89 protein-coding genes and 1 tRNA gene (2 of these 90 cut by a window edge) are annotated in these 115,343 nt (G+C 74.3%); 58 read left to right on the top strand and 32 right to left on the bottom strand.

Annotated features, from left to right (window positions below):
* Positions 1-168: the 3' end of a dephospho-CoA kinase gene (gene coaE / locus UIS43_RS26585; protein WP_013152014.1), read on the top strand. Its footprint begins 435 nt before the window's first position; the window shows 168 of its 603 coding nt (coding positions 436-603); the start codon falls outside the window, past its left edge; it ends in the stop codon at positions 166-168.
* A gap of 158 nt (positions 169-326) precedes the next feature.
* Here the strand turns inward: coaE and UIS43_RS26590 are convergent, their stop codons facing one another.
* A complete protein-coding gene (locus tag UIS43_RS26590; RefSeq protein WP_370012005.1) occupies positions 327-1,319 on the bottom strand; it encodes a hypothetical protein in 993 nt (330 codons plus the stop codon).
* Positions 1,320-1,582: 263 nt separating this feature from the next.
* On the opposite strand from UIS43_RS26590, the gene uvrB reads away from it, so the two are divergent.
* The 16 genes from uvrB to der all read left to right on the top strand — a co-directional run bounded on the left by uvrB (position 1,583) and on the right by der (position 19,859).
* Positions 1,583-3,682 carry an excinuclease ABC subunit UvrB gene (gene uvrB, locus UIS43_RS26595; RefSeq protein ID WP_013152016.1) on the top strand — a complete coding sequence of 700 codons (2,100 nt, stop codon included), beginning with the start codon at positions 1,583-1,585 and terminating at the stop codon, positions 3,680-3,682.
* Positions 3,683-3,864: 182 nt separating this feature from the next.
* Positions 3,865-4,317 (top strand): DUF3060 domain-containing protein, encoded by a 453-nt coding sequence (locus UIS43_RS26600; protein WP_013152017.1) that lies wholly within the window; start codon positions 3,865-3,867, stop codon positions 4,315-4,317.
* Positions 4,318-4,674: 357 nt separating this feature from the next.
* Positions 4,675-5,670, top strand: a complete 996-nt coding sequence (locus UIS43_RS26605; protein WP_013152018.1) for a GNAT family N-acetyltransferase — start codon at positions 4,675-4,677, stop codon at positions 5,668-5,670.
* A 185-nt stretch (positions 5,671-5,855) separates the two neighbouring features.
* Positions 5,856-6,779: a hydroxymethylglutaryl-CoA lyase gene (locus tag UIS43_RS26610; protein ID WP_013152019.1), complete on the top strand. Its 924-nt coding sequence runs from the start codon at positions 5,856-5,858 to the stop codon at positions 6,777-6,779.
* Between the two features lie 312 nt (positions 6,780-7,091).
* Complete coding sequence (locus UIS43_RS26615) at positions 7,092-8,732, top strand: CTP synthase (RefSeq protein ID WP_013152020.1); 1,641 nt, start codon at positions 7,092-7,094, stop codon at positions 8,730-8,732.
* Between the two features lie 44 nt (positions 8,733-8,776).
* Positions 8,777-9,439, top strand: a complete 663-nt coding sequence (locus UIS43_RS26620) for an NUDIX domain-containing protein (protein ID WP_013152021.1) — start codon at positions 8,777-8,779, stop codon at positions 9,437-9,439.
* A 3-nt stretch (positions 9,440-9,442) separates the two neighbouring features.
* Positions 9,443-10,429, top strand: a complete 987-nt coding sequence (locus UIS43_RS26625; protein ID WP_013152022.1) for a site-specific tyrosine recombinase XerD — start codon at positions 9,443-9,445, stop codon at positions 10,427-10,429.
* 249 nt (positions 10,430-10,678) lie between these two features.
* Positions 10,679-11,632: a ParA family protein gene (locus tag UIS43_RS26630; protein WP_013152023.1), complete on the top strand. Its 954-nt coding sequence runs from the start codon at positions 10,679-10,681 to the stop codon at positions 11,630-11,632.
* Entirely contained in the window at positions 11,629-12,030 is a 402-nt protein-coding gene (locus tag UIS43_RS26635) for a hypothetical protein (protein WP_041552387.1), read from the top strand. Before UIS43_RS26630 ends, UIS43_RS26635 begins: the two co-directional genes overlap by 4 nt.
* Positions 12,031-12,152: 122 nt before the next feature.
* A complete protein-coding gene (locus UIS43_RS26640) occupies positions 12,153-13,028 on the top strand; it encodes a ScpA family protein (RefSeq protein WP_013152025.1) in 876 nt (291 codons plus the stop codon).
* Positions 13,025-13,699 (top strand): SMC-Scp complex subunit ScpB, encoded by a 675-nt coding sequence (gene scpB, locus UIS43_RS26645; protein WP_013152026.1) that lies wholly within the window; start codon positions 13,025-13,027, stop codon positions 13,697-13,699. The genes UIS43_RS26640 and scpB overlap by 4 nt, the downstream gene beginning before the upstream one ends.
* Entirely contained in the window at positions 13,686-15,638 is a 1,953-nt protein-coding gene (locus UIS43_RS26650; protein WP_370012007.1) for a pseudouridine synthase, read from the top strand. The genes scpB and UIS43_RS26650 overlap by 14 nt, the downstream gene beginning before the upstream one ends.
* A gap of 99 nt (positions 15,639-15,737) precedes the next feature.
* Positions 15,738-16,100: a chorismate mutase gene (gene aroH, locus UIS43_RS26655; RefSeq protein WP_013152028.1), complete on the top strand. Its 363-nt coding sequence runs from the start codon at positions 15,738-15,740 to the stop codon at positions 16,098-16,100.
* A gap of 71 nt (positions 16,101-16,171) precedes the next feature.
* The gene (locus tag UIS43_RS26660) at positions 16,172-17,335 is read left to right on the top strand and encodes a prephenate dehydrogenase (RefSeq protein WP_370012009.1); all 1,164 of its coding nucleotides are present in this window, start codon (positions 16,172-16,174) and stop codon (positions 17,333-17,335) included.
* Between the two features lie 101 nt (positions 17,336-17,436).
* Entirely contained in the window at positions 17,437-18,132 is a 696-nt protein-coding gene (cmk, locus tag UIS43_RS26665) for a (d)CMP kinase (protein WP_013152030.1), read from the top strand.
* A gap of 290 nt (positions 18,133-18,422) precedes the next feature.
* On the top strand, positions 18,423-19,859 hold the full coding sequence (der, locus tag UIS43_RS26670; protein WP_071621641.1) for a ribosome biogenesis GTPase Der: 1,437 nt from the start codon (positions 18,423-18,425) through the stop codon (positions 19,857-19,859).
* A gap of 203 nt (positions 19,860-20,062) precedes the next feature.
* On the opposite strand, the gene UIS43_RS26675 is transcribed toward der, so the two are convergent.
* Positions 20,063-20,812, bottom strand: coding sequence for an alpha/beta fold hydrolase (locus UIS43_RS26675; RefSeq protein ID WP_117198393.1), 750 nt, complete (start codon positions 20,810-20,812; stop codon positions 20,063-20,065).
* Between the two features lie 92 nt (positions 20,813-20,904).
* On the opposite strand from UIS43_RS26675, the gene UIS43_RS26680 reads away from it, so the two are divergent.
* The gene (locus UIS43_RS26680; protein WP_041552390.1) at positions 20,905-21,453 is read left to right on the top strand and encodes a TetR/AcrR family transcriptional regulator; all 549 of its coding nucleotides are present in this window, start codon (positions 20,905-20,907) and stop codon (positions 21,451-21,453) included.
* 158 nt (positions 21,454-21,611) lie between these two features.
* Here the strand turns inward: UIS43_RS26680 and UIS43_RS26685 are convergent, their stop codons facing one another.
* A complete protein-coding gene (locus UIS43_RS26685) occupies positions 21,612-23,057 on the bottom strand; it encodes an MFS transporter (RefSeq protein WP_013152034.1) in 1,446 nt (481 codons plus the stop codon).
* A gap of 164 nt (positions 23,058-23,221) precedes the next feature.
* Complete coding sequence (locus UIS43_RS26690; RefSeq protein WP_013152035.1) at positions 23,222-24,385, bottom strand: DUF418 domain-containing protein; 1,164 nt, start codon at positions 24,383-24,385, stop codon at positions 23,222-23,224.
* Between the two features lie 136 nt (positions 24,386-24,521).
* Between UIS43_RS26690 and UIS43_RS26695 the strand changes: the two genes are divergently transcribed.
* On the top strand, positions 24,522-24,809 hold the full coding sequence (locus UIS43_RS26695; RefSeq protein ID WP_013152036.1) for an AbrB/MazE/SpoVT family DNA-binding domain-containing protein: 288 nt from the start codon (positions 24,522-24,524) through the stop codon (positions 24,807-24,809).
* A 280-nt stretch (positions 24,810-25,089) separates the two neighbouring features.
* On the top strand, positions 25,090-25,587 hold the full coding sequence (locus UIS43_RS26700; protein WP_013152037.1) for a DUF523 domain-containing protein: 498 nt from the start codon (positions 25,090-25,092) through the stop codon (positions 25,585-25,587).
* Positions 25,588-25,795: 208 nt separating this feature from the next.
* Here the strand turns inward: UIS43_RS26700 and UIS43_RS26705 are convergent, their stop codons facing one another.
* Both UIS43_RS26705 and UIS43_RS26710 read right to left on the bottom strand, forming a co-directional pair.
* The gene (locus UIS43_RS26705; protein ID WP_013152038.1) at positions 25,796-26,335 is read right to left on the bottom strand and encodes a dihydrofolate reductase family protein; all 540 of its coding nucleotides are present in this window, start codon (positions 26,333-26,335) and stop codon (positions 25,796-25,798) included.
* Positions 26,332-27,264, bottom strand: a complete 933-nt coding sequence (locus tag UIS43_RS26710; RefSeq protein ID WP_013152039.1) for a helix-turn-helix domain-containing protein — start codon at positions 27,262-27,264, stop codon at positions 26,332-26,334. Before UIS43_RS26710 ends, UIS43_RS26705 begins: the two co-directional genes overlap by 4 nt.
* A gap of 165 nt (positions 27,265-27,429) precedes the next feature.
* Here UIS43_RS26710 and UIS43_RS26715 point away from each other — a divergent pair.
* Positions 27,430-27,503, top strand: a tRNA-Pro gene (locus tag UIS43_RS26715).
* 68 nt (positions 27,504-27,571) lie between these two features.
* Here UIS43_RS26715 and UIS43_RS26720 read toward each other — a convergent pair.
* Positions 27,572-28,576 carry an arabinan endo-1,5-alpha-L-arabinosidase gene (locus UIS43_RS26720; RefSeq protein WP_013152040.1) on the bottom strand — a complete coding sequence of 335 codons (1,005 nt, stop codon included), beginning with the start codon at positions 28,574-28,576 and terminating at the stop codon, positions 27,572-27,574.
* Between the two features lie 933 nt (positions 28,577-29,509).
* Here UIS43_RS26720 and UIS43_RS26725 point away from each other — a divergent pair.
* Positions 29,510-31,192 (top strand): sodium:solute symporter family protein, encoded by a 1,683-nt coding sequence (locus tag UIS43_RS26725; RefSeq protein ID WP_013152041.1) that lies wholly within the window; start codon positions 29,510-29,512, stop codon positions 31,190-31,192.
* 49 nt (positions 31,193-31,241) lie between these two features.
* The gene (locus tag UIS43_RS26730) at positions 31,242-31,514 is read left to right on the top strand and encodes a hypothetical protein (protein ID WP_013152042.1); all 273 of its coding nucleotides are present in this window, start codon (positions 31,242-31,244) and stop codon (positions 31,512-31,514) included.
* A 45-nt stretch (positions 31,515-31,559) separates the two neighbouring features.
* Here UIS43_RS26730 and UIS43_RS26735 read toward each other — a convergent pair whose 3' ends face one another.
* The 7 genes from UIS43_RS26735 to UIS43_RS26765 form a co-directional block, all read right to left on the bottom strand.
* Entirely contained in the window at positions 31,560-32,453 is an 894-nt protein-coding gene (locus tag UIS43_RS26735) for an alpha/beta fold hydrolase (RefSeq protein ID WP_071621642.1), read from the bottom strand.
* A gap of 225 nt (positions 32,454-32,678) precedes the next feature.
* The gene (locus UIS43_RS26740; RefSeq protein ID WP_370012010.1) at positions 32,679-33,425 is read right to left on the bottom strand and encodes an SDR family oxidoreductase; all 747 of its coding nucleotides are present in this window, start codon (positions 33,423-33,425) and stop codon (positions 32,679-32,681) included.
* Positions 33,426-33,781: 356 nt separating this feature from the next.
* Complete coding sequence (locus UIS43_RS26745; RefSeq protein WP_358169846.1) at positions 33,782-34,753, bottom strand: RNA polymerase sigma-70 factor; 972 nt, start codon at positions 34,751-34,753, stop codon at positions 33,782-33,784.
* Positions 34,754-35,044: 291 nt separating this feature from the next.
* Entirely contained in the window at positions 35,045-36,172 is a 1,128-nt protein-coding gene (locus UIS43_RS26750) for an MFS transporter (RefSeq protein WP_071621644.1), read from the bottom strand.
* A gap of 155 nt (positions 36,173-36,327) precedes the next feature.
* Complete coding sequence (locus UIS43_RS26755) at positions 36,328-37,860, bottom strand: tripartite tricarboxylate transporter permease (RefSeq protein WP_197724943.1); 1,533 nt, start codon at positions 37,858-37,860, stop codon at positions 36,328-36,330.
* Positions 37,861-37,865: 5 nt separating this feature from the next.
* Positions 37,866-38,525, bottom strand: a complete 660-nt coding sequence (locus UIS43_RS26760; RefSeq protein ID WP_370012011.1) for a tripartite tricarboxylate transporter TctB family protein — start codon at positions 38,523-38,525, stop codon at positions 37,866-37,868.
* The gene (locus UIS43_RS26765) at positions 38,522-39,523 is read right to left on the bottom strand and encodes a tripartite tricarboxylate transporter substrate binding protein (protein WP_117198280.1); all 1,002 of its coding nucleotides are present in this window, start codon (positions 39,521-39,523) and stop codon (positions 38,522-38,524) included. The genes UIS43_RS26760 and UIS43_RS26765 overlap by 4 nt, the downstream gene beginning before the upstream one ends.
* A gap of 468 nt (positions 39,524-39,991) precedes the next feature.
* On the opposite strand from UIS43_RS26765, the gene UIS43_RS26770 reads away from it, so the two are divergent.
* Complete coding sequence (locus tag UIS43_RS26770) at positions 39,992-42,787, top strand: aconitate hydratase (RefSeq protein WP_370012012.1); 2,796 nt, start codon at positions 39,992-39,994, stop codon at positions 42,785-42,787.
* 112 nt (positions 42,788-42,899) lie between these two features.
* On the opposite strand, the gene UIS43_RS26775 is transcribed toward UIS43_RS26770, so the two are convergent.
* The 4 genes from UIS43_RS26775 to UIS43_RS26790 form a co-directional block, all read right to left on the bottom strand.
* On the bottom strand, positions 42,900-43,841 hold the full coding sequence (locus tag UIS43_RS26775; protein WP_013152051.1) for a GntR family transcriptional regulator: 942 nt from the start codon (positions 43,839-43,841) through the stop codon (positions 42,900-42,902).
* 143 nt (positions 43,842-43,984) lie between these two features.
* The gene (locus UIS43_RS26780; protein WP_370013280.1) at positions 43,985-44,698 is read right to left on the bottom strand and encodes an alpha/beta hydrolase; all 714 of its coding nucleotides are present in this window, start codon (positions 44,696-44,698) and stop codon (positions 43,985-43,987) included.
* The gene (locus UIS43_RS26785) at positions 44,699-44,920 is read right to left on the bottom strand and encodes a hypothetical protein (protein WP_370012014.1); all 222 of its coding nucleotides are present in this window, start codon (positions 44,918-44,920) and stop codon (positions 44,699-44,701) included.
* A 367-nt stretch (positions 44,921-45,287) separates the two neighbouring features.
* Positions 45,288-46,361 carry an alkene reductase gene (locus UIS43_RS26790; RefSeq protein ID WP_071621647.1) on the bottom strand — a complete coding sequence of 358 codons (1,074 nt, stop codon included), beginning with the start codon at positions 46,359-46,361 and terminating at the stop codon, positions 45,288-45,290.
* A gap of 113 nt (positions 46,362-46,474) precedes the next feature.
* Here UIS43_RS26790 and UIS43_RS26795 point away from each other — a divergent pair, with 113 nt between their 5' ends.
* Entirely contained in the window at positions 46,475-46,852 is a 378-nt protein-coding gene (locus tag UIS43_RS26795; RefSeq protein ID WP_013152054.1) for a MerR family transcriptional regulator, read from the top strand.
* Positions 46,853-46,947: 95 nt separating this feature from the next.
* Here UIS43_RS26795 and UIS43_RS26800 read toward each other — a convergent pair whose 3' ends face one another.
* Both UIS43_RS26800 and UIS43_RS26805 read right to left on the bottom strand, forming a co-directional pair.
* The gene (locus tag UIS43_RS26800; RefSeq protein ID WP_013152055.1) at positions 46,948-47,457 is read right to left on the bottom strand and encodes a hypothetical protein; all 510 of its coding nucleotides are present in this window, start codon (positions 47,455-47,457) and stop codon (positions 46,948-46,950) included.
* 210 nt (positions 47,458-47,667) lie between these two features.
* Entirely contained in the window at positions 47,668-48,324 is a 657-nt protein-coding gene (locus tag UIS43_RS26805) for a TetR/AcrR family transcriptional regulator (protein ID WP_013152056.1), read from the bottom strand.
* A gap of 54 nt (positions 48,325-48,378) precedes the next feature.
* Between UIS43_RS26805 and UIS43_RS26810 the strand changes: the two genes are divergently transcribed.
* Together UIS43_RS26810 and UIS43_RS26815 are read left to right on the top strand one after the other, a co-directional pair.
* Positions 48,379-49,353, top strand: a complete 975-nt coding sequence (locus UIS43_RS26810; protein WP_370012017.1) for an alpha/beta fold hydrolase — start codon at positions 48,379-48,381, stop codon at positions 49,351-49,353.
* A gap of 156 nt (positions 49,354-49,509) precedes the next feature.
* Positions 49,510-49,806 carry a hypothetical protein gene (locus UIS43_RS26815; protein WP_370012018.1) on the top strand — a complete coding sequence of 99 codons (297 nt, stop codon included), beginning with the start codon at positions 49,510-49,512 and terminating at the stop codon, positions 49,804-49,806.
* Positions 49,807-50,149: 343 nt separating this feature from the next.
* Here UIS43_RS26815 and UIS43_RS26820 read toward each other — a convergent pair whose 3' ends face one another.
* The 4 genes from UIS43_RS26820 to UIS43_RS26835 all read right to left on the bottom strand — a co-directional run bounded on the left by UIS43_RS26820 (position 50,150) and on the right by UIS43_RS26835 (position 55,692).
* Positions 50,150-51,772, bottom strand: a complete 1,623-nt coding sequence (locus UIS43_RS26820; RefSeq protein WP_370012020.1) for a CBM35 domain-containing protein — start codon at positions 51,770-51,772, stop codon at positions 50,150-50,152.
* A 1,088-nt stretch (positions 51,773-52,860) separates the two neighbouring features.
* Positions 52,861-53,625 (bottom strand): cupin domain-containing protein, encoded by a 765-nt coding sequence (locus UIS43_RS26825; RefSeq protein WP_117198014.1) that lies wholly within the window; start codon positions 53,623-53,625, stop codon positions 52,861-52,863.
* Entirely contained in the window at positions 53,622-54,542 is a 921-nt protein-coding gene (locus tag UIS43_RS26830) for a PmoA family protein (RefSeq protein ID WP_013152060.1), read from the bottom strand. Before UIS43_RS26830 ends, UIS43_RS26825 begins: the two co-directional genes overlap by 4 nt.
* The gene (locus UIS43_RS26835) at positions 54,535-55,692 is read right to left on the bottom strand and encodes a Gfo/Idh/MocA family protein (RefSeq protein WP_013152061.1); all 1,158 of its coding nucleotides are present in this window, start codon (positions 55,690-55,692) and stop codon (positions 54,535-54,537) included. Before UIS43_RS26835 ends, UIS43_RS26830 begins: the two co-directional genes overlap by 8 nt.
* 139 nt (positions 55,693-55,831) lie before the next feature.
* On the opposite strand from UIS43_RS26835, the gene UIS43_RS26840 reads away from it, so the two are divergent.
* The 3 genes from UIS43_RS26840 (at position 55,832) to UIS43_RS26850 (ending at position 60,429) form a co-directional block, all read left to right on the top strand.
* Positions 55,832-56,848: a LacI family DNA-binding transcriptional regulator gene (locus UIS43_RS26840; protein ID WP_370012021.1), complete on the top strand. Its 1,017-nt coding sequence runs from the start codon at positions 55,832-55,834 to the stop codon at positions 56,846-56,848.
* Positions 56,849-57,258: 410 nt separating this feature from the next.
* Positions 57,259-58,905 carry an amidohydrolase gene (locus tag UIS43_RS26845; protein ID WP_013152063.1) on the top strand — a complete coding sequence of 549 codons (1,647 nt, stop codon included), beginning with the start codon at positions 57,259-57,261 and terminating at the stop codon, positions 58,903-58,905.
* Between the two features lie 189 nt (positions 58,906-59,094).
* A complete protein-coding gene (locus tag UIS43_RS26850) occupies positions 59,095-60,429 on the top strand; it encodes an MFS transporter (protein ID WP_013152064.1) in 1,335 nt (444 codons plus the stop codon).
* Between the two features lie 239 nt (positions 60,430-60,668).
* On the opposite strand, the gene UIS43_RS26855 is transcribed toward UIS43_RS26850, so the two are convergent.
* A complete protein-coding gene (locus tag UIS43_RS26855) occupies positions 60,669-61,970 on the bottom strand; it encodes a M20 family metallo-hydrolase (protein WP_370012022.1) in 1,302 nt (433 codons plus the stop codon).
* 250 nt (positions 61,971-62,220) lie between these two features.
* Here UIS43_RS26855 and UIS43_RS26860 point away from each other — a divergent pair, with 250 nt between their 5' ends.
* On the top strand, positions 62,221-63,369 hold the full coding sequence (locus UIS43_RS26860) for a helix-turn-helix domain-containing protein (protein WP_013152066.1): 1,149 nt from the start codon (positions 62,221-62,223) through the stop codon (positions 63,367-63,369).
* 118 nt (positions 63,370-63,487) lie between these two features.
* On the opposite strand, the gene UIS43_RS26865 is transcribed toward UIS43_RS26860, so the two are convergent.
* Together UIS43_RS26865 and UIS43_RS26870 are read right to left on the bottom strand one after the other, a co-directional pair.
* Positions 63,488-63,715 (bottom strand): hypothetical protein, encoded by a 228-nt coding sequence (locus tag UIS43_RS26865; protein ID WP_013152067.1) that lies wholly within the window; start codon positions 63,713-63,715, stop codon positions 63,488-63,490.
* Between the two features lie 304 nt (positions 63,716-64,019).
* Entirely contained in the window at positions 64,020-64,529 is a 510-nt protein-coding gene (locus UIS43_RS26870) for a TspO/MBR family protein (RefSeq protein WP_013152068.1), read from the bottom strand.
* A gap of 187 nt (positions 64,530-64,716) precedes the next feature.
* Between UIS43_RS26870 and UIS43_RS26875 the strand changes: the two genes are divergently transcribed.
* Positions 64,717-65,496 (top strand): alpha/beta hydrolase, encoded by a 780-nt coding sequence (locus UIS43_RS26875; RefSeq protein WP_370012023.1) that lies wholly within the window; start codon positions 64,717-64,719, stop codon positions 65,494-65,496.
* 69 nt (positions 65,497-65,565) lie between these two features.
* On the opposite strand, the gene UIS43_RS26880 is transcribed toward UIS43_RS26875, so the two are convergent.
* The 3 genes from UIS43_RS26880 to UIS43_RS26890 form a co-directional block, all read right to left on the bottom strand.
* Positions 65,566-66,036, bottom strand: coding sequence for a hypothetical protein (locus tag UIS43_RS26880; RefSeq protein WP_013152070.1), 471 nt, complete (start codon positions 66,034-66,036; stop codon positions 65,566-65,568).
* A gap of 235 nt (positions 66,037-66,271) precedes the next feature.
* On the bottom strand, positions 66,272-67,132 hold the full coding sequence (locus UIS43_RS26885) for an alpha/beta hydrolase (RefSeq protein ID WP_013152071.1): 861 nt from the start codon (positions 67,130-67,132) through the stop codon (positions 66,272-66,274).
* A gap of 178 nt (positions 67,133-67,310) precedes the next feature.
* Entirely contained in the window at positions 67,311-69,587 is a 2,277-nt protein-coding gene (locus UIS43_RS26890) for a glycoside hydrolase family 3 C-terminal domain-containing protein (RefSeq protein ID WP_370012024.1), read from the bottom strand.
* Between the two features lie 99 nt (positions 69,588-69,686).
* On the opposite strand from UIS43_RS26890, the gene UIS43_RS26895 reads away from it, so the two are divergent.
* The 5 genes from UIS43_RS26895 to UIS43_RS26915 all read left to right on the top strand — a co-directional run bounded on the left by UIS43_RS26895 (position 69,687) and on the right by UIS43_RS26915 (position 74,492).
* The gene (locus tag UIS43_RS26895) at positions 69,687-70,442 is read left to right on the top strand and encodes a TetR/AcrR family transcriptional regulator (protein WP_370012025.1); all 756 of its coding nucleotides are present in this window, start codon (positions 69,687-69,689) and stop codon (positions 70,440-70,442) included.
* A 531-nt stretch (positions 70,443-70,973) separates the two neighbouring features.
* A complete protein-coding gene (locus tag UIS43_RS26900) occupies positions 70,974-71,369 on the top strand; it encodes a Fur family transcriptional regulator (RefSeq protein ID WP_013152074.1) in 396 nt (131 codons plus the stop codon).
* Positions 71,370-71,576: 207 nt separating this feature from the next.
* Positions 71,577-72,338 (top strand): 2,3-dihydro-2,3-dihydroxybenzoate dehydrogenase, encoded by a 762-nt coding sequence (locus UIS43_RS26905; protein WP_370013281.1) that lies wholly within the window; start codon positions 71,577-71,579, stop codon positions 72,336-72,338.
* A complete protein-coding gene (locus UIS43_RS26910; RefSeq protein WP_358454764.1) occupies positions 72,328-73,782 on the top strand; it encodes an isochorismate synthase in 1,455 nt (484 codons plus the stop codon). Before UIS43_RS26905 ends, UIS43_RS26910 begins: the two co-directional genes overlap by 11 nt.
* A 71-nt stretch (positions 73,783-73,853) precedes the next feature.
* Positions 73,854-74,492 (top strand): isochorismatase family protein, encoded by a 639-nt coding sequence (locus UIS43_RS26915; RefSeq protein ID WP_019610266.1) that lies wholly within the window; start codon positions 73,854-73,856, stop codon positions 74,490-74,492.
* A gap of 245 nt (positions 74,493-74,737) precedes the next feature.
* Here the strand turns inward: UIS43_RS26915 and UIS43_RS26920 are convergent, their stop codons facing one another.
* Positions 74,738-76,384 carry a (2,3-dihydroxybenzoyl)adenylate synthase gene (locus UIS43_RS26920; RefSeq protein WP_370012027.1) on the bottom strand — a complete coding sequence of 549 codons (1,647 nt, stop codon included), beginning with the start codon at positions 76,382-76,384 and terminating at the stop codon, positions 74,738-74,740.
* A gap of 136 nt (positions 76,385-76,520) precedes the next feature.
* Between UIS43_RS26920 and UIS43_RS26925 the strand changes: the two genes are divergently transcribed.
* The 14 genes from UIS43_RS26925 to UIS43_RS26990 all read left to right on the top strand — a co-directional run bounded on the left by UIS43_RS26925 (position 76,521) and on the right by UIS43_RS26990 (position 103,419).
* Entirely contained in the window at positions 76,521-83,420 is a 6,900-nt protein-coding gene (locus UIS43_RS26925) for an amino acid adenylation domain-containing protein (RefSeq protein WP_370012029.1), read from the top strand.
* 208 nt (positions 83,421-83,628) lie between these two features.
* A complete protein-coding gene (locus tag UIS43_RS26930) occupies positions 83,629-89,166 on the top strand; it encodes an amino acid adenylation domain-containing protein (RefSeq protein WP_370012030.1) in 5,538 nt (1,845 codons plus the stop codon).
* Positions 89,163-90,296, top strand: a complete 1,134-nt coding sequence (locus UIS43_RS26935; protein ID WP_013152081.1) for a saccharopine dehydrogenase NADP-binding domain-containing protein — start codon at positions 89,163-89,165, stop codon at positions 90,294-90,296. Before UIS43_RS26930 ends, UIS43_RS26935 begins: the two co-directional genes overlap by 4 nt.
* Positions 90,293-91,429, top strand: coding sequence for a Gfo/Idh/MocA family oxidoreductase (locus UIS43_RS26940; protein ID WP_013152082.1), 1,137 nt, complete (start codon positions 90,293-90,295; stop codon positions 91,427-91,429). The genes UIS43_RS26935 and UIS43_RS26940 overlap by 4 nt, the downstream gene beginning before the upstream one ends.
* A 199-nt stretch (positions 91,430-91,628) precedes the next feature.
* Complete coding sequence (locus UIS43_RS26945) at positions 91,629-92,414, top strand: thioesterase II family protein (RefSeq protein ID WP_370012032.1); 786 nt, start codon at positions 91,629-91,631, stop codon at positions 92,412-92,414.
* Between the two features lie 89 nt (positions 92,415-92,503).
* Complete coding sequence (locus tag UIS43_RS26950; RefSeq protein ID WP_019610273.1) at positions 92,504-93,175, top strand: trans-aconitate 2-methyltransferase; 672 nt, start codon at positions 92,504-92,506, stop codon at positions 93,173-93,175.
* Entirely contained in the window at positions 93,172-95,031 is a 1,860-nt protein-coding gene (locus UIS43_RS26955) for an ABC transporter ATP-binding protein (RefSeq protein WP_013152085.1), read from the top strand. The genes UIS43_RS26950 and UIS43_RS26955 overlap by 4 nt, the downstream gene beginning before the upstream one ends.
* The gene (locus UIS43_RS26960; protein WP_013152086.1) at positions 95,028-96,767 is read left to right on the top strand and encodes an ABC transporter ATP-binding protein; all 1,740 of its coding nucleotides are present in this window, start codon (positions 95,028-95,030) and stop codon (positions 96,765-96,767) included. The genes UIS43_RS26955 and UIS43_RS26960 overlap by 4 nt, the downstream gene beginning before the upstream one ends.
* A 268-nt stretch (positions 96,768-97,035) precedes the next feature.
* Positions 97,036-98,265: a cytochrome P450 gene (locus UIS43_RS26965; protein WP_071621668.1), complete on the top strand. Its 1,230-nt coding sequence runs from the start codon at positions 97,036-97,038 to the stop codon at positions 98,263-98,265.
* Complete coding sequence (locus tag UIS43_RS26970) at positions 98,259-98,534, top strand: ferredoxin (RefSeq protein ID WP_126625048.1); 276 nt, start codon at positions 98,259-98,261, stop codon at positions 98,532-98,534. Before UIS43_RS26965 ends, UIS43_RS26970 begins: the two co-directional genes overlap by 7 nt.
* A gap of 65 nt (positions 98,535-98,599) precedes the next feature.
* Entirely contained in the window at positions 98,600-100,111 is a 1,512-nt protein-coding gene (locus UIS43_RS26975) for an ABC transporter substrate-binding protein (RefSeq protein ID WP_013152089.1), read from the top strand.
* Positions 100,111-101,100: an ABC transporter permease gene (locus tag UIS43_RS26980; RefSeq protein ID WP_071621670.1), complete on the top strand. Its 990-nt coding sequence runs from the start codon at positions 100,111-100,113 to the stop codon at positions 101,098-101,100. The genes UIS43_RS26975 and UIS43_RS26980 overlap by 1 nt, the downstream gene beginning before the upstream one ends.
* Positions 101,097-101,951: an ABC transporter permease gene (locus UIS43_RS26985; protein WP_013152091.1), complete on the top strand. Its 855-nt coding sequence runs from the start codon at positions 101,097-101,099 to the stop codon at positions 101,949-101,951. Before UIS43_RS26980 ends, UIS43_RS26985 begins: the two co-directional genes overlap by 4 nt.
* A complete protein-coding gene (locus UIS43_RS26990) occupies positions 101,926-103,419 on the top strand; it encodes an ABC transporter ATP-binding protein (RefSeq protein ID WP_117199345.1) in 1,494 nt (497 codons plus the stop codon). Before UIS43_RS26985 ends, UIS43_RS26990 begins: the two co-directional genes overlap by 26 nt.
* Positions 103,420-103,642: 223 nt before the next feature.
* Here the strand turns inward: UIS43_RS26990 and UIS43_RS26995 are convergent, their stop codons facing one another.
* Positions 103,643-104,899: a hypothetical protein gene (locus UIS43_RS26995; protein ID WP_370012036.1), complete on the bottom strand. Its 1,257-nt coding sequence runs from the start codon at positions 104,897-104,899 to the stop codon at positions 103,643-103,645.
* 697 nt (positions 104,900-105,596) lie between these two features.
* Between UIS43_RS26995 and UIS43_RS27000 the strand changes: the two genes are divergently transcribed.
* The 7 genes from UIS43_RS27000 to UIS43_RS27030 form a co-directional block, all read left to right on the top strand.
* Entirely contained in the window at positions 105,597-107,087 is a 1,491-nt protein-coding gene (locus UIS43_RS27000) for an ABC transporter substrate-binding protein (protein ID WP_370012038.1), read from the top strand.
* The gene (locus UIS43_RS27005) at positions 107,087-108,952 is read left to right on the top strand and encodes an ABC transporter permease subunit (RefSeq protein WP_370012040.1); all 1,866 of its coding nucleotides are present in this window, start codon (positions 107,087-107,089) and stop codon (positions 108,950-108,952) included. Before UIS43_RS27000 ends, UIS43_RS27005 begins: the two co-directional genes overlap by 1 nt.
* Before the next feature lie 145 nt (positions 108,953-109,097).
* On the top strand, positions 109,098-110,135 hold the full coding sequence (locus UIS43_RS27010) for an ABC transporter ATP-binding protein (RefSeq protein ID WP_370012042.1): 1,038 nt from the start codon (positions 109,098-109,100) through the stop codon (positions 110,133-110,135).
* Positions 110,132-110,950, top strand: a complete 819-nt coding sequence (locus UIS43_RS27015) for an ATP-binding cassette domain-containing protein (protein ID WP_013152097.1) — start codon at positions 110,132-110,134, stop codon at positions 110,948-110,950. The genes UIS43_RS27010 and UIS43_RS27015 overlap by 4 nt, the downstream gene beginning before the upstream one ends.
* Positions 110,951-111,180: 230 nt before the next feature.
* Positions 111,181-112,380, top strand: coding sequence for an MFS transporter (locus UIS43_RS27020; RefSeq protein ID WP_232051643.1), 1,200 nt, complete (start codon positions 111,181-111,183; stop codon positions 112,378-112,380).
* A gap of 802 nt (positions 112,381-113,182) precedes the next feature.
* Entirely contained in the window at positions 113,183-114,496 is a 1,314-nt protein-coding gene (locus UIS43_RS27025) for an ABC transporter substrate-binding protein (protein WP_013152099.1), read from the top strand.
* A gap of 232 nt (positions 114,497-114,728) precedes the next feature.
* Positions 114,729-115,343, top strand: the 5' portion of a protein-coding gene (locus UIS43_RS27030; protein ID WP_013152100.1) for a mandelate racemase/muconate lactonizing enzyme family protein. It continues 531 nt past the right edge of the window; only the first 615 of its 1,146 coding nucleotides appear in the window; the start codon lies at positions 114,729-114,731; its stop codon lies beyond the right edge, outside the window.

A 115,343-nucleotide genomic window follows, 5' to 3' on the forward strand; every position in this document is an offset into this window, starting at 1 on the left:
AACCGCGGCATGCCGCGCGAGCAGGTGGAGGCCCGCATCCGCGCGCAGGCCGACCGGGACACCCGCCTGGCCGCCGCCGACCTGGTGGTGGACAACTCCGGCACCCGCGAGGAGCTGACGGAGCGGGTGGCCGGACTCTGGCGCGAACTCCTCGAACGCGCCCGGTAACGCGCCCTCGCCGACCCCGCCGGAGGACCGGCGGCGTCCACCCCCGACCACCTCCACGGCCTGCCCGGCGGGTCCCCGCGCCGCCCGGCCCGCGCGTCGGCGGATCGGCCCGGGGCCGCCTGCGACGCGGTCCCGTCGGCCTGGCGCCGCATCGCCCGTCACTCCCGTCCGCGGTCGCGGTGCAGGACCTCGGACAGGGACGACCCGGCGGCCACGGCCTCGCGCACCAGCTCCTCGCGGACCGAGTGCGCGGCCTCCACACTGAGGAGGCTGTCGTCGATCTCCTGGGGGCGCACCCGCTCCTGCGCGGAGAACAGGGCCAGGTCGGCGTAGTCCCCGGCGCGGTCGGCGATCTCCTGGCACTGCTCCCACTCGCGGTGCGCGGTCACCGCCGCGTGCACCCGGTCGCCGTAACCGGTCAGCACCCCGACCCGTCCGTCGAGCGCCTCGGTGGCGCGGGCCACCGCCTCCTCCTGCGGTTGCAGGGCCCGGGTGACCTGTTCGGACACGGCCTCGCGCCTGCGCACCAGCAGTTCCCTGCGCAGGGAGCGCAGCCTCAGCAGCTCCTGGGCCAGCTTCCACTCCTCCTCGCGCAGCAGCGGCAGGGTCTGGGCGGCGTCGAAGGAGTCGCCGAGCACCCGCACGCCCTCCTCCACCCGGTCGGTGGCCTGCTGGAGCGCGGCGAACAGGTGGGCCTCGGGCTCCTCGGTGCGGGAGGCGTAGCCGTGGGTGCGGCCGAAGTCCTGGGGCAGCACGTACCGGTCGGCGTACTCCGAGGCCAGGCGGGCTACCATGCCGGGCCGCAGGATGGCCCCGGCGCCGCCCGCGGCGGCGGCCAGGTAGAGGGCGGCGGTCGCGGGGTCGCCGGGGACGGCGGCGCCGACCGGCCCGAGCGCCTGGTCGAGCAGCATCCGGGCGCCCAGGACGCCCACGGTGGAGGCGGGCAGGGCCCAGAAGGCGTGCATGACCAGGTCGGCCCAGTCGTCGGTGAAGGAGCCCCTGAGCAAGGCCAGGCCGAGGACGGCCGCGGTCGTCCCCAGACAGAGCAGCGCCACCAGGACGGCTACCGCGGCCGGGGAGAGCAGGGCGACGGCGGCCAGGGTGGTGCACCCCGCGGCCGTGACCGCGGCGCCCTGGCGCCAGGTGGGCACGCGCCGAGGACGGGCCGCGGCCGGGAGCAGTCTCTCGGGATGGGCCTTCATACGCGCGACCGCGCGTGGGGGGAGGCCCGGGTCGAAGGTCGGTCTGGAGGGGTGTGACACGGCTGCCACCTCGCTTCGGACGCAGAGCGCTGGTCTCGATGGTAACTCCGCGCCCTCGGCCGGGAAGGGATGTCCTAGGGGCTCTGTAGCGTTAGGGGTGAGGGACACGCGGGCAGCGGGGGCGGCCCGCCTTCGACGGGAGAAGAGGCGACGTGCGACCGGTCAGCGACATCAAACGCAGCGAGGCGCCCTTCGAGGTGATCTCGGAGATGACCCCGGCGGGGGACCAGCCGGGCGCGATCGCCGAGATCAGCAGGAGGGTGCGGGACGGGGAGCCGCACACGGTGCTGCTCGGCGCGACCGGCACCGGCAAGACGGCGACCGTGGCGTGGACGGTGGAGCAGCTCCAGCGGCCCACCCTGGTGATGCAGCCCAACAAGACCCTGGCGGCGCAGTTCGCCAACGAGCTGCGCCAGATGCTGCCCAACAACGCCGTCGAGTACTTCGTGTCGTACTACGACTACTACCAGCCCGAGGCCTACGTCCCGCAGAGCGACACCTTCATCGAGAAGGACTCCTCCATCAACGACGAGGTCGAGCGGCTGCGCCACTCGGCCACCAACTCGCTGCTCACGCGCCGGGACACGATCGTGGTCGCCTCGGTCTCGTGCATCTACGGTCTGGGCACCCCGCAGGAGTACGTGGACCGGATGGCGCAGCTGGCGGTGGGCATGGAGGTCGACCGCGACGACCTGCTGCGCCGCCTGGTGGAGATGCAGTACTCCCGCAACGACACCGCGTTCACGCGAGGCACGTTCCGGGTGCGGGGCGACACCATCGAGATCATCCCGGTCTACGAGGAGCTGGCGATCCGCATCGAGATGTTCGGTGACGAGGTCGAGCGCCTGCTGACCCTGCACCCGCTCACCGGCGAGGTGCTGGGCGAGAGCCGGGAGATGTTCATCTTCCCCGCCTCGCACTACGTGGCCGGCGAGGAGCGCACCGAGCGGGCGATCGCCACCATCGAGGCGGAACTGGGCGAGCGGCTGGCCGAGCTGGAGGCCCAGGGCAAGCTGCTGGAGGCGCAGCGCCTGCGCATGCGCACCACCCACGACCTGGAGATGATGCGCCAGCTGGGCACCTGCTCGGGCATCGAGAACTACTCCCGGCACTTCGACGGCCGTGAGCCGGGCAGCCCGCCCAACACGCTCCTGGACTACTTCCCCGAGGACTTCCTGCTGGTGCTGGACGAGTCCCACGTGACCGTCCCGCAGATCGGCGCGATGTACGAGGGCGACGCCGCGCGCAAGCGCACCCTGGTCGAGCACGGGTTCCGGCTCCCCTCGGCGCTGGACAACCGGCCGCTGAAGTGGGAGGAGTTCACCGAGCGCATCGGGCAGAGCGTCTACCTGTCGGCGACGCCGGGCCGTTACGAGCTGCGCCAGGGCGGCGGGGAGGTGGTCGAGCAGGTCATCCGTCCCACCGGGCTGGTGGACCCCGAGGTGCTGGTCAAGCCGACCGACGGGCAGATCGACGACCTGGTCCACGAGATCCGGGTGCGCGCCGAGCGCGACGAGCGGGTACTGGTCACCACGCTCACCAAGAAGATGTCCGAGGACCTCACCGACTACTTCACCGAACTCGGCATCCGGGTGCGCTACCTGCACAGCGAGGTGGACACGCTGCGCCGCGTGGAGCTGCTGCGCGAGCTTCGGGTGGGCGAGTTCGACGTGCTGGTGGGCATCAACCTGCTGCGCGAGGGCCTGGACCTGCCCGAGGTGTCGCTGGTGGCGATCCTGGACGCGGACAAGGAGGGCTTCCTGCGCTCGGAGACCTCGCTGATCCAGACGATCGGGCGCGCGGCGCGCAACGTCGCGGGCCAGGTGCACATGTACGCCGACAACGTCACCGACTCCATGCGGGCGGCCATCGACGAGACCAACCGGCGCCGGGACAAGCAGCTGGCCTACAACGCCGAGCACGGGATCGACCCCACGCCGCTGCGCAAGCAGATCGCCGACATCCTGGACACGCTCAACCGCGAGGACGTGGACACCGAGGAGCTCATGGCCACCGGGTACCGCAGTTCGGGGGGCAGGGGCGGCCGGGCGCCAGTACCCGCGCTGGGCGAGCGTTCGGCGGACGTGTCCGCCATGCCGCGCGCGGAGCTGGCCGGGCTCATCGAGCAGCTGAGCGAGCAGATGCACCAGGCGGCCACCGACCTCCAGTTCGAGCTGGCGGCCCGGTTGCGCGACGAGATCGGCGAACTCAAACGTGAGCTCCGCGGCATGGACGCGGCCGGGGTGAAGTGACGCGAGTGCCTGTGGATTAACGTTTCCAGCTCTGGGAACACCGGGATCGGGGCGGCACTCACATCTCGAAACAGAAACTTTTTGAGAACGGTGAGGTCGCACAGTTACCTCCGCGTGACATACTCTTGGCTTCGCGCAAGCCGTATGTCGCAATTGCCGGTTATCCGGTTGTGGGGGAGAACATGAGAGTTCGGCTTCTCGTGGCCGCGGGTGGCGGCCTGCTGATCACCGGCCTCCTTCCCGGCTGTGGTCTGGCCTTCGGGCACGAGGACGTCGAGCCGCCCAACGGCGCCCCGGGCACCGAGGGCGCCTCCGACGGGGGCGAGCCCGACATGCCCAAGCACAACGTCAGCACCGAGGACGTGCTCATCGTCGTCGACGACGGCGCCGAGGTGAGCGAGGACTGCGGGGAGCGCGAGGTCGTGGTCACCGCGGACGACGCCGTCGTCGTGCTGCACGGAGACTGCGGGCTGGTGCGCGCCACCGGTCGCGGGTCCACCGTCGACGTGGGCTCGGCGGACAAGATCGTGCTGGTCGGCGTGGACAACAGGATCTCCTTCGCCTCCGGCGAGCCCGAGGTGATCAACCACGGGCGCAACACCACCGTGGCCGAGGGCGGCACCGCGCAGCGGTGATCCCGCGGGCGCCGCGCGCCGGGAGGCCCGCGCGGGGGGATCCGTGTCGGGGCGTTGACCGCCCCGGCACCCGAGAGTGACCTTCGATCCGTTACGGTGGTGCGCGTCCGTGCGCGCGCGGGGAAGCGGCGCGGGACGCCGGGGCCGAGCGGGCGCGGCGACGCGCAGTGAATTCTTGGTTGCAGTTGGCTGTTTCGTCCTCCTGATCGGTTCTGAGGCGGTACGGTCGTTTCGTTCCGCCCGCGGTGTGGCCTGTCCCGCCGGGGCGGCACGACGGCCCAGGGGCGGCGCACGCGCCCTGCCGGAGCCGTTCCGAGGGCGCGCGTTCGACGTGAGGACCCGCTAGGGGAGGGGTGGATGAGCGGTTATGTCGCACGGGTGCGGCATGATGAGTCGCCCGGGGGCGACGTCGGCCTGGACCCGTTGGTGAGTTCGGCCGCCCAGCGCTGGGCGGCCGTGGATTCGCTGTTGCCCGAACCGGTCAACTTCGCTCCGGGCTCCTACCCCCTCCTGACCGTCAGCGACGAGGACGGCCGTGCCGTCGCCGCCGGAACCATGCACTACACCTGGTACCAGCCGGGCGAGGTCGGCCGGATATGGGGCGTGCCCGACCAGCACTGGCTCACCCCCATCGTGGGCGGACCCGACCCCGGCCGCGCCCTGGACTCGCTGCTGACCAGCTGGCGCGACCAGCTGGAGGACCTGCCTACCGGCACCGGCTCGGAGTCGGCGGCCCTGGTGAGCTGGCCCGCCCGCGACGTGTGCGGCATCATCCCGCTCCAGCGCCACGGTCTGCAGCCCTACACCGTGCTGGCCGCCCGCCAGCGCCGCCGCGGCGTGCCCCCGTCGCTGCCGCCGCGCGACGTGACCATCCGGCTGGCCGACCGCAGCGACCTGACCCAGGTGGTCGGTCTGCTGATGGAGGAGCACCGCTACGAGCAGCACTTCGGCGGGGTGTTCCTGCAACCCGACACCGCCGAGCAGACCCGTGAGGTGGCGGCCCGGGCGCTGAACCGCTCCCGGTCCTGGATCTGGCTGGCCGAGCGGCGCGGTCGCGCGGTGGGCCTGCTGTGGGTCTCCCCGCCCGAGCGTTCGCGCTGGGCCAAGTCGCTGGTCAACGCGCGCCCGATCGCGCACATCGGCTACGGCGTGGTGACCGCCGCGGAGCGCGGCAGCGGGATCGGTACGGCGCTGGTGGGCCAGGCGCACCAGGCGCTGGACAGCCACGGAGTGGGCGTCTCCGTGCTCAACTACGCGGCGATGAACCCGCTGTCGGGGCCGTTCTGGCACCGCATGGGGTACCGCCCGGTGTGGACGACCTGGGAGGTCCGCCCCGCGCTCGCCCTGCGCTGATCCGGGCAGCACGAAGCCGGGGGCCGGGGTGGCCCCCCGGTATCCAGTAGACCGCGCTCCCCCCGTCCCGCGCCAGCGGCGTTCCGGTGCCTGTGGACGACGGGGGCGCGGCCCGGTGCGGGCCCGCCGACGGGCGCTCCACTACCCTGTGCGCTGACGCAACGGCGCGTGGAAGGGGACGGACGATGGCTGCCAGCGACAGCGGGCCCGAGGGCGCGGAGCACGTCGAGATCGTCGAGGTGGGGCCGCGCGACGGCCTCCAGAACGAGGCGAGGACCCTCCCGGTCGAGGACCGCATCGAACTGATCGACCGCGCGGTGGCCGCCGGGGTGCGCCGGATCGAGGCGGTCAGCTTCGTCAACCCCAGGCGCGTCCCCCAGATGGCCGGGGCCGAGGAGGTCATGGCGGGTGTCACGCGCGCGCCGGGGGTCTCCCACATCGGGCTGGTCCTCAACCGGCGCGGCCTGGACCGCGCGGTGGCCGCGCGGGTGTCCGAGGTCAACGTCGCGGTGCCCGCCACCGACGGGTTCTGCGTCCGCAACCAGGGGTGCACCGTCGAGGAGATGCTCGGCACCCTGGCCGACATCGACGCCGCGCTGGAGGGCACGGGCATTCCGCTGAGCGTGACCGTCTCCACCGCGTTCGGCTGCCCCTTCGACGGCGAGGTGGCGCCCGAGCGCGTGGTGGAGGTGGTCCGGCGCATCGCCGACACCGGTGCGGTGGAGATCGCCCTGGCCGACACCATCGGCGTGGGCGTGCCCCGCCAGGTGACCGCACTCGTGGCCGCCGTCGGCGAGGTCGCGGGCGGACGCGCGCTGCGCTGTCACTTTCACAACACCCGCAACACCGGTTACGCGAACGCGCTCGCGGCCGTGGACGCGGGCGTGCGGGTGCTCGACTCCAGCCTGGGCGGCTTCGGCGGTTGCCCGTTCGCCCCCGCCGCCACCGGCAACATCGCTACCGAGGACCTGCTGTACGCGCTGCACCGCAGCGGCCTGCACACCGGGGTCAGCCTCTCCGGGGCCGCCGCCCTGGGCGGGTGGATGGGCGAGCGCCTGGGCAAGCAGCCGCCCGCCTACCTGGGCCGCGCCGGGGCGTTCCCGGCCTGAGGCTCCGGTGTGGTGTTCGTCGCCCGGCCCCCGCAGTCCAAGGCCCTGGACCCCGGGGCGCACGAACGGTTTCCGCGCGCCGCCGCGCGCCCCGAACCGCTGCGGGCAAGGCGATCACGCTGGTGACGTGAGGGAACCCGGGGGTGTACGGCGGTGTCCCCGGGTGTGGACATCCGGGGTGCCTGTTATCCTGGTGCCCCGTGGAGTCCGGCGGCCGGAGCGACGAAACCAACCGCCCGCAACCGGACCGCCGCACGGCCGCTCAGCCCGATCCGAGCCCGCCGTAGCCACTCAACCCACGGGAGCACCACTTTGGCATCCGCCGCGAGTACCAAGCACCTTTTCGTTACCGGCGGCGTCGCCTCCAGTCTCGGTAAAGGCCTGACCGCTTCCAGCCTGGGACGACTCCTGAAGTCGCGCGGCCTGCGGGTCACCATGCAAAAGCTCGACCCCTACCTCAACGTCGACCCGGGGACGATGAACCCCTTCCAGCACGGCGAGGTCTTCGTCACCGACGACGGGGCCGAGACCGACCTGGACGTCGGCCACTACGAGCGCTTCCTGGACACCGAGCTGTCCGCCACGGCCAACGTCACCACCGGCCAGATCTACTCCAGCGTCATCGCCAAGGAGCGCCAGGGCGCCTACCTCGGCGACACCGTGCAGGTCATCCCGCACATCACCAACGAGATCAAGGCGCGCATCTACGCGATGGACGCCCCCGACGTCGACATCGTCATCACCGAGATCGGCGGCACGGTCGGCGACATCGAGTCGCAGCCCTTCCTGGAGGCGGTCCGCCAGATCCGCCACGAGATCGGCCGGGACAACTGCTTCTTCCTGCACGTGTCCCTCATCCCCTTCCTCGGCCCGTCCGGCGAGATGAAGACCAAGCCCACCCAGCACTCCGTGGCCGCCCTGCGCAGCATCGGCATCCAGCCCGACGCCATCGTGTGCCGCTCGGACCGCCCCATCACGCAGAGCCTGAAGTCCAAGATCAGCCTCATGTGCGACGTGGACGAGGCCGGGGTGGTCTCCACCCCCGACGCTCCCTCGATCTACGACATCCCCAAGGTCCTGCACCGCGAGGGCCTGGACGCCTACGTCGTGCGCCGCTTGGGCATGCCCTTCCGGGACGTGGACTGGACCGAGTGGGACGAGCTGCTGCGCCGCGTGCACCAGCCCGACCACGAGGTCACCATCGCCCTGGTCGGCAAGTACATCGACCTGCCCGACGCCTACCTGTCGGTCAGCGAGGCGCTGCGCGCGGGCGGTTTCGCCACCGACACCCGCGTCAACATCCGCTGGGTGGCCAGCGACAACTGCGCCAGCCCCTCCGGCGCCGCCTCGGAGCTGGACGGCGCGGACGGCATCCTCATCCCCGGCGGCTTCGGCGTGCGCGGCATCGAGGGCAAGATCGGCGCCATCCGCTACGCCCGTGAGAACGGTGTGCCGCTGCTGGGCATCTGCCTGGGCCTGCAGGCCGTCGTCATCGAGTACGCCCGCGACGTGCTCGGGCTGGAGGGCGCCAACAGCACCGAGTTCGACGACAAGGCCGCCGACCCGGTCATCGCCACCATGGCCGACCAGACCGACGTCGTCGCCGGGGAGCGCGACATGGGCGGCACCATGCGCCTGGGCATGTACCCGGCCGCGCTGGGCGAGGGCACCGTGGTGCGCGAGCTCTACGACGGCAGCGCCGAGGCCTCCGAACGGCACCGCCACCGCTTCGAGGTCAACAACGCCTACCGCGCGAGGCTGGAGGAGGCGGGCCTGGTGTTCTCCGGGCTCTCCCCGGATGGCAAGCTGGTGGAGTACGTCGAACTGCCCCGGGACGCCCACCCGTTCTTCGTCGCGACGCAGGCGCACCCGGAGCTGCGCTCCCGCCCGACCAAGGCCAACCCGCTCTTCCGCGGTCTGGTCTCGGCGGCCCTGGAGTACCACAACTCCTGATCCGAGGGGCCGGGCGGGGCACGAGGCCTGAGAGGCGAGAACCCATGCCCAGTGACACCGACCCGGCCCTTCCCACGGGGGCGGACGCGAAGGTCGCGGACGCCCCCGAGTCGTGGCCGGTGGAGCGGTCCGAGGAACGCTTCCGCAGCGCCAAGTGCGGCATGCGTACGGACTGGGTGCGCATGGTCGGCAGCGACGGCGAGGGCACGACCGTGGCCGCCCGCGACTACATGGAGCACCCCGGCGCCGCCGCGGCCCTGGCCCTGGACGCCGACGGCCGGGTGCTGCTCCAGCGCCAGTACCGCCACGCCACCCGGCACACCCTGTGGGAGCTGCCCGCCGGGCTCATCGACGAGGAGGGGGAGGGGCCGCTGCGCACCGCCCAGCGCGAACTCGTCGAGGAGGCGGGGCTGCGCGCCGGGCTCTGGCACGAGCTGGCCGACTTCTTCCCCTCTCCCGGGTTCTCCGACGAGCGCATCCACGTGTACCTGGCCCGGGACCTGTCGGTGGTGCCGCCCGAGGAGATCGGCTTCGAACGCGAGCACGAGGAGGCCGACCTGGTCGCCGAGTGGGTGCCCCTGGAGGAGGCGGTCGCCCTGGTCATGGCGGGCAGGCTGCACAACGGCGCCACCGTCATCGGCGTCCTGGCCGCCCAGGCCGCCGCCGCGGACGGGTTCGCCTCCCTGCGCGAGCCCGCGGAGGACTGACCCGTGGCCGACCGGGCGGGTGAGGAGCGGGACCCGCTGGCGCGGGTGTGCGCCGCCTTCCTGGACCACCTCAGCGCGGAGCGCGCCCTGGCCGACAACACCCTCGCGGCCTACCGGCGCGACCTGCGGCGCTACCGCGCCTACCTGGCCGGGCACGGAGTCCTGTCGCCCGAGCGGGTGGGCCCCGCCCAGGTGGGCGACTTCCTGCGGGCCCTGCGCGAGGGCGACGCCGACCACCCGCCGCTCGGCGCCGCCTCGGCCGGACGGGCCCTGGCCGCCGTGCGCGGCCTGCACCGGTTCGCGGCCCGCGAGGGCTGGACGGACGCCGACCCGGCCGCCGAGGTCTCCCCGCCCGCGCCGCCGATGCGCCTGCCCAAGGCGGTGCCGCTGGCCTCGGTGGAGCGCCTCCTGGACGCCGCCGGACCGGTCGGGGCCCCGGCCTCCGGCGACCGCGCCGGGCTGCTGGCCCTGCGCGACCGGGCGCTGCTGGAGGTGCTCTACGGCACGGGCGCGCGCGTCTCCGAGGCGGTGGGGCTGGACGTGGACGACGTCGCCGACGCGGTGGAGGGCGACGACGCCGTGGGCCTGGTGCGCTTTCGCGGCAAGGGCGGCAGGGAGCGCGTGGTGCCGCTGGGCTCCCACGCCCGCCGCGCGCTCTCGGGCTACCTGGTGCGGGCCCGGCCGGGTCTGGCCGCCTCCGGCCGGGGCGGTCCGGCGCTGTTCCTCAACGCGCGCGGGGGCAGGCTCACCCGGCAGGGCGGCTGGGGGATCCTGGCGGCCGTGGCCGAGCGCGCCGGGGTCGAGGGCGTCTCACCGCACACCCTGCGCCACTCCTTCGCCACCCACCTGCTCGACGGCGGAGCCGACATCCGGGTCGTCCAGGAGCTGCTCGGACACAGTTCGGTCACCACCACGCAGATCTACACGCTGGTGACGGTCGAGCACCTGCGCGAGGTGTACGCGTCGAGCCATCCCCGCGCACGGCGCTGAGCGGGGACGCCGCCACGGGGGTCCGCGCGCGGTGCGAAGCGGAACAACCCGGTTGGAGGCTCTGATTTCCCCCAGGGGCGCAGGCGTGGGATTCTACCCGTACGTTTTGTTGAAGTGCGTCGTGTCGGCGTTCTAGAGTCGCCGCGCGGAGGTACGTTGCTGTCGACATATTGAGTTTCCGACGGCGGCCAGGGACAGGGGCGCGCGGCATCCCTAGCCGTGGCCGATCCGTAGGGGAGGTCAAGGGTTGTGAACTGGGACAACGAGGCTGCGAACACCGCACCTGTCGGCGAGGGGGAGCTCGCCGACCCGGTGACCAACCCGTGGGGGACGACACGCAACACGGGGGCTAACCTGCACACCTCAAGACCCGAGCGAGCCTATCCGGAGCCCGGGCCCGTAGATGAACACGGCCCGGCACGGATTGTAGCACTCTGTAACCAGAAGGGTGGGGTCGGCAAGACCACCACGACGATCAACCTCGGCGCCGCCATCGCCGAGTACGGAAGACGGGTGCTGCTGGTCGACTTCGACCCGCAGGGCGCGCTCTCCGTCGGCCTGGGCCGCCTCGATCCGCGCGAACTGGACCTGACCGTCTACAACCTGCTCATGCAGCGGGACGTGACGGTCGAGGACGTCCTGCTCAAGACCGACATCGACGGCCTGGACCTGATCCCGAGCAACATCGACCTGTCGGCCGCGGAGGTGCAGCTGGTCGGCGAGGTGGCGCGCGAGCAGATGCTCGGCCGCGCGCTCAGACCGGTCATCAACGACTACGACGTGGTCCTGATCGACTGCCAGCCCTCGCTGGGCCTGCTCACCGTCAACGCGCTCACCGCCGCGGACGGCGTCATCGTGCCGCTGGAGTGCGAGTTCTTCGCGCTGCGCGGTGTGGCACTGCTGATGGACACCATCCAGAAGGTCCAGGAGCGGCTCAACGAGGACCTGGTCATCGACGGCTTCCTGGGCACCATGTACGACCCGCGCACGCTGCACGCGCGCGAGGTGCTGTCCACGATCATCGACGGCTTCGGGGACAAGGTCTACGGCACGGTCATCAACCGCACCGTGCGCTTCCCCGACGCCACCGTGGCGGGCGAGCCCATCACCAGGTTCGACTCGTCCTCGGCCGGGGCCAACGCCTACCGGGAGCTGGCCAAGGAGGTGCTGGCGAGGTGGCCTCTCAGCGGTCACGGCGTGTGACCCTACCCGGGGCGGACGAACTGTTCTTCCGTCCCAGCGGCACCGAGGAGGTGCCGGAAGAGACCGAACGCCAGCACAAGGCACCGGAGCAGGGCAGCAAGGGCAGCAGGGGCGAGACTCCGTCGCGCTCCAACGGCACCAACAGGGGCACGTCCGCCGTGAAGGCGGCGCGCGCGCCCAAACCGAGCGGGCGCCAACGCCACGACGAGAAGATCACCGTCTACATCTCCGGGCCCGAACTGCTGGCACTGGAACAGACCCGGCTCTCGCTGCGCGCCGAGCACGGGCTGTCCGCCGACAGGGGCCGCCTCGTCCGCGAGGCCGTCGCCGTGCTGCTGGCGGACTTCGAGGAGCACGGATCGGCCAGCATGCTGGTACGCAGGCTGACCGAGGACTGAGGGCACGCGCACCGGTACCGGAGGGGGTGCCGGTTCGATGACGGAGGTGCCACGGGTGTCACCGGCGGGTTCTGGCCGGTGACACCCTTGTCCCATGAGGAAGACGACGCGGGGCCGGTGCCATGGGGGCTGAGGGAACGTCGGCGGACACCGTCGCGGAGGTGGACGACAACGCCTTCCAGGTGCACCTCGACAACTTCGAGGGGCCCTTCGACCTGCTCCTCGGGCTGATCTCCAAGCACAAGCTGGACATCACCGAGGTGTCGCTGTCCAAGGTCACCGACGAGTTCATCGCGCACATCCGGGCGCACGGCGACGACTGGGACCTGGACCAGGCCAGCAACTTCCTGCTGGTCGCGGCGACCCTGCTGGACCTGAAGGCGGCGCGCCTGCTGCCGCGCGGCGACGTCGAGGACGAGGCCGACCTGGCCCTGCTGGAGGCACGCGACCTGCTGTTCGCCCGGCTGCTCCAGTACCGCGCCTACAAGGAGGTCGCCTCCTTCATGCGGGCGCGGCTGGCCTCGCAGGGGCGCCGCTACGCGCGCGCCGTCCCGCTGGAGGAGCGCTTCGCGGGGTTGCGGCCGGACGTGCTGTTCAAGCTGGGCCCCCAGGAGTTCGCCGCCCTGGCGGGGATGGTCTTCACGCCCAAGGAGCCGCCCAGCGTCCCGGTCACCCACATCCACCAGGCCAAGACCTCGGTGAAGGAGCAGGGCGAGCTGATGGTCGCGGAGCTGCGCGAGCACGGACGGTTGACCTTCGCCCAGCTCACGGCCGCCTGCACCGGTACCTTCGAGGTCATCGCCCGCTTCCTCGCCCTGCTGGAGCTGTACCGGGCCGCCAACGTGGGCTTCGACCAGCCCGAACCGCTGGGGGAGCTGATCGTCTCCTGGACCGGCGGCGAGGGCGAGGTCGAGCTGGAGAGCGAGTACGACGAGGCCGACGGCGCCGGGGACACCGGCGGCGGAAGCGGGCCGGGGGAGACGGAGGAGCGCGGATGAGCGTCCGGGACACGGTGGGGAACCCGACAACGGAGGACCCGGCAGCGGGGGACGCGGCGGCCCGGGAGGCGGTCGGCGGAGAGGCCGCAGGGGACGGGGCCGAGGCGGGCGCGGAGGGCGCCCCGGCCACCCTGCGCCGCGACCTGGAGGCCGTGCTGATGGTCGTGGACCAGCCGGTGTCGGAGTACGACCTGGCGCGGGCCATGGACGTGCCCGTCACGGTGGTCGTCGGGGTGCTGGAGTCGCTGTCGCGGGAATACACCGAGCAGGGCCGGGGTTTCGACTTGAGGGCGGTGGCCGAGGGGTGGCGTGTGTACACGCGGCCCGAATGCGCCGACGTCGTCGAGCACTTCCTCCGGGAGGGGCAGGAGGTGCGGCTCACCCAGGCCGCGCTGGAGACGATGGCGGTGGTGGCCTACCGACAGCCGGTCTCCCGGGGCAGGGTCTCCGCCGTGCGCGGTGTCAACTGCGACGGGGTTATGCGTACCCTCGTACTGAGGGGCCTGATCGAAGAGGCCGGACACGACTCCGAGTCCGGTGCGCTGCTGTATCGGACCACCTCCTATTTCCTGGAACGGTTGGGCCTGCGAGGCCTCGACGAGCTGCCTGATCTGGCGCCGTTCCTCCCCGACGACATCGAAGGTCTAGACGACACCGGTGAGCACACCTAACAACAGTTCCCGCGGTGCGCGGGACGACGCCCCGCGCGGTGAGCGCGGCGACTACGACAAGCGCGGCGGACAGGGCCGCGGCGACAGCCGGGACCGCCGGGACGACCGTCCCCGCGGCGGTTACCGGGACGACCGCGGCCCCCGGGGCCGCGACGACCGCGGCGGATTCCGGGGGGACCGGGACGACCGCGGCGGACGTGACTTCCGCGGCGGCCGCGACGGCCAGCGCGGCGAGGGCCGCTCCTTCGGCGGCGACCGCGACGGCCGCCGTTCCTTCTCGGGCGGTCGGGACGACCGTGGTGGCCGTGACTTCCGGGGCGGTCGTGATGACCGTGACCGTGGTGGCTTCCGCAGTGACCGTGGCCCGGGTGGCGGCCGGGACGACCGTGACCGCGGTGGCTTCCGGGGTGACCGGGACAGCCGTGGTGGGCGCGACTTCCGTGGTGGCCGTGACGGTCAGCGGGACGACCGCCGTTCCTTCGGCGACCGCGACAACCGCGGCGGGCGTGACAGCCGTGGTCCCGGTGGCGGACGCGACTTCCGCGACGGTGGGGACCGGCGTTCGTTCTCGGGCGGTCGGGACGACCGTGGTGGCCGTGACTTCCGGGGCGGTCGTGATGACCGTGACCGTGGTGGCTTCCGCAGTGACCGTGGCCCGGGTGGCGGCCGGGACGACCGCGACCGCGGTGGCTTCCGGGGCGACCGCGACAACCGCCGCTCCTTCGACAACCGCGGCGGCCGTGACGGTCAGCGGGACGACCGCCGTTCCTTCGGCGACCGCGACAACCGCGGCCCGGGTGCACGCTCCTACGACCGTGGCGGACGCGGCCCGGGTGGCGGTCGTGATGACCGTGACCGCGGTGGCTTCCGGGGTGACCGGGACAGCCGTGGCGGGCGCGACTTCCGCGGTGGCCGTGACGGCCAGCGCGGCGAGGGACGCTCCTTCGGAGGCGGCCGCGACGACCGCCGCTCCTTCGGTGACCGCGACAACCGCGGCGGCCGTGACAGCCGCGGCTCCGGTGGCGGACGCGACTTCCGCGACCGCGAGGACCGCGACGGCCGTCCCGGCGGCGACCGCTCCGGCGCCAAGCGCGTCACGAGCGAGAACCAGCTCTCCAAGGCGGCCCGCGAGCGGCTCAGCGCCCTGCGCGCCGACTACGACCCCAAGGACGAGGACCACGCCGACGAGGCGCGCGACACCTACACCGACGTCGAGAACGGCATCCGCCTCCAGAAGGCGCTCGCCGCGGCCGGGGTCGCCAGCCGCCGGGCCAGCGAGGAGATGATCGCGGCCGGACGCGTCAGCGTGGACGGCCAGGTCGTGCGCAGGTTCGGCGCCCGGGTCGACCCCGAGTCCTCCGAGATCCGCGTCGACGGCATGCGCGTGGTCACCGCCCCGGACAAGCTGTACTTCGCGCTCAACAAGCCGCGCGGCGTCGTCAGCACCATGTGGGACCCCGAGGGCCGGCCCACCCTGGCCGACTACACCGGTCAGACCGAGGAGCGGATCTTCCACGTCGGCCGGCTCGACACCGAGACCGAGGGCCTCATCCTGCTGACCAACGACGGCGAGCTGGCCAACCGGCTCACCCACCCGCGCTACAAGGTCGTCAAGACCTACATCGCCAAGGTGCCCGGCCCGGTCCCGCACCGTGTCGTGCGCGAGGTGCAGAAGGGCGTGGAGCTGGAGGACGGCCCGGTCGAGGTGGACTCCTTCCGCGTGGTCGACAACGAGCCGCCCAAGGCGCTCGTCGAGATCCGGCTGCACGAGGGCCGCAAGCACATCGTGCGCCGCCTGATGGAGGCCGTCGGCCACCCGGTCGCCGACCTCGCCCGCACCCAGGTCGGCCCGATCGACCTGAACGCCCTCAAACTGGGCACGATGCGGGCCCTCACCTCGCGTGAGGTGAGCGAACTCTACGAGGCCGCGGGCCTGTAGATACAGTTGACGGCGGTCGCCTGCCCGGACACCGGGCGGCGGCCGCCGTTCCCTCTTCCCGGGCACGGCACGCTGAACGAGGACGAGGCGGGATCGAACGTGGCGGTACGGGCCATCCGCGGTGCGGTGCAGGTCGACGCGGACGAACGCGAGCAGGTGCTGGAGGCCACGGCCGAACTGGTCTCGGAGGTGATGCGGCGCAACTCACTGGAGACCGACGACGTGATCAGCGTGCTGTTCACCGCCACCCCCGACCTGAACAGCGAGTTCCCCGCGCTGGCCGCGCGCAAGCTCGGCTTCTCCGACGTCCCGCTGATGTGCGCGACCGAGATCGCCGTCCCCCACGCCCTGCCGCGCGTGGTGCGCCTCATGGCGCACGTGGAGACCGACCGGCCGCGCTCCGAGCTCCAGCACGTCTACCTGCGCGGGGCCCAGGCCCTGCGGCTGGACATCGCCCAGTGACGGCATCCACCGGCCTCCGGGCAGGTCGTAGGCTTGGGAGGTAAAGGGAACACGTCGGAGGCGGGGGAACAGTGAGCGACAGCAGCGGTGCGCGGGGGGACGGGGAGCAGCGGCTCCCGGTGCGCCGGGTCACGGTGGTCGGCACGGGGCTCATCGGCACGTCGGTGGCGCTCGCCCTGCGCTCGCGCGGCGTCGACGTCGCCCTCTCCGACCCCGACGCCGCCTCCCTGCGCCTGGCCTGCGACCTGGGCGCGGGACACCCCCTGGAGGAGTCCGACGACCCGACCTCGGCCCCGGCCGACCTCGCGGTCATCGCCGCGCCGCCCGCCGTCATCCCCTCCGTGCTGCGCCGGGCCCAGGACCGGGGACTGGCCCACGTCTACACCGACGTGGCCAGCGTGAAGGCGAGCGTGCTGGCCGAGGCCGAGCGGCTGGGCTGCGACATGGCCACGTTCGTGGCCGGGCACCCCATGGGCGGCAGGGAGAAGCAGGGCCCCGGCGCCGCGCGCGCCGACCTCTTCCTGGGCCGTTCGTGGGCGCTGTGCCCCACCGGCAAGGCCGACGCGCAGGCCGTCGCCGTCGTCGCCGAGGTCGCCCGCATGTGCGGCGCGGACCCGCTGGTGCTGGACGCGGCGGCGCACGACCGGGCGGTGGCGCTGGTCTCGCACGCGCCCCACGTGGCCTCCTCGGCGGTGGCGGCCCGGCTGCTCTCGGGCGACGACGCGGCCCTGACCCTGGCGGGGCAGGGCGTGCGCGACGTCACCCGGGTGGCGGGCGGCGACCCCGCCATGTGGTCCGAGATCCTCACGCACAACGCCGCCCCGGTCGCGGAGGTCCTGCACGCGGTGGCCGCCGACCTCGCGGCGACCGCCGACGCCCTGCGCGCGCTGGCGGACCGGCCGGGGCCGGAGGAGGCGTCGGACCGCGTCCTCGCTCCGGTGCACGACCTGCTGGAGCGCGGCAGGTCCGGCCACGGCCGCATCCCCGGCAAGCACGGCACGGTACGGCTGCCCGACTACACGGTCATGCCGGTGGTCATCCCCGACGAACCCGGTGCGCTGGGCCGCCTGTTCGCCGTGGCGGCGGAGGCCGGGGTCAACATCGAGGACGTGCGCATCGAGCACACGCCCGGCCTGCCGCTGGGCGTGGCGCAGCTGCACGTGCTTCCCGAGGCGGTGGACACGCTCGCGCGGGCGCTGGCCGCCGACGGCTGGTCGGTGCACCCGGGCCTCTGAGCTTCCCGCGCACGACTGCGCGCGACTGAGCGCCAAGTACACACGGGCCACGGGTAGGGTTGGGCGTCGGCAACAGTGAACGCAAGCGGGAGTCAACGGCAGTGAGCGCGCAGGACAGCACCGAGGGCATCGTCATCGCGATCGACGGTCCCTCCGGGTCGGGCAAGTCGAGCACCTCCCGGGGCGTGGCCAGGGCGCGGGAGCTGCGGTACCTCGACACCGGCGCGATGTACCGCGCGCTGACCTGGTGGATGCTCTCCCAGGGTGTGAACGTCAACGACGCCGACGCCGTGACCGCCCTCGTCGACACCCCCGTCATCACCATGGGCACCGACCCCGACGCGCCCTCCGTGGCGGTGGACGGCCGCGACGTGGCCGCCGAGATCCGCGGCAGGGAGGTCACCACCAACGTCAGCGCGGTCTCGGCCGTGCCCGCGGCGCGCGAGCGCCTCGTGCGCACCCAGCGCGAGATCATCGCCGCCGCCAGGGCCGAGAGCGCGGGCATCGTGGTCGAGGGACGCGACATCACGACCGTCGTCGCCCCCGACGCCCCGGTCAAGCTCTTCCTGACCGCCAGCCCCGAGGCCCGCGCCCAGCGCCGCAGCAAGGAGGTCCGCAGCGCCGACGTCGCCGCCACCCAGGCCGACCTGGCCCGGCGCGACGCGCTGGACTCCAGCCGGGCGCACTCGCCCCTGCGCCAGACCGAGGACGCCACCGAACTCGACACCAGCGGGCTGACCCTGGACGAGGTCGTCGCCCTGGTGGTCAAGCTGGCCGACGAGGCCCGCGACCACTGACCCGCACGGTCGGGCGCCGCCGCGTTCCAGCGGACGGGCGTCCCCTGCCTCCGGACGCCGCGACGGGCGGGCGGTGCACCCGGCGGCCGTAACACCGGACACATTCGTCCCGACAGTCCCTTTCGGGGGAACACAACGACATCCGCGGGGGTTCCTCCCCGTGGCCAGTACACGGGCGCCGTCGGCGCCCGCGTCGATCCGCGCGACCCGGGACACCGGGGCGGGTCGGCCCTTCGCATCCCCGCGGCACGCATCCTGGGCGCGCGGGGACCCAGAACCGGGAGCAGTACATGAGTGACTTCGACATCTCCGACGTCGTCCACGGGGGGGCGGACGCCGAAGAGCCCGCCACCCTCCCCGTGGTGGCCGTGGTCGGACGCCCCAACGTGGGCAAGTCCAGCCTGGTCAACCGCATCATCGGCCGCCGCGAGGCCGTGGTGGAGGACGTGCCGGGCGTGACCCGCGACCGGGTCGCCTACGACGCCGAGTGGCAGAACACCAGGTTCACCCTGGTCGACACCGGCGGCTGGGAGACCAGCGTCAGCGGTCTGGCCGCCATGGTCGCCCGCCAGGCCGAGTACGCCGCGCAGACCGCGGACGTCATCCTGTTCGTGGTCGACGCCACGGTGGGCGTCACCGACGCCGACGCCGCCGTCACCCGCGTCCTGCGCTCGACCAAGCGCCCCGTGGTGCTGGCCGCCAACAAGGTCGACGGCAGCATGCAGGAGGCCGACGCCCTCGACCTGTGGCAGCTGGGCGTGGGCCAGCCCTTCCCCATCAGCGCCCTGCACGGCCGCGGCACCGGCGACCTGCTGGACGCGCTCGTGGCCGAGTTCCCCGAGCAGCCCCTGGGCGAGGAGGACGACGGCGAGGACGGCCCGCCGCGCATCGCTCTGCTGGGCCGCCCCAACGTGGGCAAGTCCAGCCTGCTCAACCGCCTCGCCGGTGAGGACCGGGTGGTCGTCGACGCTGTGGCGGGCACGACCCGCGACGCGGTGGACGAGCTGATCGAGCTGGGCGGGAAGACCTGGAAGTTCATCGACACCGCCGGTATCCGCCGCCGGTTCCGGGCCCTCCAGGGAGCCGACTACTACGCCACCATGCGCACCGGCACCGCCCTGGAGCGGGCCGAGGTCGCCGTGGTGCTCATGGACGTCAGCGAGCCCCTCGCCGAGCAGGACATCCGGGTCGTCGAGCAGGTCGTGGAGGCGGGCCGCGGCCTGGTCCTGGCCTTCAACAAGTGGGACATCCTGGACGAGGAGCGCCGGACCTACCTGGAGAAGGAGATCGACCGCCAGCTGGCGCGGGTCTCCTGGGCGCCGCGCGTGAACGTCTCGGCCAAGACCGGGCGCCACATGGAGAAGCTGGTCCCGGCGATCGAGACCAGCCTGAGCGGGTGGAACCAGCGCATCCCGACCGGGCAGCTCAACAACTGGCTCAAGGAGCTGGTGGCGGCCACTCCGCCGCCGGTGCGCGGCGGCAAGCAGCCCAAGATCCTGTTCGCGACGCAGGCGGGCTCGCGTCCGCCGCACTTCGTCCTGTTCACCACCGGGTTCCTGGAGGACAACTACCGCCGCTTCATCGAGCGGCGCCTGCGGGAGGACTTCGGCTTCGAGGGCTCCCCGGTGCACATCAGCATGCGCATCCGCGAGAAGAAGGGCGGCGGGGCCCAGGGCCGCGCCTCCAAGGGCAGTGTGCGTCCGGACCGCAAGCACCGCCGCCGGTAGGGCGTGCCCGGCGGGCGCGCGCCCCGCTGCGTGAGGGGCGGTGTCCGCCGGACGCGTCCCGGCCCACCGGCCCCGCCAGCCCGACCACGGCACGAGGAAGGGGGCTCCCCGCCCGGGGAGCCCCCTTCGCCGTGTTCTCGGGCCGGGGCGCGCGGCGCCCTGCCCGGTCGCGCCGCGCGCCTGGGCCCCCGCGCTCCGGGCGCTCAGGCGTCGGGGGAGGCCCAGAAGTCGCGCAGTACGCGGGCGCCCCGCTCGGGGTCCTGGAGCATCCAGTAGTGGGTGAGCCCGTCCAGCTCCTGGAACCGGGCGCCCAGGCGGCGGGCCACCTCCCGGTCCTGCTCGGGGTGTGCCATCGGGTCCCCGGTCGGGGCGAGCAGGAGCCCGGGCGCCTTGGCGGGGCCGTCGAAGTCCCGGCCCCAGTCGGCGTGGAAGTTGGGCCACGCCGAACGGTAGAGCGCCAGGACGGCCGCGCTCATCTCCTCGTCATGGCTTCGGTCGACCTCCCGGGCCAGTTCGGGGCTCATGCCGCGGGGCTGGAGGACGTCTCCGAAGGTGCCCCCGCTGCCGGGGGCGGCCCCGCGCAGCCCGGCCAGGGACTCCTCGCCCTCGGGGCTGCTCCGCCAGAGCGTGGCCGCGTCGTGCCACCGGTAGTCGGGGTGCCAGCCGTGGGCGACGTCGGAGACCCAGCTGCGGACGGGGACGTCGTAGGCGGAGACCACGCGCATGGCCAGGTGGGCGCCCCAGTCGTGGCCGACGAGGTCGATCGGCCCGCCGACGGCGCGCAGCTCCTCGGCCAGCCAGGCCGCGTAGTCCTCCTTGCCGCGCATGTGCGCCGGCCGGGGGCTGCCGAAGCCGGGCAGGCGCAGCGCCACGCTGTCCTCGGGGAGGAGCGCGCGCAGGGGGTTCCAGAGCGAGGGCGTCTCGGGGACTCCGTGGACGAACACGATGGTCATGACCACTCCTGGAGTAGAAGTTGATAATCTATCCACTTCAACGTAGCACGATAAGTCGATAACCTATCCACTTCGTGGACCGAGGAGGCCCCATGCGGGCGGACGCCGCGCGCAACAACCGCAGGATCTTCGAGGAGGCGAGCCGGGCGGTCGCCGCCGGGGAGACCGACCTCACGCTCAACGCGCTCGCCCGGCGCGCGGGCGTCGGGGTGGGGACGGTCTACCGCCTCTTCCCCACCCAGCGGGCGATGCTGGAGGCCGTGGTGGAGGACGCGGTGGCCGAACTCCGCCGCCTGGCCGCCGAGGCCGAACGCGAACCGGACCCGCGCGGCGCGCTCGACGGCTTCCTCCGGGCTGCCCTGGACGAGGCGCTCGCCCGTCCCGGCCTGTTCACGGTCCTCATCACCCTCGACGACGAGAGGGAGTCCCTGCGGCGGGCCAAGGCCGAACTGGTCGGGGCGACCTCGCGCCTGCTCGGACGCGCCCACCCGCGGCCGCCGCTGACCGGTGAGAACCTGCTGAAACTGCTGTGCGGCCTGATCCACGCGGTCAGCGAGCACCCGGCCGAACGGCGCGCCGCCGCCACCGACGCCTACCTGAGCCTGCTCCGCAACGGCCTCATGCCCGAAGGCGCCGCCTGAGCGGTGCCGCGGTCCGTTCCGTGCGCCGGTGCGGGGGACTCCGCGCGCCGTGGCGCGCTTCCGGCGGTTCCGCGGAACCCGGGGGGCCACTGCGCGCGCCCCCTTCCGGGCACACGGTGCCGTGGCCGCCCCGCGCGCGGACAGCGCCCCCGAGCGGGTCAGGCCTCCCCGCTCAGGCGGCGGACGTTGCCCTGCGGCGGGTGGCTCCCCGTCGTTCCCCCCTTGCGGGAGCGGGGCGGTCGGCCCCCCTCCTCCCCGGGGACGGGGATCGCGGGGGCGCCGGGCAGCGGGCGGTTCGCGCTCTCCTTCATCCGCCACACCACCACCAGCCCCACCACACCCGCGACCATCACCAGCCACGCCGGTGCGTAGAGGTTTCCGGTGGCCTGCACCAGCGCCTCGGCGACCAGCGGGGTGGTGCCGCCGAACAGCGCCACCGACACGTTGAAGCTGATGGCCAGCGCGCCGTAGCGCACGCTGGTGGGGAAGAACGCCGGCAGCGCCGCGGGCGCGCCGCCGGAGAAGTGCACCAGGGTCACCGCCAGCACCACCATGCCCAGGGCCACCGTCCACGGGCCCCCTTGTTGCAGCAGCCAGAAGGCGGGCAGGGCCAGCACGATCGAGAACAGGCTGCCCGAGAGCAGCACGGGCCTGCGCCCCACGCGGTCGCTCAGGTGTCCGAACCCGGTCACCGCGAACAGCATCAGCACCATCGCCGCCAGCGTCAGCACCAGAGCCGTGGTGGGGCCGTACCCCAGCTCCGCCTCCAGGTAGGTGGGCATGTACGCGGTCAGGACGTAGTTGTTGACGTTGAAGACCATCACCAGGCCCACGCACAGCAGGATGTGGCGCCACTGGTCCACGACCGTCGCCCGCAGCTGTCCCTCGCGGTGCCCGCCGTGGGAGTCCTTGGCGTAGCCCCCCGTGTTCTGCTCGAAGACGGGGGTGTCCTCCAGCTTCACCCGCAGGTACAGGCCGACGGCGCCCAGCGGCAGCGCGACCAGGAAGGGGACGCGCCACCCCCAGTCCTGCATGGTGTCCGAACCGAGCAGGAGGGTCATCACCGTGACGACGGTGGCGCCGCCGACGTAGCCGCTGACCGTGCCGAACTCCAGCCAGGAGGCCAGGAAGCCGCGCCGCCGGTCGGGCGCGTACTCGGCGATGAAGGTCGTGGCGCCGCCGTACTCGCCGCCGGTGGAGAAGCCCTGGAGCATCCGCGCGACCAGCAGCAGCACGGGCGCGGCGAAGCCGATGCTCGCGGCCGAGGGGATGAGCCCGATCGAGAACGTGCTCACCGCCATGAGCAGCATCGTGAAGGCCAGGACGCGCTTGCGGCCGATCCTGTCGCCGAGGGGGCCGAAGAACAGCCCGCCCAGGGGCCGCACCAGGAAGGCGGCGGCGAAGGTGGTGAAGGTGGCGATGAGCTGGGTGCCCTGGGTCTGCGCCGGGTAGAACACCAGGCCGATCGTGACGGCCAGGTAGCTGTAGACGCCGAAGTCGTACCACTCGGTCGCGTTGCCGATCGCCGCGGCCACCACGGCCTTGCGCGTCGCCCTGCGGTCCGTGGTCAGGGCCGTCCGCCCCTGCGGCTGCGGCTCGTTCACGTCTCCCCCTCGCTGCCCAGCGGTCCTGGTGTACCCACTTAATCACCCTGGGTGACGAGAGCGCGTGCTCTGTCCGTGTCGCCGTCCCGGTAGCGTGTTGGCGGCCAGGAGTCGAGTCCCTGCTGCGGGGTGCACCGGGTCCGAGGCGGAGCCCCGGCGTGTGCTCAGGCCGAGGAGGGTGCCTCCCGCGGGGCTCGGGGCGCGGCCCGGCGGGTGAGGCGGCGCAGCAGGTTCTCCGCCGGACCGCGGTAGCCGGCGCGCCGCATCAGCTCGGCGGCGGCCAGCGACGCCAGCCAGGTCGCGGCGGCCACGCCGAAGGCCCCGGCCAGCCCCAGCCGGTCCTGCCATCCCAGGCCCACCGGTGAGAAGACCGCGAGGAAGACCACGCTCTGGAGCAGGTAGAAGCTCAGGGAGCGCTGGCCCAGAGCCTGGAGGGCGGTGGTCAGGACGCCGCGGGTACGGGCCGCCCGGATCGCGGCCAGCGCGACGATCCCGGCCATCCCGACGCCGCCGAAGTAGCCCGTCAGGGGCTGGAGGAGGGCCGTGCCCCACTGCGCGGCGGCCGAGGGGGCGCTCCACACGCCCGTCTGGACCAGGATCGAGGGCAGGGCCCCGGCGACGGAGACCGCCGTGGTGAGTATGACGACGCGTGTCAGGAAGGCGCGGTTGCGCTCGGGTTCCTCCAGGAGGCGGTGCCGCGCCGCCCACATGCCCGCGACCACCCCGGGTGCGACCAGGACCGTTCCGACGGCCAGGGCGAAGGGCGTGCCGGGGAGGCGCTCCAGGTAGAGCGCGCCGGGGTCGGATCCGGGGGGCGGGGCCACGGAGCCGATGTCGAAGGTGGAGACGCCCTGGGACAGGGCCAGTCCCAGGGGGATCGCCGAGAGCGCCGTGCCGGGGACCAGGGCCAGGCCCGCGACCCACAGCAGGGTCGTCGAGCGCGCCCGCAGCAGGCCCACGAGCAGCAGGGAGGCGACGCCGTAGGCGGCGAGGATGTCGAGGGGGACCACCAGCGTGTGGACCAGGCCGAAGGCCAGCAGCCACCGGCCCCTGCGGCGCAGCAGGGCGCGGACGCCGACCGGGTCGGCCCCGCCTGCGACCCGCCGGTCCAGCGTCTGCGCCAGGGCGTAACCGAACAGGAAGGCGAACATCGGGCGTGCGTGGTTGCCCACGAACAGCTCGTGGAGGATGAGCGCGGCGCCGTTGGCCAGGGCGGGACCGTGGTCGACGGCCAGGACGAACAGCGGGGCGTGGGCGCAGGCGATGGCCAGCAGCATGGCGCCCCTGGCCAGGTCCGGGGCGAGCGCACGGGGCGCGGGAGCGGTCACGGATCCTCCTCGGCGGGGTGGGGTACATGCTATTACATGTAAAGCATGTATATCGTGTGCCCTGTGATCGTGACCGCAAGCGGACACGGCCCGCTTGGTACGCTGTGCGGAACACGTACGGGAAGGCGGTGGCGGGGTGACTGCGGAGCAGGACGGCGCCTCCTACGGACCCGGCGGCCGGGGCTTCTACGGCGCGGTGACGGTCAGCGAACGCGGCCAGATCGCGATCCCGGCCAAGGCCCGCCGCGACCTGGGCATCTCCCCCGGCGACAAGCTGCTGGTCCTCGGCGACCCCCAGCAGGGGATCGCCCTCATGACGGTCGACCGGCTCATGGAGAACCTCCAGGGATCCTCGGTCCTGATGGACGTGCTGCGACAGCACGTCCAGGACGACGGGGGAACCCCGCCCGGCGGGGCCGGATAGCGGCACCGCGGGACACTGGCGGGGGAGTCCCCGTTGTTCCGGTTCCCACGGACTCCCGGGGCCGGCTCCGCCCCGCTGCGGATCGGGACCCGCGGGCGTGCCCTCCCTCCGGACACCCGGCGCCGCTTCCGCCGCGCACGGATCAGGCCCCCGTACGGGCGGGCGTGGCGCACGCCGACGGGGAGGACGTCCGGAGCGCCGCGGGGGCGCTGCCGACGGGAGCGCGTGCTCTGCCCGTCTCGCCGTCCCGGTAGCGTGGTGGCGGCCGAGAGGGGGGTCCATGCGCAGAGTGCTGGTCAGCGCGTGTCTGATGGGACGCCGGGTGCGTTACGACGGGCGCGCCAAGCCGGTCGAGGACGACGTGGTCGCCCGCTGGCGTGAGGAGGGCCGCCTGGTGGTGCACTGCCCGGAGGTCGCGGGCGGCCTCCCGGTGCCCCGCCCGCCCGCCGAGATCGAGCCCGGCGCGACCGCCGCCGACGTGCTCGCGGGCCGCGCGCGCATCCTCACCCCCGAGGGGCGGGACGTGACCGGGCACTTCGTGGACGGGGCCCGGGCGGCGTTGGCCACCGCCCGCGCGCACGGCGTGGTGGTGGCGGTGCTCAAGGAGTCGAGCCCCTCCTGCGGGGTGCACCGGGTCTACGACGGAGCCTTCGGCGGGCGCGGGGTTCCCGGCGAGGGGGTCACCGCGCGGCTGCTCGCGGACGACGGCGTCGCGGTGTTCACCGAGGACGAGATCGCCGGTGCCGCCGCGCGCCTGCGCGAGCTGGACGGCGGCTGAGGGGCGCCGCCGGGACTTCGTCGGCGGCGGCGCTCGGAGCCGTGCCTCCCGTCCCGGGGCGGCGGAGGCGCTTCCACGGGGAACTCACGCCGGGGCCGCGGATGAGGTCCGGGTCTCCAGGACCCGGCTGGTGGTGCGCGGGCGGTTCGGGGGTGAGGCGTGGGTCCCGGGGCCCGGCCGGTGGCGGCGGGCCCCGGAAACCCCCGGGTCAGGGGCGGACGACCTCGTAGCGCATGCACGCGAAGTCACCGGCGCGGTGCACGTCCAGCACCCTCAGGTCCACGCGCCCGGCCAGCAGGGGCGAACCCGCGCCCAGGGTGACCGGCGCGACCGACACGACCACCTCGTCCAGGAGGCCGAGCCGGGCCAGGTCCGCGGCGACGCCGCCACCGCCGATCAGCCACACGTCACGTCCGTCGGCCGCCTCGACCACCTCGGCGTGCAGGTCGCGCAGCTCCTGGTCGGTGTCGGCGCTGGCGAAGCGGACGTCGCCCTCGATCCCGGGCAGGTCGCGGTGGGTGAGCACCCAGGTGGGGACCTGGTAGGGCCAGGGCTTGTCGCCCTCGTGCTTCAGGATCCACTCGTAGGTGCCCGCACCGGACACGATCGCGCCCGCCTCGCGGATGAAGGTCTCCGTCTCGTTCAGGGCATCGTCCCCGTCGGCGGCGAACAGCCACTCCAGGGAGTGGTCCTCGGTGGCGATGAAGCCGTCCAGGCTCGTCGCGGTGTTGTAAACCGTTTTGCTCATCGTGTACCTCCGTCGTGGTGTCGGTCTTGAAGCCATTCGATGGGGTCGCCGTGGTCCACCTCCAGGCCCTCCGCGCGCAGCATGTGGCGCACGAGCTGCCTGCGGTGGGCGGAGAAGGTGAGCACGTGCGCGACGACGCTGCCCAGTACGAAGCTCTCGGGCGGATCGCACAGGGCGTCGATCAGCCGGTCGCCCCAGGCGCCCCGCCGCCCGATGTCGTCGATCGCGGCGATCCAGCGCGCCCCCGCCCGCGTGTGCCGCTCCGCCAGCGCCTCCAGGCCGTCCGCGCCCCGTTCGGGCAGGTCGGCGCCGTCGATCGAGGCGAGCCACATCTCCTTGGCCCGGACCAGGTGGTCGAGCACGGCGGCCACGGACTCCTCCGGCCCGTCCCATTCCAGGACGGTCCGCCCGGGTGAGTGCACCCGCCGGTAGGCCTCCTCGGACAGCTGTCCGGCGAGGCGGATCAGGTGGGCGGTGTCGTCCACGTCGTGGTGGACCTGGAGGGCGATCAGGTCCATGCCGGTCCGCTCCTTGGGTCTGTCCTCGATCCACAGGTGGATCGGCGGGTGGAAGTGGATGCCGTTGGGCGCGGACAGCCACGTGCCGCTGCCCGCCGTGGTGGCGCTGGGCGGGTGCCCGAAGGCGCGTCCGAAGGCGCGCGTGAACCCCTCGACCGATTCGTATCCGGCCGCGAACGCGGCGTCGGTCACGCTGCTGCCCTGGCTGATCTGCCAGGCCGCGCGTTCCAGGAGCACCCGGCGGCGCAGCGCGACCGGCGACTCCCCGGTGTCGCGGGTCAGTCTGCGGGTGAAGTGGAACGGTGAGGCGAAGGCGTGGTCCGCCATGTCGGTGAGGCGGGTGTTCTCCTCGTCCAGGACCGCGTCGAGCAGTTCGCGCAGGCGGTCCCGGCCTGGGGTGGGCTCGGTCATGGCAACCAGTATGTTCACCGGAGGCGCCCGGACGCCTGACCGATCTTGCCCACCCGTGCCGCCGTCGCGGCCGGGGCCGGGCGGGTTTTCCCGGTGCGAGCGCCCCGGCGGATGCGGTAGAGTCTTCTGCGTCGGCGGGGCCGGAAAAGGTGACCGCTCGACGAACGGGACGTAGCGCAGTTTGGCAGCGCACTTGACTGGGGGTCAAGGGGTCGTGGGTTCAAATCCCGCCGTCCCGACAGAGGAATAGCAGGTCAGCGAGGGGTCCACCGTCAGGTGGACCCCTCGCCGCGTTCCAGGGCCGGTGTCAGTGCACGTACGGCCATCCGGCGGAGTCCCAGCCGAGCCAGTTGACGCCCAGCAGCGCCGTGCCGTCGTCGGCGTAGTAGTGGTAGGCGAGGATGTCGTGGTCGGTGTCGGCGAAGACGTCCTGGTGGCCGGGGCCGTGCACGCCGCCGTGGCCGGACAGGACCTCGGTGCCGCCGCCCGCGGTCATGGCCCTTCCGGCGCGGTCGCGATAGGGGCCGGTGATGCTGGTGGAGCGGCCGACCATGATGCGGTAGGTGCTGTCCGCTCCCCGGCAGCACAGGTCGAAGGAGACGAACAGGTAGTACCAGCCGTCGCGCTGGAAGAGGGTCGGCGCCTCGACGGCGTCGCCGCCGCGGCCCGCGATCGAGTGCAGGACGCGGTCGCCGCGCTTGCCGGTCGCCGGGTCGATGCGCACCATCTTGATCCCCGACCAGAACGAGCCGAACGCCAGCCACCAGCGGCCCTGGCCGTCCACCTCCAGATGGGGGTCGATGGCGTTGAAGTCGTCGGAGGGGAACGACTCGATGACCAGGCCCTCGTCGCGCCAGGTGCCCGAGTCCCCGCTGGTGCTGGTGGCCAGGAAGATCGCGGACCGGTTGGAGCCGAAGGTCGAGGCGGAGTAGTAGAGGCGGTAGCGCCCGTCGGCGTGGGACAGGTGCGGGGCCCACAGGTTGCGCGCGCCGCCCGTGTAGGGGCTGGTCCACGGGGCGCCGCCGGGGAAGGCCGGACCCGCGTCGCGGAAGGCGGTCCGGTCGGCGGAGGTCTTCAGGGCCACGTCGTCGCCGGTGTGGGCGATCAGGTAGCCGCCCCCGGGCCGCTTGACGAAGGACGGGTCGTGCACCCGGACGTCGCCGGTCACATGGCCGGGTCCGGGGTAGTCGGCGGCCGCCGCGGGCCGGGCGCCGACCGCGTCGGCGGCGGTCGTGGTCGCGGCCAGCGCTCCCGCGGCCAGGGCGGAGCCCAGCATTCTGCGGCGGGAGAGGGTGTGCGGGTGTTCCGTCATGGGGAGCCTCCTCGGGCTCGGTTCTGGGGGGTGGGTGCCGCGGCGACGCCGGGTTCCGGGTCGCGGAGTGCCCCGGACCGCGGACGCCCCGGCCCGAGAAGTGCCTCGGCACCAGGGGAGACGGGTTCCGCGTCGCCGTGCGAGGGCGTGTCACCCATGTGTTGTTAGCGCTAACAACGGGTGTCGCGGGAGCGCGGCGTGCTGCGGCCACGGAACGGGGGGTCGTGCGGGCGCGGAACGGGCCGCGCGTCGCGGTCCGCCCTCGGTCCGCCCGGGTGCGGGGGTGGTCCGCCAGGAGTCCGTGTCGGCACCGGGGGTCCTGTGCCGTGGGACGGGGGCGGCGGGCATCGTGCGCGGTGGCGGGTGCGCTCCGTCACCGTGCGTGCATCGTAAGGTCGCGGTCGCGCAGCGTCAACCCTCCTTCGCGCACTGTCCGCCTCCGGCGTTCCCGGCGCCGCCGAGCCGTTTCCGGCGGCGGCATTTCATGAGAAACAGCCCCGGAAGCACACGATAGGCGCGTTCCGGCGGGGTAGGTGCACAGGCGCCCCTTGCCCCCGGCGCCCGAGGAGAAGGCTCCCGTGACGCCGCTCCCCGCGGTGCCGCGACCCACGGCGGGACCGCGGGTGCCACCCCGAACAGGGCGGCGCCAGACCCTTGACACGCCGGTGCTTGTGCAAGATGGTTGCTTACCTTGATGGTTAATGTTTGGTTCCGTGGAAAAATGTGGGGAATGGTCCTCATGTGCACGGTGCACATGCGTGAACGGAGTAAGAACATGGGCGCACCCCGTCCTGAGGTGCAGATACGGGTACCGGTTCGCGACGCCGCGTCCTTCGTCGCCCGAGATCCGGTGGTGACCCGGGCGCACCACGTCCGAAGGTGTGAACAGGCCTTCCACGCAGGGGCCGCCGCGTCGAGAGAGGACCAGCCGACGTGACCGTGCTAGCACAGGACTCCCTGCGGCTGGACGCCAACGCCATCGACTACACCCTGCTCGCGGTGTACTTCGCGTTCGTGCTGGGCATCGGCTTCATCGCCCGGCGTTCGGTCTCCAACAGCCTCGACTTCTTCCTGTCGGGGCGCTCCCTGCCCGCCTGGGTGACGGGTCTGGCCTTCATCGCGGCCAACCTCGGCGCCATCGAGATCATCGGCATGTCGGCCAACGGCGCCAACTACGGCATGCCGACCATGCACTACTTCTGGATCGGCGCCGTCCCGGCGATGCTGTTCCTGGGCCTGGTCATGATGCCGTTCTACTACGGCTCCAAGGTCCGCAGCGTCCCCGAGTTCATGCTCCGCCGCTTCGGCACCGCCGCCCACCTGCTCAACGGGATCAGCTTCGCGGTCGCCCAGATCCTGATCGCGGGCGTCAACCTCTTCCTGCTGGCGACCATCGTGGACGCGCTGCTGGGCTGGCCCCTGTGGCTGTCGCTCCTGGTCGCCGCCGCGATCGTCCTCAGCTACACCGCGCTGGGCGGGCTCTCCGCGGCGATCTACAACGAGGTGCTCCAGTTCTTCGTCATCGTCGCGGCGCTGCTGCCGCTGACCCTGGCGGGGCTGAACCGGGTCGGCGGCTGGTCGGGTCTGGTGGAGGAGGTCACCGCCTCCCCGCAGGGCGCCGAACAGCTCTCCGCCTGGCCGGGCAACGCGCTGACCGGTTTCGGCGACAGCTTCCTGAGCATCCTCGGCATCGTCTTCGGCCTCGGCTTCGTCCTCGCGTTCGGCTACTGGACGACGAACTTCGTCGAGGTGCAGCGCGCCATGGCCTCCAAGAGCATGTCGGCCGCGATGCGCACCCCCATCATCGGCGCCTTCCCCAAGCTGTTCATCCCGTTCATCGTCATCATCCCCGGGATGATCGCGGGCGTGAGCGTCTCGGAGATGGTCCAGCTCAAGGCCGGTGAGAACCCCGGCGTCGACTACAACGACGCGATCCTGCTGCTGATGCGCGACGTGCTGCCCAACGGTCTGCTGGGCGTGGCCCTGGCCGGTCTGCTCGCGTCGTTCATGGCCGGTATGGCCGCCAACCTCAGCTCGTTCAACACCGTGTTCACGTACGACATCTGGCAGGCCTACGTCGTCAAGAACCGGCCCGACTCCTACTACCTGGGCATGGGCCGGTGGGTCACGGTCGGCGCCACCGTCGGCGCCGTGGGCACGGCGTTCATCGCCTCGGGCTACTCCAACCTGATGGACTACCTGCAGCAGCTGTTCTCGTTCTTCAACGCGCCGCTGTTCGCCACGTTCATCCTCGGTATGTACTGGAAGCGGATGACGCCCCACGCCGGTTGGAGCGGCCTGGCGGCGGGAACCCTGGCCGCCGTGGGCGTGTTCCTGCTCGCCGAGACCGGAGTACTGGCCCTGTCGGCGCAGGGCGCGAGCTTCGTCGGCGCGGGAGCGGCCTTCGTGGTCGACATCCTCGTCAGCGTCGTGGTCACCATGTTCACCCGGCCCAAGCCCGACTCCGAGCTGGTGGGCCTGGTGCACTCGCTGACCCCGCGCGAGTCGCGCAAGGCCTCCACCACCGGTGAGGACGCCGGCTGGTACCGCCGACCGGGGCTGCTGGCCGGGATCGCCCTGGTGCTCGTCATCGTCCTGAACATCATCTTCGCCTGAGCGACCCCGAGAGGTGCACCGTGCTGAGACAAGCTGAGGAGGTCATCCGATGAGTGCTGACAGCCCCGGAAAGAGGAAGGGCCGCACCGCCTCCCGGGTCTTCGACATCCGCACGATCATCGCGCTGCTGTTCGCCATCTACGGCGTCGTGCTGACGGCCATGGGGTTCGCGGCCGCGCCGGAGCAGATCGAGCAGAGCGGAACGAACCTGAACCTGTGGTCCGGTCTGGGCATGCTGGCCTTCGCCGTGTTCATGGGCGGCTGGGCGCTGGTCAAGCCGCTGAAGGCCCCCGAGGAGCCGGGCCCCGACACCGGGGCCTGATCCGCTCGGTCACACGGGCCCCGGGCGCGTCGCGCGCCCGGGGCCTCAGGCGCTGGGCAACCCCCGCAGCAGGTCCCGCACCAGGTCGGGGCGTTCGCGCAGCGCGAGGTGCCCCGCGCCCCGGACGGTGTGGACGGCGGCGTCCAGGAAGAGCAGGGCCGGGCTGTACAGCAGGTCCGGGGAGAAGAAGGGGTCGTGCGACCCGGTGGCGACGGTGACCGGGGTCCGCCGCCAGTGGTGGAGGGCCTCCGCGCGCAGCGGCCGGGGCGGCAGCACGTTGACCGCGCGGCAGGACCGGCCGACCAGGGTCGTCCACTCCAGCAGGGTGCTGTTCCGGGGTTCGGCCGAGCCGGGGCCGCACATGGCGCGCAGCAGCGCGGAGCTGGACCGGGCGTCGGGGTGGAACCTCCAGCGCACCAGGGCGGCGGCCAGGCCGGTGCCGCCGGTCGCCGGTGTCAGGCCGCCGGGGTTGACCAGGCAGAGTCCGGCCACCAGGGGCCCGGGGGTGGCCGAGAGCGCGATGGCCGCGCCGATGCCGTGGCCCAGGACCAGGACCGGGCGGTCGGTGACCTGCGGCAGCACCTCGTCCAGCCAGCCGCCGTAGTACGCCGGACGCTCGACCAGGGGCCGGTCGCCGTCGCTGAGCCCGGGCTGTCCGGGCGGATCGGCGACCAGGACGGGGCGGTCCTCGGACAGGACGCGGACGGCGTCCAGGAGCGTGGCCGTGCTCAGGACCGACCCGGGGAGCACGAGGACCGGGGTGCCGGGGCCTCCGGGGGCGGTGAAGACGCGGGTGACGCCCAGGGAACAGGGGACGGTCGCGAGCGGGGTGAGCGGGGACTGGGCGTTGAGCCTGTCCCAGCACCAGTCGTGGACGGCCTGTCTGGTGGTCCGGGAACGGTAGACGCGCTGTGCGGGAGAGGGGGCGGGGTGGTTCACGTTGCCTGGTTCCGTGGAGACGCCGGGGCCGGTGGACCCGACTGCCGACACACCTAACGTCCCATCGTACGCCTCCGGGGGGTGTTCGAACAGGGGGGAGCGCGCGGGGTCCGCGCGCGTACGCCCGCCCCCGCTGCCCCTTCGGTCGTCCGGACGCCGACCGGGGGCGCGGGCCCGCGCCGGGTACGCGACCCGGTGCGGGCCCGGGCGGACCGGTGGTCCGGGTCAGGACCGCCGGAGCCAGTCCTCGTACCGCGTGGTCGCGGTGGGCACGGAGCCGTCACCGCTGACGACGCCGTCCGGGATACCCGCGAACATCCCGGCGCCCTCGTCCGTGGTGACGGAGCGCCCGTCCGGGCGTGCGGCCAGGGTGATCTCCCCGAGCCTGTCGAGCCGCAGCACCTCGGGCCCGGCGATCTCGCGCCGTCCGTTCAGCGGTTCCCCCTGCGTCGTGTCCGCGACCGCGACCGCGGCCGCGACGTCGGCGGAGGCGATGGGCCGCATCAGGGTGGAGGGCAGGCGCACGGTGCCGCCGTCCGTGGTCAACGCCATGATCGAGTCCACGAACTCGAAGAACTGGGTGGCGCGCACGATGCTGTACGGCACCCCGCTCCGCGCCAGGAGTTCCTCCTGGGCGACCTTGGCCCGGTAGTAGCCCAGCCCGGGAACCCGGTCGACGCCGACGATGGACAGGATGACGTGGTGGCCCACCCCCGCCTCCCGTCCCGCCGCGGTCAGGTTCTTCGTCGACCGGGTGAAGAAGTCCAGCGCGGCCCCGTCCTCGAAGGAGGGGGAGTTGGTCACGTCCACGACCGCGTCCGCGCCCGTCAGGGCCTGCCCGAGCCCCTCGCCGGTGAGCACGTCGACGCCCGTCGACTGGGAGACGGCGACCGCCTCGTGGCCCCGTTCCCCGAGCAGGGAGACCACCTGCGAGCCGATGAGGCCCGTACCGCCGACGACCACGATCTTCATCGTTACCTCCTACGCCTGACAACCTGTGGCGTCCGGGGCGCGTGGGACCCCGGTACGCCGACCGAGCGGCCGTCGCGGGCGGCTGGCGGGTCCCTCCGCCGCGCCTGCCGCGAACGGCGCGTGAGCGCCGCGGTCCGGACAACCGGTGCGGCCCTCACCCACTCGGACAGGGCAGCGGCCGCGTGTGTGACACGGGCGGGCGGCCCGGGGGAGAGGGCCTCACCGAGGGACGCTGAAAACCGGCTGCCGGCCGTGGCCGCGTGGTGGGCAAAGGCCAGCAGGGGCGTGTGTGCCTGCCGGGGCGTGTGTGCGCGCCGGAACACCCGGCACCGGTGCCATGGCGCCGTTGGCGCCGCTCAGCAGGCCGGTTCCCCGGCGTCCGACAGGCCCCCGGCTCCCGGCGGGCTCCCGGGGGCGCCGATGACGCCCCGCGAGGAGCGCTGGAAGGAGGCGATCTTGCCCGGGTTCATCACCCACAGGAGCTGGTGGATGCCCTGCGCCGAGGCGTCGACGGACAGCAGCGCGAAGGGCGTCCCGCCCCGGGACACCACGAGGCCGGGCCTGGTGTTCATCTCCGCGATCTCCGTGCGCGAGCCCGGCCAGAAGCGCGGGGCGAAGGCCTGGAGGAGTCTGGCCACGCGGTCCCTGCCGGTGACGGGAACGCGGGCGCTGTTGCGCACCCGGCCCCCGCCGTCGGACCGGCTGACCACGTCCTCGGCGAGGATCTCCTCCAGGGCGGCCAGGTCGCCCGCCTGGGCGGCGGTGAGGAAGGCCTCCACCAGTCTCCGGTGCTCCCGAGGGTTCACCGGCTCCCTCCGGCCCTCGGACAGGTGCCCGCGCGCGCGGCTGACCAGCTTGCGGGCGTTGGCCTCGCCGGTCCGCACCACGGCGGCGATCCGGTCGTAGGGGTAGTCGAAGGCCTCGCGCAGGACGTAGGCGGCGCGCTCGGTGGGGGTGAGTTTCTCCATGAGCAGGAGGAGGGCGAGTTCGACCGCCGCGCCGCGCTCCGCGCCGACCCCGGGGTCGGCGCCGGTGTCCACGGGCTCGGGCAGCCACGGTCCCACGTAGGCCTCACGGCGGGCCCGGGCCGATTTCAGGACGTTGATGGCCAGGCGCGTGGTGATCGTGGCCAGGAACGCGGCGGGGTCCTCCACGACGCCGCGGTCCGTCCTCTGCCACCGCAGCCAGACCTCCTGGACCAGGTCCTCGGCCTCGGCCCAGCTGCCGAGCATCCGGTAGGCGATACCGAACAGGCGCGGGCGCACACCGGTGAAGGCCTGTGCGGCCTCCTCCAGGGGGCCGGGCTCCCGTGGGACGGCTGACTGCATGGGCGCGACCACCTTCACCGGTTCTGACCTGCTGCCCGGGCACGGGACACGCGCCCCTCGCCAACCTACCGGGGCACCGGCGGAGTGCCCGGCAGGCACGGTGATTCCGCACACCCCGGAGCAACCGGAGAACCCACGCGTTCCATGTGCATCTGGCGTCTCGTGCGTGTCTGTTTCGCGCGGTCAGGAGGCCCCGCGTGCATCTGGCGCCTCGTGCGTGTCTGCCTCGCGCGGCCGGGACATCCCACGTGCATCTAGTGCCTCACGCTTCCCGGCAGGCCCCGGGGCGGATCAGATCTGCTTGGCCGCCGTGACCGCCGACGCCACGAGCACCACCGCCGCGAACCACAGCGCCCCGGGCGCGCCCACCGCGCCCGCGACCCCCGCGCCCACGGCAGGGATCCCGACCTGCCCGAGCCGGTTGCCCCAGATCCGCAGCGCCAGGGCGGCCCCGCGCGAGCCCTCCGGGGCTGCCGTGGCCACCGCCGACATCGTCAGCGGCTGGCCCAGACCCAGCAGGAACCCCCCGACGGCCAGCACCGCCCCCAACACGAACACGTTGCTGACCGGCAGGGCCACCGCCGCCATCGACAGGCCCGCGGCCCCGGCGCTGACCGCGATCAGCGTCTCGCGCGACCAGCGCCGCACCAGCCGGGACAGCACCAGGCGGGACAGCAGCGAGAACCCCGCGCGCAGGCTCAGCAGGACGCCGACCGTCATCGGCGGGATGCCGCGGTTCTCGGCGACCAGCGGCAGGTAGGCGGTGAGGATGTCCACGGCCGAGAGCAGCGCGAGGCTGGCGAACAGCCCCGAGGGCAGGCCCGGCCTGCGCAGCAGTTCCCGCGCGGGGGTCCTCTCCGACCCCTTCTTGCGCGAGGGCGCGGGCATGCGCACCCGGACGAAGGCCAGGATCGGCACCAGCCCCAGTCCGCCGGTCACCGCGGCGACGAGCAGGGCGGAGGAGGTCGCCGACAGCAGCGCGTCCCCCGAGGCGTCGGCCAGCATCGCACCCGACAGCAGGGGGCCCACGAGCTGGCCCAGGGAGGCCGCCGCGGTGAACCACCCGAAGTCGCGGTCCAGGTTCCCCGGTGCGGCCAGGCGCGCGATGAGCCCCTGACCCGCGACCATGCACAGCAGGTGGCCCATGCCCAGCACCGTGCTGGCCGCGGCGATCGCGAACAGGTCCGTGCCGTACGCCAGCAGCAGCGAGCCCGCGCCGAGCACCGCCGCGCCCAGGCCGACGATCCACGCCATGCGCCGGGACCGGTCGGTCGCCCGCCCCAGCGGGACCGCCAGCAGCAGGGGCAGCAGCGCGTAGGCGGCGGTGACCAGGCCCACCGCCACGGCGTCACCGCCCAGGGCGATCGTCCGGTACGAGACCAGGGGACGGGCGAGGTTGAGCGCGGTGTGGGTGAACATGACGCTCAGTAACAGCGGCCAGAGCCACGACGCCCCCCTGACGCGGCCTCTTCCCAACGTTCTCTCCCCCTCGTCCGTGTACTCCCCGTCCGGCGCAACGGCGCCCCGGGGGCTGGGGGTTCCCCGGGGACATCCGATGACGTGACCATCTGGTTCTACACGGTGTCCACCCGGCGCTCGGCAGCCGGGGTCGCGGACCGGCGCCGGTCCCGCACCCGCTTGACCGCGAAGACCGCCACCACCGCCACGAGGATGGTGTAGATGCCGACCGCGATGCCGCTGTCGAACAGGATCGACACGTCGCCCTGGCTCGCGGCCATCGCCCGGCGCAGCTCGCTCTCGGCCAGCGGCCCCAGGATGACGCCGATGAGGACCGGCGCCACGGGGATGTCGTACCTGCGCATCAGGAGCCCGAGGACGCCCACCGCGAACAGCAGGACGACGTCGAACACCGAGCCCTTGACCGAGTACACGCCCACCGTGGCGAAGACCATCAGCCCCGCGAACAGGTGGCGCTGGGGCAGGCGCAGGAGCCGCGCCCACAGCGGCGCGAAGGGCAGGTTGATCACCAGCAGCAGGAACGTGCCGATGAACATGCTGGCCAGCAGCGCCCAGACCAGGTCGCCCTCCTGCTCGAAGAGCAGGGGTCCCGGCTGCATCCCGTACTGCTGGAACGCCGCCAGCATCACGGCGGCCGTCGCGGACGTGGGCAGGCCGAGCCCGAGCAGGGGGACCATCGCGGTCGCCGTGGTCGCGTTGTTGGCGGCCTCCGGACCCGCCACGCCCTCGATCGCGCCCCGGCCGAACTCGCTGTCGCCGCGCCGCCTGGCCAGCGCCTTCTCGGCTCCGAAGGACAGGAAGGTGGGGATTTCGGCGCCGCCGGCGGGGATCACGCCGAAGGGCAGGCCCAGCGCCGTTCCCCGCAGCCAGGGCTTCCAGGAGCGGCGCAGGTCCGCGCGTCCCAGCCACGGCGTGCCCGACGCCACCAGCTGGCCCGCGGCGGCCCGCTTCGGCCGGAACCCGGTGTGCAGGACCTCGCCCACGGCCAGCAGTCCGACCGTGATCACGACGATGCTGACCCCGTCCAGCAGCTGCGGGACGCCCAGGGTCAGGCGGATCGCGCCGCTCTGGTCGTCGATGCCGACCACGCTGATCGTCAGGCCGATGCCCAGAGCGGTGATGCCCCGCAGGGGGGAGGAGGTCACGACGGCGGCGGTGCACACGAAGGCCAGGACGGCGAGCGCGAAGTACTCGGCCGGTCCGAACCCGAGAGCCAGGACCACCATGCGCTGGGCGAAGAAGGCCACCACGGTCGTGGCCACGATGCCGCCCACGAAGGAGCCGATCACCGCCGCCGCCAGCGCCTGGGAGGCCCTGCCGCGCCGCGCCATGGCGTGGCCCTCGAACGCGGTGGCGATCGACGAGCTCTGCCCGGGGGTGTTGAGCAGGATGGACGTGGTCGCGCCGCCGAACTGCCCGCCGTAGTAGATGCCCGCGAACATGATGAACGCCGCGGTCGGCTCCAGCAGGAAGGTCAGGGGGAGCAGGAGGGCGACCGCCATGGACGAGCCCAGCCCCGGCAGGACGCCCACGGCCGTGCCCAGGACCACGCCGAGGAGGCACCACAGCAGGTTGACGGGCGTCAGGGCCTCGGCGAACCCCGACATCAGGAGGGAGAAGGTGTCCACGGTGTTCACAGGACCTTTCCGAGCAGGCCGCTGGGCAGCGACACGTCCAGCAGGCCGGAGAAGCAGATCTGCACGATCGCGGCCAGGGCCACGGCCACGCACAGGTCCAGCAGGGGTGAGCGCCGGTCCAGGGCGAAGCTGACGCCCCAGAAGAGCAGGGTGCCCGAGAGCAGCCAGCCGAGCGGTTGGAGCAGCAGGACGTGGGCGGTCAGGGTCGCGGCCATGACGCCCAGGGTGCGCCAGTCGCCGTGTTCGCTCTTCGCGTCGGAGGCAGCGGCAACGGCGTCGGGGTCGGCCTCGGCGGCCGTGGTGGGAGCGGCCGCGGTCCCCGTCGTTTCGGCGGACGGGGAGCGCCGCGCGGCCAGGACCGCGCGCACCCCCGCCACACACGCCGTGACGCCCAAGAGGGCGCCCACGGTCAGCGGGAAGAACTGCGGGCCCAGGAAGCCGCTGCTCTCCGGCACGCGGATCACCATGCCGCCCACGAGCAGGAAGAGGGCCGTCACCAGGGTCACCGCGGGCACGGCCAGCGCCGTGCCGAGGGCGGCGGGCGCGGGGTCGGCCGCGGGCTCCGGGGCGGCGGCGCCTGCCCCGGACCCGGTGTCCGTGCCGGTCTCCGCGTCGGTGTCCGGGGACTGCACCCCGGCGGGTCTTTCTCGGGTCACGACAGTCCCAATCCCTCGATGATCTGTTCCAGGCGCGCGGTCTCCTCGGTGAGGAACGCGTCGAAGTCCTCCCCGGCGACGAACGCCTCCCGCCACCCGAAGCGCTCCACGGCCTCCTGCCACTCCGGCGTCCCGACCAGCGCGTGGGTCAGGTCCAGCAGGACCTCGCGCTGGTCCTCGTCCAGCCCGCCCGGCGCGGCCAGGCCGCGCCAGTTGGCCAGGTCCAGGTCCATGCCCGCCTCGCGCAGGGTGGGGACGTCCACGCCGGGCAGCGGTTCGGCGGCGGAGACGGCCAGCGCCCGCACCTCCCCGGCCTCGATCTGCGACTGGAAGCCGTTGTAGCTGGACACCGCGATGTCGGAGGTGTGCGACAGCAGGGAGGTGAGCACCTCGCCGTCGCCCGAGTAGACGATGTAGTTCAGTTCGGAGGGCGAGACCCCGAGCCCGTCGAGCATCAGCGCGGCCAGCAGGTGGTCCGAGGTGCCGATGGCGCCCCCGCCCACCACGAGGTCGCGGGGCGCCCCGGTCCAGGCCGCGGCCAGGTCCTCCAGGGTCCGCAGCGGGGAGTCCTGGCGGACCGCGACCACGATGTAGTCCTCGGCCAGCCGGGCCAGGGGCGTGACGTCGGCCAGGGTGGTCCGCGAACCGGTGATCTCGATGCCGCCCAGGATCGAGCTGCCCATCACCATGAGCACGTCCCCGCGCCCGCTCTGCTGCGCCGTGTGGTTGAGGCCGACGGTGCCGCCGCCACCGGGCAGGTTGAGCACCTCGACCCCGCTGGCCAGGCCGTTCTGCTGGAGCGCGTACTGCGTCTGCCGGGCGACGGTGTCGAAGCCGCCGCCCGCCGCGGCGGGAACCACCATCTCCAGGCGCCCACCGCCCGTACGCGCTTCACGGGAGGTCTCGCCAGCGCGGACCTCCACCAGGGCACCGGCGAGGGCGACCGCTCCGATCGCACCCGCGATCGCCTCGCGTCGGCTCGGAGCCGTTATCTGCATTGCTGTCCCCCACGGGTCGAGTGACCGGTGCCGGGGCCCGGTCCCTGTGTGACGTGTGCCTCGTGAGGCGGGGCACACACCTGGAGATATTGCACCAAGATGAACGCGAGTGCAATATGCGGGATCCGAGATCAGTGCTCGTCACCCCTCGGGAGCTTCCCGGTTCTCCCCGCGTGGGGTCGGGGGTCGACGGGGGCGCGGCCGGCGCGGCGCGCGGCGTTCCGACGCAGGTGGTCTCGTGGTTGTGGCGAGGTTCGGGCGTCCAAGCCCGCTGCGAGTACAAGGGTGCGGCGGAGGGCGAGGGTCGGTCGCGACCTGGCGGGATGCCTCGAAGGGCCGGGCGGCCGCTCCCAGGGGCTGGATCCGCCAGGTGTTTCTACTTTGTACTAGTCTCTTTGCTAGAACAATCATGGGGCTCCGGGAACCGGCGCACCCGAGGACCAGCGTGGGGGGACGATGGACGAATCCGTGGCCACAACCGCCAGAACCGCCGCGACAGCGGTACTCAACGCGGCCGGAAGCGAGTTCCGCTACGTCGCGCTCGACCGGCTGCTCACCCCCGACGAGCTGGACCGCGCGCCCTACACGGTCCGCGTCCTGGTGGAGAACGTGGCCCGCCGGGCGCCCGAGGCCCTGCCCGCGGTGCTCGCCCGCGTGCGCTCGGGCAGAGGGGACTGCGAGGTCCCCTTCCACCCCAACCGGATGATGCTGCACGACACCACGTGCCTGCCCACGCTCACCGACCTGGCCGCCCTGCGCGACACGGTCACCGAACTGGGCGGCGACGCAGCGGACGTCAACCCGGTGATCGCCACCGACCTGGTCGTGGACCACTCCGTGATCGCCGAGGCGCACGGTTCGGTGGCCGCCTTCGCCCGCAACCTCGACATCGACTTCCGCCGCAACGCCGAGCGGTACGAGTTCGTCAAGTGGGCCGAGCGCAGCGTGCGCGGCTTCCGCGTGGTCCCCCCGGGCCGGGGCATCATCCACCAGGTCAACATGGAGACCCTCGCCCGCGTGGTCTGGCGCGAGGACGGCGGCGACGGCCCCGACCTCCTGCACCCCGACGTCCTCGTGGCCACCGACAGCCACACGCCGATGATCAACGCCATCGGCGTCCTGGGCTGGGGTGTGGGCGGCCTCCAGGCGCAGGCCGCCATGCTCGGCGAACCCGTGATGCTCAACTTCCCCGAGGTCGTCGGCGTCCGGCTCACCGGGGGCCTGCGGCGCGGCGTCACCGCCACCGACCTGGCGCTGACGCTGACCGAGCTGCTGCGCGCGACCGGCGTCGTGGACGCGTTCGTGGAGTTCTGCGGGCCGGGGATCGACGGCCTGTCCTGGTCGGCGCGCGCGGCGGTGGCGAACATGGCGCCCGAGTACGGCGCCACGTGCGCCTACTTCCCCTACGACCGCGAGGTCCGCGACTACCTGCTCCTGACCGGGCGCGAGGACGGGCACGTGGAGGCGGTGGACGCCTACATGCGCGCCCAGGGGCTGGTGCGCGGCGCGGACTCCCCGGAGCCGCGCTTCGACCGGCTCGTGGAGTTCGACCTGGACGCGGTGGAGCCCTGCCTGGCCGGGCCGCACCGCCCCGACCAGCGCGTTCCGCTGTCCCGGGTGCCCGCGTCCTTCCTGGAGACCGCGTCCGCGCCGGAGAGCGTTCCGGCCCCCGACACGGTGGCGGGCGCGAGCACGGACGCGGGCCCGGCCGCGGCCTCGGATCTGAACTCGGCCCCGGACCCGGACCCGGACCCGGTCCCGGCTCCTCGCCCCGGCACGGACGGCGCCTCGGGCGCGGCGACGGGGGAGGACGTCTTCGGCGAGCCCCTCCCGCGCGGACCCGTGGGCATCGCCGCCATCACCAGCTGCACCAACACCGCCAACCCCGCGCTGATGATCCAGGCGGGTCTGCTCGCGGCACGGGCCATGGAACGCGGCCTGCGCGTCAAGCCCTGGGTCAAGACCACCCTGTCCCCGGGCTCGCGGGTGGTGGTCGGCTACCTGGAGAAGGCCGGGCTGATGGAGCCCCTGGAGGCGGCCGGTTTCCACACCGTCGGCTTCGGCTGCATGACCTGCATCGGCAACTCCGGCCCCCTCGTCCCCGAACTGGAGGGACTGGCCGGGGAGGGACTGGAGGCCGCGGCCGTGCTGTCCGGCAACCGCAACTTCCCCGGCCGGGTCAACCCGCGCGTCTCGCACGCCTACCTGGCCTCGCCGCCCCTCGTCGTGGCCTACGCCCTGGCCGGAACGGTCCTGCACGACTTCGCCGCCGAGCCGCTCGGCCACGACCGCGACGGGAACCCGGTGCACCTGGCGGACCTGTGGCCCGACGACGAGGAGGTCGCGCGCGTCGCGGAGAAGGCGGTCGACCCGCAGGCCTTCCGGGAGAACGCCGCCGAGGTCTGGGAGGGCACCGAGCAGTGGCGGGCGCTGGACGCGGCCGGGAGCACGCACTTCCCCTGGAACGAACACTCCACCTACATCCGCCGACCGCCCTACCTCACCGGCGTGCGCCCCGAACCGGGCAGCGAGGTCCGGGTCGAGGACGCCCGGGTCCTGCTGTGGCTGGGCGACCACGTCACCACCGACCACATCTCACCGGCCGGGGCCATCCCCCGTGACAGCCTGGCCGGTGCCTACCTGCGGGAACGGGGCACCGAACCGCGCGACCTCAACCAGTACTCCACCCGGCGCAGCAACCCCGAGGTGATGCTGCGCGGCGCCTTCACCAACCCGGCCGTGGCCAACCTGCTCCTGCCGGAGGGCGAACGCGGCAGGGGAGGGCACGCCCGCGTCCTCGACGGCTCGCGCGTGGAACCGGTCTTCCACGCCGCCGCGACCTACCGCGAGGCCGGGGTGGACCTGGTGGTCCTGGCGGGCCGGTCCTACGGGACGGGGTCGAGCCGCGACGTCGCGGCCAAGGTCCAGGCCCTGCTGGGCGTGCGGGCGGTGATCGCGGAGAGCTTCGAGCGCATCCACCGCAGCAACCTCATCGGCATGGGGGTCCTGCCGCTGCTGTTCCCCGAGGGGAGCACCGCGGCCGACCTGGGGCTCGACGGCGGCGAGCGCCTGACCGTCCTCGGGCTCGGCGGGATCGGGGTGGGGGTGACGCCGCTCGTCCTCAGGGTCACCGGGGCCGACGGGAGCGCTCGGGAGCACACGGTGCTGCTGCGCCTGGACTCGGGGCACGAGGTCGCCTACCTGCGGCACGGGGGCACGATGCCCTATGTGGCGCGCCGCTTCGCGGACCGCCGTCCCGTCTGAGGCCGTCCCGGACCGGTGAACGCCCGCCCGCTCGGCCCGCCGAACCGGGGGTGCGGAGGTCCCCGGCCGTGGCCGCGCGCGTGCCGGGGACCGGCCACGGGAGGGCCGTCCGTCACAGCAGGGCGGGCGGCTCCGCGCCGATCCCGGTCTTGATCCACCGGACCCGGTCCAGGTGCGCGCGCAGGGCCCGGGAGGCCTCCTCGATCCGCCCCTCCTGGAGCAGGTCCATCAGGAGCAGGTGCTCGCGGGCCTGGTGCACCATCCGCGTGCGGTCCACCTGGTGACGGTACTCGATGAGCCTGCGCACCCGGTTCTGCCGACGCACCGCGTCGAGCAGGACCGGGTTGTTCGCGCACCCCACGAGCATCTCGTGGAACTCCGCCCCCGTCTGGAACAGGGTGCCGCGCGCCGACGACAGCGCCCTGCCCCGTACCAGGCCCTCCTGGCGCTCCCGGTGGAGCGCGAAGGCCTCCGCGTCCACCGCGAACCCCGGCTCCAGCAGCGCGGCGGGTTCCACGATCATCCGGAACCGGTAGCTGTGGTCGTGCCCCTCCGCGGTGGAGAGCACCTCCTGGAACTCCCAGCCGCGGCCCGTCCGCCGCCGCACCAGGTCCTCGGCCTCCATCCGGACCAGGACCCGCTGCACGTGCCGGGCCGCCACCCCGTGGCGGCGCGCGATCTCCGCGGCCGTGAACTCCCGGTCGAGCCGGTCGTTGAGGAAGTCGTCCACCACGCGGAAGTACAGGTCCTCCTGCCCGTCCCGCTCCGGAACGGCGTCCACGGAGGCCAGTTCGCTGCCCGGCCGGGTGAGGAAGTACCCCCGGTTCGGGATGTGCTCGACGATCCCCATCTCGTCCAGCAGCGCCAGCGCGCGCCGCACCGGGGACCGCGACACCTGGAGCCGGTCGGCGATCCACTGCTCGGTCAGGTGCGCGCCCTCGTCCAGGCCGCCCGTCCGCGCCAGCTCGCTGATCTGGGTCGCTAGCGAGAGCGCGAGCGCGGAGGCCCGGCCGTCCGCGCTCTTCCTGGCGCCCGTCTCGACTGCTCCGGTCATGCGCGTTCCCGTCGTGTGGCTGCGTTCCCTCCCTATGATGCCGCTGCTCTACGGCCGGGGGCGCGGGTGCCAGGGGGTTCGGGGCCGGGCCTCGGGAGCGGGTAGCCGGGAGCGGAGTGCCGGGAGTCGGCCCGAACGGGGTGTCAGGAACCGTCCAGCTCGCGGGCCAGGGCCTTCTCCAGCCAGGTCCGTGCCCGGTCGAGGTAGTCGCGGGCGACGGAGGTCTCGGCGCCCCAGGAGTCGAACCCGTGGGGAGCGCCGGGCTCCAGGTGGAAGGTCGTGTCCACGCCGGCGTCGCGCAGCCTGTGCGCGTACTCCCGGGACTCGTTGTGGAACAGGTCGATGTCGCCGACGCCGATCCAGGCGGGCGGCAGACCGCTGAGGTCCTCGCGGCGTGCGGGCACGGCGTAGCGCGGAACCGTGGCCGCGCCGGGGTCGGTGCCCAGGTAGGAACGCCAGCCGAAGCGGTTGACCTCGTTGTTCCAGATGCGGTGGCGGACCCTGTCCAGGTCGCGCCGGGCTGCGGTGCGGTCGTCGAGCATGGGACACAGCAGCCACTGCCCGACCGGCTGCGTGCCGCCCTCGTCGTGCAGTCGTTGGACGAGCGAGGCGGTGAGGCCGCCGCCCGCGCTCTGGCCGCCGATCGCCACGCGCGCGGGGTCCACGCCCAGGGAGGCGGCGTTGTCCTGGAGCCAGGTCCAGGCGGCGTGGCAGTCGTCCAGGGCGGCGGGGTAGGGGTCCTCGGGGGCCATGCGGTACTCGGCGGAGACGACGGTGATGCCCAGCCGGCGGGCGGTGGCGTTGCACAGCGGGTCGTCCTGCACGGCGCGGCCCATGACCAGGCCGCCGCCGTGGATTCAGACGAGGGCGCCGTCCGAGTGCTTGTCGTCGGGGCGGTAGACCCGTACGCCGGGGGCCGCTTCCTCGGGGAGTTCCATGGTGACGCCGGGCAGGTGCCGGGCGTCCAGGTCCTCCATCAGTCTGCGTGTGAGTCGCAGGGCCCAGGGGCGGTGTACGGGGACTTCCGGTGAACGGAGCAGGGGGCCGCGCAGCTCCGGCGCCACCCTCGACAGCTTCATGACAGCGGTCCTGGGACGGTGGTCGTCGGCACGGGGCCTCCCTCGGTTCGCGGGCGGGCGAGCGGGGCGTCGCGCCGTCCCCCGCCGGGCGGCGCGGATGCCGTCCGGAGCATACCGGAACGGGGTGCGGGGGCGGATGCCCTGGTCGTCTGCCCGGACATCCGGCGGGGCCCGCGCCCCGCAAAGCGATCCCGCAAGGTGGGGGAGCCGCGGCCCGGCGGCCCTTCCGGGAGCCTTCCCGGAAGGGCCGCCGTGTTCCCGGTACTTCCTGCGCTGCCTCGCGTCTTCCACGCGGACTTTCACGCCCGAGCGCGGACACCGGGCGGGGCCGGCCGGAAACGGGTCATGACCAGCACAGACCTGGAACCTACGCGCTGTACTGGTACGCGGGGTAGGTCAGGTAACCCCGGTCGCCGCCCTGGTAGTAGGTCGCCTCGTCCACCGGGGCGAGCGGCAGCCCGGTGCGCAGCCGCTCCACCAGGTCGGGGTTGGCGATGAACGCGCGGCCGAAGCTGATGAGGTCGGCCCCCAGCCCCAGCCAGTGGTCGGCCTCGGCCCGGCCGACCTGCTTGGGACCCATGGGGAGCACCGGGTTCATGATGAGGGTGCCCGGCCAGGCGCGGCGCAGCTCCAGCAGCAGTTCCTCGTCGGTGGTGGCTTCGAGGTGGACGTAGGCCACCCCGATCCGGGCCAGCTCGGCCAGCAGCGCGGTGTACAGCTCACGCACGCCCGTCTCCTTCACCCCCCAGAACTCGGCGCCGGGGGAGAGGCGGATACCCGTGCGCTCCGCCCCCACGGCGTCGGCGGTGGCGGCGGTCGCCTCGACGGCGAACCGGATCCGGTTGGCCACCGAGCCCCCGTAGGAGTCGGTGCGCAGGTTGGCGTTGTCCGAGAGGAACTGCGAGATCAGGTAGCCGTTGGCCCCGTGCAGTTCGACCCCGTCGAATCCGGCGGCGACCGCGCGGCGGGCGGCCCGGGCGTAGGACTCGGCCTGCTCGGGCACCTCGGCCTCCTCCAGCGCACGCGGCACCGGCACGGGCTGGGGGCCGCTCGGCGTGAACACGTTGCCCGTGGCCGCGACGGCCGAGGGGCCGACCGGCCGCGTTCCGGTGGTCTCGGGGTGCGAGACGCGTCCGCCGTGCATGATCTGGGCGAAGACACGGCCGCCGTTGGCGTGCACCGCTTCGGTCACCGGCTTCCAGGAGGCGACCTGCTCGTCGGTGTACAGCCCCGGCGTTCCCGGGTTGGACTGCCCCACCAGGCTCGGCTGCACCCCCTCGGAGACGATCAGCCCGGCGGTCGCGCGCTGGGCGTAGTACGCCGCCATGGACGGTGTCGCCAGTCCGCCCTCGGCGGCGCGGACGCGGGTCATCGGCGCCATCACGACCCGGTTGGGCAGGTGCAGGTCGGCGAGCCGGTAGGGCTGGAAAAGGCTGGTCACGACAGGTTCTCCTCCGTGGGCGGTGTACCCCGGTCGGGTACGTCGACTACGCTAAAACCTCACATTGATGTGAGGGGCAAGCGGTTGTGCCGCAGGTCACGAGGGAGGAAGCCGTGCGCATCGGGGAACTCGCCAGGCGGACGGGCGTGAGCGTCCGGTCCCTGCGCTACTACGAGGAGCAGGGGCTGCTCATGAGCACCCGCAGCGACAGCGGGCAGCGGCACTACACCGAGGCCGCGGTCGAGCGCGTCGCCTTCGTCCAGCGGCTGTACGCCGCCGGGCTGTCCAGCCGCACCATCGCCGAGGTGCTGCCCTGCGCGGAGGCGCCCAGCGAGGGGAACTCGGACGCGGCGATCGAGCGCATGGCCCAGGAGCGCGACCGGCTCACCGAGCACATCGCCGAACTGGTGCGCACGCGCGACACGCTGGACGGCCTGATGGAGACGGCCCGCGTCTACCGGGAGCGGTTCCGCTCCGGCGCCGCCGCCTGACGCGCCCCCGCCTTTTCCCTGCCCTCCCGGCCTGTCCCGTCCCGCTCCGTCCGGGTCCGGCCCCACCGGTCGACGGGGCCGGACCCGGACGGCGGTCAGCAGCGGTAGGTGGTGCCGTTGGCGGCGTTGCCCCAGTTGCAGGAGCTGATGGTGCCCGTGCTGGAGTTGTTGTCGGCGCTGCCCGGACGCTTCAGGCGCAGGTCGGGGTTGCGGCTGGTGCTGCTGTTGAGCAGGACGTGGCGGTCGTAGCCCCGGTAGATCTGGTGGTAACCGTTGGAGTCGCGCCGGTGGGTTCCCCTTCCGGTGCGCACGTAGGCCGTCGCCCCCGCGGGCAGGTTGTAGGAGGGCAGCGGTCGCCCGTAGGTGTTGGTGGTGATATCGGGGACGTACCCGCCCACGTTGACGGTGCGCGTGGTGACGTTCCTGATGAGGAAGTACTCCCCGTTGACGTTGCTGGAGGTGTCCGACCCGGCGGCGTTGGGACGCACCTGGGTGACCATGAGCGCTCCGGTGGTGGAGGCGGCCTGTGCGGGGGCCGACAGCAGTGAGGCGGCGGTGACGGCGGCCGCGGCGATCGCGGCGGCGCGCAGGGCAAGACGTGGCATGGACGCTCCTGAGGGGCTGATGGAAGCGTCATCGTTGCAGGAGTCATGCCTCATGCGCGGTCTTTTGAAAGTATTTGGCCTGGTTTGGCCAACGTGTACACCGGTCCGGTGGTACCGCGTCCGAGGCCGTGTCGATCCGTGCCGTCGCCGAAGCCGCCGAGGCTCCGGCGCGGCTCCGGTCCGGGGGCCCCGCCGGTGGCCCCGCGCGGATCAGGAGAAGAGGACGCCGTCGAGCATGGCGACCAGTTCCTCGGCCGCCGCGAGCGGGTCGTAGTCGGGGTGGTCCAGGTGCTCGGCCACGATCGCGTCCATGCCGCCGCCGACGATCAGCGCCGTGGTGCGCAGGTCCGGCCCCTCCGTGCCCGAGTCCGCTCCGCGCGCCCGCCGGGCGGCCGCCATCAGGTCCGCCAGGGGGCGCCAACGCTGGCTGGAGCGGCGGTCCTCCTCGCTCACCGCCGCGATGACCACCCGGGTGTGGCCCGGGTGGTCGCGCAGGTAGCCGACCATCGAGCGGATGTAGGCGGCGGGGGCCCGCTCGGCGTCGGCGCTCTCCACGGCCCGGCCCACGTGCTCGACCAGGCCGGTGAGCGCGCTCTCGTGCGCCGCGCGCACCAGGGCGTCCTTGGAACGGAAGTGGTACAGCACCGCCGCCTTGGTGATGCCCGCGGCCTCGGCGATACGGGCCAGCGAGGTGGCCGCGTCCCCGTGCTCGGCGATGAGCCGGACCGTCACGTCGATGAGCTGCGCGCGCCGCGCCTGCTCGGTCAGGGTGGGCCTGCGGGACCCGCGCTCCCGCCCCCGTGTCCGCCCTTCCGCCTGTTCGTGCCCCTGTTCGGGTTCCCGTGACCGGGGGTTCTCTCTTGTCATGACTCCAGAACTTACCTTATGGTCAGATTACTTACCAATCGGTTAGGGGCTGTCATGCGGAAGAAGAAGCGCAACCGGTGGATCATCGTGGCGTGCGCCGTGGTCGTCGCGGTGCTCCTCGCCGCGGTCACCCTGCGCACGCCCTCCCCGGTGGGCCACTGGCGCTCGGCGGAGGGGCGGGACGCCTTCACGCGCACCTACGAGGCGGCGATGGCCGACCTGCCCCGGCCCGCCGCCGAGATCGACGTGCGCACCGACTACGGGGTCGTGCGGATGTACCGCTTCGAGGGCGCGGGGGACCGGGAGGAGCCGCTGGTCCTGCTGCCCGGCCGGGCGGCGCCCTCGCCGGTCTGGGCGGACAACCTGCCCTCCCTGCTGGAGGTCGGGGACGTCTACACGGTCGACCTGCTGGGCGAACCCGGGATGAGTGTGCAGGACCGGCCGATCGAGGACGACGCCGACCAGGCGGCGTGGCTGCACCAGGCCCTCGACGGCCTGCCCGAGGAGGGGTTCCACCTGGTGGGGCTGTCGTTCGGCGGTTGGTCGGTGACCAACCTGGCCGTCCGCGAACCCTCGCTGGTGGCCTCGGTGACGCTGGTCGACCCGGTGTTCGTCTTCGACGACATGCCCATGGAGGTGGTCCTGCGCTCCCTGCCCGCCTCGCTGCCCTGGCTGCCGCGCTCCTGGCGCGACGGCTTCAACTCCTGGACCGCGGGCGGCGCTCCGGTGGAGGACGTTCCGGTCGCCCGGATGATCGAGTCCGGCATGCAGAACTACGCGATCAAGCTGCCCCAGCCCGGCAGGATCAGCGAGGAGTCCCTCACGGACCTGGACATGCCCGTGCTGGCGTTCGTCGCCGGACGGTCGGTGATGCACGACCCCGACACCGCCGCGGCCACCGCCGAGCGCGCCCTGCTCCACGGCACGGTCGAGGTCTACCCGGAGGCCTCGCACGCGATCAACGGCGAGTACCCCGAGGAGATGGCCGCCGATATCGACGCCTTTCTGGACGAGGTCGACCGGTCCTGAGACGGGCGCCCTCGGGCCTTGAGGCGGGTGTCGACCGGCCCTGGACGGGGTGCCGAGCGCCCCGGGACGGGTGCCGACCGGTCCTGAGACGGATGACGGCCGTCCCTGAGATGAGCGGCGCGCTTGCTCCGGGCCGTTCGCGGGCACCACACGGACATGCCCGAACGCACCGAGGACGGACGCTACGTCGTGGTCTCCGGCCGCCATTGGCGCGCGAGCGACCCGCAGTTGCCGGAACCGGTACGCGAGCGCCTGGTGAGACACCTGATGTCCGCACGCAGGGACGTGGCCGCCGCGCTGCGCGCCGGGGACACCGACGCCGAGGGGCGGGCGCGCGCACGCGTGGCCCTGGCCAAGCACGGCCTGGGCGAGCGCGGCACGCCCTGGTGGGAGCTGCCGGAGGCCGACCGCCGCCACCGCTGGGAGGAGGCGCTGCGCCGCCTGGACCCCTGAGGGGCCGCGGCCCGGACGGTCTTCGTGCCGCCGGACGGGGCCTGCCGCACTCCTGCGCCGAGGCGCTGCGGCACCCGCGCAGGGGGGCGGACCGCTGCGCCCGGAACCGGAGTACTGAGCCCCCTCGGCCCGTGGCGCGGCGGTTCCGGCACGCGAGTCGCCCGGGACCGCGCACGTCCCGTGGGACGCCCGGCGCCCCACCTGGAGCGCGAAGGCCCCGGCCAGCGGACTTCCCCGCTGGTCGGGGCCTCCTGTTTTTCGGGTGCGGGCGCGGGTGCGGGTCCGGGGACCGAACCGTGGCGGGCGCCTCGGTCGCGTCAGCGCACCCGGGCCGCGGTGCCGGTTACGGCGTGACCCGCTGGCCCCCGAAGGTCACGACCAGGGTGCCGTCGGCGGCGTAGGACCAGTCCAGGCCGCCGTCGTAGGAGGAGCACCGCGACCCGTTCGAGCCGGACCAGAACTGGTTGGAGCTGTCGGCGTTGCCGATGATCCGGTCGTTGGAACCGCTGTCGCACGAGGTGTTGCCGCGGAACACCGAGGAGCCGTCGTCGAAGTTGAAGTTGCGCTCCTCGTTGCCGATGCTGACGTTGTCCGACACCGTCATCGAGCCCGGGTTGCTGTTGTAGGTGAACCCGTGCTTGCCGTTGTCGTAGGCGATGTTGCCCGTGATGACGTGGTCGACCCCGATGTCCTCGCCGCCGAGCTTGAAGCCGTTGCGGTCGCCGTTGCCGGCCTGGGAGCCGTCGCTGAGGATGCCGTTCTCGTAGGCCAGGGAGTCCTCGATGGTCACGGTGCCGATGGGGCCGGTGTCGTCCTTGGTGTAGAGGTCCCAGCCGTCGTCGATGTTGTTGTGGGCCACGGCGTAGCGGAAGACGTTGCCGGGGCCGGAGGTGAGCTTGGCGGCGAAGCCGTCGGCGTCCTCGCCGTCGGAGTCGGCGTTGTCGTGCGACTCCGCGCTCAGGATGAGGTTGTGGGCGGGCCAGTCGCTCTCGGGGGTGCTGGAGACGCGGCGCGAGAGCTGGAGGCCGGTGTCGCGGTTGAAGCGGGTCACCGTGCGCTCGATGACGTTGTGGCTGCCGCTGACGAAGATGCCGTTGTCCCCGGCGTGCTCGACGACGATGCCCTCGACGTGCCAGTAGGACGCCTCCAGCGCCAGGCCGCGGTTGGCGGAGTCCTCGCTCTGGGCGGAGAAGTCCAGCACCGGGGTCTCACCCGGGTAGGCGGACAGCTCCGTGCGGTTTCCGGAGGTGCCGTCCTCGCCCAGCGGGATGGTGACCGTGTCCGAGAAGGAGTAGGTCCCGCCGCGCATGTGGATCGTCCCGCCGGGCTCGATCCGGTCGATGGCCGAGGTGAGCGTGGTGGGGTCGGGCTCGGTGCCGTCCGCGCCCGCGCTGCCGCCCGGGGCCACGTACAACGCGTCCGAGGTCGGCGGGTTGCCGTCGTCGCCGCCCCCGTCGTCACCGCCGCCGTCATCACCTCCGCCGTCGTCGCCACCGCCGCTGGTCTCCACGTCGAGGTAGTCGACGTTGGGCATGCCCTGGGAACCGGTCGGGTCGAACCGGATCGTGTTGGCGCCCTCGGCCAGCTGGACGGTGAGCGTCTTGGTCGTCCACGCGTCCCAGTCGCCGGTGCCCTCGAAGGAGACCGACGCCGTCCGGGAGCCGTTCACGAGGACGTCGGCGGGGCGGGCGGAGGAGGTGCCGTTGGCGAAGCGCACGGTCAGCGTGGCCGTTCCCGAGGCGGGGGCGTTCACGCTGAACTGCACGTGGGCGCCCTCCTCGTTCTCGGTGTCGCAGAACCCGTCGCCGGAGTAGCCCGGCCACTCGGTCTCGATGCTGCCGTTGCAGGAGGCCGAGGTGCCCTCGGCCTCGTAGCGGGTGGTGGCGGCGTGCGCCGCGGTGCCGGAAAGCGTGACGAGCGTGCCTGCCAGTAGGGCGGCGCACGCGAGGGCGGGTCTGGTTCTCATCGTTCGTCTCCAGGGGGGTTGGTGCGTCTGACCAGTGGGACGTTGAACGGAAGGGTCGGGGGAGGGAACCGGGGACGGGCCGCCCCCGGGTGCGGACGGTGTGGCACGGCCGGTGCCGTGTGGTCGGCGCGGCGCGGAAAGCGCGGCGCGGTCGGTCATGGGGTGGTGCGGCCACGGGGTCGGCCGTGCCGGTGGAACGGTGACGCCCGTAGTTCGGAAAGCGCTTTCAAACGAGAAGTTAAGTGTTCGTTCCCAGCGCGTCAACGGTCTTGTTCTCCATGCGCTTTCGTGTTAATGGCGCGGAGTTCCTCCTGTTCGGAGCGGTGGTCTTTTTCTCGTAGGTGCTCTGTGTCAGGGTTCGTGGCGCTCGGTGGCGGTGGCGGTGGCGCGCCGGCAGCGCGTCGAGGCGTCCGTCTATGTGCCTCGTAGGGCAGAAGAGGCGTGAGTGGCGAATGGTGTTTCGGTCGTGTTTGTGCGACGCGCTTCACGAGGGCGTTGACCTGCTCTGACGGCGTGGCCGGAGACGCCGAACCAGGTGATGCGGAAAGCCCTTACCAGGACATTGGTGAACGCTGGCGCCGTCAGCCCCGCGCCCCGGGGGCGCGGGCCCCGGAGACCTCCTCGGCGATCCGCTCGGCGTCGCCGTCCCCGATCAGCCGCAGGTCACCGGCCAGCCCGATGACCTCCTCGGGGGCGGGAGCGCTGGCACTCGGGCCCCCGAGGAGGTCGGTGTTCCCTTGTAGGGCACTGGGGCACCGGGGCTTTCGGGTCGTCCAGGGTCTTTGAGGCCGCCCTGTCTTCTGCGGCGGTCGGTGTCCCCTGCCGGGACGCTGAGACAGCGGGGAGGCGGGGTGCCGGGGCTTTCGGGTCGTCCGGGGTCTCCGGAGTCTCTGGGGTCGCCCGGTCCTCTGTGGCGGTCGGCGGCCCCTTCCGGGTCACCGGGCTTCCAGGCTGTCTGGGGTCACCGGGACCGCTGAGGTGTTCTGGGGCCTCTGGGGAATCTGGCAGGTCGAAGGTCCCCGGGGCCGTTGAGGTCTCCGGGGCTTCCCGAGTCGCCCCGGACCTCCGCGACCGAGGAGGCCCGGGGCCTATGGGGTCTCCGGGGCTCCCGGGGGTTCGCCGGTCTCGGGAGCGTCCGCGACCCGCCACGTGCGCAGGCGTCCGCACATCCCGAAGGCCCGGGGCCCCGGCATCGGCTCGGTGCGCACCACGGCCGCCTCCCGCATGATCCCCGGGTCGCCCCCGGCCAGCGCCGCGAGCTGCTCCCGGGTGCGCTCCACCTCCCGTTCCACGCCCTCGCGCCAGATCTCCCGCCACTCCCGCACACGCGGCCGCACCACCTGCGCCGCGAGCCGGTGGAACTCCTCCAGCGCCCCCGCGCCCTCCTCGCGGACCGACGCGACCAGCTCCCAGTAGCCCCGCAGGGCCAGGTCGCGCCGGGCCCGCGCCCGCTCCGCGCGCAGCTCCTCGGGCCCCTCCGCGGGCAGGGCCGCCGCGGCGGCGTAGGCCTCGGGGTCGGCCAGCACCCCGCGCGGGAAGGTGAACACCGCGTCGCCCGCCTCGGGCAGGCCCGCGTTCTGCATGACCACGGTGATCTCCAGCCCGCCGGAGTTCACCAGCCGGTGCACCGTGCCCGGGGCGAACCACAGCACGGCACCGGCCGCGAGCGGGTCGGCCGCGACGCCCCGCGGGGTGAGCGTGTGCACCTCGCCCTCGCCCGCGACCACGACGTAGGCCTCCGACGACGCGGTGTGGAGGTGGGGCGTGCCGCCGTGCAGGCCGTCGGGCGCCTCCCAGTCGTAGACCCGCAGGCCGCTGACGGCGGTGCCGCCGGGGAAACGGGGCGTGTTCACGGCGCGTCCTCCCCGGGCGCGTACTCCCGCGCGAGCGCACCGGCCTCGTCGGCGGCGCACACCCGGTCGACGAACACCAGGCGGTGGCGCAGGCTCAGGGTGCGGTCCGGCTCCAGGACGATCTCCTCGTCGAAGGACGGCGAGGGGCTGAACACGGGGAAGGGCTCGGTCCGCACGAACCACCTGATCGGAACGGAGGCGCTCGTGGTCCCGGCGTAGGCCAGGACGGTCGCGCCGCCGTCGATCTCGTCGTGCTGGCCGCTGAAGGCGATCCAGTTCGCCTGCGTGCCCATGACGTCGGCGCCGGTGAGGCCGGTCGCGCTGACCACGTCGCCGCCGGTCCACGAGCGGGGGCCGCGCCAGAAGAGCCCGGTGTAGCCCGCGGCGGCGCGTCCGTGGGTGGTGGGGCTGCCCAGTTCGAGGGCCCTCCCGCGCACGTTGGTCAGCGAGGTCGCGAAGTCCAGCGCCCAGATCCCCCGTTCGCGGTCCGCCGAGTGGAACCGGTGGGTGCGCACCTCGGCGATCCACCGCTCGCCGCCCGAACTCCTCCAGGCCAGGCGCTCGGTGACCGCGACGCCGTCGCCGTCGCGGGCGACGGAGGTGAACCCCTCGTGGCCGATGGCGCCGTTGTTGCCCAGCCACCGGTAGCCCTCGCCGCGGACGAAGGTCGGCCCTCCCCAGAAGTTCTGTCCCGAGACGTGGGACCAGGTCATCTGGAGGCCCTTGTGCCACCGGTGGTCCCACGGCCGGAACGCGGTCAGCGGCGCGCCGCTGAGGGTGCGCAGGGGGTGCAGGTAGGGCTTGGGCGACTCGGTGGCGGGGGAGTCGGGGCGCAGCACGTAGCGCGCGATCTCGACCCCGCCCACCGCCACGGTGAGCGCGTCGTCTCCTTCGGTCAGGGTGGGGGTCTCAGACACCTGTGGTCTCCTCCGTCCTGGTGAGGACGGCCGCGGCGGTGTCCGCGTCGCCCCCGTGCATCGCGTGGTAGAAGCCGTCGTCGGGGGTCAGGTCCCGGCGCCGCACCGTCGTGCCGGTCAGGGCCGACCGGTACATGCCTGTGACGAGTTCGAGGGCGCGCCGCCCGTCGGGGCCGCTGGCGCGGGGCCGCTCCCCGCGTTCCATCGCGTCGAGCAGCGCGGCGAGCTGGGCCCGGTGCGAACTCGGCTCGTCCTCCACCGGCGGCCAGGACGCGACCGCGTCGGCGTCGCGCACGTGCGGCGCGGGGGTCCAGCGCCAGTGCGCGTTGTCGTAGCCGTAGAGGTGCTCCAGCTCGACCGTGGCGTGCTCGAAGTCGAAGCGCAGGTAACTGGTCTCGCGGGGGGAGAGCAGGCTGTTGGCCACGGAGACGGTCGCGCCCGACTCCAGGCGCACGATCGCCATCGACACGTCCTCGGTCTCGGTGGACCGGGCGGTCGTGGACATCACGGCCGTGACCTCGGACCAGTCGCCGAGCAGGGAGAGCATGAGGTCCATCTGGTGGATGCCGTGGCCCATGCTCGGGCCGCCGCCCTCGGTCGCCCAGCGTCCGCGCCAGGGGACCTCGAAGTAGTCCGGGGCGCGGAACCACAGGGTGTTGCACACGCCGACGAGCGGACGGCCGAGCGTGCCCTCGGCCAGGTGGCGGCGCAGGCGCTCGGCGCCGGAGCCGAACCGGTGCTGGAACACGTAGCTGACGAAGGGACCGCCTCCGCCGCCGGGACCGGATTCGCCTCCCTCGTGGGTGCTGACCTCGTCGTACTCTGCCAGGGACAGCGCCGGCGGCTTCTCGCACCACACCCAGCACCCGGCGTCCAGGGCCGTGATCACCGCGTCCTTGTGCGCGACGGGCGGCGTGCACACGATCACCAGGTCGGGGGACTCGGCGCGCAGCAGGGCGTCGAGGCCGGTGTGGCGTCCGGGAACGCCCCACTCGTCGGCGGTCGCGGCCACGCGGGAGGCGTCGGGGTCGGCCAGCGCGACCACCTCGACCCTGTCCCCCAGGGCGGCGAGCGCGGGCAGGTGCCTGCCCCGGGCGATACCGCCGCTTCCGACGACGGCTACGCGAATCGGTGGTCTGGGACTCGGCACTGGCACACCCCTCGGATCACGAACCCATGGTGAACGTTCACTTTCTGCGGCCGGGTCTAAAATAGTGATCGTTCACATCCACCGTCAAGACCGACCCCGCCGACGGACGCCGCCGACGGGCCCGCCCGAGGAGGAGCCGATGGCCGAGCCCGAACCGCCCAGGCGCCGACCGACCATCATGGAGGTCGCCCGCCTGGCGGGCGTCTCCCACCAGACCGTCTCGCGCTACCTGCGCTTCGAGGGCGGGCTCAGGGAGGCGACCCGCGAGCGCGTCGACGCCGCGATCCGGGAGCTCAACTACCGCCCCAACCTCGTGGCCCGGTCGATGCGCACGCGCCGGACCGGGCGCCTGGCGATCCTCCTGCCCGGTGTGCCCGGCGCCAGCCCGAGCCGGTTGCTGGCCGGGGCCATCGCGACCGCCCACGCCGAGGGGTTCGTCGTCGAGGCGGTGAGCGTGGACGGCGGGGTCGGGGCCCGGACCGAGCGCATGCTCGAACTCGCCGGGTCGGGCCAGGTGGAGGGCGTCCTGTCCCTGGCCCCCGTCGCCCCCGACAGCCTCCGGGCCGCGGGCGAGGGCGCCTCCGTGGTCGTCTCCGCCGACTACGACGACGAGATGCGCGGTCTGGGCGAGATCGCCGACGGGTCGGTCGTCGCCGACCTCGTCGAGGGGCTGGCCAAGGCCGGGCACCGGCGCTTCCTGCACGTGTCCGGCCCGCTCCAGTACGCCTCGGCGCGGGGGCGCAGACAGACCTACCTGGAGGCGGTCGAACGCCTGGGGCTGGAGTCCCACGGCGTGTTCGACGGCGACTGGTCGGCCGAGTCCGGCGCCGAGGCCGTGCGCTCCCTGCCCGAGGACAGCGGGGTCAGCGCCGTCATCGCGGGCAACGACGTGGTCGCGGCGGGCGCGGTCCGCGCGGCGATGGAGCGCGGGTGGAGCGTGCCGGGCGACCTGAGCGTGACGGGGTGGGACAACAACCCCGTGGGCGCCTACCTGTCTCCCTCGCTCACGACGGTCGACGTGGACCTCGAACGGCTGGGCGTCAACGCCATGCGCCGCCTGGTCGCGGCCGTGCGGGGCACGGTGGCGGAGGTCGGACGGGAGCCGCTCAACACGATCCTGTGGCGCGAGTCCACCGGCCCGGGCCCCTGGCGCTGACGGGGGAGCACGGCCCAGGCGTTCGCGCGTCCGGGCGCCGGGGGCGACACGGAGGCGTCGGGTCCGGGCCGTCCTCCGCCCCGCACGTGTGACTGTGCGATGTGACACCGCGTAGGTAACGGCGTATGACGTGCGTGTTTCGGAAATGTCGCGCACCGGGCGGTCGTTGTGCACATGCCTATCGCCGCGTGCCCAATCCGATGCGAATCGCCATTGTTCGCCAGCTCACAGTTGCTGCAACCTGGAAGGAAATCCCAGGTGGGGGCGGCGTGAACCGTGCGGCACCGGCGGATGCGGAAGCGCGTGCGTCCGCCCCGGCGCGGGCGCGTCCACGCCCGCCGCCGAGCCTGCGCGCGGTGCGTCCGCCGCGACCGTCCCGACCGCTGCACCCCACGGAGAACGCCTCCAGCATGCTCGACCTCAAACTGACCAACGCCCGCATCCGCACGGTCGACGACGACCGGCCCTTCGCCACGGTGCTCGGCATCGCCGCCGGGCGCGTCCTCGGCCTGGACGAGGAGGTCGCCGACCTGCCCGCGCGCAGGACGGTCGACTGCGGCGGCGCCGTGGTCGTCCCCGGCTTCGGGGACGCGCACAACCACATGGCGTGGTTCGGACAGTCGCTCGCCGAGCTGGAGCTGGAGACGGTGTCCACCCTGGACGCCCTCTACGACGCGGTCGCCCGGGCGGCCGCGACGCTGCCCGAGGACACGTGGATCGTCGGCTCCGGCTACGACGACGCCCTGCTCGGCGCCCACCCCGACCGCCACGGCCTCGACCGGGCCGGGGGCGGCCGACCCGTCTGGCTCAAGCACCGCTCCGGCCACATGTGCACCGTCAGCAGCGCGGTCCTGCGCCAGGCCGGGATCGACACCGCCGTGTCCGACACCGCCGCGGCCGACCCGGACGGGGGAGTGATCGTCCGCGACGGCGCGGGCGCCCCCACCGGCCTGCTCCAGGAGCGCGCGCAGGAACTGGTGACCGCACTGGTCATGCCCTACCCGGTGACCGAGCTCGCCGACGCGCTCGCGCGCGCCTCCCGGGTCTACGCCTCCGAGGGCCTCACCCACGTCGTGGAGGCGGGCATCGGGCGCGGTCTGATCGGCCGCACCCCCGTGGAGGCCGCCGCCTACCAGCTCGCCCGCGACCGCGGCGAGCTGCTTCCCCGGGTCGAGCTCATGGTCGCCGCAGACAACATGCACCCGCTGGGCGGGCACGCCGACGACGGGATCGACACCGGCATCGACCTGGGGCTGCGCACCGGCTTCGGCGACGACCGGCTGCGCCTGGGGCCGATGAAGATCTGGCTCGACGGATCCCTCATCGGCCGCACCGCCGCCGTCACCGAACCCCTCTGCGGGCACGGCCACGGCGTGTACCAGAACTCCCCGGAGGAGATGCGCGCGCTGGTCGTGGCCGCCCACCGGGCCGGATGGCGCGTGGCCGCGCACGCCATCGGCGACGACGCCGTCGACGTCGCGCTGGAGGCGTTCGCCGAGGCCCAGCGCGCGCTGCCGCGCCCCGACGTGCGCCACCGCATCGAGCACGCGGGCGTGGTGCGCCCGGACCAGCTGCCCCGCATCGCCGAGGCGGGCCTGGTCCCCGTGCCCCAGCCCCGGTTCCTGTACGCCCTGGGCGACGGCATGGCCGCCGCCGTGGGCCCGGAGCGCGTGCCCTGGCTCTACCGGCACCGGTCCTTCCTCGACCACGGGCTGCGCGTCCCGGGCAGCTCGGACCGGCCGGTCGCCCCGGGGGCGCCGCTCCTGGGCATGGAGTCGATGGTGGAGCGCGTGACCGCCTCGGGAACCGTTCTGGCCGCCGACGAGCGTGTCAGCGCCGAACAGGCACTCCGGGCCTACACGATGGACGCGGCCTGGGCCAGCCACGACGAGCACCGCAGGGGCAGCCTGACCCCGGGCAAGCTCGCCGACCTGGTGGTCCTGGACCGCGACCCCGTGGACACCGCGGAGGAGGGCATCGGCACGATCCGCGTCCTGGCGACCCTCGTCGGCGGGGAGTGCGTGCACGGGGCGGACGTCCTCGACGGTCTGACCTGACCCGGCCCGGCCGGACCGGCAAGGTCCGGCCCGCCCCGGCCCGACACGACTCCGGCCCGGCCCGGTCCAACCCGGGTTCGGCCCCGTCCGTGTCCGACGGGCGGCACCGGGCGGACACCCGCCCGGCCCGCCCCATCCCCTGAACACCGCGCCGCCGCCGGCGCGGACAGCGAATAGGAGAAACCAAGGATGAGTGACCTCGACCCAGAGGCGACCGAGGAGCGCCCGGCACGCGGCGGGCCGGTGGTGAGCGGTCGCGAGGCGGGCCGGATCGCTTTCGCGGCCTTCGTCGGCACCGCACTGGAGTGGTACGACTACTTCCTCTTCGGTACGGCCGCCGCGCTCGTGTTCAACCGGCTGTACTTCACGACGCTGGACGCCACGGCCGCCACCCTGGCCGCGTTCGCCACCTTCGGCGTCGGCTTCGTCGCGCGTCCGCTGGGCGCGGTGCTGTTCGGCTGGATGGGCGACCGGATCGGACGGCGACCAGCTCTGCTGATCACCGTGGTCTCCATCGGTGTGGCCACCGGCCTCATCGGCCTGCTGCCCGACTTCGCCTCGATCGGCATCGCCGCTCCGCTGCTGCTGGCCCTGCTCCGGCTCGTGCAGGGCGTCGCGGTCGGCGGCGAGTGGGGCGGCGCGGTGACCATCGCCGTCGAGCACGCCCCGCCGGAGAAGCGCGGGCGCTACGCGGCCCTGCCGCAGATCGGGTCGCCCGTGGGCACCCTGCTCTCCTCGGGCGCGTTCTCGCTGGTCCTGCTCCTGCCCGCCGAGCAGTTCGACTCCTGGGGCTGGCGCCTGCCGTTCCTCGCGGCCTTCCCGCTGCTGCTGGTCGCGGTCTACATCCGCCAGAAGGTGGAGGAGTCGCCGGTCTTCGAGGAGATGGAGAAGCAGGAGGCGCGCTCCAAGGTCCCCGCGGTCGACGTGTTCCGCCACGCGTGGGGCAGGCTCCTCATCGCGATCGCGTCCGCCATGCTGGGCGTCGGCGGCTTCTACGTCATGACGACGTTCGCCATCAGCTACGGCACCGACACCCTCGGACTGTCGCGCAGCCTCATGGTCAACGCCACCCTGGTCGCCGCGGTGGTGCAGATCGGCGTGATCGTCTACTTCGGGCGCCTGGCCGAGAAGCTCGGCCCCGGGCGCGTCACCATGTGGGGCGGTATCGCCACGGCGGTGATCGCCTTCCCGGTGTTCTGGCTGATCGACACGACCTCGCCGGTGCTGGTGGTGCTGGCGGTGGCCGGGGGCGTGGGCTTCCTGTCCATCGCCTACGCGGTCTCCGGCGCGCTGCTCACCGAGCTGTTCCCGGCGAACCTGCGCTACAGCGGCGTCGCGCTGGCCTACAACCTGGCCGGCGCCCTGAGCGGCTTCCTGCCGTTCATCGCGACCGCCCTGCTGGAGAGCGCGGACGGACGCTCCTGGGTCGCCTCGGTGCTGTTCCTGGGGATCGCCCTGGTCACGGCGGTCGGCGGCTTCTACGGCGAGCGGCTGCGCGTCCGCGACGACGTGGTGGTGCGCTGACACCGTAGGACGGAAAGCGACGGGCGGTGACCGGGGGCTCCCGGTCACCGCCCGTTCCGCCGTCCGGGCCCGTTCCGCACCGCGCACGGGGAACCGGCGGCGCCGCCCGATGACGGGGCGGCCGTCCTTCCCGGTGCCGGGGTCCGTGTTCGGTGTTTCGCTCCCGGACGCGGCGAGGGGCCCGCGCGACGTCGCGCGGGCCCCTCGCGGCTCTCCGGCTCAGGGGCCGGGCGGTGCGCTCACGCGCGTCCGGGCGTGTAGGACCCGTCGGCGGCCAGTTCGCCCGCGCCGAGCCGCCGGACCACGTCGGTGAGCACCGCCAGGCCCGCGACCAGGTCGGAGTCCTCGGTGTACTCGCCCTCGTTGTGGGACACGCCCCCGACCGAGGGCACGAAGAGCATGACCGTGGGCACGCGCTCCTTCATGTTGATCGAGTCGTGCCCGGCCACGGTCATGACCTCGCCGCTGCTCAGTCCCAGGCTCCGGGCGCTGGCGCGGGCCAGGGCCACGCCCTCGGGCTGGTAGGGGTTGACGCCCCAGGAGTGGGAGAGGGTCTGCTCCACGGTGACGGAGGCCGCCGCCTCGATGCGGGCGACCTGCTCCTGGAACAGCCGGTCGGCCTCGGCGAGCACCTCCTCGTCGTGCGAGCGCAGGTCGAGCAGCAGCTCGACGCGCGAGGGCACCACCACCGGCGAGTTCGGGTAGACGTCGAACTGTCCCACGGCCGTGTGCAGGACCCCGGGGAACCGGTCGGCCAGCTCGCGCGCGGCCACGACCAGCATGGAGGCGCCCACGAGCGCGTCGCGGCGGTCGGCCATCACGGTCGCCCCCGAGTGCGCCTGCTCCCCGTGGACGGTGACCGCGTACTTGCGCGCGGCCCAGCTGGCGCTGACCAGGCCGATCGTGGTGGAGGACTCCTCCAGGACGCGCCCCTGCTCGACGTGGATCTCGGCGCAGAAGGCGGCCTCGGGGCCGTCGTCCCCGCCCAGGAAGCCCGTCGGGGCCAGGGCCTCGGCCACCGTGACCCCGGCCGCGTCGCGCGCGGCCAGTGCCGTCTCCAGCGGGAGCGCGCCGGTGTAGACGGCGCTGCCCATCATGGAGGGCGTGAAGCGCGAGCCCTCCTCGTTGAACCAGTTCACGACCGCGAGGTTGTACACGGGCGCGGGGGCACCGGCGGCGGCGTCCTGCTCGGCGATCCGGAAGACGGCGTGGGCGGCGGCCAGCACGCCGTAGGCCCCGTCGTAGCGCCCCGCCGTGGGCTGGGAGTCCATGTGCGAGCCGACGACCACGTAGGGGGCGCCCGGTACCCGCTCCAGCAGGCCGAACTGGTTGCCGATGCGGTCGTAGACCACCCGCAGCCCCCGCTCGACCAGCAGTCCCTCCAGCCACCGCCGCTGGGCGATGTCGGGCCCGGTGGCGGCCTGCCGGTCGACGCCCCCCGACGGCGTGGCGCCGAAGGCGCTCATGGCCCGGAAGTCCTCCAGGAAGCGGGCGTCGGCGGGTGCCGCGTCCTGTGACGGGCCCTGTTCGTGTGCGGTCATGGCGGTGTTCCTCTCGGAGAGCGTCGGGTCGCGTGGGCCGGGCGTGGGCCACGTCCATCCTCGCCACGCGCCCCGCGGCGCTCAATCGTCATCCACACAAGATTCCCCGGGGGTGCTGTGCATGTGCACATAGACTCGGTACCGGATGCCGAGCGCGGGCGCCGGGTGCCGAACGCAGGTGCTGGACGCCGCGCGCCGCACGCCGAGCCCGGACACCGGAAGCCGTCGAGACGTACGAAGGGAGGCGGCCGTGACGGACCCCGCGGAGCAGGCCCCGCCCGCCGACGAGCCCCGGTCCTGGGCGGGCATGGTCGAACGGCTCGCCGAGGACCGGGAGAACCTCGTCGAGGACTTCCTCCAGCGCCTGGCGGCCCTGGGCAACTACACCGACGGCATGGTCCCCGACACCGACCTGCGCCAGAGCGCCACGGAGACCTTCGACATGCTCACCCGGCGGATCGCCGGGGTGCCCCTGCCCGACCACCTGCGCGACCTCTCCACCCGCCTGGGCGTGCGCCGGGCCCGCCAGGGTGTGGCGCGCGAGCACCTGCTGGAGGCGGTCCGGCTCGACTTCCGCGTGCTCTGGGCGGGTCTGGTGCGCGCGGGCGGGCCGGGATCCTCGCAGATCCTCGTGCTGCACGCCGAGGAGATCCTCACCACGGTCGAGCAGTACATCAGCGACGTGCAGGCCGCCTTCCTGGAGGAGAGGGCCGCCCTGGAACGCGACTCCCGGGCGGCGGCGGCCCAGGCGTTCTCCCGGCTGCTCAACTCCGGGAGCCGGGCCGCCGCCGTGGCCTCCGAGGTGGCGGGCACCCTGGGGCTCCCCGAGCACGGGACCTTCGACGTGGCCTTCGTCGTGCCGTCCCCGGAGCGGGAGCAGCGGCCCGCGGCCCGGGTCCGCGAACGCGGCGGGGGCCTGGCGTGGGAGTTCGACGACGGCGTCGCCCTGGTGCGCGAGACCGCCCGCACGCCGTGGCCGGACCTGCCCCCGGGGACTTCGGGGGGACTGGTCGCGCGGGTGCGGGGGCTGGCCGCGGTCCCCGCCTCCGTCGAGGCGGCCCGCGTCCTGTCCGGCTACGCCGGCACCGGCGGCGGGTTCGTCCGCGAGGAGGACGTCTGGTCCGCCATCGCCCACGACCAGCTGCGCGGACTGATCCCCGGTTTCGGACGCGACCGGGTGGAGCGCTTCGAGCGGCTCGACGGGGACAGCCGGGCGCGGCTGCTGGAGACGCTGACCCACTACGCCGCGACGGGATCGGTCAAGGCCACCGCCGAGGCCCTGTACTGCCACCGCAACACGGTGGTCAACCGGCTCCAGGCGTTCCGCGAGACCACGGGCCTGGACCTGACCGTCCCGGCCGAGGCGGCCCAGGCCCTGGTGCTGTTCTCGGGCCGCTAGCGGACGGGCGGCCGCGCACAGAGCACGTGCGGCCCGGGAGGGGTTCCGGGCCGCACGTGAGGACCTCCGTGCTCTGGCGCTGTCTGGGGGTTTCCTGGGGAGGCGTGTGGGGACGCCGTTACTTCACGCTCACCGCCGTGAAGACCTCGGCCTTGTCTCCGTCCTCCTCCACGGTCTTTCCGGTGGAGGCGAAGTCGAAGGAGGCGTCCTCACGCTTGAAGCGGTAGCTCTTCTGTGGGGAGGCCACCTTGGTGAAGGTCCCGTCGAGGTCGCGGATGCCGACGAAATCGACGGTGTCGGGCACGACCAGCTTGATGCGCTTCATGCTCGGCTGGATGATCCGCATGCTTCCTCTTTCTTTCTCGGTACTCCTCCTGTGTGACGGCAGCACTCTCCGTCTGGTGTCCAGGTCATTCCCCCATAACGGAACGATAAAAATCAGGACAGCGATTTTCGTGTGTCCCGTGTCGCTCCGCCGGGGTGCGCCGAACCCGGGTGAATGTGGCGAAAGGAGTGTGCGAACTGCGGGAACACCCTCTGGCGGTCGGAGCGGGGCCGGGTCCCGAGTCGGGCGATCTACCCAGGGCCACAAAGGAGTTTCCTTCCTGACCGAAAACCGTCCGGGGGTTGTGCCCGGGACGTGCCGAGCCTCAGCCGCCGGTGTTGAGCCACCAGACGGAGAGGTTGAGCGCGGTCGCGAAGGCCGTCCAGGCCCAGTAGGGCACCAGCAGGACCGCCGCCCACCGGGACCGGCGGGCGAACAGCACGATGGTCGCCGTCAGCGCCACCACCAGCAGGCAGATGTCGACCAGGGCCACCCCGCGCAGACCGGCGGCGAAGAACAGCGGCGTCCAAGCCGCGTTCAGCGCGAGCTGGACGAAGTAGAGCGTCAGCTCGGGGCGGGCGCCGCGCCAGCCGTGGCGGCGCCAGACCAGCCAGCCCGACACGGCGATCATGGCGTACAGCGTGGTCCACACCGGGCCGAACACCCAGGAGGGCGGGGCCCACGAGGGCTGGCGCAGGGCGGCGTACTCCGCGGCGGTGCTGGTGCTGGAGAGCACCCCGACGAGCGCGGCGGCGGTGACGGCGGCGGCGAACCCGGCCAGGCCCAGGAGGGACGCGCGGGTGGAGGGGGCGGGTGAGGCGTTCGCGGCGGTCATGGCTTCTCCCCGGGGTCGGCGTCTGGTCGGTGCGGGCGCCCGGTCCGCTCCGGAGACCGGCCGGTGCTGGAACCCGGTCGGTGACGGAGTCCGGTCGAGCCGGTGTCCGTGCGGAGGCGGCCCGCGACCGTGTGTCCCTGTACCGCTACCTCCGTTCTTTCCTCAGTAAACAAGTATCTTGGAAAGCGTGAAGAAAAAGAACCGCGAACGCGGCCGCGCCGCGAAGGCGCTGGGAATCGTCGCGCTCGCCCTGACGCTCCTGCTCGTCCTCGCGGTCGGCGGCTTCGCCGTCTGGGCGCTCAACCCCTACCAGGCGGAGCCGCGGGCGCTGCGCGAGGCCGTGGCCACCCCCGGCGTGGAGGTGGCCGTCACCGACGACGCCGTGGTCGTCAGCTCCACCCACGCCCCTCCCGGGGCCGGAGTCGTCTTCTACCCGGGCGCGCGCGTCGCACCCGAGGCCTATGCCGAGCCCTGGGCGCTGGTCGCCGCCGACACCGCCGTGCGGGTGGTCATCCCGCGGATGCCGCTGAACTTCGCGGTGTTCGACACCGACCGCGCCGACCGCGCCATCGCCGACCACGGCGACGGCGTCGACGCGTGGTACGTGGGCGGGCACTCGCTGGGCGGTGCCATGGCCGCCTCCCACCTCGGCGGACGCACGGACGACACGGTCGTCGGACTGGTCCTGTGGGGCTCCTACGCCACGGAGGGCGCGGGCCTGGCCGGGCGCGAGGACCTCGCCGTCATCTCGGTCTCGGGCAGCCGCGACGGCCTGTCCGATCCGGCGACGGTCGAGGAGAACCGCCCGAACCTGCCGCCCGACGCGCACACGCATCGGATCCAGGGGATGAACCACGCCCAGTTCGGCGCCTACGGGGACCAGTCGGGGGACCTGCCCGCCGACATCGACGACGCCGAGGCCCACCACCGCCTCGCCGAGGTGACGGGGGACTTTCTGGACCGGTAGGGCCCGCACGTGCCAGGAGTCCGCACCCCCGAGGCGGTACGGACTCCTGGCACGAGGGGGAGGAGCGCCTCACGCGGCGGCGGAGCGGGAGCCGCGTACCAGCACCACGGCGGCCAACAGCGCGTCCTCCGCCTCGTCCAGCGCGGCCTGGACGTGGTGTCCGTCCGGAGCCGAGTGCACGGCGATGAGCGCGTGCGCCGCGCACATCGCCGCCTCCGCAGCCGCACCCGGCCGTGAGGGGGCCGGGTCGGTCGCCCACTGCCAGTCGCTGACGGTCCGCTCCATCCTGCGGTACAGCAGGGCCTGCCCCACCTCCCGGTCCTGCACCGCGTGGGCCCACGCGTTCGGCGCTCCCTCGGCGGGGCGCACCGAGTCCGGACCGGCCTGGATCTCCGCCGCGGCGATCAGACTCTGCGCGAGCGCGGGCACGTCCTCCTCGTGCGCGCCGCTGCTGCGATGCTGGGGATCGAACACGGGAGGGAGCCCCAGAGCGGTCAGCGCACGCACGATCGGTCCGGGGTCGCCGATAGCCTGCGTCATCTCAACCTCCGGCTGTCTGCTTTGGCACATCTCCAGCCCTCTACCCAGTCATCGGCTACTTCCCGAACGCATTCCCAGCGTTTTCGTCGAAAAACTCGGATGAGTGCTACGGAGGTGCAACGACACAGCCCCGGGTCGGGTTCCTACTGTCCGTCGCGAATCCCGCGGGTTCCGGGGGCACCAGGGCCCTCGACCCGAACCGGCGCCGGGGAGCGGAGACCGCGGGCGGGGAGGCTCACCCGGTGAGGAAGCCGCCCAGGGCCGCGGCCAGCTCCTCGGGGGCCTCCTCGGCGACGTGGTGGCCCGAGTCGATGCCGTGGCCGCGGACGTCGTCCGCCCAGGACCGCCAGACACGCAGCGGATCGCCGTACAGCTCCTCCAGGTCGTCCCGCAGCGACCACAGGACCAGCGCGGGGCACCGGACGCGGACCCCGGCGGCGCGGTCGGCCTCCTCATGGGCCCGGTCGACGGTCAGACCGGCGCGGTAGTCCTCCAGCATCGCCCGCACCACCTCGGGGTCGCGTACCGCCCGCCGCCACTCCTCGTGGTTCTCCCGGCCCATGCTCCGCGGGTCGCCGGTGTACCAGCGGTCGGGGTCGGCGTTGATGACGCGCTCGGGAACCTCCGGCTGGGCGAAGAAGAACCAGTGCCACCACCGCGTGGCGAACTCGGGCGTAATCCGCGACAGGTGCTCGCTGATGGGCAGGCAGTCGATGAGCGCCACCCGGGAGACCAGTTCGGGGTGGTCCAGGGTCAACCGCAGGGCCACGTAGCTGCCCCGGTCGTGGCCGACGAGCGCGAACCGGTCGTGGCCCAGCAGGCGCATCACCGCCGCCATGTCCGAGGCGACCGCGCGTTTGGAGTGGTTGGTGTGGTCCGGCGAGGGCGCGGGACCGCGCGAGCGCCCGTAGCCCCGCAGGTCGGCGCAGACCACGGTGAAGCCCTGTTCGACCAGCAGGGGAGCGACGCGGTGCCAGGTCGCCGAGGTGCGGGGGTGGCCGTGCAGCAGCAGCACGGCCGGGCCCCGGCCGCCGTGGCGTACGAAGACGGTCGCGTCGCCGAGCGGGACGTGCTGGGAGGTGAAGCCCTCGAACATCGCCCCAGTATCCCCGCTGCCGCCCCGCCGGTACAGGGCCCCGCGCGGGGAGGGACGGGGCAGACGGAGGGAGGGGCGTCCGGCCCGGGCCCCTCCGGACGCCGGGCCGCCCCTGTGAGGGCGGCCCGGCGGATCGGGGCCGCGTCGCGAGCGCGGCGGGCCCGGCCGGGTCGGCCGCTCAGTCCTCGGCGTTGATCCTCGCGACGAGTGCTTCGAGCTCGTCCAGTCCCGTCGGGCCGAAGCTCGCCAGGCGGCGGATCGGGATCGAGGCCATCATCCGCGCCATGTCCATCCCCATGGCGTTGTCGGAGCCCTCGGCCGCCGGAGGCGTGAAGGCCCGGGCGAGGAGGGCCGCCGCCCCGGGGTCGGCCATGACCTCGCCCAGCGTGGAGTCGAGCGTCACCGGCAGGCGCAGCGCGTCGCCCTCGACGGCGATCGCCGCCGTGACCCGCAGGTCGCGGCTCGAAGCGCCCGCCGACACCACGTACTCGCCGCCCTCGACCACCCAGCGGTCGGCCCGCACCTCCCAGTACGCCAGGTCCTCCCGGGACAGCGGGACGCTGACGCGCTCGCTGCGACCGGGTTCCAGGGTCACGCCCGTGAAGCCCTTCAGCTCACGCGGCGCCCGCGACACGGCCGAGTCGGGCTTGGCGACGTAGAACTGCACGACCTCGCGCCCGGACCGGTCCCCGGTGTTGGTCACGGTCAGGTGCGCCGTGATCCCGGCGCCGTCCTGCTCCAGTTCGAGGTCGGAGTAGGCGAAGCTCGTGTACGACAGGCCGTGCCCGAAGGGGAAGGCCACCTCCATGTCGCGGGCGTCGTACCAGCGGTAGCCCACGTACAGGCCCTCGCCGTAGAGCACCGCGGAGTTCTCCCCGGGGAAGTTGAGGTAGGCGGGGGTGTCCTGCAACCGGACCGGCACCGTCTCGCCGAGCCGCCCCGACGGGTTGACCCGGCCGAACAGCACGTCGGCGATCGCGCCGCCGCCCGCCTGGCCCAGGAGGGCCCCGTCCAGGACCGCGGGGGCCAGCTCGGCGACGGGGGCGAGCCGCAGCACGCCGCCGTGGGAGAGCACGACGACCGTGCGGGGCTGCGCCCGCACGACGGCCGCGAGCAGGTCGAGCTGTTCGGCGGGGAGTTCGATGTGCTCCCGGTCGAAGCCCTCGGACTCCTGGTGCTCGGCCAGGCCCAGGAAGACCACGGCGGTGTCCGCCTCGGACGCGGCGCGCACCGCCTCCTCACGCAGGGCCGCCGCGTCGCCCGGTTCCGTACCGTCCTGCGCCCGGTCGGCGTAGCCGGGGGCGAAGGCGACCGCGCCGGAACCGGCCAGGGCGCGGATCTCCTCCAGCGGGACGTCCACGCGCGTGGGGTTCACGTGGGAGCTGCCGCCGCCCTGGTAACGCGGGTTCCGGGCGAAGCCGCCGATCACCGCGACGGACCCGTCGGGCGCGAGCGGCAGGAGCGCGCCGTCGTTCTTGAGCAGGACGACGCACCGCGCGGCCACCTCGCGGGCGAGGGCGTGGTGGTCCTCGATCTCCCGCGCGCCGACCTCCAGGGCGCGTTCGGGATCCGCCGCGCGGTCCCGGCGGGAGCCGCGCGCCCTGGCGGCCAGGGCGGCCACGCGGGAGGCGGCCGTGTCCACGTCCTCCGTCGAGCAGGCCCCGGCCTCCACGGCCGCGAGGAGCCGCGCGTCGCTCGCGCCGCCGTCACCGGGCATCTCCAGGTCCAACCCGGCGGCGACCGCGGCGGGCCGGTCCTGCACCGCGCCCCAGTCGCTCACGACCACGCCGTCGAAGCCCCACTCCTGGCGCAGCACCGTGGTGAGCAGCCAGTGGTCCTCCGAGGCGTAGACGCCGTTGATGCGGTTGTAGGAGCACATCACGGTCCACGGGGCGGACGTGCGCACGACCCTCTGGAAGGCGCGCAGGTAGATCTCGCGCAGCGTGCGCGGGTCGACGTTGGAGCTGGAGCGCATCCGGTCGTGCTCGGCGTTGTTGGCGGCGAAGTGCTTGAGCGAGGCGCCCACACCGGTGCTCTGGAGGCCGCTCACCCAGGCGCCGCCCAGGACGCCGGTGAGGAGGGGGTCCTCGGAGAAGTACTCGAAGTTGCGCCCGCCGCGCGGGTCGCGCTTGATGTTGATCCCCGGGCCCAGGAGCACGTCCACGCCCAGCGCCCCGGCCTCGGCGCCCAGGGCCGCGCCCACCCGCCCGACCAGGTCGGGGTCCCAGCTCTGGGACAGGCCGACGGCGGGCGGGAAGCAGGTCGCGGGCAGGCTCTCCGCCAGGCCCAGGTGGTCGGTGGCACCGGCCTGTCGGCGTACGCCGTGCGGCCCGTCGGTGAGCACGAGCGAGGGGACGTCCCCCACGGCCTTGGTCGTCCAGAAGTCGGCGCCGCTGCTCAGCGAGGCCTTCTCCGCCAGTGTGAGCCCGCTCAGGTCGGCTGGGTCGTGGGTCATGGCTGCTCGCTCCTGTCCGGGGAAACGCGGGTCGTTGACGCGTCCGTGCGAAAACAGTACGTCATGCGGTTTTCGCGCGGCAAGTGCTACAGTCGCGCCATGGCACGACGAGGCTCCTACGCGAAGGGCGTGGCCAAGCGCGGGGAGATCCTCGACGCGGCGCTCACCGTCATCGGACGCGACGGGTACAGCCGCGCGACGGTGCGCGAGATCGCCGACGCGGTCGGACTCAGCCAGAACGGCCTGCTGCACCACTTCGGGAGCAAGGAACGGCTCTTCGTCGAGGTGCTGCGCCACCGCGACGAACTCGACCGGCTGGCCTACGGGGAGGGCGCCGACCGGGGTTCCGAGGCCGGTGCTCGGCGTCCCGGCGGTGCCGGAGAAAGCCCCGACGGCGCCGGGCGCGGTCCTGACGCCGCCGGGCACCCCGGCATCGCCGGTGCGCTGGTGCGGCTGGTCCGGCACAACGCCGGGGTGCCGGGCCTCGTGCAGCTGTACTCGCGCCTGTCCGCGGAGGCCGCCGAGGAGGGGCACCCCGCCCACGACTTCTTCCGGGATCGCTACGCCACGGCCCGCGGGATCATCGCGGAGGAGATCCGGCGCCTCCAGGCGGAGGGGCGGTTCTCCACGGAGCAGGACGCCGACCGACTGGCGGTGCTGGCCGTGGCCCTCATGGACGGCCTCCAGGCGCAGTGGTCCTACGACTCCGGCGTGGACATGGCCGACCACATGGCCCACTTCCTCGGCCTCGTCGGCCTGCGGGCCGCCGGGCCGGACCCGGCAGGGGAGGGGCGGGTTTCCGGGGGCCCGGCCCCCGGCGGCCCGGTTCCCGGGGGCTCCACCGCCGAGGGGTGACGCCGGGCCCGGGCCCCGCCCGTTCGGGGTTGGGCGTCCACGCGCGGAAGCCGGGGGCGGCTCCGCCCGGTGCGCGGGCGGGTTGCGGCGCCGCGGGAGCGGTGCCGTCCGCCGGTGCCGGTCGGTCTCCGGGCGGGCTTCGACCGTCCGCCGGTGCTGGGTGCCGGGCGCTCGGTGACGGGGCCTGTTCGGTAGTGAGGGCCGGGCCGGGGCGCCGGGAGCCGGGATGGACGAACCCTCGTGAACGTGCCCCGGGGCGCCACGACCTCCGCCGAGCCGGTTTCCGCGATGCGCGTACCCGACCCGGTCGGGCGACGGTTCCGGCGGGCCCAGGGGTCGGGTTCCAGTGTAGTTAGGGAGGTTTTGAGGTGGTACGGGCGCGATCATGGTACGGTTATGAAAATCATTTCCATGCAGTCTGTGTCACATGACCGGAGGCCCGTGACGTGTCTGGAGGCAGGCGACGGCGCCCGGCGCCGGGGGCGGCGGGCACGCCGTTCACCGTGAGGACCGACCGGGCGGCGGTCTGAGATGCCCCGGGTGTCCCAGTACGACGACGTCGTCCTCAAGGCCCTGGGTCGGAGCACGCGCTTCCGCAGCTGTCAGGAGATCCACCTCGCCCTCTCCGGAGGGCGCTCCCGTGCCCGCAGGCCGCCCAGCCTGTCCACCGTCTACCGCACGCTCCACCGGCTGGCGGAGGAGGGCGTCCTCGACACCCTCCACTCGCCCGAGGGGGAGCGCCTCTACCGGCTGTGCAGGACCTCCTCCCGTCACCACCACCTGCTGTGCCGGGTCTGCGGGCGGGTGGAGGACATCGCGCAGGCGGACGAGCTGGGGAGCGTCGTCGAACGCATCCGCGAGGACAGCGGTTACGGCTCCCTGGACTACTCCTTCGAGCTGTCGGGCGTGTGTCCGGGCTGCACCTAGGCAGCGCTTTCCGGGCCCGTGCTTGCCGGGCCCGCGCTTCGGTCCGCGCCCGGGTGCCCGCACCCCCGCACCACCCCCGCGGGCGGGGCGGCGCGGGAAACGGACCCCGGTCGGGAGCGGTGCGCCGGCCACGGACCGCCGGGACCCGCTGCCGTGTTCCACGAGAGGAGGGTCGTGTCCACGACCCGTTCTGCACAAGACCCCGGTGTGGCCCTGGTGACCGGGGCCGTTGGGGGCATCGGCTCCGCCGTCGTCCGGGGGATGGCCGAACAGGGATTCCGCGTCGCGGCCCTGGACGTGGCCGGGGAGGGAGCCCGCGCTCTGGCCGCGGAACTCACCGGCCGGGGCCACCGCGTCCGCGACTACGCGGTGGACGTCACCGACGAGGACTCCGTCGAGCGGGCCGTGGCCTCGGTCGAGGAGGAGTTGGGCGCCGTCACCGCCGCGGTCAACGTCGCCGGTGTGCTGCGCTGGGGCGCGGTCACCGGCTTCCCCTCCCGGGCGTGGCGGGAGGTCTTCGACGTCAACACCCTCGGCGTCTTCCACGTCTCCCGCGCCGCGGCCCGCGTGATGGTCCCGCGCGGCGCCGGGAACATCGTCACCGTCAGCTCCGACGCGGCCGCGGTGCCCAGGGCCGCCATGGCCGCCTACGCCGCGTCCAAGGCCGCCGCGACCCACTTCACGCTGTGCCTGGGCCTGGAGCTGGGGCCCCACGGGATCCGCTGCAACGTCGTCTCCCCGGGCTCGACCGACACCCCGATGCGGCGCCAGCTGTGGGAGGACGGGCCCTCCTCCCCGGAGGCGGAGCCCGGCAACGACCCCTCGGCGTTCCGCCCGGGCGTCCCGCTGGGCCGGGTGGCGCTGCCCGGGGACGTCGCGGAGGCCGTCGCCTTCCTGGCCTCGCCGCGCGCCCGGCACGTCACCCTGCACGACCTGCGCGTGGACGGAGGGGCGAGCCTTGGCGCCTGAACCCCGGGGAAGCCTGCCCGGCCCCTTCGTCCTGTCCACCCCCGACCACACGCTGACGGCCGACGGCGCGCCGGGGCGCTCGCGCCCCCTGTCCGGCGGGGGCGCGGACCTCGCCAAGGAGGCCGAGGCCGCCCTGCGCGATGCCCGCGCCGCCGGATGGGACGACCCCCGGGTCGTGGGCGCCCTGCCCTTCCGGACGGGCGCCCCGGCCGCGCTCATGGTGGCGGACGTCGTCCGCACCGGCCCGCGCCCGTCGGGTGCTCCTGGCGGGGACTCCCGGCGCGGGCCGCTCTTCCGCGACCGCTCGCCGCTCACCGCAGGGGGTCCCCCTTCCGGTCGGAGGCCCCGCCCGGACCCACCGCGGATTCCGGGCGGGGGCTCCCTTCCCGACCCGCCCTCCCGCGAGCGTTCGTCGCGAACGGCCGCCGAGGCCCCTTCCTCCGGTCCGCCGCCCCGGCACCGCCTGCGCGAGGAGCCCTCCGCGGACGACTACGCCCGCCTGGTCGGCCTGGCCGTCGAACACCTCTCCAACGAAGGCCTGGACAAGGTCGTCCTGGCCAGGACCCTGCTGCTGGACCTGGCGGAACCCCTCGACCCCGGCCGCGTCCTGGCCCGCCTCACCGCGGACAACCCGGGCGCCTTCAACTTCGCGGTCGCCGCGGGGGCCTTCGGCTCCGGGGAGGTCTTCGGGGAGGGCTCCGGCGGGACGGACGGCCGGGGCCGGGGTCCGTTGCGGCGACCGGCCCCGGTCCTGGTGGGGGCCAGCCCCGAACTGCTCGTCGCGCGCAGCGGCCCCCGGGTGCGCTCGCACCCGCTCGCGGGCTCCGCGCCGCGCCACCCCGATCCGGAGACCGACCGCGAGCGCGCCGAGGCCCTGCTGGACTCGGCCAAGGACCTGCGCGAGCACGCCTTCGTGGTGGAGGCCATCGCCGAACGCCTGCGCCCGCTCTGCTCCCGGCTCGACGTTCCCGAGGCCCCCTCGGTGACCGCGACCGCGACCATGTGGCACCTGGGCACGCCCCTCTCCGGCCTGCTCCGGGACCCCCTTCCCTCGGCGCTGGAACTGGCCGCCGTCCTGCACCCGACCCCCGCGGTCTGCGGCACGCCCGCCGAGGCCGCCGCACGGGCCATCGGCGCGTGGGAGCCCTTCGACCGTGGCCTGTACGCGGGCGCCGTCGGCTGGTGCGACGCCGACGGCGACGGGGAGTGGGCCGTCACCCTGCGCTGCGCCGAGATCGCGGGAAGCCGGGCGCGCCTGTTCGCCGGAGCCGGGATCGTCGCGGACTCCGTGCCCGCCGAGGAGGCGGCGGAGACCGGCGCCAAGTTCCGCACCATGCTCAACGCCCTCGGGCTGGAGCCCGTCGGGCCGGGTTCCGCCGGTCCCGATCCCGGTGCCCTGGGCCCGGGCGCCCTGAACCCGGCGGCCCGGGTTCCGCCGCCCTGATCCGGCCCACCGGTGCGCGGCCCCGCGAAACCCGCCATCCCCGTTCCGACACCACATGGAGAACACCCCTGATGTCCCTTCCCTCGATCGAGCCCTACCCCATGCCTGGCGAGGGCGACCTGCCCGACAACCGGATGTCGTGGTCGGTGGACCCCGACCGCTGCGTCCTGCTCATCCACGACATGCAGCGCTACTTCCTCGACGCCTTCTCCCCGGACGAGGAGCCGGTGCCGAGCCTGCTCGCCAACGTCGGCGCCCTGCGGAGCGCGTGCGCCGAACTCGGCGTTCCGCGCGTCTACACCGCCCAGCCCGGCTCCCAGGACCCGGACGACCGGGGGCTGCTCACCGACCTGTGGGGCGAGGGGCTGCGGGACGACCCGGCCCACACCGCGATCGTGGAGGGGCTGGAACCCGCCGACGACGAGATCGTCATGACCAAGTGGCGCTACAGCGCCTTCGCCAGGAGCGGTCTGGAGGAGTACCTGCGCGACGCGGGCCGCGACCAGCTGGTCGTCTGCGGCGTCTACGCCCACATCGGCGTCCTGACGACCGCGTGCGACGCCTTCATGCGCGACGTCCAGGCCTTCGTGGTGGCCGACGCGGTGGCGGACTTCTCCGCGGGCGACCACGCGATGGCCCTGTCCTACGCCGCCCGCCGCTGTGCCGGGACGGTGAGCACCAAGGGGGTTCTGGCCGCCCTGAACGGCTGAGCGCCCCCGGCGGTGATCCTGCTCCCGGCGTCACCGTCGACGCCGACACCCGAGTCAGGAGCAGGATCACCGTGTGGGAGCGGCCCGGTCGTCACACCACCGGGCACCATCGAGCCCACCAGTACTACCGGCATCACCGGGCCCACCAGGACGCCTGGCGTCACCAGGCCCACCGGCATCGCCGGGTCTTCCGGCACCACCGGTCCGACGGCCCCCGGGCCTCCTACGCCTCCCGAGCCCGCAGGCTAGGAAACCGCCAACTCCCGCCTCAGCCGCGTCTTGTCCACCTTGCCCACCCCGGTGAGGGGGAGTCCGGCGACCGCGCGCACCTCGTCGGGAACCTTGAAGGCGGCCGCGCCGCGCTCCAGCATCGCGCCGCGCACCTCCTCCCGGGTCGGGCACCGCCCGTCGGCCACCAGCAGGGCGACCGAGCGCTCGCCCAGGACGGGATCGGCCACGCCGACCACCGCCGCCGCCCGCACGCCGGGCAGGACCAGCAGGTACTCCTCCACCTCGGTCGCGGCGATCTTCTCCCCGGCTCGGTTGACCTGGTCCTTCACCCGGCCCACGACCACCAGGTCGCCGCCCTCGCTCCGGGTCACCAGGTCCCCGGTGCGGTAGAACCCGTCCGGGGTGAAGCGCAGCGCGTCCAGTTCGCGCGCCCGGTAGTAGCCGCGCAGGGTGTAGGGGCCGCGGGTGAGCAGTTCCCCGGGGGTGCCCGGGGGCACCGGATCTCCGGCCTCGTCCACGACCGCGACCTCGTCGGCGGGCGAGAGGGGGCGGCCCTGGGTCGTGCACACGAGGTCGTCGGGGTCGTCCAGACCGGTGTAGTTGTTGAGGCCCTCGGCCATGCCGAACACCTGCTGGAGGCGGCAGCCCAGGGCGGGGCCCACGCGCCGGGCGGTCGTGTCGTCCAGGCGCGACCCCCCGACCTGGAGGACGCGCAGGGAGGACAGGTCGTGCCCGGTGCGGTCGGCCTCGTCCAGCCAGGAGGGCACCAGCGCGGGCACGAGCGAGGTGATGGTCACCCCCTCGCGCTCGATGAGCGCGAAGGCCGTGGTCGGGCTGGGGTCGGGGCTCAGGACGACCGTGCCGCCGACCGCGAGGGTGCCCACGATCCCGGGGGAGACCATGGTGAAGTTGTGCGCGACGGGCAGGACGGCCAGGTAGACCGCGTCCTCGCCCACTCCGCAGGCCTCGGCCGACGCCCGGGCGTTGTACCCGTAGTCGGCGTGGGTGCGCGGGATGAGTTTGGGGGTGCCCGTGGTGCCTCCGGACAGCAGGAGCAGGGCCAGGTCCTCGGCGCCGACCTCGGGGGTGCGCCCGTGCCGCCCGCTCTCCCCGGTGTCGCCGCCGCGGGGGAGGGGATCCGCCTCCGCGAGGGCCTCCCACCGCACCCCGCCGGTGTCCCCGGGGTCGCCGACGACGACCAGAGCGCGCACCGACGGCACGTCCCGCGCGATCCGGGCCGCGGCCGCCCTGGGGTCGCTGCGGCCCCTGCCCTGCGCGACGACGACGGCGCACGCCCGCGCCGTGCGCACGAGCGACTCCACCTCGGCGGCGCCCAGGGTCGGCAGGGCCAGGACCGGCACGGCCCCGATCCGCAGCAGGGCGAAGAGCGTGACGACGTACTCGCGCCGGTTGGGCAGCTGGAGCAGGACGCGTTCCCCCGGTTCCACCCCGAGCGAGGCCAGCCCCGTGGCCAGCCGGTCAACGCGCCCGTCCAGTCCGGCGTAGGTGAGCCGGTCCGCGCCCGACACGAGCGCGGTGCGCTCCCCGTGGCGGTCGGCCCGCTCGCGTAGCAGGTCGTCCAGCTTCCGGTCGTCCCAGAAGCCGCGTTCGCGGTACTCCCTCGCCTGCTCCCTCGGCCAGCGCAGCCAGTCCTGGGGCATGTGATCCCTCCCGTATTTCAGCGGGCCCGGGTCGACCGGGCGGTCGCGGCAGTGCTATACATAGGCACATCAGCAATGAAAACGGTTTTCATTATTGCTGATCGTGTCGAACCCGAACACAGAGGGGCAGAACACCGTGTCAGACCACGCCGGGGCGGGAACCGGAGCCGGAGCCGTGCGCGAGCAGGTGGCGGAGGTGCTCGGGACCCGGGGGTTCGCCGACACCGACGACCTCTTCGAGCACGGGCTGGACTCGTTGGGCCTGATCCGACTGGTGGGCGCCTGGCGGGAGGACGGGTTCGACGTCACCTTCGAGGACCTGTCCGCCACCCCGACGGCGGCCGCCTGGAGCGCCCTGCTGCGGGGTTCGGCGGCCACGGAGCGCCCCGCGCCGCAGGAACCCGTGCGGCCGGTGGAGGAGGGGGAGCGCTTCCCCCTGGCGACCATGCAGCACGCCTACTGGATCGGCCGCCAGGACGGCCAGCCGCTGGGCGGGGTCGCGGCGCACTTCTACACCGAGTTCGACGGCCACGGCGTGGACCCCGAACGCCTCGCCTCGGCCCTGCGGGCCGTGGTGGAGCGCCACCCGATGCTGCGTGTGAGGTTCGACGACGACGGCCACCAGCGCGTGCTTCCCGCGGCCACCGTCCTCGCCGCGTCCGGAGCGGTTGACGCGCCTGCCGGGTCTGGTGCTCCTGCCGAGCTGGGTGAGTCCGTTGTGGCCAGTGCGCCTGTGGGGACCACCGCGTCTGTCGCGCCTGTCGTACCCGTGCCGTCTGCTGAGTCTGGTGCGCCTGCCGAGCCCGATGGGCCCGTTGTGACCAGTGCTCCTGTGGGGACCGCATCCGACGCGCCTGGCGCGTCCATGCCCTCTGCTGAGCCTGGTGGGTCCGCTGGGACCAGCGCGTTCGTGCAGGGCGTCCCCGCCGTGACGGTCCACGACCTGACCGGCCTGGACCCCGAGGAGGCCGACCGGGTCCTCGCGCGGATCCGGGACACCTCCACCCACCGCCGCATGGACGTCGCCGCCGGACAGGTCCTGGACGTGGCCCTCTCCCTGCTGCCGGGCGGTGCCACCCGCCTGCACGTGGACCTGGACATGATCGTGGCCGACGCCCTCAGCCTGCGCGTCCTGCTGGAGGACCTGCGCACCGCCTACCGGGGCGACGACCTTCCGCCCCTGGAGTACGGCTTCGCCCGCTACCTCGCCGAACGCGCCTCCCGCGACCCCCGGCCGCGCGAGCGCGCCCGCTCCTGGTGGCACGAACGCCTGCGCGAGATCCCCCCGCCGCCCGAACTGCCCGTCCTCCCGGGCGCCGCGCTCCCCGCCGTGCCCGGAACCGACGCCACCCGCTCCACCCGCCTGCACCACCGGCTCACCCCCGAGCGCACCCGGCTGTTCGAGCGGCGGGCCCGCGCCGCGGGCGTCACCCCCGCGGCCGCGCTGGCCGCCGCCTTCGCCGAGGTGCTGGGCGCCTGGAGCGCGGCCCCGAGGTTCTCGCTCAACCTGCCCCTGTTCGACCGCGCGCCCCTGCACCCCGACGTCGGCCGGGTCGTCGGCGACTTCAGCAGCTCGGTGCTCCTGGGCGTGGACACCGCCGACCCCGCTCCCTTCGCCGAGCGGGCGCGCAGGGTTCAGTCCGACCTGCACGGGGCGATCGACCACGGCGCCTACGGGGGAGTGGAGGTCCTGCGCGACCTGGCCCGCCTCGACGGCGGCAACCCGGTCCTCGCCCCGGTCGTCTACACCAGCGCCATCGGCCTGGGCCCCCTGTTCACCGATCCCGTGCAGGAGTCCTTCGGCCGCCCCTCCTGGATCATCTCCCAGGGCCCCCAGGTCCTGCTCGACGCCCAGGTCACCGAACTCGACGGCGGGCTCCTGCTCAACTGGGACCTGCGCGAGCGCGCCTTCGCCCCCGGAACCATGGAGGCCGCCTTCGCCTGCTACCGCGCGCTCGTCGAGGACCTCACCGACGACCCCGCGGCCTGGAGCCGCCCCTTCCGTCCGGAACCCTCCCCGGACCGGGCCCGGGCGCGTGCCGCGCACACCCCCGACGCGGCGCCGCCCGGCCCCCGCCCGCTGCACGGGCGCTTCTTCGACCACGCCCGCACCGCCCCCGGCGACACCGCCCTGGTCCTGACCGACGGCGCGCCCCTGACCTACGGGGAACTGGCCGACCGGGCGCTGCGCGTGGCCGGAGCGGTGGCCGGGGCCGTGCCCGCGGGCGCGACCGTGGCCCTGGACCTGCCCCGGGGCGCCGACCAGGTCGCCGCCGTCCTGGGCGTGCTCGCCGCGGGCTGCGCCTACCTCCCCCTGGGCCGCGACCAGCCCGCCGCCCGCCGCGCGCGCGTCCTGGCCCAGGGCATGCCCGACCTGCTGATCTGCGACGACCCCGCACCGGCGGTCCTCGCCGATCCCGCCGCGCCCGCCTCCGGCCCCGGGACGGCCGCCCCCGGCCACCTCCCGGTTCTCACCCCCGAACAGACGCGGCAGGCCCCGCCGGGAACCCCGCGCGAGGTCGCGCCGGACGCGCTGGCCTACGTGCTCTTCACCTCCGGCTCCACCGGAACGCCCAAGGGGGTGGAGGTCGAGCACCGGGCCGCCGCGCACACGATCGACGTGCTCAACGCCGTCCTGGACACCGGCACCGGCGACCGCACGCTCGCGCTCGCCGACTACGGCTTCGACATGTCGGTCTTCGACCTGTTCGCACCGCTGTCGGCGGGCGGCGCCGCGGTCCTGGCCGACCCCGGGGCACGGCGCGAGGCCGAACGCTGGGCCCGGGCCGCCTCGGACGCGTCGGTGACCGTCCTCAACTGCGTACCGGCCCTGCTGGACATGCTGCTGTCGGCGGTCGAGTCCGGCATGGCGCCGATGCCGCCCCTGCGCGCGGTCCTGCTCGGCGGCGACCGCGTCGCCCCCGGCCTGCGCGAACGGCTGCGCGCCCTCGCCCCCGAGTGCCGGTTCCTCGCCCTGGGCGGAATGACCGAGGCCGCCGTCCACTCCACCCTGCTGGAGGTGGACCGGGCCGATCCCGCCTGGGCCTGCGTACCCTGGGGCCGCCCGCTGCCCGGCGTGCTGTGCCGCGTGGTCGACGCCCAGGGACGCGACCGGCCCGACCTGGTCGCCGGTGAGCTGTGGGTGGGCGGCGCGGGCCTGGCCCGCGGCTACCGGGGCGCCCCCGACGCCACCGCGGACCGCTTCGTCACCTCCGGCGGACGGCGCTGGTACCGCACCGGCGACCTGGCCCGCTACGCCCCCGACGGAACCCTGGAGTTCCTGGGCCGGGCCGACCACCAGGTCAAGGTGAACGGCGTGCGCGTGGAGACCGGCGAGGTGGAGGCGGCGCTGGCCGCGCACCCGGAGGTGTCCCAGGCGGTCGCGGTCGCGCTCACCGAGCCCGCGCCCCGCCTGGCCGCGGTCGTCGTTCCCCGGGAGTCCGAGGAGGCCGCCGCCCTGGCCGGGGCCGCGGCGGAGCACGCCCGCACCCTTCTACCGTCCGCCATGCTCCCCGACCCCGTGCTGGTCCTCGACCGGATCCCGCTGACCCCCAACGGCAAACCCGACCGGGCCGCCGTCGCCCGCCTCCTGCGCGAGCACCTGGCCGGAGCCCCGCGCACCGGCGAGCCCCCCGTGGGCGAGACCGAGAGCCGCGTCGCCCGCGTCTGGGCCGACCTGCTGGGCTCCAGCCCGGTCAGCCGGACCGACTCCTTCTTCGCGCTCGGCGGCGACTCCCTGCTGGCCACCCGCGTGGTGGCCGCCCTGCGCGGGCTCGGCCACGCCGGAGCGGGCGTCTCGGACCTGTTCGCCCACCCCGTCCTGGCCGACTTCGCCGCCCGCCTCCCGGCCCGAGGCGAGGCCGTCGGCGGCCAGCGCGTCGTTCACGACCCCGCCTCACGCCACGAACCCTTCCCGCCCACCGGCGTCCAGCGCGCCTACCTCACCGGGCGCAGCCCCGACTTCGCCCTCGGCGGCGTCGGCACCTACCACTACACCGAGTTCGACGGCGCCGACGTGGACCTGCGCCGCCTGGAGCACGCCCTGGACCGCCTCGTCACCCGGCACGACATGCTCCGGGCCGTCTTCGACGCGGACGGCGACCAGCGGGTCCTGCCCTCCGTGCCGCCCGTGCGCGTCCCCGTGACCGAGGCCGACCCCGACGACCCCGACACCGCGCTCGCCGAGCTGCGCGAGGCCATGTCCCACCAGGTCCTGGACCCCGAGCGCTGGCCCCTGTTCGACGTGCGGGCCGTGCGCTACACGCGCGACGGGGCCGAACGCGTCCGCCTCGGCGTCGGCCTGGACTACCTGGTCCTGGACGCGCTCAGCATCATGACCCTCTACACCGAGCTGGACCGCCTCTACCGCGAGCCCGACGCCGTCCTGGACCCCGTCGAGGTGACCTTCCGCGACTACCTCACCCAGGTGCGGCCGGACCCCGAGCGCGAGCGGCGCGACCGCGACTACTGGCGCGAGCGCGTCGAGGACCTGCCCGCCGCCCCCACCCTGCCGCTGCGCACCGACCCCGCCGACGTCGACCGGCCCCGGTTCACCCGCAGGGCCGACCGGCTCGACCCCAAGGAGTGGAACGCCCTCACCGGCCTGGCCCGCGCCGCGGGCGTCACCCCCGCCACCCTGCTGCTGGCCTGCTACGGCGAGGTCCTCGGCAGGTGGAGCGGGCAGACCGAACTCAGCCTCACCCTCACCCTGTTCAACCGCCACGACCTGCACCCCCACATCGGCCGCGTGCTCGGCGACTTCACCTCCCTGTCGCTGACCTCCTACCACCGCGCGCCCGGCCAGGACCCCGCCGGGGCGGCCCGCGACCTCCAGCGGCGCCTGGGCCGGGACCTGGACCACCGGGAGGTGCCCGCCGAGGAGGTGCTGCGCGAGCTGGCGCGGCGCACCGGCACCGCCCAGCCCGGGATCCCCGTGGTGTTCACCAGCTCCCTGGGTGTGGGTGAGGGGGTGTCCATGGACCTGTCCCCGGACTTCCCGCGCCGGGTGTGGGGCCTGTCCCAGTCGCCCCAGGTGTACCTGGACAACCAGGTCCTGGAGAGCGGCGGCGGGCTGGAGGTGTACTGGGACGCGGTGGAGGAGCTGTTCCGCCCCGGGGTCCTGGACGCCATGTTCGCGGCCTACCTGGAACTGCTGCGCGCGCTCGCCCGCGACGGCGAACAGGGCTGGGAGCAGGCCTGCGCCCGGATGCTGCCCGCCGACCAGCGCGTGGTGCGCGCCTCGGTCAACGCCCCCTCCGGGACCGTCCGGAAGGCCCTGCTGCACGACGCCTTCTTCGACGGCGCGGCCGCACGCGCCGACGCCCCCGCCCTGGTCACGGACCGGGCCGTGACCACCCACGGCCAGCTGGCGGACCGGTCCCTGCGCGTCGCCGCCGGACTGGTCGAACGCGGCGTGCGGCCCGGCGACGCGGTCGCGGTGTGCCTGCCCAAGGGCCCCGACCAGGTCTGCGCGGTCCTGGGCGTCCTGGCGGCCGGAGCCCTCTACGTTCCGGTCGGCGCGGGCCAGCCCCCGCTGCGGCGCGAGCGCATCCACCGCGCGGCCCGGACCGTGCTGGCCGTCGGCGACGGCACCGGCGCGCCCCGGTCCGCCGACGTGGCAGAACTCCTCCAGACCCCGCCCCTGGACGCGCCCGTGCCGCGCGACCCCGGCGAGGCCGCCTACACGATCTTCACCTCCGGTTCCACCGGGGAGCCCAAGGGCGTGGAGGTCTCCCACGCCGCCGCGCTCACCACGGTCGCCGAGATCAACGACCGTTACCGGGTCGGCCCCGGCGACCGGGTCCTGGCCCTGTCCGCGCTCGACTTCGACCTGTCGGTCTACGACGTGTTCGGCCTGCTCGGCGCGGGCGGCGCGCTCGTCCTGCCCGAGGAGGACGAGCGCCGCGACCCCGAGCGCTGGCGCGCGCTGTGCGCCGAGCACGGCGTCACCGTCTGGAACACCGTCCCCGCCCTGCTCGACATGCTGCTCCTGGCCTCGCGGGACAGGGGGCTGCCCTCCTCGCTGCGGCTGGCCCTGGTCTCCGGGGACTGGGTGGGCGGCGACCTGGCGCCGCGCCTGCGCGAGGCGAGCGGCGCACGCGTCCACCTGGTGGCCCTGGGCGGCGCCACGGAGGCGGCCATCTGGTCCAACGCCTTCGACGGCGGCCACGTCCCGCCGGGGTGGCCCTCGGTGCCCTACGGAACGCCGCTGCGCGACCAGCGCTACCGGGTGGTGGACCCCCACGGGCTGGACTGCCCGGACTGGGTGGCGGGGGAGCTGTGGATCGGCGGGGCCGGGGTCGCCCTCGGCTACCGCGGCGATCCCGAGCGCACGGCCGCCCGGTTCGTCACCGCCGGGGGAGAGCGCTGGTACCGCACCGGCGACCAGGGCCGCTACCGCCCGGGCGCGCTCCTGGAGTTCCTCGGCCGCGCCGACCGTCAGGTCAAGGTGGGCGGCCACCGGCTCGAACTCGGTGAGGTCGAGGCGGCTCTGGAGGACCACCCCGGCGTGCGCCGGGCCGCGGCGCTGACGGTGGGGGAGCGCACCTCCCGCAGGGTGGTCGCCTTCGTCACCGAGGACGGCGAGGGGATCGGGGCCGGGGACGGTTCCGGCGTCGTGGCCGACGGCCTGGCCCGCCACCTCGCCGCCCGGCTGCCCGCGCACGCCGTTCCCGGCAGCGTGCGGACGGTCGGGGAGATGCCCCTGACCGCCAACGGCAAGGTCGACCTCCGGGCACTGGAGGAGCTGGCCGCCGCCGAGGCCGGTCCGGGCGGCGCCCCGCTCGCGGACGGGGTGGAGGAGCACATCGCCCGCGTCTGGGGCGAGCTGACCGGCGCCGCCGTCGAGGACCGCGACGCGAACTTCTTCGCCCTGGGCGGCACGAGCCTGCTGGCCATCCGCATGATCACCGTTCTGCGGCGCGAACTCAGCGAGGAGCTGTCCACCCGGGCCTTCCTGGCCGCGCCCACGCTCGCGGCGCTCGCCGACCAGGTCCGCGCGACCAGGGCGGAGGACGTCCAGGACGGGGTGATCTGACCTCGCAGCACCCGTCCCGTCAGCCACTCCCGTGCCGTCCGGTGCTCCGGGCATCGCCCTGAGACGCCCCACACGAACCGTCCGCCTCCGCGCTCACCACCCGTACTGACCGCCATCCCCGCCCCCCGTGTAACGCCCCCCCGCGCCATCCCCACCGTTCCCAGCCGGGTCCGCCCCGAGCGGACCGACCCGACGAGGAGAGCCCACCTTGCCGACCCCCGCCTCCGACGCCTCCACAGCCTCCGCCGTCTCCGCAGCACCCGAGGCCCTGCACTCCCTGCTCGACGAACTGCGCGCCGCGGGCGTCCACCTGTGGGCCGACGACGGCCGCATCCGCTTCCGCGGCCCCACCGGAGCCCTCACCGACGAGCACCGCGCCATCCTGCGCGAGCACCGCGACAGCGTCGTGGCCCTGCTGGAGGCCGAGGCCGCCCCCTCCCTCACCCCCGACCCCGACGCGCGCCACGACCCCTTCCCCCTGACCGACGTCCAGGGCGCCTACCTCGTCGGTCGCGGCCCGGCCTACGACTACGGCGGCGTGGCCTGCCACGCCTACGCGGAGCTGGAGTTCGACGACCTCGACCCCGACCGCCTGCGCACCGCCTGGAACGCGCTGGTGCGCCGACACGACATGCTGCGCTCCGTGGTCTCCCCCGAGGGCCACCAGCGGGTGCTGCCCGAGGCGCCGGGGGAGTCGCTGACCGTCACCGAGGTCGGCGGAGGAGACACCGCCGCCCACGCCGCCCGGGCCCGCGGGCGCCTGCGCGACCTCGTCCCCGACGCCTCCTCCTGGCCGCTGGTGCGCCTGCACCTCACCCGCGGCGACGACCGCGCCCACCTGCACCTGTCCGTGGACCTGCTCGCCGCCGACTACACCAGCGTCCGGCTGCTCCTGGACGAACTCGCCGCCCTCTACGCCGACCCCGAGCACCCCCTGCCGCCGCTGGGGGCGACCTTCCGCGACTACGTGCTCGCCCACCGGTCGCTGCGCGAGGGCGCCCGCTACCACCGCGACCGCGCCTACTGGACCGAGCGCGCCGACGACCTGCCGCCCGCCCCCGAGCTGCCCCTGGTCGAGCACTCGACCGACGCCTCCGCCCGCTTCACCCGTCTGGCCGCCGTCCTGCCGCCGGAGCAGTGGCGGGCCCTGCGCTCCCGGGCCGCCGACCGCGGCCTGACCCCCGCGGGCGTGGCCCTGGCCGCCTACGCCGAGGTGCTGGCCCTGTGGTCGCGCCGCCCCGACTTCACCCTCAACCTGCCCGTGTCCCAGCGCCTGCCGCTGCACCCGGACGTGGACCGCGTGGTCGGCGACTTCACCTCGCTGACCCTGCTCGCCGTGCGCGCCGACGACGGCGCCACCTTCACCGAGCGCGCCCGCACCCGCCAGGGCCGCCTCATCGAGGACGTCGACCACTGCCTGTACTCGGGCAACGAGCTGCTGGCCGAACTCTCGCGCCGCCGCGACGAGCCCGCCGTGCTCATGCCCGTCGTCTTCACCGGCGCGATCGGCGCCGAGGAGGAGGACGGCGACGACTCCTGGGCCGCCCGGGAGGTGCACGGCCTGTCCCAGACCCCGCAGGTGTGGGTGGACTGCCAGGTGTCCCTGGCCGGGGGCGCCCTGGCCGTGCGCTGGGACGTGCGCGAGGGAGTCCTGCCCGACGGCCTGGCCGCCGACGCCTTCGCGGCCTACACCGATCTGCTGCGCCGCCTGGCCCTGTCCGACGAGCCCTGGGACGAGGCCGCACCGGCCGCCGTCCCCGCCCACCAGCTCCTCGCCCGCGCCGAGGCCAACGCCACCGAGGGCCCCCTGCCCGACGCCCTGCTGTACGAGGACGCCCTGGCCGCCGCGCTGCGCGACCCCGGGGCTCCCGCCGTCGTCCACCCCGACGCGTCCCTGACCCACGGCCAGCTGTGGGCGCGGATCACCGCCGTGGCCGACGAGCTGCGCGCCCGCGGCTGCGGCCCGGGCGACCGCGCGGCCGTGGTCATGGACAAGGGCGTGGAACAGGTGGTCGCCGCCCACGCCGTCCTGCTGACCGGCGCCGCCTACGTCCCGGTCGACACCACCCAGCCCGCCGCGCGCCGCCGCGCCATCCTGCGCGACGCCGGGGTGCGCCACGTCCTCACCCAGTCCTGGCTGGCCGAGATCGGCGACTGGGAGCAGGACGTCGAACCCGTCGAGGTGGACGCGGTCCCCGCCGCCGACGCGGTTCCCGCTGCCTGGACGCCCGACGCGCTCCCGCCCCCCGTGGACCCCGACGCCCTCGCCTACGTCATCTACACCTCCGGCTCCACCGGAACCCCCAAGGGCGTCATGGTCAGCCACCGCGCGGCCCTCAACACGATCGCCGACGTCAACCGCCGCTTCTCCGTCGGCTCCGGCGACCGGGTCCTCGGCCTGGCCGCCCTCGGCTTCGACCTGTCCGTCTACGACCTGTTCGGCCCCCTCGGCGCGGGCGGGGCCATCGTGCTCCCCCACGCGGACCGGCGCGGCGACCCCTCGCACTGGGCGGAGCTGGCCCGCGAGCACGGGGTGACCCTGTGGAACTCCGTGCCCGCCCAGATGGGCATGCTCGCCGACTACCTCTCCACCGCGCCCGCGCAGGCGCCGACCACCCTGCGCGTGGCCCTGCTCTCGGGCGACTGGATCCCGCTCACCCTGGCCGACCGCGTCCGCGCCCACCTGCCCGGCACCGCCCTGTACAGCTTCGGCGGCGCCACCGAGGGTTCCATCTGGTCCATCCACCACCCCATCGGTGAGGCCGACCCGTCCTGGCCCAGCGTCCCCTACGGCCGCCCCCTGACCAACCAGACCTTCCACGTCCTGGACGGACGCATGGGCGACCGCCCCGACTGGGTCGCGGGCGAACTCCACATCGGCGGAGCGGGCGTGGCCACCGGCTACCTGGGCGACGAGGCCCGCACCGCTCAGCGCTTCGTCACCCACCCGCGCACCGGGGAGCGCCTGTACCGCACCGGCGACCTGGGCCGCTACCGGCCCGGCGGCGACATCGAGTTCCTGGGCCGCGAGGACGACCAGGTCAAGATCCGCGGACACCGGGTGGAGCTGGCCGAGATCGAGGCCGCCCTCACCGCCCACCCCGCCGTGGCCTCCGCCGCCGTCCTGGCCGTGGGCGGGCGCGAGGACCGGCGCCTGGCCGCCTTCGCCGAGACCGCCCGCCGCCCGTCCGACGCGCCCGCCGGAACCGGACCCGGGTCCGCCGCCCTGGCCGCCGCGTCCGCCGTCGGCGAGGCCACCGCGAACCTGGACCGCGACGACCTGGCCGCCTTCCTCGACGCGATGCGCGCCACCGCGCTGGGCGCCATCACCCGCACCCTGACCGGCGCCGGACTGTTCTCCGACACCGGCCACACCACGGAGGAGGTCATCGAGCGCCTGGGCACCGACCGGCGCCACCACCGGCTCGTGCGCCGCTGGCTGCGCGCCCTGGCCGACGCCGGACGCCTGACCCGCGACGGCGACCGGTGGAGCGGACTGCGCCACGTGGACGAGGACGGGCAGCGCGCCGCCTGGGAGCGCCTGGCCGACCTGGAGCGGCGGGTGGACTACGGGACCGAGGTCCTGGAGTACATGCGGGCCTGCTCGGGCCGCCTCCCCGAACTGCTGCGCGGCGACCTCGACGTGCGCACCCTCCTCTTCCCCGGCGCCGCGCTCGACACCGCGGGCGCCGCCTACCGCGACAACCTGGCCGTGCGCCACCTCAACGCGGCGGCCGCCGCGGCCCTGGCCGACGCCGCCGCCAGCCGGACGGCCGACGGGCCGCTGCGGGTCCTGGAGATCGGCGCGGGCGTCGGCGGCACCACCGAGGCCGTCGTCACCGCCCTGGCGGGCCGCCCGGCCGAGTACCGCTTCACCGACGTCTCCCCGTTCTTCGTCAACGAGGCCAGGGAGCGGTTCGCCGACTTCCCCTGGGTGTCCTTCGGCCTGTTCGACCTCAACCGCGAGGCCGGGGCCCAGGGCTACGCGCCCAACTCCTTCGACGCGGTCGTGGCCGCCAACGTCCTGCACAACGCCGTGGACGCCGACGCCGCCCTGGCCCGCGTCACCGAACTCCTCGCCCCCGGCGGCCACCTGGTGTTCCTGGAGACCACCGCCGAACACGACCCGGCGCTGCTGGTGTCCATGGAGTTCCTCGACGGGCTCGACGGAGGCCACCGCGACGCCCGCGCCGAGCACGACCAGACCTTCCTCACCCGCGACCAGTGGGAGAGCGCCCTGGAGCGGGCCGGGGCGACGGAGCCCCTGGCCCTGCCCGAGGCGGACGACCGCCTCTCAGAGACCGGGCAGACCCTCTACCTGGCCCGGGTGAAGACCGACCGGACGCCGGTCACCGCCGACGAACTGGTCCGCCACACCGCCACCCGCCTGCCCGAGTACATGGTGCCCGCGCACTGGCGGCTGCTGGACGCGCTGCCGCTCACCGCCAACGGCAAGGTCGACCGGGCCGCGCTCCTGCGCGCCCTGCCCGGGGACGACGCCCCCGGAACCGCCGACACCGCCACCGGCGAGCCCGCCGACGACCTCGAACGCGCCCTGTGCGGGCTGTGGGCCGAGCTGCTGGAGCGCGGCGCGGTCGGCCGCGACGACGACTTCTTCGCGCTGGGCGGCGACTCCCTGCTGGTCGCCCGCATGGTCGGCAGGCTCAGCGAGGTCCTGCCCGACACCGGAGCCGACATCGAGTGGGAGGTGGTCCTGCGCCACATGCTGCGCCGTCCCACCGTCGCCGGGCTGGCCGCCTACCTGCGCGACCTGTCCGGGCAGGTCCGCGCCTCCACCGAGGGCAAGCCCGACCCCTACGTGCCCCTCAACGGGCCGGGCGGGGGCGCGGTCACCGCCCTGGTCCACGCCGGGACCGGAACCCTCATCCCCTACCGCTCCCTCATCACCGAGATCCGGCGGCGCTCGCGCGGCCAGGCCACCCTGGTCGGACTGGAGCTGCCCGACGTCCCCGCCTTCCTGGACGCCGACCCCGCCGCGGTGATCAAGCGCTGGGCCGCCGACTACGCCAACGCCCTGCTCGAACGCGGCGGTGACCGCTTCCACGTCGTCGGCTACTGCCTGGGCGGTCTCGTCGCCACCGAGGTCGCGCGCACGCTCACCGACGCCGGGGCCGAGGTCGCCTCCCTGACCGCCATCAGCACGCACCGGCCGCCGTTCCGCCTGGACGACGAGCTGATCTCGGAGTACGCCTTCGCCGTCATGATGGGCATCGACCCGGTCTCGGTGGGCTTCCCCGCCGACGAGAACCGGGTGTCGGCCGCCTCCGACCAGCTGCTCGCTGCCACCCCCGGCCTGCTCCCGGACGGCGCCATCGGCCGCCTGACCGGCGAGTACGCCGACGTGGCCGAGCGCTTCCGCGAACTGGCGAAGGTGCCCCGCCAGACCAGGATCGAGCGGATGTGCGCCGCCGTGCCGCCCTCGGCCGGGACCTACACCCCCGAGGCGCTCAACGAGATGTTCGCGATCTTCCGCCAGAGCGTCTTCGCCATCTCCCGCTACGAGCCCGAGCCCTACGCCGGAGACGTCACCTTCCTGCGCCACGGCGGCGCCTACCCCTTCCCGGGCAACAAGGAGAGCGTCACCACCTACTGGGAGCGCCTGGTCCTGGGCGAACTGGACATCGTGGACGTGCCCGGCGACCACTTCAGCCTGCTGTCGGTGCCCTACGCCCCCGGCGTCCTCAAGCGCCTGGAGGACATCACCGGAGGGGACGTGGTCCGGTGAGCGGCGCGACCGACCGCGCGGTGGGCGTGGTGGGCGCCTCCGGGGCCGTGGGCCGGGCCGCAGCCCGCCGCCTGCGCGCCCTGGGCCACACCCGCCTGCTGCTCGGGGGGCGCCGCACCGCGCCCCTGGAGGAGCTGGCCGCCGAACTGGGTCCCGGCACCGCCGTCCGGGCGGTGGACGCCGACTCCCCGGAGTCGCTGCGGGCCTTCTGCTCCGGACTCGACGTGGTGCTCAACTGCGCCGGGCCCTCCTACCGCATCGCCGACGCCGTGGCGGTGCGGGCCCTGGACGCCGGAGCCGACTACGTGGACGTGACGGGCGACGGGCCCGCGCACGACCGCCTCAGCCGCACCCCCGCCGCACGGGACCACGCGATCGTCCTGTCGGCGGGGGTGCTCCCCGGCCTGTCCGCCCTGCTGCCGCGCTGGTTCGCCGCCCGGCACGGCCTGGAGCGGATGAGCGCCCACGCGGGCGGGCTGGAGAGGTGCACCGAGGCCGCCGCGGGCGACCTGCTGCTCTCCCTGCCCGGCGCCGACGACCCGACCGCCGTCTTCGGACGGCCCCTGGCCGCCTGGCGGGAGGGCCGGGTCGTGGAGAGGGCGCTGCGCGCCGCCGACGGCGTCCGGCCGCCCGGGTTCCCGGGCACCGCGTTCGTCCAGCCCTTCCTCACCGAGGAGGCCCGCCGCCTGGCCGCCGACCTGGGCCTGCGCGAACTGGAGTGGTACAACGTCCACCCCGGCGAGCGGGTCCGCGCCGTGCTGACCTCGGTCGCGGGGCGCCCGGTCGCCGACCCGGCCGCGGCGGCGGAGCGCCTGCGGCGCGCGGCCGGGGTGGACCTGGCCGGGCGCACGCCCTACTACCAGCTCGTGTACGCGCTCACCGCCCCCTCCGGGCGGCGCAGCGTGATGACCGCGCGCTTCTCCGACAGCTACCGCATGACCGGCCGCGTGGGCGCGCAGGCCGCCGACGCGGTGGCGCGCGGGCTGGTGCCCCGGGGCCTGCACCACGCCGCCGACGTCCTCGACCCCGAGGCCGCGGTCACCGCCCTGTTCGACGACCCCGAGGCCGCGAGCCTGCGGGTGGAGGACGCCGCGAGCGAGGACGCCGGGGTCGAGGAGGGCGCCCTGTGAGCCCGCGACCCCTGCGCGTGCTGCTGTGCGGCACCGGTTTCGGCCGCTTCTACGCCGACGCGCTGGCGCGCATGCCCGACACCTTCGAACTCGCCGGGATCCTCTCCCGGGGCGGCGAGTTCTCCCGCCGCTACGCCGAGCGGGCCGGGGTGCCCCTGTACACCGGCGTCGACCAGGTGCCCGGCAGCGTCGACGCGGCCTGCGTGGTCGTGGGCGCGGCGGTCTCCGGCGGGGCCGGGGGCGAGCTGGCCCGCGCCCTGCTGGCCAGAGGCGTGCACGTCCTCCAGGAGCACCCCGTCCACGAGGACGAACTCACCGCGGCCCTGCGCGCCGCCCGCGGCGGGGGAGCGGTCTACCACCTCAACCCCTTCTACCGGCACGTGGCGCCGATCCGGCGCTTCCTGGAGGCGGCCCGTGTCCTGCGCGAGCGGGGACCGGTGCTGTTCGCCGACGCCACCTCCGCCGTCCAGGTCCTGTACCCGCTGCTGGACGTGCTCGCGCGCGCCCTGGGCGGGCTGCGCCCCTGGGCGCTGACCGAACCGCTCGCGACGGACCCCGAGGTCGCCTCCCTGACCGCGCACGCCCAGCCCTACCGGGTGCTCCAGGGCAGCGTCGCGGGGGTCCCCCTGACCCTGCGGGTGCAGAACCAGATGGATCCCTCCGACGGGGACAACCACGCCCTGCTCTGGCACCGGCTGGCCCTGGGCACCGAACACGGGGTGCTCACCCTGGCCGACACCCACGGCCCCGTGCTCTGGCAGCCCCGGCTGTACGCGCCCCGCGACGCCCACGGCCGCCTGCGCTCCACCGGTCCGGACACCGGGCACCTGGCCGAACCGGCCACCACGGTGCTGGAGGGAACGGACGCGCCGCCCTACCGGGAGGTCTTCGACCGCCTGTGGCCCGAAGCGCTCACCCGTGCCCTGGCCGACTTCGCCGCCGACGTGCGCGCCGGGGCGAACCCGCTGGTGCGGGGGCAGTTCGACCTCGGTGTGTGCCGGATGTGGCACGAGACCACCGGCCGCCTGGGCCGGCCCGAGGTCATCCGCCCCGGTCCGCCCACGGCGCACCTGGGCGCCGCCGACCTGGGACCGGCTCCGCGCGACGGGGACGCCCGGGAGGCGGCGCCGTGACTCCCCGGGCCACGCCTCCCGTGCTCCCCGGGGCCCCGCGGACGGTCGGGGACGCAGCCCCTCCGCCGGGGACGAGGGCTTCGCCCCTCATCCCCGGGGACCCCGCCCCGTGGCACGAGTCCCCACCCGAGACCTCCGGGGGTCCTCCGACTCCGTGGACCTCCGGCAACGCGACCCCGTCAGAAAGGCCGACAACCCCATGACCCCCGCTCCCGCGCGCTCCTGGCTGCGCCGCTTCCGGCCCCGCCCCGGGGCCCGGGCGCGCCTGGTGTGCCTGCCCCACGCGGGCGGCGGCGCCAACGCCTACCGCGCCTGGGCCGCGCTCCTGCCCTCCGGCGTCGACCTGGTGTGCGTGCAGTACCCCGGCCGCGAGGACCGCTTCGGCGAACCCCTCGTGGACGACATGGCCACCGTCGTCACGGCCGTCGCCGAGGAACTCACCCCCCTGCTCGACCGGCCCTACGCCCTGTTCGGCCACAGCATGGGCTCCGCCGTGGCCTACGAACTGGCCCGGACCCTGCGCGCGGCGGGCCTGCCCGAGCCGGACCGCCTCTTCGCCTCCGGGCGCCGGGCCCCGGCCGACGCCCCGCCCGGCCGCGTCCACCTCGCCGACGACGAGGCGATCGTCTCCGAGCTGGTCCGCCTGGGCGGGACCCGGCGCGAGGTCCTGGAGGAGCCCGGCCTGCGCGAGGCGGTCCTGGGCTACGTCCGCAACGACTACCGGCTCGTGGAGCGCTACACGCCCTTCCCCGGACCGCCGCTGAGCTGCCCGGTCAGCGTGTTCCTGGGCGACGACGACCCCGAGGTGGACGCGGACCTGGCCAGGCGCTGGTCGGCCACCACCAGCGGACGCGTGGACGTGCGCGTGTTCGCGGGCGACCACTTCTACCTCGGACCGGAGCGGGAGGCCGTCGTGTCCGAGGTCCTGCGCCGCCTGGACCCGGCGCTGGCCGCAGCACCCGGACCCTGGCCCAGCACCCCCTGACCACGCCGCAGAACCTGGAGGACACCATTCCCGCCATCGACTACTACTCACCGGGCGCCGAGTTCTTCGACCTCGTCGGCCACCGGCACATGGTCACCAGCACGCCCGCCCTGCGCGCGGCGCTGACCGGCCTGGACACCGCCCACGGACCCGTCGTCGACATCGGCGCGGGCACCGGACTGGTGACCGCCGCCATCGCCGAGATCCTGCCCTCGGCCAGGATCCACTCGGCCGAGCCCTCGCCGAACATGCGCGCGATCCTCACCAGCCGCGTCTTCGCCGACCCCGACCTGCGCCGACGCGTCACCGTGCTGCCCGAACCCGCCCAGGACCTGCCGCTGCCGGACTCGATCTCGGCCGCGGTCGTCTTCGGCGTGGCCGGGCACATCCCCCGCGCCGAACGCCTGGTCCTGTGGCGGCGCCTGGCCGAACGGCTCCCTCCGGGCGGCCCCGTGGTCGTGGAGCTGATGGGGGTGGACACCCCCCGTTCCATCCCGTCCGTGCGCATGTGCCGGGAGACCGTGGGCGACCAGACCTACGAGTGGTGGATGTCCGGCGAGCCCGCCGGGCCCGGGACCATGCGCTGGCGCACCCAGTGGCGGGTCTTCCGCGGCGGCGACCTGGTGCGCACCGTCGACGACGAGTACGACTGGGAGACCTTCGGCGTCGAGCGCCTCGCCGAGGAGTCCGGCATGTCCGTGCGGCGCCTGCCCCGGACCGGCCGCGAGGCCACCCCGGAGATCGGGGTGCTGGTCAGGTGAGCACCGCACAGGACACCTCCCCGCGCACACAGGCCGCGCCGGAGCCGGGGACCGGGCGCGCGCCCTCCCCGCTCGGCGTCCTCCTGGAGCCGATCCGGGGGCGCGTCCGCGCTGCCGTGGTCCTCCAGGGCCTGGCCAGCGCGCTCGGCCTCGTCCCCCTGATCTGCCTGGCCGAGGCCGCCGCCGCGCTGCTGGCCGACGGGCCGACCGACACCGCCCTGGTGTGGACGCTGGTCGCGGTCGCGCTGGCCGGAGCGGTCGCCGCCCTGGCCGCGGGCACCGCCTCCACCCTGGTCGGGCACCTGGCCGACAACGACATGCAGCTGTCCGTGCGGCGCGCCCTGGCCCGCCACCTGGGGCGGGTTCCGCTGGGCTGGTTCTCCGGCCGCGGCTCGGGCCGGGTCAAGAAGGCCCTGCACGACGACATCGAGGACGTCCACTCCCTGGTCGCCCACACCCTCCCCGACCTGGCCGCCGTCGTGGCGGTCCCCGTGGTCGCCCTGGCCTACCTCGCCTCCGTGGACTGGCGCCTGACCCTGGTCGCGGTGCTGCCGGTGGCCGCGGGAGTCCTGCTGTTCGCGCGGGCCATGGCCGGGTCCATGAAGAAGATGGCCGAGTACGCCGAGGCGATGGGCGCGGTCAACACCGCGGCCGTGGAGTTCGTGGACGGCATCCAGGTGGTCAAGCACTTCGGCGGCCACCGCAGGGCCCACGAGCGCTTCACCCGGGCCGCCGACGCCTTCGCGGACTTCTTCGTCTCCTGGTCGCGCGCCACCACCCCGGCCACGGTCGCCTCCTTCCTGGTGCTGTCGGCGCCCACGGTCACCGTCACCGTGGTGGCGGCGGGGGCGGGCTTCGCCGCCCTGGGCTGGAGCGAACCCGTCTCAGTGGTGGCCTTCGCCCTGCTGGCCCCTGCGCTGTGCGCGCCGATGAACGTGATCGGCTCGCGGGTGCAGCAGATCCAGACGGCGCGGGCCGCCGCCGGACGGGTCCGCGACCTGCTCGCCACCCCGCCCCTGCCCGAGGGCTCCGGCGGGGGACCGCGGGGCGCCCGCGTGGTCTTCGACGGGGTGCGCTTCGCCTACCCGGCCCAGGACGGCGCCGAGGGGAGCGGAGCGGGCGAGGAGGTCCTGCGCGGCGTGGACCTGGTCCTGGAACCGGGCACCGTGACCGCCCTGGTCGGCCCGTCCGGCGCGGGCAAGACCACCCTGGCCACCCTGCCCGCGCGCTTCGCCGACGTCACGGCGGGCGCGGTCACCGTGGGCGGGGCGGACGTGCGCGACATCCCCGCCGAGGAGCTGTACCGCACGGTCGGCTTCGTGTTCCAGGACGTGCGGCTGCTGCGGGAGACCGTGGCCGACAACATCGCCATGGGCCGCCCCGGGGCGACCCGTGAGGAGGTGGAGGAGGCCGCCCGCGCCGCCCGCGTCGCCGAACGGATCGAGGCGCTGCCGCGCGGCTACGACTCCGTGGTGGGCGAGGACGCCGACCTGTCCGGCGGTGAGGCCCAGCGGGTCTCCATCGCCCGCGCCCTGCTCGCCGACACCCCCGTGCTGGTGCTGGACGAGGCCACCGCCGCCGTGGACCCGGTGTCGGAGGCGGCCATCCAGGACGCCCTCGGCGAACTGGCCCGGGGCCGCACGGTCCTGGTGATCGCGCACCGGCTGAGCACCGTGGCCGGGGCCGACCTCATCGCGGTCATGGACGAGGGGAGCGTGGTGGAGCGCGGCACCCACGGCGAGCTGCTGGCGCGCGGCGGCCGGTACGCCGACCTGTGGCGCGCCCAGCACCCGGAGGCCGGTGACGGGGACGCCCATGACGGGGCCGCACGAGACGAACCGGGAGAAGACCAGTGATCCGCGCCTTCCTCAAGGCCCTGGGACCCGAGCAGGCCGGGCCCATGCGCGCGAGCCTCGCGCTCACCACCGTCGTCTCGGCCCTCCAGGGCGTGCTGTTCGCCCTCCTGGTGCCCGTGCTGTCCCACCTCCTGGGCCCCGACCCGGACCGGGCCTGGCCCTGGGCGGCCGTCCTGCTCGCCGCCACCGCCGTCTACGCTGTCCTGCGCGCGGGCAGCCTGTACCTCAACTTCCGCGTCGGCGGCGCGCTCTCGCGGGCCCTGCACCACCGGCTCGGCGACCACGTCGTCCGCCTGCCCCTGGGATGGTTCACCGGAGGCCGGGTCGGGGAGCTCAACCGCCTCGCCACCGACGGCGTCTCCCGGGCCACCAGCCTGCCCGTGCACCTGTACCCGCCCCTGGCCGACGCGGTGGTCACCCCCCTCGTCTCGGTCCTGGCCCTGTTCGTGTGGGACTGGCGGATCGCGCTCGCGGCCGCCGCCTGCCTCCCGCTGCTGTGGATGGTCTTCACCCTGTCCGGGGAGGCGGTCGGGCGCAACGACGCCGCACGCGACGCCGTCACCGACGAGGCCGCCGACCGGGTCCTGGAGTACGCCCGCGCCCAGCCCGTGCTGCGCGCCTTCGGCAGGACGGACAAGGGCGGCCAGCGCCTCGACGCGGCGCTGGAGGCCGAGCACGGCGCCGCCCGCCGCCTGCTGCTGCGCGCGGTCCCCGCCCTGCTCGGCTACTCCTTCGCGGTGCGCCTGGCCTTCGGCCTGCTCCTGGTCGCCACCGTGTTCCTCGCGCTCGGCGGCACCCTCGACGCTCCCCTGGCGGTCGCGCTGCTCGTGCTCGTGGCCAGGTTCGTCCACCCCCTGTCCGGCGCGGCCGACCAGGGGGCCGCCCTGAGGATGGCGACGAACGGGCTCGACCGGATCAACGCCGTCCTGGAGGCGCGCCCCCTCCCCGAACCGGACACGCCGGTGCCGCCCCGGGGCGCGGACGTGGAGTTCGACGACGTGTCCTTCTCCTACGCCCCGGACGGGCCCCGCGTCCTGGACGGGGTCTCCTTCCGGGCCGAACCCGGGACGCTCACCGCCCTGGTCGGGCCCTCGGGTTCGGGCAAGACCACGGTGGCCCGGCTGCTGGCGCGCTTCCACGACGTCGACGCGGGCAGCGTGCGCCTCGGCGGGGTGGACGTGCGCTCGGTCGGCAGCGAGGAGCTGTCCCGGCACGTGGCGATGGTCTTCCAGGACGTGTACCTGTTCGACGCGAGCATCGCCGAGAACGTGCTCCTGGCCGACCCCGCGGCCACGCGGGAGGACCTGGACCGGGTGGCCGCCGCCTCCGGCCTCGACGCGGTGGTGGCCGAGTTGCCGGACGGCTGGGACACCCGCGTCGGCGAGGGCGGCGCCTCGCTCTCGGGCGGGCAGAAGCAGCGGGTCTCCATCGCCCGCGCCCTGCTCAAGGACGCGCCGGTCGTCGTCCTGGACGAGGCCTCGGCCGCCCTGGACGCGGAGAACGAGGCGCTGCTGACCGCGACCGCCGTTTCCCTGGCGCGGGAGCGCACGGTGCTCGTCATCGCCCACCGGCCCGCCACCGTGGCCGCCGCGGACCGGGTGGTCTTCCTCGACGCCGGACGCGTCGCGGAGGCCGGAACCCCGGCCGAACTCCTCGCCGCGGGAGGGCGCCACGCCGAGTTCGCCCGTGCGCGCGAGCGGGCCCGGGGCTGGAGGCTGACCGCCGAACCCTCCTGACCCGGAGCGGCCGTCCGACCCGGACCGGTCCCGATCGCGTCCGCGCGCGGCGCCCCCACCGCCGCGCGCGGGCCCCACACGTCCCTTTCCGAACCACGTACGCACAGGCCGCCCTGGCGGCCCCGGGCCCCGTCCGCCCGTCCCGTTCTGAACCGCACCCACAGCGGCATTCCGAACCGTCCCGAACCCCGCCCGCGACGGCACGCCGCCGCGCGGACCGCCCCCCGCCATCCCCTTGCCCCTTCGTTCCCCCGAGGAGACGACACAGATGACCGCATCCGCGCCCGAGGAACACGGTTCCGCCGCCCCGCCCCCTGCGGAGTTCCCCCTGGCCCGCTCCTGCCCCTTCTCCCCGCCCGAGGCCTACGAGGGGATGCGCGCCGCCGCCCCCCTGACCCGGGTCACGATCCCCAGCGGCAAGCAGGCCTGGCTCCTCACCCGCTACGACGACGTGCGGACCGCGCTGTCCCACCCCGCCTCCAGCTCCGACGCCCGCCACCCCGCCTTCCCTGCCCTGGGCAGGGGCGAACAGGCGGTCGCCGCCGACCTGCGCCCCTTCATCCGCATGGACCCGCCCGACCACACCCGTGTCCGCCGCATGCTCGTGGGCGAGTTCACCGTGCGCCGGGTGCGCGAGATGCGCCCGGAGATCGAGCGGATCTGCGCCGAGCAGGCCCGCCACCTGCTCTCCCTGCCGACCCCCGCCGACCTGGTCGGCGAGTACGCCAACCGGGTGTCCACGACCGTCATCTGCCGCCTGCTCGGCGTCCCCCTGGAGGACCTGGAGTTCTTCCGGCGCATCACCACGGTCTCGGGCGGGCGCGACAGCACCGAGGAGGAGGTGGGCGCCGCGCTCGCCGACCTGTTCGGCCTGATCAACCGGCTCATCGACGAGAAGGCCGACGACCCGCGGGACGACCTCATCAGCCGCCTGGTCACCGGCCCCCTGGCGCGCGGGGAGATCACCCGCCAGTCCCTGCTCTCCCAGATCGGCATCACGCTCAACGCCGGGCACGAGACCTCGCGCAACATGATCCCGCTCGCGGCGCTGGCCCTGCTGGACCACCCCGACCAGCTGGCCCTGCTGCGCGAGGACCCCTCGCTGTGGCCGGGCGCGGTGGACGAACTCCTGCGCTACCTGTCCGTGGCCGACGTCATCACCCTGCGCGTGGCCACCGAGGACATCCCCCTGGACGGGGCCACCATCCCGGCGGGCGACGGATACATCGCGCTGCTCGGCGCCGCCAACCGCGACCCCGCGGCCTTCCCCGAGCCCGGGAAACTGGACGTGACCCGCTCGCAGCGGGGCCACGTCGCCTTCGGCTACGGGACGCACCAGTGCGTGGGGCAGAACCTGGGGCGCCTGGAGATCGAGGTGGCCCTGCGGACGCTGTTCGAGCAGGTGCCCACCCTGCGCCGGGCGGTGTCGCTGGAGGAGCTGCCCCAGCGTTCGGCCTCGGCGATCTTCGGGCTGGAGGAGGTGCCGGTGTCGTGGTGAGCCCCGACCGCGACCGGGCCGGCGAGCCGTCCGGCCCCGACGGGGCCGAGGCCTCGCCCGATCCCGGCCCGCTGCGCCTGCACGCCGACACCGGCGTGTGCGCCGGAGCCGGACAGTGCGTCCGGGCCGCCCCCGACCTCTTCGACCAGGACGACGACGGCCTGGTGGTCCTGCTCCGCGCCGACGTACCCGAGCGGGACCGCGAGCGCGCCCTGACGGCGGCCGACTGGTGCCCCTCGGGCGCCGTCAGCGTCCACGAAGCCTCCTGACCCCCGAGTCAGGACACCATCCCCCGGGCCGTGCCGACCACGGCCCCGATCCGAAAGGCCCCACGATGAGACGACGATCCCTCATGGCCGGTGCGTGCGCACTGGCCCTGGTCGCGACCGGCTGCGGCGGCGGAGGGGAGCAGACCGCCGCCTCCGAGGAAGCCGCCCTGCGCTACGCCGCGGTGGGGGCGCCCGCCGCCACCACCCACGACCCGCACGGACGGGTCGGCAACGAGGCCGACTACCTGCGCTTCGCCATGCTCTACGACGTCCTCACCGTCACCGACGAGCAGGGCGCGGTCCAGCCGCGCCTGGCCACGGCGTGGGAGCCGGTGGACGGCGACCTCACCCGCTGGAGCGTCACCCTGCGCGACGACGCCGCCTTCTCCGACGGCCAGCCCGTCACGGCCGACGACGTCCTGTTCTCGCTGCGCCGCATCCAGGGCAAGGGCGCGGAGAACAACGGCCGCCTGTCCATGTTCGACCTGGAGGCCTCCAGCGCCACCGGCGAGCACGGGCTGGAACTGGTCACCCGCCAGCCCTACGCCGAGGTCGGCCTGGCCCTGGCCTCCCTCACCTTCGTCGTGCCCGAGGGCAGCGAGGACATCACCGAGCCCGTCGCGGGCTCGGGCCCCTTCGTCCTGGACGAGGGCGACGACACCACCTCCGTCCTGAGCCGCAACGACGACTGGTGGGGTGAGGCGCCCTCCTACGAGAGGCTGGAGATCACCGCCATGCCCGACCCGGCCGCGCGCGCCGCCGCCGTCGCCTCCGGGCAGGCCGACGTCGCCGGGAGCGTCGCCCCGGCCACCGCCGAGCAGTACGCCGACGGCGGTGAGGTCGAGGTGGTCACCCGCCCCGGCGGCGTCAACTACCCGCTGGTCATGGACCTGGAGACCGAGCCCTTCGACGACCCCGACGTCCGCGAGGCGGTCAAGCTCGCCCTGGACCGCGAGCAGCTCGTGGAGACCGTCTTCCTGGGCTACGGGGAGCCCGGCGCCGACCTCCTCAGCCCCCTGGAGCCCTTCGCCCCGGACGCGCCCCCGGTGGAGCGCGACCTGGACCGGGCGCGCGAACTGCTGGAGGAGGCCGGGCACGGCGGCGGGGTGTCCCTCACCCTGCACGCCACCAATTCCTACCCCGGCATGGAGGAGGCCGCGGTGCTGGTCTCCGAGCAGCTCGCCGAGGCCGGGATCGAGGTCGAGGTCGAGGTGGGAGCCCCCGACACCTACTGGACCGAGGTCTGGAACGTCGAACCCTTCTACCTCAACAGCCTCGGCGGCAACGGCTTCGTGGACTTCTCCCGGATGGCGCTGCTCGCGGACGGCCCCATCAACGAGACCGGCTGGAACGACCCCGAGTGGGACGCCGCCTTCAACGACGCGCTGGCCACCGCCGACGAGGCCGAGCGCCACGCGGCCCTGGGCGGACTCCAGCAGCGCATCGCCGACGAGGGCGGCTACGTGGTCTGGGGCGTGGGCGACGGGATCGACCTCACCGCGCCCGGCGTGACCGACCTGCCCACCGGCCCCGGGTTCCACCGGCTGCGCGTCGAACAGGTCGGGGTGCCGGGCTGATGACCCCCACCCACGCGGCGCCGCCCGGCGCCGTGCCGCGGACGCGGGGAACGGGCAGGGCCCTGCTCCTCGCGTCCGCGAGGGCCCTGCTCCTGCTGGTGGCGGTGTCGGCCGCGGTCTTCGCCGCCACCGAGCTGCTGCCCGGCGACGCCGCCCAGCTGCGGGCGGTCCCCGGAGCGCAGCAGGAGGAGGTCCAGCGGCTGCGCGAGGAACTGGGCCTGGACGCGCCCGCCTGGCAGCGCTACGCCGCGTGGGCGGGCTCCCTGGCCACCGGCGACCTCGGGGTCTCCCTGGTCAACGGGCGGCCCGTCGCCGACGCCCTCCTCCAGCGGCTGCCCGCCACGCTCGCGCTCGTCGGGGGAGCGCTCCTGCTGGCCGCGCCCGCCATGCTCGCCCTGGGCTGGTGGGCGGGCTCGGCCCGCCGGGGCGGGGGAGCGCCGACCGCGCTGCTGACCGGCGGCGCCGCCCTGCCCTCGGCCGTGGTGGCCAGCGGTCTGGCCGCCCTGCTCTCCGGGGCACTGGGCCTGGTCCCGCCGGTGTCGCTGCTGCCCCCGGGCAGGCCGCCGACCGAGAGCCCCGAACTGCTGGTCCTGCCGGTGCTGTCCCTGGCGCTGCCCACCGCCCTGTTCGGCGCGAGCCTGCTCTCGGGCGCGGTGGCCGACGCCCTGCGCCGCCCCCACGTGGCCGACTCCCGGCGCCGGGGCAGCCCCGCCTGGCGGGTCGCGGCCGTGGACGTGCTGCCCTTCCTGCTCGCGCCCCTCACCCGTGTCCTGGCCGTCAGCGCGGGCGGGCTCGTGGCCGCCGCGACCGTGGTGGAGACCCTCTTCGGCTACCCCGGGCTCGGTTCGCTCCTGGTCGCCTCCCTGGCCTCGCGCGACCTGCCCGTGGTGCAGGCCACGGCGGTGCTGGCGGCGGCGGTCGTCCTGGCGGGCCTGCTCATGGCCGACGCCGTCGCGGCCGTGGCCGACCCCCGGGGGAGGACGCCGTGAGCCGCGCGCTGTTCCCGGTCCTGCTGGTCGCGGTGCTGGCCGCCGCGCTCCTGGGGCACTGGCTGGCGCCCCACGACCCCACCGAGCCCCTGGGCGTGCCCTGGCGGGGACCCGCGCCCGGCCACCCGCTGGGCACCGACGCCCTCGGCCGGGACGTGTGGTCGCGCGTGCTCGCCGGGGGAGGGGAGCTGCTGACCGTCTCGGTGGCGGCCGCGGTGTGCGCCTCGGCCGTCGGCGTCGTCGGCGGACTGGCCGCGGGCTGGGCCGCGGGCGCGGTCGACCGCGCGCTCACCGCGGCGGCCGACCTCATGCTGGCCGTCCCCTCGCTGCTGCTGGCCCTGGTCGCGGCGGTCGCGCTGCCCGGCCGGGCGGCCGTCGTGGTGGCCACGGTGTGCGGCGGGGCGCCGCTCACCCTGCGGGTGGTCCGCGACGCCGTCCGCTCGGTGCGCGCGTCGGGGTACGTGGAGGCCGCCCGGTGCCGGGGCGAGCGCCCGGCGTCGATCCTGTTCCGGGAGGTCCTGCCCGCCGTGCGCGGGCTGGTCGCCGCCGACCTGGGCCTGCGTCTGGTGGTGGCCCTCCAGGTCGCCTCGGCGCTGGGCGTCCTGGGCTTCGGCGCCTCCCCTCCGGCGCCCGACTGGGCGCTGATGCTGCGCGAGAACATGGCCGGCGCGGCGATGAACCCCTGGGCCGTGGCCGCACCGGCCGCCGCCCTGGGCGCGACCACGGTCGTCCTCGCCCTGGCCGCCCAGTTCTCCCCGCGCCGCGACGGCGTCCGGCCCCGGCGGAGGGGTTTCGCGAGAAGGAGGAAGGAGGCTCTCGGTGACAGTGGATCCGGTGGGTTCGGTGGTTGAGGACGCGGGGCTGAGCGCGCTGGGGATCCGCGTGCGGAACCTGGAGGGCCGGACCGTGGTCGGCCCGGTGGACCTGCGGGTGCCGGACGGGCGGGTCCTGGCGGTCATGGGCGGGTCCGGCGGCGGAAAGACGAGTGCCGTGCTGGCCGCCCTGGACGCCCTGCCGCCCGGGCTGGTGCGCGAGGCCGGGGAGGTGCGCTGGCACGGGACGCCGATCCCCGCCGGACGTGCGGCGCGTCGCTGGCGGCTGGCCCACGCCGGAATCCTCGGCCAGGACCCGGCCTCGGACCTGCACCCCCTGCGCACGGTGTTCGCGCTGGTGGCGGAGGGGCTGCCGCGCTCCGGACCGGTGGTGGAGGGAGGTCCGTTCTCCAGTCCAGCGGCGGGGGTGCCGCCGCGTCCCGGAGGCCGGGACGCGCGGCGGGCCGTGCGCGGCGTGCTCGCGGATCTGGGCCTGGACCCCGACGCCGTGGGACGCCGCCGCCCGCACGAGCTCTCCGGCGGGCAGGCCCAGCGCGTGGCGCTGGCCAGGGCGCTCGTGGGCGACCCCCGCGTGCTGGTGCTGGACGAACCCACCAGCGGCCTCGACCCCGCCACGGTGGAACTGGTGGTGCGGGTACTGGAGCGGCGGCGAGGGAGGCCCGGCCGGGTCACGGTCGTCGTCACGCACGACCGCGCCTTCGCGGACCGCGTGGCCGACGACCGCCTCGTGCTGGGGAGCTTCTCCGACGCGCGGGGAGCGGACGCGGAGCGCGCCATCCCCTCCGGCGGCGCCGAGGTGCTCGGGCTCCGGGGCGTGCGCGTGACCGCTCCCGGCGGACGGGAGCTGATCGCCGCGGCGGACCTGTCGGTGCGACGCGGCGAGTGCGTCGCGGTCCTGGGCCCTTCCGGAAGCGGCAAGTCCACGCTGCTGCGCGCCGTCGCCGGACTGCATCCGCCCGCCTCGGGGAGCATGGCCCTGAACGGCGCTCCGCTGCCGCCGCGCCTGCGCGACCGGGACCGACCCCTCCTGCGAGCGGTCCAGTTCGTCGGACAGGACCCCGTGGGGGCGCTCAACCCCGCCCACCGCGTGGGCACGGCGCTGGCCCGCCCCGCCCGCGTGCTCCTGGGGCTCTCGCGCGCGGAGGCCCGCGCCCGCGTCCCCGACCTCCTCGCGCGGGTCGGCCTGCCGGGAAGCGTCGCCGACGCCCACCCCGGGCGGCTCTCCGGCGGCCAGCGCCAGCGGGTGGCCATCGCCCGCGCCCTGGCCGCGCGCCCCGGCCTCCTGCTGGCCGACGAGGTCACCTCGGCCCTGGACGCGGCCAGCGCCCGCACGGTCCTGGAGCTGCTGGACTCCCTGCGCGAGGAACACGGGCTGGCCGTGCTCCTGGTCACCCACGACCGCGACGTCGCCGCCCGCGCCGACCGGATGCTGGCGCTGGACCCCGAGCACCGGAAGCTGGACCCCGAGGGCCTCACCGTGCCCTAGCCGCCGGACCGGAAGCGCGTAGTCAGGCCGAGAACCACCGGGCACGCACCGGTGCCGGACGGAAGGTCCGGTTCCGGGGCCGTCCCGAGGGGGCGGCCGGGTTCCCGGGCGGGCCCGCCACCGCCCGCGCGCTCCGGTCCGCCAGGGTGCGGCGCGCCCAGGCCCGGCCCGCTCCGGGCACCGGAGGGTTCGAGAAGCGGGGGGGACGGTCAGGCCGGTCCCGTCAACGCGCTGCCTCCGTCCGTAACACGAAACGCCTGGCCGTGTACGCCGTGTACAGGGCGAATCCGGCGCGGGCCGTGACCAGGACCAGCCACAGGGACAGCAGGTTCAAGAGTCCGGCCAGGGCCAACAGCGCGATCACCGGCAGAGCGGTGCACCACAGCAGGACGACGAGGCCGCGCACGGTGGCGTGGGGTGCGATGACGACCTTGAGCACCGACGACAGGAAACCCGCCCAGGGTTCCAGCAGCAGTTGGACGCCCACCAGCCGCACACCCCAGAGCACCAGGGGCTCCTGTTCCAGGCCCAGCAGTCCGGCGATCGGGCCGGGAGCGGCCAGGAACGGCAGCGCGACCGGCCACAGCACAAGAGCCATGGACGCGGTGAACAGGCGCAGCCGGCGCGTGGGGTCCCCGGGAACGCCTTCGGAAGCGCGCAGGAGTCGGCCCGCCACCATGCCGTAGGGCTTGAGCGGTACCACCAGTGTGCGGACGACCGTGATGAAGGCGACGGTGGCGGCGGCCTGGGCCACCGGCAGGGAGGTGGCGATCTGCGCGACCAGAGCGAAGGTCACCACCAGCACGAGGACGTCGAACGACCCCGAGAAGGAGCCCGGAACGGAGCGCATCACGTGCGCCGAGAACATCCTCCGGGCGCCGGTGCGCACCGCTCTGACGGCGGCGGTCCTCGCCCGTGGCTCAGTGCGCAGCACGGTGCGGACGAGCGTCGCGAGGTCGATCAGGGAGCAGCCCGCGCCGATCACCACCAGCGCGACCACCGGCGGCGGCTGCCACAGGAACACGGCGGCGGCGAGTACCGCGTAACCGGCGAAGTTCTCCACGCTCGTGCGCAGGCGCACGCCCTCCTGGCCGGTGACCACCAGGATCCCCCCGGCGGCGTACATCAGGGGAGCGATGAACACGGACGGAAGGCAGGCGAGGTAGTAGGCGGCGAACAGGGCGGGTGAGTGCTGGAAGAAGAGGACGCCGCCGCCCGCCACCAGGGCGGCCGCGGACAGGAACACGGAGCCGGCCAGCACCACGGCGGCGAGGGCGGCCGGTTTCTCCGTGTCCCGCAGGAGCGTTTCCCCGCGCAGGCGGGCGACCACGAGGATCTGGTAGGCCGTGCCCGGGGACATGACCACCAGCAGAAGGGAGAGCGTGCTCCCGTAGGACGCCGGGATTTCGGGGCCGTACGCGCTCAGAGCGGAGAAGAAGACCAGGACCCTGGCTCCGGGGAGGAATATGGCCAGGGCCATCTTCGTGCCACGCGACAGGAAGTCCCGTGTGACTCCGCCTTTTCTCCTGGCGGGTTCTTCTGGCATGGGTTTCCAGCTCGACGGGGCCTAGGGCTTGTGGAGAACACCGTGAGATTAGCAGGGGACTCCGGGGTGGCGCCAAGGGAAGGCCGTTCCCAGGAGTGGTTTCCGGATCGGATTGAAAGTGCTGTTCAGAGGTTTTCCGGGTTCACTGAATGGCGCGGGGTCATGGCCGGTTCCGGCCATTTCCATGAGCGGGTGCGCGGTGGCGGGGAAATCGAGCGGTTCCGCCCTTGCCCGAATGCGCGGACGGGCGCGGTCCCCGCGGTCGTCGGGGCGTCCGATCCGGTCGGCGGCGGAGGACGGCCTCCCGGGCAGCCGACCGCCGGGCGGGGTCGGCGAGACGCACGGGGAGTGTCGGGCCTCACTTGCCCGCGTGGCGTGGGCCTCTCGTGCGGGCCCGGGCCGCACATGACCCCGGCGGCCGAGACCCCTGGGACAAACCGGGTATCCCCTTCCACGCCGGACTTCCGCGCCCCCCAGTGCGGCGGCCCGGCGCGCCCCCGCGTCCCGCTTCGTCCCTGTTGGGCGGGGCACGGGGGATCAATAATGAAAACGGTTGTCATATGCTGCTCTGGTCCGCTGAGGCGTCCGCGCGCCGCGGCGGCCTCCCCGCCCCCGACCCGGAAGAACCGCCGTGCACCTGCGCAAGATCCCTCCCGGCGCCTGCCTGGCCGCCGCCTCCGCCCTCCTGCTGACCGCCTGCCTCCCCTCCGGCGGCGACACCGCCGCATCCGAGGAGGACGGGCGCATCGCGGTGGCGATGCTGCTGCCGCCGAGGTCGGCCCTCTCGCCGCTCACCGACGACGCCTTCAAGCTCTCGCGCTGGAGCACCGCCGAGACCCTCGTCGTCCTGGACGAGGTCGGCGACCCCCAGCCCGGCCTGGCCACCGACTGGACCCAGGTGGACGACACCACCTGGACCTTCACCATCCGCGACGGGGTGACCTTCCACGACGGCACGGAGCTGACCGCCGACGTGGCCGCCCACTCCCTGGAGTACGCCGCGCAGGCCTCGCCCAAGCCGCGCATCCTCGACGGCGTCGAACTCGGGGTCGAGGCCGAGGGCGACACGGTCACCGTCACCACCGCCGAGGCCGACCCGCTCGTCCCCCAGCGCCTGTCCTCGCCGCAGCTGTCGATCCTGGCCGAGAGCGCCTACGAGGGCGACACGGTCAGCCCGGTCGGCACCGGCTCGGGCCCCTTCGAACTGGTCGAGGTCAACGGCACCACCTCCGCGAGCCTGGACCGCTACGACGGCTACTGGGGTGAGGCCGCCCTGGCCCCGGGCATCGACGTCAGCTTCGTGCCCGACGGCACCGCCCGCGCCGCCGCCCTGCGCACCGGCGAGGCCGACATCGTCGAGGCCGTGCCCACCTCCCAGGCCGCCCTGCTGGACCCGGAACTCATCACCGAGGTCCCGATGCCGCGCACCAACACCCTCTACCTCAACACCCAGGACGGGCCCTTCACCGACCCCGGCCTGCGCGCCGCCGCCCGCGAGGCCATCGACCGCCCGACGCTGGTGGACGGCGTCTACGAGGGGCGCGCGGACGCGGCCGAGGGACTGCTGGGCCCCGCGCTGCCCTGGGCCGCCGACCGCCCCGAACGCCCGGAGGCCGCCGAGGCCGCCGACCCCGACGGCGCCGCCATCACCCTGGCCACCTTCACCGACCGCCCCGAACTGCCCGAGGTGGCCACCGTCCTGGAGCAGCAGCTGGAGGAGGCCGGGTTCGAGGTCGAGCAGGTCGTGCGCGAGTACGCCAACATCGAGGAGGACGCCCTCAACGGCGAGTTCGACGCGTTCATCCTCTCCCGCGCCACCGTTCTGGACTCCGGCGACCCCGTCGCCTACATGACGAGCGACTTCTCCTGCGACGGGTCCTTCAACATCGCCCAGCTGTGCGACGAGGACGTGGACGCGGCCCTGGAGGAGGCCGAGCGCACCCCCGCGGGCGACGAGCGGCGCGCCGCGATCCTGGAGGCCGAGGCCGCCGTCCTGGCAACCGACGCCGCCATCCCCATGCTGCACGAACGCGTCATCCAGGGCGACGCCGCCAACGTCGTGGACTCGGCCAAGGACCCGCGCGAGCGCCTGCTCGTCACCCCGCGGACCCGGCTGAACTGATGGCCGCCGCCGCTCCCGACCGCACCGGCGCCCCCGGTCACACCGCGCCCCCCGGCCGCACCGGCGCCCGCGGGTCCGGGTGGCTCCTGCCCCTGGTCTCGCGCGTCGCCGCCCTGGTCCTGGTCACGGTCGTCGTCGGGCTCCTGCCCTGGCTGTCCGGACGCGACCCCGCCCTGTCGGTGCTGCGCGCCCGCTCGGCCGAGCAGGCGCCCACGCCCGAGGTGCTCGACGCCATCCGCGAGGACCTCGGCCTGGCCGACGGTCCCGCGGTGACCCTCGCCCGCTGGTTCGGCGGTGTCCTCCAGGGCGACCTCGGCCGGTCCTGGGTCTCCGACGCGCCCGTGCTGCCCACGGTCGTCTCGGCCATGGGCGTGTCCCTGACGGTCATGGGCGCCGCGCTCGCCGTCGCCCTGCTCGTCGCGGCCGTGCTGTGCGCCCCCACGCTGGTGCGCGGGGCGCGCGGCACCCTGCGCCCGGGCGGGTCGGGCAGCGGGGCCGCCGCCGCGGTGTTCACGGCCCTGCCCGAGTTCCTCGTCGCCGTCCTGCTCATGGTCGCCCTCTCGGTGTGGCTGGGCTGGCTGCCGCCCTACGGCTGGCAGGAGCCGGTGAACCTCGTGCTCCCGGCGCTGGCGCTGGGCCTGCCCGCGGGCGGACTGCTGGGACGGCTGCTCGACGACGCGCTGCCCGCCGTCCTCACCGAGCGCTGGGTGGGGCTGTGGACGGCCTCGGGCTGCTCCCCGGCCGCCGTCGCCGCCGCGGCACTGCGCCGGGCCGCCCCCGCCCTCATCCCCCAGTTCGCCATGGTCGCCGTCGGCCTGACCGGCGGCGCCGTCGCGGTGGAGACGGTCTTCGCCGTCCCCGGGATCGGCCGCACCGCCCTGGGCGCCGCCCAGTCCCAGGACCTGCCGCTGCTCCAGGGCGCCGTGCTCGGCCTCGTGCTGCTCGGCACCGCGGCCGGGATCGCCGCCCAGGCCGCCCGTCGCCTCCTGCTGGGCCCCGGCCTGAACGACGCGGCCCTGTCCCTGCCCCCGCCGCCCACCGCCCCCGCGGGGGCCGTGCGCCGCGCGGTGCCCGCGGTGTGCGCGGCGCTGATCCTGACGGTGTGCCTGTGGGGCCTGACCCGCGACGCCATGACCGTCGAGGTGGCCCAGCGCCTCGCCGCCCCCTCCTGGGACCACCCCCTGGGCACCGACGCGGTCGGCCGCGACGTCCTGGCCCGGCTCGGGCACGGCGCCCTGGCCACCGTGGGCACCGCGGCGCTGGTGTGCCTGGCCAGCCTGGCCGCGGCCCTGCTGATCGGGTTCGTTCCCGCGCTGTCGGCGGGCGCCTCGGAGATGGCCAACGCCCTGCCCCCGGTGATCGCCGGAATCCTGGTGGCCGCCATCGCCGGGCCCGGCCCCCTCGGCGCCGCCGTGGCCGTGGCCCTGGTCTCCTGGCCCCCGCTGGCCGCGCACACCTCCGCGCTGGTCCAGGAGACGCGCGCGGCCGCCTACCTGACCGCGCAGCGGGCCTTGGGCGCCGACCCCCGCTGGATCCTGGTCCGGCACGTGCTGCCCGCGGTCCTGGGGCCGGTGGCCCGCCACGCCGTGCTGCGCCTGCCGGGCATCGCGCTGGCCATCGCCTCGCTCGGCTTCCTCGGCCTGGGCTCGCAGCCGCCCTCGGCGGAGTGGGGCCTGAGCCTGTCGGAGTCCCTGGCCTACGTGGAGCGCGCGCCCCTGGCGGCGCTGGCCCCGGCCGCCATGCTCCTGCTGCTGGCCGCGTTCGCGGTCTCCTCGTCCACGCTTCCCCAGGGCTCGTGGACACCCCCGTGGCGCCGGGGTTCCCGCCCGGCCGCGACCGCGCCGTCCCCAGGAGCCCTGACGTGACCTGTGAAGAAGGCGGGCTCCTCCGCGCGGGCGCGGCGGTCGGCGGCCCGTCCCGGACGCGCGGCCGCGTCCGCCGCCCCGCCGCGCGGGGCCCGGTCCCTCTCCTCTCCGGCCCGAAGGCCGAACTCTCCCCGGAAGGACGCAGATGAGCGACGAGGCCCTGCTGTCGGTCCGCGACCTGCGGGTCACCCTGCCCGGACGGCGAGGGGGCGGGGTCCGCGCCGTGCGCGGGCTCTCCTTCGACGTGCGCCCCGGCGAGGTGCTCGCGCTCGTGGGGGAGTCCGGGGCCGGGAAGTCGGTCACCGCCCGCGCCGTCCTGGGCATGGCGCCCTACGGCGCCTCCGTCACCGGAAGCGTCCGCCTGGACGGACAGGAGCTGGTCGGCGCACCGCCCGCCGTCCTGCGGACCCTGCGCGGGCGGCGGATGTCCCTGGTGCCCCAGGACGCGCTCGCCGTGCTCAGCCCCGTGCACACCGTGGGCGCCCAGCTCGTACGCGCCCTGCGCTCCGTGCGTCGGATGAGCCGGGCCGCGGCGTGGGAGCGGGCGGTGGCCGCACTGGACCGGGTCGGCATCCCCGACGCCGCCCGACGCGCGCACGCCTACCCGCACGAGTTCTCCGGCGGCATGCGCCAGCGGGCGGTCATCGCGATGGCCACGGTCAACGAACCCGACCTGGTGTTCGCCGACGAGCCCACGACCGCCCTCGACCCCAGGATGCAGGCCCGGACGCTGGAACTGCTGTGCGGGCTGCGGGAGCGGACCGGCACCTCGGTCGTCCTGGTCACCCACGACCTGGGCGTCGTCGGCGGCTACGCCGACCGGGTGGTGGTCGTCTACGCCGGACGCCACGTCGAGTCGGGCCCGGTGGGGCCGGTCCTGACCCGGCCGCGCGCCCCCTACACCGTCGGCCTGGTCGCCGCGCTGCCCCGGCCCGGGGCCGGGGACCGCCGCCTGCCCGCCATCGCCGGAACGCCCCCCTCACCGGAGGCGCTGCCCGGCGGCTGCGCCTTCGCGCCCCGCTGTCCGCTGACGGAGGATCGGTGCCACGCCGAGGAGCCCTCACCCGCGGTAGCCGGGGAGTCGGGCAGGCTGGTCTCGTGCCACCGCTGGCAGGACCTGCCCGACCCGGCTTCCTCCCTGTTCACGGACACCGCGCACACACCACGGGAAAGGACGACATGACCACCCCACCGCTGCTGAGCGTGCGCGACCTGGTGGTGCGCTACCCGGGCCGCACCCGGCGGGCCGCCCCGGTCACGGCCGTCGACGGGATCTCCTTCGACATCGGCGCGGGGGAGACGCTCGCCCTGGTCGGGGAGTCGGGGTGCGGCAAGTCCAGCACCGCCGCGGCCGTGATCGGACTGCGCCGGCCCCAGGGCGGGACGGTGCTCTTCGGGGGCCGGGAGCTGACCGCCATGGGCGAGAGGGAGCTGCGCGCCCTGCGCCCCGCGATCCAGCCGGTGTTCCAGGACCCCTACGGCTCGCTCAGCCCGCGCCTGCGCGTGCGCGACGCCGTCGCCGAACCCCTGCGCATCCACGGCCGCTGGGACCGCGCGACCGGTCCCGCCCGGGTGGCCGAACTCCTGGAGAAGGTCGGACTGGACCCCGCGCACGGCGACCGGCTGCCCCACGAGCTCTCCGGCGGGCAGTGCCAGCGGGTGGGGATCGCCCGCGCGCTGGCCTGCGAGCCGCGCCTGCTGGTCCTGGACGAACCGGTGTCGGCCCTGGACTCCTCCGTGCGCGCCGGGGTGCTCAACCTGCTCACCGGCCTCCAGGACGAACTGGGGCTGGGCTACCTGTTCATCTGCCACGACCTGGCGCTCGTCGGGCACGTCGCGCACCGCGCGGCGGTCATGCGCGCGGGACGGCTGGTGGAGACCGGCCCCGCCCATCGGGTGTGCTCCGACCCCGCCGACCCCTACACCCGCGAACTGGTGGAGGCCGTACCGGCCCTCCCCGGCGCCTCCGGGGACCGGCCGCTGCCGAGCGCCCCGTGAGCCCGGCACGGCAGCCCCGCAGGAACGGACACGGGAGCGGAAGCGGGCACGGGAAGAGCGGGGACAGGGCCGGGATCGGGAACGGGAGCGGGGCCGGGAGCGAGAGCGAGCCCGGGAACGGGGCCGGGAACAGGGCTGGGAATGAGAGCGGGAACGGGAACAGGGCCGTAGCCGGGAGCGGGAACGTCCTGTCCCGGACCACCGCCCGCGGGGCCGCGGCGCTGCGCGACGTGTGCGGCCTGCCCGCGCTGCCCCTGCTGCTGATCGGCTCGCAGTTCGCGTTCAACGTCGGCTTCTTCGCGGTCCTGCCCTACCTCGCCGACCACCTCGGCGGCGCTCTGGGCCTGGCCGGGTGGCTGGTCGGCCTCGTGCTGGGCCTGCGCACCTTCAGCCAGCAGGGTCTGTTCGTGGTGGGCGGCACGCTCACCGACCGGTTCGGCGCGCGCCCGGTGGTGCTGGCGGGCTGCGCGCTGCGCGTGGCCGGGTTCTGCTGGCTCGGCTTCGCCCAGGGCACCGCGTCGGTCATCGCCTCGGTACTGCTCATCGGTTTCGCCGCCGCGCTGTTCTCCCCGGCCGTGGAGACCGAGATCGTGCGCCAGGCCGTGCGGCACGAGCGGAGGACCGGTGAACCCCGCACCCGGATGCTCGCCCTGTTCTCCGTCGCGGGACAGGCGGGAACCCTCGTCGGACCGCCGCTGGGCGCCCTGCTGCTGCTCGGCGGCTTCCGCGCCGCCTGTCTGGCCGGGGCCGCGGTCTTCGCCGCCGTGCTGGCCGGGCACCTGCGGCTGATGCCCCGCACCGCGCCGGGCGCGCCCGCGTCGGCCGACCGGGGAACGCCGCGCCTGCGGGAGGGGCTGCGGCTGCTGCTGGGCAACCGCCGGTTCCTGGCGCTGAGCCTGGCCTACAGCGGCTACCTGCTGGCCTACAACCAGCTCTACCTGGCCCTGCCAGCGGAGGTGGAGCGGGCGACCGGCTCCCAGACGGCGCTGGGCTGGCTGCTGGCGTGGGCGTCGCTGCTCTACATCGCCACGCAGGTGCCGATGCTGCGCTGGGCCTCCGCCCGTCTGACGCGGCGCGCGACGCTGGTGTGGGGGCTGGCGCTGATCTGCCTGGGCTTCGCCGGGGCCGCCGCGTCGATGCCGGTCGGCGCGCTGGGCGGGCTCGTGCCCTCCGCGGTGTTCGTCACCGCGCTGACCCTGGGCCAGGTGCTCATCGTGCCCACGGTGCGGGCCTGGATCCCCGACCTGGTAGAGGACCGCCACCTGGGCCTGTTCACGGGCGCGCTGTCCTCGTTGTCGGGACTGGTGGTGCTCCTGGGCAGTGTGCCCGCGGGGGCGCTGCTGGACCTGGGCGGACCGTTGCCCTGGCTCCTGCTCGCCCTGGTGCCCCTCGCCGGAGCGGTGCTGGCGCCCGGCCGGGGCCGCCCCTGAACAGGGCACGGCCCCCGGTCCGCCGTGCCGACGGGCGCCCCGGAGCAGGGCGCCGGCCGGCACCGCCCCCACCACGGCGCGGTGTCGCACACGGGTCCACGGCGGGTCGCTCCACCCCGTCGGCGCGGCCCGCCGTGAGCGGGCGTGCCCACCGACGCGGGTGAGGGCTTTCGCCCATGGACTTACGCTGCGCACCAGGGGAGGGTAAGCGCTTTCCAAGCTGGAGGCAAGGGCGGAGGGGTGAGAGGCCGTCCTGGTGCGCATGGTGTGCGGCGCTCGGCGGTGCATGGTGTCCGGCCGAGTCCTGCGCCCAGTGGCATGCGGAGTCGGCGGTGCACGGTGTTCGGCGGCATGCGGACTCGGCAGTGCGCGTCGCCCCCTTCCGGCGACCGTGCCGCCAACGCCGCCGTGGGTGCCTAAAGCGCTGCTGGCAGCGAGAACACGCGTGGTGGCGGGCGCGTGGCGCGGAACCGGGGGCGCGCGGCGGGCCCGTGGAGGGACGCGGCGGGCATGCGGCGGCGGACCTGTGCGGTGCCGGGCGCGGCCGGAGGGGGTGCCGATGCGGCGGGGTGGTCCACCAGGCGGTCCATGGATGTGAACCATTGACACCCATGTGAACGCGGTGCTAGAAACTGACCATCATAGTCCTTGGATAGCGCTTACCAGACCACTTCGAACCGTTTCTCCCCTGTGTTCCCACGCACACGTCCGTGTCCGCCTCCCCCGGACGGCCGGGCGCGGACGCCCCACCGAAGCCACAGCCGTCACCGGCGCGAGCCGGAAGCCGAAGGGAAACACCACCATGCGCGTACCCCCGGGCCGAGTGCGCCGACACGGCCGCCGCGGCACCGCCCTGTCCGCGACCGCCGCGGCCGCGGCGACGGTCCTGCTCGCCTCCGCCTGCTCGGGCTCCGACGACGGCACCGTCGAGCTGCGCTTCTCCTGGTGGGGCTCCAACGAGCGCCAGGCCACCATGCTCCAGGTCATCGAGAACTTCGAGGCGGACAACCCCGACATCCGGATCACGGCGGAGACCACCGACTGGTCCGCCTACTGGGACCGCCTGGCCACCACCACCGCGGCCAACGACTCCCCGGACGTCCTCATGCAGGAGGAGCGCTACCTGCGCGAGTACGCCGACCGCGGAGCCCTGCTCGACCTGGGCGAGGCCGAGGGCCTGGACCTGTCGCTGATCGACCCGCTGGTCGCCGAGAGCGGCCAGCTGGACGGGCAGACCTTCGGCGCGGCCAGCGGCGTCAACGCCTACTCCATCCACGCCGACCCCGAGGCCTTCGCCGCCGCGGGGGTGGAGATGCCCGACGACGACACCTGGACCTGGGCGGACTACGTCGAGATCGCCGGGCAGATCAGCGAGGGCACCGGCGGCGAGATCGCCGGCGCCCAGAGCATGAGCTACAACGAGGCCGGTTTCCAGGTCTTCGCCCGCCAGCACGGGGAGGCGCTCTACAACGAGGACGGCAGCCTCGGCTTCTCCCAGGAGACCCTGGAGGCCTGGTACGAGATCACCCAGGACCTGCTGGAGAACGGCGGCCAGCCCAGCGCGGCCCGGAGCGTGGAGATCCAGGCGGGCGGCATCGACCAGTCGGTCGTGGCCACCGGCGAGGGCGCCATGGCGCACTTCTGGAGCAACCAGCTCGGCAACGTGGTCGAGGCCTCCGGGCGCGAGATCCAGCTCCTGCGCTACCCCGGGGAGACCGAGTTCGACCGGACCGGCCTGTTCTTCAAACCGGCCATGTTCTACTCGATCTCCGCGGGCTCCGAGCACCCCGCGGAGGCGGCCCGCTTCGTCGACTACATGCTCAACGACCCGGCGGCGTCCGAGCTGCTCCTGGCCGACCTGGGCCTGCCCGCCAACACCGAGGTCCGCGAGGCCATCCTCGACGACCTGCCCGAGTCCGACGCCCGGATGGCCGAGTTCATGGGCGAGATCGAGGGAACGATCGTGGACGGCAACCCGCCCGCGCCGATCGGCGCCGGTCAGGTCGTGGACATCAGCAGCCGCGTCAGCGACGGGCTCGCCTTCGGCGACCTCACCCCGGCTGAGGCCGCCGAACAGTTCATGACCGAGGTCGAGGCGGCCATCGAGACCTCCTGAACCGCCCGGCGCGGCCTCCGGTGCGAACGGGCGCCGCGCCGGACGCCGCCCGGGGGCGACAGGCCGCCGGCCGCGCCCGTCCACGTGCGTATCCGCGCACGAGCACACGGCACCGCCCCGGCGGACGTTCACCGCTCCCGCACCCGCGTCCGTACACGGCCGCACGTGCACGCCCGCACACTCACATGCACACGCCCGCACACGCGCACACGAGCACGAGAAAAGGACGTCCATGACCCCGCACGCCGGAGCGGCCACGCAGGACCGCATCACCAGCGTCACGATCTCCTCGGTCACCCTCCCCCTGAACACGCCCATCAGCGACGCCAAGGTCCTCACCGGGCGCCAGCGGCCGATGACCGAGGTCGCGATGCTCTTCGCCGAGATCACCACCGAGGCCGGTCACGAGGGCGTCGGGTTCGGCTACTCCAAGCGTGCGGGCGGCCCGGGGCAGTTCGCCCACGCCCGGGAGGTGGCCTCCGTCCTGCTGGGGGAGGACCCCAGCGACACGGGCAAGATCTGGGACAAGCTCGTCTGGGCGGGCGCCTCGGTGGGCCGCAGCGGGCTGGCCACCCAGGCGATCGCGCCCTTCGACATCGCCCTGTGGGACCTCAAGGCCAAGCGGGCGGGCCTGCCGCTGGCCAAGCTCCTCGGCAGCTACCGCGACTCGGTGCGCTGCTACAACACCTCGGGCGGCTTCCTCCACGCCCCCGTCGAGGAGGTCATGGAGAGGTCGGCCGCGGCGGTGGCCGACGGCATCGGCGGTATCAAGCTCAAGGTCGGCCACCCCGACAGCGCCACGGACCTGGCCCGGGTCGCGGCGGTGCGCGAACACCTGGGCGACGGC

The organism is Nocardiopsis sp. LDBS0036 (genome assembly GCF_041228755.1).
Taxonomy (GTDB): Bacteria; Actinomycetota; Actinomycetes; order Streptosporangiales; family Streptosporangiaceae; genus Nocardiopsis; species Nocardiopsis dassonvillei.

Bases quoted from the DNA above. Each gene is read 5' to 3' on its own strand.
- UIS43_RS26600 (WP_013152017.1), top strand. From the start codon at position 3,865: ATGAGAGTTCGGCTTCTCGTGGCCGCGGGTGGCGGCCTGCTGATCACC.
- UIS43_RS26605 (WP_013152018.1), top strand. From the start codon at position 4,675: ATGAGCGGTTATGTCGCACGGGTGCGGCATGATGAGTCGCCCGGGGGC.
- UIS43_RS26610 (WP_013152019.1), top strand. From the start codon at position 5,856: ATGGCTGCCAGCGACAGCGGGCCCGAGGGCGCGGAGCACGTCGAGATC.
- UIS43_RS26620 (WP_013152021.1), top strand. From the start codon at position 8,777: ATGCCCAGTGACACCGACCCGGCCCTTCCCACGGGGGCGGACGCGAAG.
- UIS43_RS26640 (WP_013152025.1), top strand. From the start codon at position 12,153: ATGGGGGCTGAGGGAACGTCGGCGGACACCGTCGCGGAGGTGGACGAC.
- scpB (WP_013152026.1), top strand. From the start codon at position 13,025: ATGAGCGTCCGGGACACGGTGGGGAACCCGACAACGGAGGACCCGGCA.
- der (WP_071621641.1), top strand. From the start codon at position 18,423: ATGAGTGACTTCGACATCTCCGACGTCGTCCACGGGGGGGCGGACGCC.
- UIS43_RS26675 (WP_117198393.1), bottom strand. From the start codon at position 20,812: ATGACCATCGTGTTCGTCCACGGAGTCCCCGAGACGCCCTCGCTCTGG.
- UIS43_RS26680 (WP_041552390.1), top strand. From the start codon at position 20,905: ATGCGGGCGGACGCCGCGCGCAACAACCGCAGGATCTTCGAGGAGGCG.
- UIS43_RS26700 (WP_013152037.1), top strand. From the start codon at position 25,090: ATGCGCAGAGTGCTGGTCAGCGCGTGTCTGATGGGACGCCGGGTGCGT.
- UIS43_RS26705 (WP_013152038.1), bottom strand. From the start codon at position 26,335: ATGAGCAAAACGGTTTACAACACCGCGACGAGCCTGGACGGCTTCATC.
- UIS43_RS26710 (WP_013152039.1), bottom strand. From the start codon at position 27,264: ATGACCGAGCCCACCCCAGGCCGGGACCGCCTGCGCGAACTGCTCGAC.
- UIS43_RS26720 (WP_013152040.1), bottom strand. From the start codon at position 28,576: ATGACGGAACACCCGCACACCCTCTCCCGCCGCAGAATGCTGGGCTCC.
- UIS43_RS26730 (WP_013152042.1), top strand. From the start codon at position 31,242: ATGAGTGCTGACAGCCCCGGAAAGAGGAAGGGCCGCACCGCCTCCCGG.
- UIS43_RS26740 (WP_370012010.1), bottom strand. From the start codon at position 33,425: ATGAAGATCGTGGTCGTCGGCGGTACGGGCCTCATCGGCTCGCAGGTG.
- UIS43_RS26745 (WP_358169846.1), bottom strand. From the start codon at position 34,753: ATGCAGTCAGCCGTCCCACGGGAGCCCGGCCCCCTGGAGGAGGCCGCA.
- UIS43_RS26750 (WP_071621644.1), bottom strand. From the start codon at position 36,172: ATGTTCACCCACACCGCGCTCAACCTCGCCCGTCCCCTGGTCTCGTAC.
- UIS43_RS26765 (WP_117198280.1), bottom strand. From the start codon at position 39,523: ATGCAGATAACGGCTCCGAGCCGACGCGAGGCGATCGCGGGTGCGATC.
- UIS43_RS26775 (WP_013152051.1), bottom strand. From the start codon at position 43,841: ATGACCGGAGCAGTCGAGACGGGCGCCAGGAAGAGCGCGGACGGCCGG.
- UIS43_RS26785 (WP_370012014.1), bottom strand. From the start codon at position 44,920: ATGAAGCTGTCGAGGGTGGCGCCGGAGCTGCGCGGCCCCCTGCTCCGT.
- UIS43_RS26800 (WP_013152055.1), bottom strand. From the start codon at position 47,457: ATGCCACGTCTTGCCCTGCGCGCCGCCGCGATCGCCGCGGCCGCCGTC.
- UIS43_RS26805 (WP_013152056.1), bottom strand. From the start codon at position 48,324: ATGACAAGAGAGAACCCCCGGTCACGGGAACCCGAACAGGGGCACGAA.
- UIS43_RS26810 (WP_370012017.1), top strand. From the start codon at position 48,379: ATGCGGAAGAAGAAGCGCAACCGGTGGATCATCGTGGCGTGCGCCGTG.
- UIS43_RS26815 (WP_370012018.1), top strand. From the start codon at position 49,510: ATGCCCGAACGCACCGAGGACGGACGCTACGTCGTGGTCTCCGGCCGC.
- UIS43_RS26820 (WP_370012020.1), bottom strand. From the start codon at position 51,772: ATGAGAACCAGACCCGCCCTCGCGTGCGCCGCCCTACTGGCAGGCACG.
- UIS43_RS26840 (WP_370012021.1), top strand. From the start codon at position 55,832: ATGGCCGAGCCCGAACCGCCCAGGCGCCGACCGACCATCATGGAGGTC.
- UIS43_RS26845 (WP_013152063.1), top strand. From the start codon at position 57,259: ATGCTCGACCTCAAACTGACCAACGCCCGCATCCGCACGGTCGACGAC.
- UIS43_RS26850 (WP_013152064.1), top strand. From the start codon at position 59,095: ATGAGTGACCTCGACCCAGAGGCGACCGAGGAGCGCCCGGCACGCGGC.
- UIS43_RS26855 (WP_370012022.1), bottom strand. From the start codon at position 61,970: ATGACCGCACACGAACAGGGCCCGTCACAGGACGCGGCACCCGCCGAC.
- UIS43_RS26865 (WP_013152067.1), bottom strand. From the start codon at position 63,715: ATGCGGATCATCCAGCCGAGCATGAAGCGCATCAAGCTGGTCGTGCCC.
- UIS43_RS26870 (WP_013152068.1), bottom strand. From the start codon at position 64,529: ATGACCGCCGCGAACGCCTCACCCGCCCCCTCCACCCGCGCGTCCCTC.
- UIS43_RS26880 (WP_013152070.1), bottom strand. From the start codon at position 66,036: ATGACGCAGGCTATCGGCGACCCCGGACCGATCGTGCGTGCGCTGACC.
- UIS43_RS26885 (WP_013152071.1), bottom strand. From the start codon at position 67,132: ATGTTCGAGGGCTTCACCTCCCAGCACGTCCCGCTCGGCGACGCGACC.
- UIS43_RS26890 (WP_370012024.1), bottom strand. From the start codon at position 69,587: ATGACCCACGACCCAGCCGACCTGAGCGGGCTCACACTGGCGGAGAAG.
- UIS43_RS26895 (WP_370012025.1), top strand. From the start codon at position 69,687: ATGGCACGACGAGGCTCCTACGCGAAGGGCGTGGCCAAGCGCGGGGAG.
- UIS43_RS26900 (WP_013152074.1), top strand. From the start codon at position 70,974: ATGCCCCGGGTGTCCCAGTACGACGACGTCGTCCTCAAGGCCCTGGGT.
- UIS43_RS26915 (WP_019610266.1), top strand. From the start codon at position 73,854: ATGTCCCTTCCCTCGATCGAGCCCTACCCCATGCCTGGCGAGGGCGAC.
- UIS43_RS26920 (WP_370012027.1), bottom strand. From the start codon at position 76,384: ATGCCCCAGGACTGGCTGCGCTGGCCGAGGGAGCAGGCGAGGGAGTAC.
- UIS43_RS26945 (WP_370012032.1), top strand. From the start codon at position 91,629: ATGACCCCCGCTCCCGCGCGCTCCTGGCTGCGCCGCTTCCGGCCCCGC.
- UIS43_RS26950 (WP_019610273.1), top strand. From the start codon at position 92,504: ATGGTCACCAGCACGCCCGCCCTGCGCGCGGCGCTGACCGGCCTGGAC.
- UIS43_RS26965 (WP_071621668.1), top strand. From the start codon at position 97,036: ATGACCGCATCCGCGCCCGAGGAACACGGTTCCGCCGCCCCGCCCCCT.
- UIS43_RS26975 (WP_013152089.1), top strand. From the start codon at position 98,600: ATGAGACGACGATCCCTCATGGCCGGTGCGTGCGCACTGGCCCTGGTC.
- UIS43_RS26980 (WP_071621670.1), top strand. From the start codon at position 100,111: ATGACCCCCACCCACGCGGCGCCGCCCGGCGCCGTGCCGCGGACGCGG.
- UIS43_RS26995 (WP_370012036.1), bottom strand. From the start codon at position 104,899: ATGGCCCTGGCCATATTCCTCCCCGGAGCCAGGGTCCTGGTCTTCTTC.
- UIS43_RS27005 (WP_370012040.1), top strand. From the start codon at position 107,087: ATGGCCGCCGCCGCTCCCGACCGCACCGGCGCCCCCGGTCACACCGCG.
- UIS43_RS27010 (WP_370012042.1), top strand. From the start codon at position 109,098: ATGAGCGACGAGGCCCTGCTGTCGGTCCGCGACCTGCGGGTCACCCTG.
- UIS43_RS27015 (WP_013152097.1), top strand. From the start codon at position 110,132: ATGACCACCCCACCGCTGCTGAGCGTGCGCGACCTGGTGGTGCGCTAC.
- UIS43_RS27025 (WP_013152099.1), top strand. From the start codon at position 113,183: ATGCGCGTACCCCCGGGCCGAGTGCGCCGACACGGCCGCCGCGGCACC.